Origin of the sequence: Nostoc sp. (assembly GCF_036917655.1) — a bacterium.
In the GTDB taxonomy this organism is placed as follows: domain Bacteria; phylum Cyanobacteriota; class Cyanobacteriia; order Cyanobacteriales; family Nostocaceae; genus Nostoc.
On sequence record NZ_JBALCY010000085.1, the window covers coordinates 57,672 to 173,014 of the forward strand.

The window sequence follows — 115,343 nt, forward strand, 5'->3', positions numbered from 1 at the left end:
ATAGCTATCCGCTAACAGCACTAAATTTAACGTGAGTCTCCAACGAAGGCGCACCTGCGGGAAGGGCGAAAGAAACCATTCTGTTTTCTTAGGAGTTCGACTGTTCATTTTGGATCTAAAAATAATAGGACTTACGCACGAGTTATATCATGTCCGCATAATTAGTTACGATTGCCACAGGCATTGCACCCACTTCTTAATCCCCTCCTTGCTTGCGGGGAGGGGAGACAAAGCGTAGCTATAACTAAATCTTTTCCGGAGATGTCTAAGTATAAATACGATTAGATATAAGGATTACTGTCACAGACAATATAAAAAACGGTAAAAACCGATTGTGACAGTTAAGGGTGCGGAATGTGGGATAAAGAGCCGTCAGAACAAGAGCGCAAGCGGCGACGTAACAGTCTGGCGCTGATTAGTGGTTTAATTGTTACTTGGAGTCTATCAGGATTTGCTTTTTGGCAATGGCAGCAAGCAGAAAAAGGGCATCTACTCCATACCTTTCAGGGGCATACCGATACAGTCTTGAGAGTGGTGTTCAGCCCGGATGGCAAGACCATTGCCACTGGTAATTCTGACAACACAGTGAAACTGTGGAATTTGTCAGGGCAGCTACTGCATACCCTTCAGGGGCATAGCAGTTTTGTCACAAGTGTGGTGTTCAGCCCGGATGGCAACACGTTATTGAACTACGGCAAATTGTAATGATATGAAAGCTAGCAAGATTTTGGAGCGATACGCTTCAGGAGAGAGGAATTTCCCCAAAGTAATTCTTCGAGGATGTTCTTTCAAAGGTCAAGATTTGACTGGAGTCAACTTTAGCGATGCTGATATCCGAGGTGCTGATTTTAGCGGTGCAATCCTTGTAGGTGCAAACTTCAGTCATGCTAAAGCAGGGTTGCAAAGGCGTTGGGCAATTTTCTTAGTGCTTGTTTCGTGGGTGCTAATGTGTCTATCAGGATTTCTTTCAGCTTTTGCAGGCGTTTTAATATTTGTTCTAATACTTTTGAGAGACGAATATCAATCATATGCTTATCAAGTTGTAGACAGGACTAGTATAGTCATACTAGTTATCTTCTTTTGTGTGACAATTCGCCAAGGAATACAGGCGGGTTTAGGAGCCAGAGCCGTAGCCAGAGCCTTTGTCGGAGCCTTCGCCGTAGCCTACGCCGTAGCCGGATCCTACGCCTTCCTCGTAGTCACAGCCAAATACGGAGCCGCAGTCTTCGTCATAGCCAGAGCCGGAACCTTCGCCTTCGCCGGAACCTTCGCCGGAGCCTCAGCCGTAGCCTACGCCGGAGCCAGATATGGAGCCTTCGCCGTAGCCTTCGTCGTAGCCGGAGCCTTCGACGTAGTCGGAGCCTACTTCGGAGCCTCAGCCTTCGCCGGAACCTTCGCCTTCTTCGGAGGATCCGTAACCTTCGCCGTAGCCTTCGCCGTAATATTATTTAGCATATATAGAAGTTGGCGTGCATTAGACTTCTCCGAAAATGAATCTACAACCCTTGTGCAGCTTGGGCTGATACCTAATTTCTGGAGATGTCTATTGAAGGGAGATCCAAAGCACGCCTTGATCCGCAACATCGCTGTTGCTTTTGCAGCTTTTAAAGGAACAAACTTCCGCAGCGCCAACCTAACTGATGCTGATTTTACACAAGCCACCCTCAAAAATACAGATTTGAGAAAAGCTAATCTAACTCGTACCTGTTTCCACAAAACCAAGAAACCGTTTCTATAAGTAATCGGACAGAAATATTTACACATTAGTTCTTAGCCTGGATAAGGGTTTCAGGTCAAAATTTGTGTAATTAATTTTGTCTTACTACTTAACCCTGTTTTGTCACTCTCGGAAAACAATAATCGAAGCTAAATTCTGAGACTTTGATTTAATCTAGGTTTGAGGCTTTATTTTCTAACAGAAACTAAAATTTATAGACAAAAAGTGGAAATTTAAGCCCTGTAGGCGATTGGGTTCTCCCACTCTGACAAAAGAGGGTTAAGCAATCAAGCGGACATGATATTACGGAATAACGAACCGCAGAGGCGCAGAGGACACAGAGAAATCAGAGTTTGAAAGATATTTTGCGTAAGTCCTAAACAAAATCAAGTTATCTCAGCTGTAAAATATAAGTGTAGAGCCAGTAGTAGATTAAACCTCGGCAAACATAATCCCTAAAAATGCCAGGGTAATTTTATGCTTATTTGGTGTCTAAGAAAAAATCAAGTTATCCCAGCTGTAAAATATGAGGGTGGAGCCAAAGGTGACTAGTATTGAAAATTACAACTTCTCTTTTTCAGGAGAAGTAACAATCCCTCAGGCTCCTCCTGAATTTAAATCAGGTTTTATCGGCATTGTTGGTCGTCCAAATGTCGGTAAATCTACTTTAATGAATCAATTGGTAGGACAAAAAATTGCCATTACATCACCAGTAGCGCAAACAACACGTAACCGTTTGCGCGGTATATTAACTACACCAGAGGCGCAGTTAATATTTGTAGATACGCCAGGAATTCATAAGCCCCATCATCAATTGGGGGAAGTGTTGGTGCAAAATGCCAAAATTGCGATTGAATCGGTAGATGTAGTGCTGTTTGTGGTAGATGGAGCGGTGGCTTGTGGTGCAGGCGATCGCTATATTGCCGATTTGCTCAGTCGCAGCAAAACTCCGATAATTCTGGGTGCGAACAAAATCGACCAACAACCCGCCGATTCTCAGTTTTTAGATGATAGTTACGCCCAGATGGCCAAGTCCCATGAATGGGAAATCGTGAAATTTTCTGCCAAAACTAGTGCAGGATTACCGCAACTTCAAGAATTATTAATTGAACATTTAGAAATTGGGCCATTATACTATCCCCCAGACTTAGTAACTGACCAGCCAGAGCGCTTTATTATGGGTGAATTAATCCGAGAACAAATTTTATTATTGACTCGTGAAGAAGTACCCCATTCAGTAGCGATCGCCATTGACTTAGTAGAAGAAACTCCTAGCATTACCCGTATACTTGCTACCATCAACGTCGAGCGCGATTCCCAAAAAGGCATACTCATAGGCAAAGGCGGAGCAATGCTCAAAGCAATTGGTAGTGAAGCCCGCGAACAAATCCAAAAGTTAATTGCTGGTAAAGTTTACCTAGAATTATTTGTTAAAGTCCAACCAAAATGGCGACAGTCGCGGGTGAGTTTAGCAGAGTTAGGTTATCGCGTGGAAGAATAGAAAAGAGACGCGATTAATTGCGTCTGTACAGTTAGGAGTTTTCTCGTTTTTCGTTCCCATACTCCCTATGGGAATGCATTCATTGAGGCTCTGACTCAACGTATCACTAGAGGCAGAGCCTCTAATCAGGCATTCCCATGCTCTGCATGGGAACGAGAGAAAAAAAAGTAAATAACAAAAGGCAAAAGACTATTAACAATTCAAAATTCAAAATTAAAGACATTTTCAGACGGGGATTTAAACCCCGACTGGAACTAAGGCTACCTGTAGAGGTAGGGGTCTTAAATCCTTTAATTTAGAAATAACTAATGACAAATGACAAATGACAAATGACAAATGACTCCTAATTAATAAAAATGTCTTTAGATACTCGCTATCCCTTAAATTTACCCGCCAATGCTCCGCCGTTGCGCGTGTTAATTGTCGAAGATGATCCGATGATGCAACTGGGATTAGAGCAATCGTTAATGGCTCATCCTCAGTTGGAGATTGTTGGACAAGCAGAAGATGGTTATTTGGGAGTTCAAGCCGCACTCCAACTGAAACCTGATTTGGTGGTTATGGATATTGGGTTGCCGCGATTGGATGGGATTGCAGCGACACAGCAAATTAAGGCGGCGCTGCCAGCAACTCATGTGGTGATGCTGACATCTCATCAAACGGAGACAGAAATTATTGCCGCACTGTCTAGCGGTGCAGATGCCTATTGTATCAAAGGTGCAAGTGTGGAACGATTGTTAAGTGCGATCGCAGCCGCAGTTGATGGGGCAGCCTATCTCGATCCCCAAATTGCGCGGCGAGTAATTGATAATCTCAAACCGCCCTCACCCACCACCAACACCGCCAACTTATCTGGGCGCGAGTTAGAAGTGTTGAAACTCATGGTAGACGGGTTGAGTAACCCAGAGATTGCCCAAAAACTCTATCTCAGTCCCAACACCATCAAAACTCATGTCCGGGGGATTATGAATAAATTAGCAGTAGACGATCGCGTGCAAGCAGCAGTTGTGGCATTGCGTTCTGGGTTGGTTTGATTCTCTGTAAGCCGCACACTCGTTACTAGAAGTCATCAGTTAGAAACCACCTGATGCACTTGTATCTTATGGCGATCGCTGCACCTTTGGCTTTCAAGTTCGCACGAATTTTTAATCTCATTTACAAGTAAAGGCGTACATAGGTACGCCTCTACAGTCGATTCATTTGTTGCCAAGATTTTTTAAAAATAGTCTACCTCAATGCATTTTAGTTAAAAGAGTTTGAGAATTGATTAGGGTCTAGATTAGCAGGAAATAATAAAATTTCCTTGCCTTCTAAATTTGCCTTCTGGTGAAGCAAAATTGCCTTTTCCAAAGAACAATATTTAATTGGAATCCACCCGTCGCTATAGAAGTAGACAGTCACTCGGCTCATTGCATACTCTTTAAACGGCTGTGGAACGTACCAGGACGAGTCCACAATTTGAACTTTACCTGTCGAGTCCATGCTTTGAACCTCAGCTACTAAGTATATTTACTCTCACTCATCACTACTTTCACTCATCCAGATGAGTTTTAGTAACTATCATAAGTAATAAGCTAATCTGCCTTTAAGTTAGATATTTAGGTAGTAAGTTCAGAAGTCAACGAGTTTTTAGTTGGGATTAAGCCTTAGTAGTTGGTAAATGATTTTCGGGCAAAGTTTGACAGGTTGTCTTTTGACGGAACTATTCTTTTAAAATTATCGTTCCTAAATACTGGTGGAAAATTAGCATTAAAAATCTTTGAATTTTGCTTTAATTGCCTTTCCCCAGTCAGCCTGGTCTACTTCGCTTCCTCTTATAAACTTTATGTTCCACTTTACCCTAGAGAAGAATTTTGGATGGCTATTATTAATTTCGGTTCTGATTGCTACACCAGTTAATGCCCACACCGAAAAGGTATCTGGGGACGTAGGCGGGATGCTGCATATTGAACCCCATGACAATCCTCAAGCTGGCAAAACCGCTCATGCTTGGATTGTTCTCACGCATAAGGGCGGGCGACTAATCCCCCTGACACAATGTAACTGTCAGTTGGCTGTCTACCCTCAACCTCACAGCGAAACTGATACTCCATTGCTCAAGCCCAGTTTACATAATGTATCAACCAAGCAATATAAAAGCATTCCCGGAGCCGAGATCGTATTTCCCAAAGTAGGAGCTTATGAATTGGAGTTAAGCGGTACTCCAAAAGCTGGAGCTAGTTTCAAGCCCTTTGTGTTGTCTTACACCGTCACTGTCGGCTCATAAAAGCTGAACTGTGTAAAATGTCATATTGTAGCCAGATCCCGCAGGGTTCAGAAATCGCAGTGCGATCGCGTCCATTGCGGTAGCGATCGTATAACCTAGTTTTATCAAGAAATCTCTTCTGTCCTTGCGAACCGCCCGTAAAAGTTTGAATGCTGTCGTCTCGCCTCTCTTTTTGAGATTTAGATCATTGTTCACGAGTATCAAAGACTTGTTAACGGAGTTCAAAGGTCGGAGTTCCGAGTTCAGAGGTCGAAGTTCCGAGTTCAAAGGTCGAAGTTCCGAGTTCTGAAGGTGAAAAGTGGAGTTCTAAGCCTCAACATTGGAGATTAAAGGTTTATTTCTCCTGTTTTCTTCTTATTAATCCCCGCTTTTAGCTTCTTCTTTACTCCAAACATATTTACGGCAGACTTCGCAGGCGGCTTTTGCTTCCTCGGTTTGCGGATTGGTGAAGATGGGATGGTAACGCAACCTGTCGCAACAGACTTGCAACCATGCACGCCAGCTACCCCGCCACAACCGCACAGTGCCGTCATCACTGCCACTGACAATCGTCTGCCCATCCGCGCTGATGGCGACAGAATTGACAACACCCAGGCTCTTGTTTAACAATCTTCTAAAATTTTCAGTACTAACCCTTCTTCAACACTATGACCTTGAAGTTTGGCAGGTTCTGCGATCGTCTCCTTTAAATCAACTCCGGCTAAAGGCGGCATAAAAACTGCCTGGGTTTGAATCAGATAAGTCAGGGAGGGATATTGCAAACAGGGTTCGAGAAAATCCGCTCGCATGGTAATCACAACTGCTAACCGCGAATCGGTAATCTCTACTACCTCAGTTAGCAACTCAATAAATCTCTGCTTTTGTTGCTGACTAGCACCGCCAGTAAAAACTTCCTCAAATTGATCTACCACCAGCAAAAATTTTGCTGGTGGTAGATGTTCGACAATTCCAGCTAAATTATTCGGCTCATTTTCAATTAAATCCTTCAGTTCCTTCTCTTTTCTAGCTTCTTGAAAGAATTGTTGAAAAGCTCCGCGTAACTTACTTAAAGGTTCAAATCCTAGTTTAATTGGTTCTAAAACTTGCCACTCACTATCATCTAATTGGGGAATCAAATACCCTCGCTGAGGTTCCAGAAGAAGAGGAACTGGGATACCGTTATGGTTTACCCACGCTAAACATTCAGGAATTTCAGGGCAAGATTCGTAATTATGCCAAGTTATCTGTTGGTGCATTCAAGAATTTACCTGATGCTGAAGAGGTAACAGTTAAGTTTGGCATCAAACTGGGTGGTAAAACTGGCATTCCGTTTTTAACTGAAGGTTCGGCGGAGAGTAATTTTGAAATTGAGGTGAAGTGTAAGTTTCCTGAGAAGAAGCAAAATTCCAGCACTTGAGGTTTTGCTTTAGCAGAGATAAGCTTTATACCTTCAACTCTGCTAGGAATTATGGAAGCGATCGCTCCGACGGGCTACGCCTACGCCTTTGATTGATCATCATTCACCCTTCAATCTCGGATATTGCAGTTCAAAGCATGAAGTTTTGAATTCAAAAGGTGAGCGATGTCTCCGACGGGCTACGCCTACGCCTTTCACTCACCATAATTCATCCTTGAATCTCAGATGTTGCAGTTCAGAGGTCGAAATTCCGAGTTTTGAGCATGAACTTCCAAGTTCTGAAGGCGAAAACCGGAGTTCTGAGCCTAAATGGTGGAGATGTCTAGTCTATTTTTTGTGTTCTCCTCTGTTTACTTGCTGCTTTTATAGCCGTTTGCAATTGAGCTGAGTACAGACCCTCGTAGGGGCACGGGGCAAGGCCCCGTGCGATTACCCGCGTTCACTCCAAACATATTTATGGCAGACTTCGCAAGCGGCTTTTGCTTCCTCGGTTTGCGGATTGGTGAAGATGGGATGGTAACGTAACCTGTCACAACAAACTTGCAACCATGCACGCCAGTCACCGCGCCACAAACGTACTGTGCTGTCTTCACCGCCACTAACAATTGTCTGCCCATCGGCGCTGATGGCAACAGAATAGACAAAACCTTCATGACCACGCAAAGGTTCAGCTAAGGGAAGACCTTGGTGGTTCCACAACTGCACTGTGCCGTCATCACCGCCACTAACAATCGTCTGCCCATCGGCGCTGATGGCGACAGACCTGACAAAACCTTCATGACCACGCAAAGGTTCAGCTAAGGGAAGACCTTGGCGGTTCCACAACCGCACCGTGCCGTCAGTACCGCCACTAACAATCGTCTGCCCATCGCCGCTGATAGCGACAGAATAGACCCAACCCTCATGACCACGCAAAGGTTCAGCCAAAGGAAGACCTTGGTGGTTCCACAACCGCACTGTGCCATCACTACCGCCACTGACAATCGTCTGCCCATCGCCGCTGATAGCGACAGACCAGACATCACCTTCATGACCACGCAAAGGTTCAGCTAAGGGAAGACCTTGGTGGTTCCACAACCGCACCGTGCCGTCAGTACCGCCACTAACAATCGTCTGCCCATCGACGCTGATGGCGACAGAATAGACCCAACCCTCATGACCAGGCGATGGTTCAGCTAAGGTCAGACCTTGGCGGTTCCACAACCGCACCGTGCCGTCAGTACCGCCACTGACAATCGTCTGCCCATCGGCGCTGTTCGCATCGCGTTGCCTAGCAATGGCGACACAATAGACCCAACCCTGATGACCACGCAATGGTTCAGCTAAGGTCAGACCTTGGTGGTTCCACAACCGCACTGTGCCGTCAGTACCGCCACTAACAATCGTCTGCCCATCGACGCTGTTCGCATCGCGTTGCAAAGCAATGGCGACAGACCTGACATTACCCTCATGACCACGCAAAGGTTCAGCTAAGGTCAGACCTTGGTGGTTCCACAACCGCACCGTGCCGTCAGTACCACCACTGACAATCGTCTGCCCATCTTGGCTGATGGCGACAGAATTGACATTCCCCTTATGACCACGCAAAGGTTCAGCTAAGGTCAGACCTTGACGGTTCCACAACCGCACCGTGCCGTCAGTACCGCCACTGACAATCGTCTGCCCATCAGCGCTGTTCGCATCGCGTTGCCTAGCAATGGCGACACAATAGACCCAACCCTGATGACCACGCAATGGTTCAGCCAAGGGAAGACCCTGGTGGTTCCACAACCGCACTGTGCCGTCTTCACCCCCACTGACAATCGTCTGCCCATCTTTGCTAATGGCGACAGAATAGACATCACCTTCATGACCACGCAATGGTTTCGCTAAGGGAAGACCTTGGCGATTCCACAACCGCACTGTGCCGTCTTCACCCCCACTGACAATCGTCTGCCCATCTTGGCTAATGGCGACAGACCTGACATTCCCCTTATGACCACGCAATGGTTCAGCTAAGGGAAGACCTTGGCGGTTCCACAACCGCACCGTGCCGTCAGTACTACCACTGGCAATCGTCTGCCCATCTTGGCTAATGGCGACAGACCTGACATTCCCTTTATGACCATGCAATGCTTCAGTTAAGGGAAGACCTTGGTGGTTCCACAACCGCACTGTGCCGTCTTCACCCCCACTAACAATCGTCTGCCCATCTTGGCTGATGGCGATAGAAGAGACATTCTCCTTATGACCACGCAAAGGTTCAGCTAAGGGAAGACCTTGGTGGTTCCACAACCGCACCGTGCCGTCAGTACCGCCACTGACAATCGTCTGCCCATCGGCGCTGATGGCGACAGAAGAGACATTCCCCTGATGACCACGGAAGGGAATGGAGACTCTTGCTTTATTCACCACCCGATTCAAACTTTTCTGAACTGGTGCGAGAATCTGCTGGGGTAGTTTATCTTGATTCTCACCCATAGCTTGAATTGCCAAAACTAGACTATCTAGGGGTTGGACAGTCAATAAATTTTCTACCCTAGCCGCTTTCTCTCGCAGTTGGGATTCAGTGAGTGCCCTTTCCAGTTCGGCAATGCGGTCTTTTTCATAAGCATCACTGCGCTGGTAAAAAGCTTCATCTTCTTGGGGTGATTGTAAATAAAGCTGCAATTGTTGCCAGCTATCCTTGACTTCAACCAGCAGTCCCCCTTGCATTAAATATTTTTTATCCTGTCCCTTGTTCAACCATTCCCGTCGGGTATCTGCCAATCTGTCACTCAACCGCCGTAAGTCTCGGTCTTGTTGTCGCCACTGGGTAAACTGCTGCCAACCTTCAATTAAAGCTTCATGGGCTAAATCAATCCAGACTTCTCCTTGTTCATCTTTCCCACTGACTAATAAGCGTCCCTTAACTAATCCCGCTTCCCCATCTATCAACTCACTGAGATTTTGCCGTTGATTGGGGTGATCACCTGTAATACTTAATAGTGTGACTTTCGGTTGGCGCTGTCGGATGTCTTTTTCTCCCTCTCCCGTTCGCACTAACCGCAGAAAAATCTGCTTAATCCATTCTTTTTCCTGCTGAGTGCGTTCTTGGGTTGGGGATTGCTTCTCATAATCTTTGTAGTGATAAACCTTTTCTGCATGGAGATTCAACGCCCCAGTTAGTCCTCCCAACTTCTCATACTGTTCTAGGGTGAGTTGATGTTTCTCTTGATCGCGTTTCTCGCAGAGTTTAGTTAAAGCAAACTCTAACAAAGGCAAGAACCCTGGTTCAAGTTTAATATCTTGGAGAATTTTTAATAGTAGTGCTTCTTCAACACTATGACCCTGAAGCTTGGCAGATTCGGTGATTGTCTCCTTTAAATAAACTCCAGTTAAAGGCGGCATAAAAACTGCCTGGGTTTGAATCAGGTGAGTCAAGGAGGGATAATCTAAACAGGGTTTGAGAAAATCCCCTCGCATAGGAATTACAACTGTTAACCGTGAATCATGAATCTCTGCTACCTGAGTCAGTAGTTCAATGAATCTCTGCTGTTCTTTCTTATCTGCACAAACTGTAAATACTTCCTCAAACTGATCTACCACCAGCAAAAATTTTTCTGTGCCAGGAAGATTTTCGAGATCATTAGTAGGTTTAGTCAGGCTGTTTAAACTGTTGTCATACTGAGCAATTCCAACGACAAGGGCGTATTGTGTCATCTTGTTTGGTTAAAATAAAACTATTGGGAAAATTACCTCTGTGTTCTAAAATACCCAAATTAACGAGTAATTTACTCACTATAGTTAAAAACTCTAAATTTAAAATTCCGGTATTAGTTGGGCAACACGCGGTAGGGGCAGAATATTAAAGTTCTTGGTGACTGGGAGAAGCTCTATACCTTATAGTCTGCTAGTAATTACGGAAGCGAGATTTCCGACGGGCTATGCCTACGTTTCTCACTCACCGTAATTCACCCTTGGTTCTCGGATGTTGCAGTTCTAAGCACGAAATTCCGAGTTCTGAGGGCGGAAGTAGGAGTTCAAAGCCTGAAAGTTGCAGAGAAAATGCTTGTCTGAACAAATCGCTTGAGAAAAATCGCACATCGCGCTAGTCTTCATTGACGTAACTGCACGCTGTAACATCAGGTGATGACAAATCAACTCTCCCCGAAAATTCCCTCTTGCACTTGGAGCCGTCCCATCGGTTTAGGCTGGGACAAACCTTATACCGTCCGCTACGCAAGCAATATCGATGATGGCCCTTGGCATGGTATGCCTTTAGGCGGCTTTGGTGCAGGTTGCATCGGTCGTTCTTCACGGGGAGATTTTAACCTGTGGCACATCGACGGCGGTGAGCATACCTTCAAAAACGTCCCCGCCTGTCAATTCAGTGTCTTTGAATCCAATGGTACATCTTCCCAAGCCTACGCTTTATCTACGCAAGCCCCCGATGATCGCACTCTCAAGGCTTGGCAATGGTATCCGACATTCCCCGGCACAGAGGGGACAGGCAATTATCACGCGCTATATCCGCGTAGCTGGTTTGTGTATGAAAATGTATTTCAAGCACAGTTGACTTGTGAGCAGTTTTCCCCAATTTGGGCAGGTAATTACCAAGAAACTAGCTACCCTGTGGCGATATTCCTCTGGAATGCTCATAATTCCACAGATGCACTTATTACTGTCAGTATCATGCTCACTTGGCAAAATATGGTGGGCTGGTTTACAAACGCTCTCAAATCTCCCCAAGTGCGAGTGCGCGATGATGGTAGTCCGGTTTACGAATACCAACCGCGCTGGGGCGAAAGTCAAGGAAACTACAACCAGATAGTTGAAAATACACAACAGTTTGGCTGTGTTTTAGGTCGGGTTGGTAGTGATGAACCTTTGCAGGAAGGTGACGGAACCTGGTCTATTGCAACGCTGAAGCATCCCCAGGTGGAAGTATTCCACCACAGCCGATGGAATCCTGAAGGAACGGGTGAGGAGGTGTGGGAAAGCTTTGCTAAAGATGGTTCTTTGCCTAATGATCTAGATACGACTCCAGCAACAGAAAATACACAATTAGGGGCTGCGATCGCAATCCGTTTCACTCTCCAACCAGGCGAAACTCTCGAAATCCCCTTTGTCGTCGCTTGGGATTTACCTGTAACAGAATTTGCTGCTGGAGTAAACTATAACCGCAGATATACAGACTTTTTTAGTAAAAATGGTAATAATGGTTGGGCGATCGCATCGACTGCGCTACAAGAATACCAAACCTGGCGATCGCAAATTCAAAGTTGGCAAAAACCCATTCTCGACCGGGAAGATTTACCCAACTGGTTTAAGATGGCTCTATTTAATGAGCTTTACGACCTCACTAGCGGCGGTACTCTCTGGAGTGCAGCATCGGAACTTGATCCCATCGGTCAGTTTGCGGTGCTAGAGTGCTTAGATTATCGTTGGTACGAAAGTCTAGATGTGCGGCTGTATGGTTCTTTTGCCCTGTTGATGCTGTTTCCAGAATTAGAAAAGTCGGTAATGCGGGCATTTGCACGGGCAATTCCTCAAGGTGATGATACTCCCCGAATAATTGGCTATTACATGACAATTAAGGCAGAAAGCCCGATTGCAGTTCGCAAAGTCGCCGGCGCAACACCCCACGATTTAGGCGCACCCAATGAACATGTCTGGGAGAAAACCAACTACACCAGCTATCAAGACTGCAATTTATGGAAAGATTTGGGTAGTGATTTTGTTCTGCAAGTATACCGAGATTTTCTGCTTACGGGTGCTGACGATGTGGAATTCTTGGCAGATTGTTGGAATGCGATCGTTCAAACCCTCGATTACCTGAAAACTTTTGATCTTGATGGCGATGGGATTCCCGAAAATTCTGGCGCACCCGATCAAACCTTTGATGATTGGCGGTTGCAGGGTGTCAGCGCCTATTGTGGTGGGTTGTGGTTAGCGGCGTTGGAGGCTGCGATCGCAATTAGCGATATTTTATTAACTTACCAGACAGGTAACACAGCAGAGTTGGTGGTGCAAAAGTCCATTTATGAAGCTTGGTTGGAACAATCTCGCCCCATCTATGACGAAAAACTCTGGAATGGGCAATATTACAAACTTGATAGTGAGAGTGGTTCTGATGTGGTAATGGCAGATCAATTGTGCGGACAGTTCTACGCCCGTCTGCTGGACTTACCTGATATTGTACCGAGCGATCGCGCTCTCTCTGCCCTGAAAACTGTTTATGATGCTTGCTTTTTGAAATTCTGCAATGGTGAGTTTGGTGCTGCTAATGGTGTTCGTCCTGACGGTTCACCGGAAAACCCCAAAGCTACTCATCCCCTGGAAGTCTGGACGGGAATAAACTTTGGGCTGGCGGCTTTTCTTGTGCAGATGGGAATGAAAGATGAAGCGTTTAGGTTGACGCAAGCTGTAGTGCAGCAAATTTACGACAATGGTCTGCAATTTCGCACGCCTGAAGCTATCACCGCAGCTGGTACTTTCCGCGCTAGCACTTACTTACGGGCAATGGCGATTTGGGGAATTTACTTAGTTATTAATTGATTGGCTATCAAAGCGGTTTTCATTTTGATGTAACACACGTAGGGTAGCACAGCTGGGCTACCCTATTTACGGATGTCTACATTAGGCGACTCACTCGCCGGACTACTATGATCGCCATTTGTTTCAACCGCGCTAGGTTATCAAAACCCACTGCTAATTTTCATCCTTCTGAAAGCAAACTTAACGCAAGCTATCGCTCTTACCCTCCTGCATCTGCTTGGGCTGTGGAAAATGTTTCACAGAGGCTGCCTTGGTAGGTGATCGCGCTTCATATCTGCCACAAAGTGAAAATTTTTCACCTTTTAGTTAGGAGTCATTATTTCAGGTTATGTTAGATACAAGCAAGGCAAGCATACGGATTCAGTCGCACCTAGCCTTCTGGAGAAATTGGATTTGTACGACTTCAGGAGTGCGACTTACGACGCTGTAGGTCGGTTGCACCCAGATTTCTGGGGAGACTGGATTTATGCGGTTGCTTTGCTTGTAAATATTATCACCAATAATTATGGCTTATTTTAACCGCGAAACTATTTTAAACGGAAGCTCAATCCCTAAATTGTCTGAAGCGCTGTCTCGTCTTTCCGAAGCACATCAAATTCTCGTGTTATATGAAGGAAGTTTTACCTCTAAAGACGAAAACCCTCTTGAGCATACAAGAAAGGCTATGGAACTGATCAAAGAAATTTTAAAGCAGACCCGCTAGAACCATAGTAATTTTTTTAAGTATGAGCCAGCGATTTGCTGGCTTTTTTAGTGACATCAGACGAGATGAACACTTAGATGATTAGGTCACTTCCAGCAATCCTTCTAGATATGTCTATAAAGTAAAGTGCTTATCAAAAGAAGATTATAGAGTTTTAGCTGAAGATAATGTTCGGTCGTATTCCACGTAATTTAGCCCGTCTTCATCTGAGAAAGCAGAGTCTAGATTTGTGATTTTATTTTCCGAGTGTTTCCGGAAGCGAAGGAAAATTTCAGTAATGGTAAGAGTTGAAGGATTGAGAATTTAACACTACTCTTTCAAAAAATGCAAATATTACTAGCTTTAGCCATAAATCTTGCTAATATTTCCCAAAAAACCGAAATGAAACCATAAACTCCTCTTCGTCATTAAGAGTTCAGGGAGATGTGAAATATATAAGTAACCAGCAGTCTCCCACTCCAAAAGTCGCTATCCTCAAATTTTTGAAGATAGTTGCAGGGGATACAAACCTAAAATTGGAATTTAGCCAAGTTTGGCTTCTTTGTAAGTTTCAACTAGGCGACGAGGTAACTCTCTACGGTATAGATGCGGAAACTGAAGACAATAACAATCTTGTGTACTTAGTTTGCCAGGGTCGAGTGCGACTACTTGTGTTTAACGCAACTATTGGACGAGAAGTTTCAACTCAGTTGCTGTCAGTTAAGCAAACTTTTAGGTTAGACCATTTATTTTACAAACAACCTTTAGCATATCGAGCGATCGCAGCAAGTGCGTGTTTTCTAGCTCAGATTAACATTTCTGACCTCAGACAGTGGTTACAGCGTATACCTAATCTGGAAAATTATTGGTGATGGGTGGGCAGATCTCGCTATATAGCTCGGAATTTAGTTTAGAACAAAGGCACACGACTTTATTCAAGAACTGCCTTTGGGGTATAACACCCTCGTGAGAGAGGGCGGTGCAATGGTTTCTGGTGGACAATGACAAAAAATTGCGATCGCACACTCATTAATAACCCTGCAATTCTGATTTTGGATGAAGTAACTAGTGCCCTAGATATTGAGTTAGAACGGCAATTTCAACAGAACTTAACCCAGATTAATCAAGCTTGTACACCTTCATCATGCAACTATATCCTTGTTCTAGACCAAGGTATTCTCGTTGAGCAAGGCACTCATCAATAACTCAAGTTTTTATTACCACTTAGCCCAGCTGCAACTGCATCTGTAATCTCACCTGTATAAATCTGTTAGATATTAATACATATACAAATTGTTGCTGAATCAACTTAGCAACATTCTCTGTTAATTAGCTTTCTCTCTATTAGTGAATTCTCTAAAGTTGTACAGGTTTAGCCTGTGACATCTTTTTTGTTGAAAGCATCCCCTCACGGCTGTTTTGCCGAACTTAGTTGATGATAATTCAAACTATATATATTATTGCTAACCACTAATTGTCTTTATAAATAGGCTATCTGTGAATTCCCGGCTGATGCTCATGGAATATTCATGAGCAGTTTACAGCGATTTCATTTAGACAAGCTAAAGCTGTAGTCTTTGTAAATCAAGACATCCAAGGCTAGTAAATAACACTTTCTTATTGAAAATATTTAAAAAGTATTTTCAATACCTATGGCTACTCGGCTTTTTCAAGTCTCTATATATTACTATTTTTAGAAGTTGTTTTAGTTCATGCTTAATGGTAATATTTTCTAGAGACTCGACAATAATAAAGGGTTTAAATTGATATCGAGTGAGGGGTCTTACCCCTCATGAATGAGTAAATGGGGACAAAATCAAAAGTTGCACAATCCGCAAGTACGTATCGAAATATATTCAGTAAATTTAACTTATCAATCTCCTAATTTAGTAGATGACATTAGCGACAAAAAATAGTATAAATACGAATAGCGTTGTTAAAGCTCAAAGATAAATAAATTTTCTATACTAGCCGAAATAAATATGCAAAGTTCCCGGAAAATGCTTAATTCAGCAGTAGTAAGAAATACAAGCAGTTTAACAGATAAAATTTATTCAATTAGGAGTTGAAAAAGTTTAAGAAGACAAAATTGTATCTATCTGCCAAGAGCCACGCGAGACTTTTGTCCTACCAGTCATATGACAAGACAAAAGGTAAATTTTTACCTTTCACTCCCATTAATGATATTTTCCCACAAGCGATTAAACAGCTGCAAAAAGGCTAGTGCAGTTTGTAAATCTCAATTGAAACACCAACAATCGCGGAAACTGAACTAGTTTACTTCATCCCAGATAACCAAAAACTATGATGAATCAAGACATTGCTGGCATTAGTAGTAACTTAGATAAAACAGTGAAGGCTCAACAATTTGACAAAGTAGTTGAAGCAATTCTTGCTGGAAAATATTCCTGGGCATGTGTTTTAATGCTGCGATTTGCTGGCTATAATCCTCTCCATTACATTCCATATCGCACCTACAATCGATTGCTAAAGGAAAACTCTAAAGCCAGTAGGACAAATCAACAGGAGAGTGAAAATATAAAAATGCTGAAACATGCTAGTGATTCAATATCTGATAATAATGGCTCATCAAGCTGCTTAAGCAAAATCAAAGACCTAGCTTGGAAGTAGTTGGAAAGCAAAAAACAGAAATTCGCGGTGATAGTTTAGATCAGAAATTGGCACAGTAAATTAACGATCATTAATCTATGAAATCGCAATTAAAACTAGAAAAGACTCAAGATATTTCCTTGAAACGCTGTGGATTCAATTAAAAACTATTTGGAATCAATAGATTCTGCCCTAGAGTTGATTGAGTGTCTGAAAGCCTGCTATGCTAATTTGAAACTTCTAGCATGGCAGGTTTTCTATAGCGGTGATTAATTTGATATTTTTTTTCAAAAATCTGCCAAAATGGCAAATATATACTTATGAGATTGGTAAACTAATAAAAACTACAACTTCAAGCAAAATAGAGGTGATTGCCAAGCAAGTTAATTTTAAAAAATAAAATCAATGATTAGTTCTGACTATAAAAGAAATCAAACTGATTACAAAAGTAGTCAGCATTTCATGGAGTAAATAACTCCTACACCAAGACCGATGATCTAACTGTTGCTACTGGTGGTTCTATTTTCGAGGAAGTCTGAGCCAAGAGAATTTGGAGCGGTAGCTTCTCCCAATCCAAACTTGACACAGCTTTCACCGACTGCAGACGGTGCGAGTAATGCTTATAAAACTTTCTAGACTGTGGTTGGTGTTGCTTTAGTTAATAAAGCAAACGCTTAACACCAATACCAGGAACGGAAATAGAAAAGTTTCGGTGAAATCGTTGTCGTGGCTGTTAGAACTAGTAGCTCATGCGCTTCTCTTTCGACTATTGTAATCCTAGTCCTCCCAACCTGGATTATCTCTGCTTTCTAAAGTTTCAATTTATATAGCAATTACTGGAAGTTCAAAACTTGAATAGCTTCCAGTTTTTTATGTGTAAATAAAAATAAGGTGGGCAATTTGCCCACCTTATTTTTTCTGGAGTACAGTTAATCTAAAAATGAATTAAACCTTGGCTAATTCTGGGGTAGGACGCTTGCTGTTGCGAATTGATGTAATAGCCTCAGCATAATCCTTAGCGTTAAATACAGCTGAACCGGCGACAATTGCATTAGCTCCCGCTTCCAAAACTTGCCAGGTATTATTTGCCTTCAGTCCTCCATCTACTTCAATCCAAGGGTCAAGACCGCGTTCATCACACATTTGACGCAGCTTGCGGATTTTGGGTAATACACCAGGGATAAAGCTTTGACCACCAAAACCAGGGTTGACGCTCATAATCAGTACTAAATCGCACAAATCTAGAACGTATTCAATTAGCTCTAGAGGACTACCAGGATTAAGTACAACTCCAGCTTTCTTACCAAGTTCTTTAATTTGCCCCAACGTGCGGTGCAGGTGTGGGGAAGCATTATGCTCGCAGTGTACAGAGATAATATCGGCACCCGCCTTAGCAAATCCCTCTACATACTTTTCTGGCTCCACAATCATCAAGTGGACATCCAGTGGCTTGGTCGTAACCGGACGAATCGCCTCCACAATCAGAGGGCCTATCGTAATATTAGGTACAAAACGACCGTCCATCACATCAACATGAATCCAATCTGCTCCAGCCGCGTCTATGGCGCGAATTTCGTCACCCAGACGACTAAAATCGGCTGATAGGATAGATGGAGAAATTACAATGGGCTTTTGAGATAGGTTTTGGGTCATGGCTGGTGGGTTTTTAAGCGTCCTCGTCTGTACGCATTGTAACAAAACATTGAGCAAGACTCATAATTTTGATCCCGGCTTTTTTGGGGAGATGAAGGAGAATAATAATTCCTAACTCCTAACCGTAGCTTCGGAGTTTCCGCCTGCGCTCTTAACTTCTAACTTCTAATAACTGACAAATGACTAAAAAACTAACCTGGATAATTTGGGGATTAAGTGCTTCTTGTCTGAGTGCGCCGGTAATTGCTTCAGCTTTAGAATCTGCTCTAGGAACTAACGGTATTGATGCTCTGAAGCTACACCAATCTCCTTATAATTTAATCGGTCGTAAGATTGCTATTGGTCAAGTGGAAATTGGCCGACCGGGAATGTTTGGTTGGGATAAGGCGGTGTCTAAAAATCGCGCCATATCTTTAGCAGCAGTATTCTTACGTAATGGGCCAGCCAAATCGAATACCGGCGTTGATCCCCACGCTTACAATGTCGCTGGTGTGATGGTGAGTCAAGACAAAGCTTTGCCGGGAGTTGCTCCGGGAGCGCGACTGTATTCGTCTGCGGTGGGTTCCACTAAAAACATGGGTCAGCCAGAAGAGTGCTTATCGGCCCAGCACATAGCACTACAAAATGGTGGCGATGTCCGGGCGATTAACTTTAGCTTTGGTGAACCTCTGAGCCGCGATCCTAGACCAGAGGCTACTTTAGACGGCAATGCTTTACTAACTTTATGTGTTGACTGGTCTAGTCGCGTTCATGATGTTTTGTATGCGATCGCTGGCAACCAGGGTAAGGGCGGTATTCCCATTCCTACAGATAATTTTAACGGAGTGAACGTGGCTTTTTCATCCCGCCGAGGGGGAGTTTTTAACAAAGTAGACGTAGCTAATCTCGCGGGTGCTAACCAAGGAGTGAGTGGAAAGCTAGCTGGAAGGGAATTTGATCTTGGTGGGCGTCGCGCTATTAGTTTAGTTGCTCCTGGTAATAACATTCCCTTGCTCAATCCAGATGGCAAATCGAATAAGGTTACAGGTACGAGTTTTGCAGCGCCTCAAGTTACAGCTACTGTTGCTCTGTTGCAGGAATTTGGTGACAGACAGTTGCGGACAAAACAACCCCACTGGAGCATCGATTCTCGCCATCATCAAGTGATGAAAGCTGTATTGCTGAATTCAGCAGACAAAATCCAAGATAGCGGTGATGGCTTGCGGTTGGGAATGAGCCGGACGCTAATTGATAAACAAAATCAAAACTGGCTAGATTCAGATGCTTATAAAGATCCAAAGATCCCCTTGGATGCCCAAATGGGAGCGGGTCATTTAAACGCATTTCGCGCTTATCAGCAATTTAGTGCTGGTCAATGGCAGCCATCAGCTGCGGTGCCAGCTATTGGTTGGGATTATCGCACAATCAATGTTGGAGCATCTGTTGACTATATATTAGCAAAACCGTTAAAGCAGGGGAGTTTTGTTGCTGTTACCCTGAGTTGGGATCGATTGGTGGAACTCAACGATAAAAATAAAAACCAGCAATATGACGTGGGCGAAAATTTTAGCGATCGCGGCTTAAATAATCTCGACCTCTACTTAGTAAAAGCTGAGGCTCAAAATTCAGATGCTGGTGCTGTTTGCTCCTCAATCAGCCAAATCGATAGTGTAGAACATATTTTTTGTCCCGTTGCTGCTACTGGCAATTACAAAATCCGTGTCCAGTTTCGTCAAAAGCTCAATGAAGCGACTCAACCTTATAGTTTAGCTTGGTGGAGTGTGCCTACCAATTGAAATAGGGACGCACAACTGTCATCTGGTAAAATTACAGCGTTTTAATCATCTGTTTGAACCACAATCCCCTGTGGGGGCGCACAGCCGTGCGTTCCTACGAAAGTTCTGTATTTCGTGCAACTGAGAAATGTTATTTTACCTATAAAAATCCAACAGAAGTGGTTATTTTCTGATTACGTAGCTTACAATACGTTTATACATAAATAGGAAAATTCCTAAAAATCAAAATTTTCATAACTCCTGATAGCCGCCTCAATTAGGAACTAGCAACTCTTACAAGTTGTGTTTTATTCCTCTGAGCTACTAACTTGCTGTTACAGTTTCTGTAACAGTCCCATTTTTCTATTGGAGCAAATGCAATAGTTAATCATTGACACAGTATCTGCGTCAACCCTAAGCACAGATCGGGAATCTTTGGCAAGTGAGGTAGCAGAATGAATCGTCAGAAACTTAGTGATGCAAAAGAAAACTTCCTGCAAAGACGTTACGGTGTGAGTCTGGGCAGACGTTATGCTCTAGCAGCTGCAAGTGTTGTTCTATTCAGTGTATTAGGGTGTTCTCAAGTCGATAGTAATAAAAGTGCCCTTGCCCAATCTAGTTTGCCTCAGCCAGAAAATCCATTGCAAAAAAAAACAGTCAACACTGATACAAAAATAGTTGAGTCTAGCAATAAGTTTGGCTTCAAACTGTTTTCAGAAGTTCTGAAAAATGATGGAGGTCAGAAGAATATTTTTATTTCACCTTCGAGTGTTGCGATCGCTCTAGCTATGACCTACAACGGCGCTAGCGGCTCGACTCAACAAGCAATGGCAAAAACCCTGGAATTACAGGGGATGAATCTACCAGAAATCAACTCTTCTTATGCGGCGGCATTAAAGCAGCTTTTAGACAATTCGGATGCGAAAGTGCAACTGAGTATTGCTAACTCACTTTGGGCAAATCAAGATGTTAGCTTTGCGCCAGACTTCCTCCAGAGAACTCAGGATTTCTATCAAGCCAAGGTCAGCAATTTAAACTTTAAAGATGCCGCCGCACCTAGTATTATCAACAACTGGGTAAAAGAAAATACTAACGGCAAAATCGATAAGATAGTTGAAACCATCAAACCAGACGAGGTGTTATTTCTGATTAATGCCATATATTTTAAAGGAAAATGGAGTAAGGAATTTGATAAAAATCAAACTGCTCAATATCCTTTTTACGTCACATCTGGTAAGCAAAAACAACACCCGATGATGTCACAGAGCGGTGACTATAGATACTATGAAAGCAAACAATTTCAGGCAGTTAGTTTACCTTACGGCAAAGATGGTAAATTCAGTTTTTATATATTCCTGCCCAAACAGAACTCTAACCTCAAAGCCTTCTATCAAAACTTGAATATTGAAAACTGGGAAAAATGGATGACTCAGTTCAGCAAACAAAAAGGGTTTATTCGCTTACCCCGCTTTAAAACAGAGTATGATGTTACACTCAATGATGCCTTAAAAACTTTAGGCATGTCAGAGGCTTTCAGCAGCAATGCCAATTTTTCTGGCATGGGTAAAAATTTTGCCATTAGCGAAGTTAAGCATAAAACTTTTGTCGAAGTGAACGAAGAAGGCACGGAAGCGGCTGCGGCTACTTCAGTGGGAATAGTAGCAACATCTTTGAGAGAAGAACCAGAACCATTCCGAATGATTGTTGATCGTCCTTTCTTCTGTGCCATTAGGGATAATCAGACGGGAAGTCTTTTATTTATGGGTTCAATCATTGAGCCGCAGTAAAAAATTCAAAATTTTTGAATTTTGAATTTTGAATTTTGAATTTTGAATTGAATTCTAGGGTAATGTCGCTTCAGAAATACTCAGAGTGGTTTTAGCGTCAGTTTTTGGGGATTCGTTTGCTGCAACGGGTGCAGTTTCCCCTGTGGCGCTGTCGTCTGTCTCGCTGCTTAGGCTCCCAAGCCGCAGAGCACTTAAAGTGGTCTTAATTACAACAGCTGTGGGTACTGCCACAATTACACCCAACAGTCCGCCAATTCTTGCCCCCGTTAAGACTGAAATTAAAATCCAAACTGGATTTAAACCAGTAAAGCTGCCTAAAATTCTGGGGGCAATTAAGTTTTCCAGAATTTGCTGTACAATTACTGCTGCTATCAACACTCTCACACCCATTGAGAAATCTTGCAACGCTACCAATAGTGTAGTCAAAGCGATGCCCACAGAGCCGCCAAAGGGGACGAGAGCCATCAGACCAATAGTTAGGCCGAATAGCAGCCCAAATGGCACTTTCAGCCACAAAAAGGTAGGAATAAGAGCTGAGGCCATACAGGTAGATAAAATCAGTTGGGTGATGAAGAAATTTTGGAAGCTCAGGCGGACTGTTTTGGAGAAAGGTTCGCGAAATTTAGAGGGTAGCCATTCCACTAGACTTTGCCAGAGTTCGCCCCCATGCTGTAAAAGGTAAAAAGTCAAAACCATCGTCAAGAGAATATCTAGCAGACTAGTGACTGTAACTACCGCCAGATTTAAAACTTGTCCGGCGATCGCTTGCAATTGTCCCTTGACGCGATCGTTGATTTGCACTACCAGAGCATCAAGGTTGATTGGTAAGCTAAAAGTCTCAGCTTTTTCGTTTAATATCATTAACTGAGAGCGTCCAGAGTCGATCAACTCTGGCAAACGAGCCACCAGTTGTTGAGCTTGGGTAAGTGCCAGGGGAAAAAGTGTAACACCCAACGCCAATAAAATCGATAAAGCCAAGAGAAATACTAGGATAGCAACTTGCTCTCGCCTAGCACCATGATGCTCCATCCAGCTCACGGGGTAATTGAGCAGAAATGCTAGCACTGAGGCTGCGACTAAAATGACTATGAGAGAATGGAAATAATCAAAAAATACCGAAAGTGCCCAACCATTGAGAACTAGCATCGGAGCGAATAGCGCGATCGCCCCGATTCGCGCTATTGGTGTGAATGTTTGCCACCAGTCGAGTAGCTTGCGTGTCTGCATTTTGAGCTGATTGCGGGATAGAACTAAATGAAATCTTTCTTTACAGCTTATTATCTCTAACTATATGAGTCTCATTCATCCTTCTAGTTTAGGAGTTAGACTAATCCTAATGGAAAATTTTGAACCGAAAGAGACTGGGGAGTGGGGAGCAGGGGAGCAAGGGGAGAATAATAATGCCCCATGCCCCATGCCCAATCCCCAATTCCCAATCCCCAAAACACAGTTGCTTTTATATTTGATTCCGATCATCGGCTTTTTTCCGTCCTTGTGGACTCTCTATCGGGGCCAGGGTAGTCGGGAACAAGTTACTATTAGTCGTCTGTCTATTACTTTGGCACTTACTTGGCTGTTGGGATATCTATTATTAGCTAGCGGAGCAGCAACTTCAGATTTTTTTCCGCTACGTCTATTTATCCTGAATAGCTTTCTCACATCGAGTTACTTTTTAGTAAGTGTATGGTTGATTTTGCGACTGATGCAGGGCAAATCTGGGCGTTTACCAGGGTTTAGTAATTTAGCAGAACGAGTGCTTGGCAAGTATTTATCTTAATTTTTTAGGGTGAGAATTTCTCCGTATTTTTACTTATTTCCTAAAAATTTACAGTTGATTTATCCATATATCTAGTCAAATCCAGTTTATTATTGCCATACTTCAATAAAACATCTCCAGGTTCTCCCAAAAGAAGGATAAATGCTGCTATAAGTGTTGTGGTTGACACTACATTAAAAAAGTTAGCACTGATAATTAAGAGTTAGCTATTATGGGTTGATTTGTCTGTATGTTTTTGTTTGCAAATTTACCGAATTTGATTAGTGAGTAAGTGTGAGGAAGTCTGTGACCATTCAAAGAAGTTCGGCGGAAGAAAACCAGTCGGGAAAAGCCTCAAAGTCCAGTAACAAAATTTCCCAGAACTCGAAATCAGGACGTTGGCTGTGGTTTTGGGTAGGTATGAGTGGGATTGCGATGGTGTCAGCAACTGCGGGGGCGCTTTTGGCGGTGTCTTTAACTAGTACGCCTTTGCAACAAGCCCAGCTAAGTCCAAAGGATGAGGCGGTCTTTGATGGCGATCGCATTTCTGGAGGTGGGCTGCGATTTTCAGAATTAACTCGCCCAGTGAATCTCTTAGTTTTGGGGATGAGCGTACTTCCCCCGGATATCCAAAACCCTCCCCCAGAAACCAAAAACCTCAAATACCAGCCCCAGGTAAACTCCTTTGAAGGTCTTTCGGATGTGATGCTCTTGCTCAAATTTGATCCGGAGACGAAAAAAATAGTCATGCTCTCCATTCCCAGAGATACCCGCACACAAATAGAGGGGTATGGGGTGAAAAAAATTAATGCTGCCAATGTTGACGGTGGGCCAGCTTTGACTGCCAGTACCGTCAGTAATCTCTTAGGTGGGGCGGGAATTGATCGCTATGTCCGAATTAACGTTCTGGGAGTTGCCAAGCTGATCGATGCTTTAGGGGGCGTAACAGTCTACGTCCCCAAAGATATGAAGTACCAAGATGATTCTCAGCATTTGTACATCAATTTGAAGGCGGGTAAGCAGCATCTCAACGGCGATAAGGCACTGCAATTGCTGCGTTTTCGCCATGACGAACTCGGAGATATTGGCCGGATTCAGCGGCAGCAAATGGTCATGCGTGCTTTGATGGATCAAACACTTAACCCAGCTACTGTGGCTCAATTGCCTAAAGTTCTTGAGGTAGTCAAAGAACACATCGATACTAACTTGACGGTTGAAGAGTTAGTGGCGCTAATGGGTTTTGGGGTGCGGACAAATCGCTCTAATATGCAAATGTTAATGCTGCCAGGTCGCTTTAGCGAGAAGGGTGAGTTTGATGCTAGCTATTGGTTGCCCAACAAAGATGGTATTGCTAAACTGATGGCTCAACACTTTGGTTCGGAGTCAGAACAGGAACAGCAGGCAACTGCGACTGCTCCACGCTCTTTGCGTGTAGCAATTCAAGATAGTACAGGTGGCGATCGCTCTAATCTCCAGCCATTAATTAGAGCTTTGGAAAAATCTGGATATCGCAACATCTATATAGCCAAAGCATGGGGTGAACCTCTAGACGTGACTCATATTGTCGCCCAACAAGGAGATGGTGACAGTGCCGAATCAATTCGCAACACTTTAGGATTTGGGGAAGTGCGTGTGGAAAGTACTGGCAATCTTGGCTCGGATGTCAGTATCCAAGTAGGTCACGATTGGTTCCAACAAAAATCTATTTTGGAGAAGTCGCTGACGAAATAATTCGTAATGACGCTTGAATACTCGCTAACGTAATTCGTAATTCGTAATTAATTACGAATTATGTTGACACTCTGAAGTGATGAAATCCATATTTATAACTGAACTGTTTACACTGGCACAAATGCTGCTGACAGTGAATTTACTAACTGGCTGAGTTCTTGGAGTTTAGCTGCCACCACACCATTGGTTAATAATTCTTCTGCCTTAGCTAAACCCTTTGACATATCTGGACAAATACCACTTCGCCAAAGGTAAAATCCGCCATTCCACAACGCTGTTTGCATTAGTTCGCCTGGTTTACCTGCCAAAACCTCCTGAACATTCGCCACCAGTTCTTCAGTAGTTCCAAGGGGTACGTTCTTGGTAGTAAAGCCGTAGTCACGCGGTACGAGGTGCAATCGTTCTACCTCTTGGGATGCTACGGATGAAGATAAGCTGATAATTGCGGTGCGATCGCGCGGTAAGTCACAACTACCTTCCAATCCTTTCACTAATGTAAATTTTGTTACTTCCCGCAGTCCCAGAGCTATCTGAAACATCCCTTCTGTTGGCGGATGAACAAACCCAGCAATTACGTGAGCATCCCCAGCATAAGGACACCAGATTAGCTCCATTGTCGCCAAGGGCGGACGTTTGCCGAGTTGGTCGCGGTACTCCCAAATACTTTTAGTTAAGGGAAAATGCTGAGGTTGATAAATAAAGCCGATTCCGGTTTGCTCAAATACTTGCTGGGTTTTTGGTAGTGGTAGCCTAGTCCAATCGACTCCTAAACCCTGCCAAATCTCTATTAGGGGTAATCCGTACTTAGTTGGTAGGCGATCGCCACCGTGCATTATCACTGGTTGTCCAACTGCGGCGAGTAATAAGGCTGTTACCGGGCTAATTGGTGCTGTCCGAGTTCTACCATCATAAGGAATACCAAGAGCGATCGCTGGTCGTGCAGAGACGATTGGTTGCAGTTTTGGCCCCAGTTCCTCATAGGCATCTAACATTCCCGCTAACTCTTCCCCCGTAGGACGCTTGATTCGATGAGCAATCAGAAACGCTCCGATTTGGGCTGGTGTAGCTTCACCCAGCAGCATCATTTTTGTAGCGGTGGCTGCTTGGGCGCGAGTTAAATTCTCGGCTGTGTGGTTTCCGCTACCTACTTTTTGCAGGAATTCTCTAAATACATTGCTCATTTGTCCTTTGTCCTTTCTGAAAATAACTAATGACCAATAACTAATAACTAATGACACTTAAAGTAAATCAAAAAGTTTTTCCCAAAGAGCGATGCCTGGGTTAGGCTACGCCTACGCTAATCAAGTTTACGTAGTTTAAAGTGCTATATACTACTTACTATCTAATTATTTGTTATACTGCTCTGAAAGGGTTCAAAAAATGAAATGATGAAAGTAGTGTGTAGCATATCATACACTACTATTTAATCACGGTGTAATCAGATTTTCAGCCTCTTGAGATCCATTTGCCGACAGCATCAGAAGATAAGCAATAATCGAGTAACATCTAGATTCAGCAGTTGCTGCATGACACAAAAAACAAACGACACAGCCAACAAACACTTAAGTTCAGGTGCTAACAAACTCAAAGAGAAAGCTTCTCGAAATCATCTGCTCACGGCTCCATTACCAGACCCGATTGCAAAAAATATTGAAGCGATTACTTCACTTCATACCCAGGAAATTCGAGAGATTCCCGCCCACCAGCGGATACTAGAAGCGATCGCTACATTCTTTGGGCGATCGATATTTATGTATAGTTTGCTAGTCATACTGGCTATCTGGATTTTTAGCAGTTTTTTTGATCGCTTTTTGCCATTCAACCTGCCCTTGTTTAGCTGGTCAGATCAAGGCTTAGACGCAGCTGCATTGGTGATTTCAACCGGAGTGCTGGTGCGACAAACTCGCCAAGAAAACTTTGCCGAACAGCGGGCGCAATTGATGCTACAGCTTAACCTGCTTTCCGAGCAAAAAATTGCCAAGATTATTGCTCTATTAGAAGAACTGCGTACCGATTTGCCTGATGTGATAAATCGGCATGATTCGGAAGCTCAATTAATGCAGGAAGCTGCTGACCCGATCGCGGTATTAGAAGCACTCCAGAAAAACCTAGCTGAAGAGCTGTCATCTACCGAAGAAAACAATATGAGTTGATCACAGTTTTTAGTGGACTTTGTTTCTATTTAGAAACATCAAACAAAAGTTAAAGTATAATTTTTGTGTGGAGAATAAAAATTCATCGTATATTTGACTAGAGGGATAGAAATGGCTCAATTGAATGGTGTAATGATGCAGTACTTCCATTGGTATATCCCTCCCGATGGCAATCTTTGGAATGAGTTTAAAGAGAAAGTCAAAGAGTTAGCTGATGCAGGTGTTACATCTGTTTGGTTACCCCCAGCTTACAAAGGAACAGGGGGTGGCTACGATGTCGGCTACGGGGTCTACGATATGTATGATCTAGGCGAGTTTGACCAGAAAGGCTCGGTTCGGACAAAGTACGGCACAAAAGACGAGTATATCGCTGCTGTCAAGGCTGCAAAAGATGTTGGTATTCGAGTGTATGCTGATGTTGTCCTCAACCACAAGTTAGGTGCAGACCAAGAAGAAGAGGTAGAAGCAACACCCTATAGTCCAGACGATCGCAACCACGCGATCGGTGAGATGCAAAAGATTAAAGTCTGGACTCACTTTACCTTCCCAGGTCGCCAAGGCAAATACTCCGATATGGAATGGCACTGGTGGCACTTCGACGCAGTTGATTACAACGTTTACAACGAAGGTGAAAACGCAATTTATCTGTTCAAAGATAAACATTTTGACGACAACGTTGACCTGGAAAAAGGCGCTTTTGACTATCTCATGGGATGCGATCTGGATATGGAGAGTCCAGAAGTTCGCGAGGAGTTGAATCGCTGGGGTGAGTGGTTTGTAGAAACCACTAATATAGATGGCTTTCGTTTTGATGCCGTTAAACACGTGAGAGCTGGCTTTTTCCCAGAATGGCTGATTCACTGTCGCCAAAAGGCAGGTCGCGATCTCTTTGCCGTCGGTGAATATTGGTCTTATGAAGTTGAAGCGCTCCACCATTTCATTAACGTCACCGGTGGCAATGTGATGTTATTCGATGCGCCATTGCACTATAACTTTAGCGTTGCCAGCACACAAGGCAATGACTACGACATGCGGCAGATATTTGATAACACCTTGGTGCAACAGCAACCTGCTTTAGCCGTCACCTTAGTTGACAATCATGATTCTCAACCCTTGCAGGCGTTGGAGTCTGTAGTAGAAGCCTGGTTTAAACCGTTGGCTTATGCGTTGATCCTACTGCGAAGTGAGGGTTATCCCTGTATCTTCTATGGGGATTACTATGGTGCTAATTACAAGGATAAAGGCAGAGATGGCAATGAGCATGAGATTTGGCTCGATAGTCATCAATGGATAATTGATAAATTTTTGCACGCTCGTCAAACCTATGCCTATGGCGACCAATACGATTATTTCGATCACGCTAATACAATCGGCTGGACACGCAAAGGAGATCAAGAACATCCTGGCGGTATGGCGGTTGTTCTGAGTAATGGGGGAGAGGGGACTAAGTGGATGGAAGTTGGGCAACCCAACAGCACTTACATTGACATCACTGAACATATTAGTGAACCCGTCACAACGAATGATGAGGGTTGGGCTGATTTTCGATGCAGTGCTGGTTCGGTTTCTGTGTGGGTTCCACAGTCGTAGTCGGGGTTTTAGTAACATTCATCCAGAAAGTTACGCGCTTTCTTAACTTTGCCTAAAAGAAAACTTAGGCAGTACTTTCTGGATCAGCCACAACCCTTTTCTTCCTTTACAAAGCAATTGGATATTGCCTAAATTGGCTCATTTTAGGCAATGAATAACTCTCTCAAAGAAACAGACCATTAGCAGCAATGGCGTACCCGCCCGCTTTATAACGATCGCTCTTCTCTTAAAAACTTTCTGGTTTACTGACTTAAGAGGCCGATCGCTGCTGATCAATTTGTAATGGGATATTTTCGCGCACGAGTTGCCAAAAGTGCTTGATAGGGGGAATTTGGAGCCGGTCTTGAGTTGTTACCATCACTACCCGACGAGTTAAACTGGAACCATCTGCTAAACCACTAGTACTATTGCTGGCTAGGGAGCGAATTGCTAGGGTAGGGTCTTGGCGTGCTTCTACTAATGCTGATTGAGGTAGCAAAGCTATCAGTTGTCCTTGACGCACGACCCCCCGGAAGGCATCTAGGGTATTTACCTCTAAAGCCGCCTGGAGTGTAGCTTCCATTCGCTCAAATCTATCTTGTATTAAGCGCTGCATCCCATAACCATCTTTAAAAACCACTTGGGGATAACGAATTAGCTCCGACCAAGGGACGCATTCATATTGGGCTAGTGGATGATTGGCTGCGGTTAGAACTTCTATCGGTTCATCATAAAGTACTTCTACCACCATTTCTCTACCAGTAGTTAAAAAGCGATTATTCATCACAATTGCTAAATCCACCAATCCATCTTTGAGGACTTTCAGGGCGCGATCGCTTCCCAATGAAGTTACCCGTAATTGCACATCTGGATAATCATGACAAAATTTTTGCAATACTGGTGGCAGATAAGATCCGCATATTGAGTGAATCGCGGCAATGCAAAGTTCTGGCTGCTTTCCGGCGATTAAATCAGCTAATTCTTCTGTAGCTGTCTGCCATTCTTGACAAATTTTGCGGACACGGGGTAGTAAACATTCGCCTCCAAGTGTCAATTTTCCGTGACTTGTTCTGTGAAAAAGTTCTACGCCCAAATCTGCTTCCAATGCCTGGATTTGGCGACTAATCGTCGATTGGGTGACACCACATGTTCGCGCTGCTTGTTGAAAGCTGCCGGTTTGGGCGATCGCTAGAAAGGCTTGCAACTGCTCTAGGCGCATTTTTATGTAGCCTGAATTACATTTATCGGTTTTATTAAGTTAACGGATTTTTATCCACAATTTGGTAGGGTTTGTTACAGGTCTTTTCCTGAGATTTATATTTGTGTAAATCAGGTTTTACTGCCTTTTTCGGAAATTATCCGCTTTGGACGGAATTTTTTGGTAAATTTCGCCAAAAAAGAATTGACTCTTTTTTACTGAAATATATGAATTTTTAGATAATATTTTCAATTCACCACATTATGCGGCGGATGATCAGGTTTGAGCAACACAATCTTCTGTACAACTTGCGGATACGGCTGTGATCGCGTCATATTTGCATTTACTAATTATGTTGACTATTTCTATTCTGTCTGCTGCATCGCAGTGTTAGGCTGTTGACGTTGGGCAACCTGAATTAACAACCTCAATGCGTCATTCACCGTTTTATCATTAGGAAAAGCTTGGGCAACATCGGGATCTAAAAGGACTAAGTTTGTACCCTGACGATACCGCTCAACATACTTGCCTCTGATGCCTCCCTGCATCTGAGCAAAATCGTACTCAGAACGTAATTCGTCTTCCACTTCATTCTCAATTTCTTTCTTCATAAAACCTTTTCTCCTGACGAGTGGCTTTTCGAGCGCTGATAATTCGTCCTCTTTCTCCTCGATCAGTGTGTGCAACGACTAAGAGTTGTCCAAACCTACATACACCAATGATAATGTAACGACTTTCTCCAATAGAATGGTCAGGATCGGGAAAGGTAAAAGATAGCGGGTTGTTAAACACGGTTGCGGCTTCCTGAAAGGAAATACCATGTTTTATCAAGGTTTAACGCCGCTTTGTCTGGGTTCCATTCAAATTCCATGTAAAATGCTCTTGCCGTCTACTTACCTTGACTGGAACAACGTACCTCACCAGATCGGGAACCGCTATATACTCGGTTTAATGCAATATTGTAGCTACAAAAAGCCAGAAATCCCTGATTATGGGGATAATATTTGTCAGAAGCTGTTTGTAGTAAAATTCTTATATAGTAAGAGCTATAGAGTTATTTGAAAAATATCTTGAGCTATATTTATAACTGTGAAATCTGGGTTTGACACAATTGCTGATACAAATCACTCTTGTTACCTCCCCATCGTTGTTTAAGATAAAACTACCACTCAGCTAAAGCGATCGCTATTCCTTGTTGCAAATCTAGTGTGAGTGCGGCGTTATTTGCTAACTGCTGCAATTGTTGATGTGCGACTTCTCCATTCAGATTTTTTAGTGCAGCGATCGCGTGTAGTCTCACCGATGCATTATGATCAGCTAGCAGCAAAATCAATGGTTCAATAGCTTGCATTTCGCCTAACTGTCCTAAAGACAGAGCGATCGCACTTTTGACACTTGCAATCTTTGTAGCTGGATGCTGCGTTAGCGAAGCTCGCCGTTCGCGTAGCGGATCGTAGAGAAGGCATCGCAGTATTTGCAGTAAGATTTCTGCGGCTGGTGTAGTTAACTGCGGCTTTTGCACTCGCCCCAGAACTGTAACAATTTCTTGCCAAAGTGTCTCGGATGTGATTTGGTTAAATGCTGTTTGCAAATATTCCAAACTGCGTGGCGTCCCCACCCAACTTAAAGCGCGGATGGTTTCTAATTGCAGCTTTATCGGTGTCTGGGGTGAAATCAGCAAATCAAATAAGTATTTGGCAGCGTCATTACCACCCATCCGAGAAAGGGAAACTGCGGCAGCACAACAAACATCAAGATTAAAGTCGTAAAGCTTGGGTTGCAGTCTCATTACCAAATTTAATGCTTGGTGTAAGTCGGGGCGAAAACCTAAACCAAGGACTGCTGCACGCCTAACTGTGGCAGCTACATCAGCCAAAGCGTTTAACAATACTGGCGGTACACGTTCGTCATGAAAACTGCTGAGGGCTTCAATTGCGGCGGTGCGGATTGCTGGTTGTGGATCTTGTACTACACTCAACAGTGGTGTGATGGTTTCTGGTTGCCGAATACAAAAAAGCGATCGCACTGCCAAAAGCCGTGTATCTTCATCTAATAGAAGTTCAGAGAGGGCAGCGATCGCAACAGTACCCATTTGCCCCAGTGCTGTAGCTGCGATCGCTTTGAGTTCTTCATCCTCATCATTTTTCAACAATTCAACCAAAGGTGCGATCGCTTTTGGGTGCTGGAATTCGCCCAAAGTCCGTGCTGCATACCAGCGCAATTCTTCCTCTGCGTCTTCATCTTCTAATATGTCAATCAGTGGTGGGATGGCAATCTTTCCCAAATGAGTCAACACCTTGGTCATTTCCCAGCGTTGTTGAAAATCCCCTATCTCTAAGATTGAAAGTGCTAATGTCAGCAGATATTCTCGATTTTTAACTATCTCTGGGTGTTCAGAATCTATCCCTAAGATTAATTGTTGCAAATATTGAATTAGTGATGACCAATCAGCTGCATCATGTGCCGTCTGGGCTTGCACTAAAAGCTGGTTGATGTTACTCACAATATCCTGCTTGAATTTTGAATTATCTAATACTCAACAGCAAAAATTCACTTACCATCTGACGATGGTTCCAAAACCTAGAACACAAGGAATTTCTAACTTTTAATTGTTTAAGTTGGTTTGACTACAACTGAATTACCCTCAATCTTGGCGGCATAAGTTTTCAGCGGATTTGTCGCTGGGCCTTTTTGCACTTTCCCGTCAACCCCAAATTCTGAACCATGACAAGGACAAACGAATTTTTTTGCCTCAGCTTTCCATCCCACGGTGCAACCTGCGTGAGTACAGGTAGGGTTAACAGCTGTCAGATTTGCGGCTTTAGATTTGCCGATTACCAACACAGGCCCAGCGGGTGAGTTTTTCGCCAGCAATTGACCTGTTTTATCTAATTCTGCCGAAGTGCCGACTGTTTGCCAATCCCCAGATGCTAGAGTTGTTGTCTGGGAAGAACAGGCTGCGATCGCTACAGGTAGAGAACTCGCTATCCAACCCAAACCTACCCAATTAATAAAATCACGACGTTTCATAGCTGCTGAAATAATATCTAAGTTTTAGCTAACATCTGTCACTCAATTTTGGATTTTGGATTAATCCATAACAATCCAAAATCGCTTTGATCATCTCAAATACCCTTCATTAAGCGTTTTGCGTCGCTTCTTGAGGACTTTGATGCAAAAAATGCATAATTTTCATCCGTTTTCAGGAATTTTACCAAAAAATTGTCACAATTTATACGATTTTAACAGAAATCTTCCTTTAACTTATGAGTATCCAAATTGTTACATGAACAGTATCTAAAGCTGCTTGACAAATTTTCCAGATGTAAATAGCCACAAGTTTTCCTTAACTAATCACGGTTTTGAAGTTTCGCTTTGGAATGCTCTTAAGTAAAAATAATCAGCCGTAAGCAAATATTAAGTTTTTATTCTCTAACCTTCGTAGATACAACACCTGATGGAACTACGGGTTGGTTGATGTTGGGCAATTATCACCAAAAATTCTCACTCTATTTAGTAATTTGCAACGAGAGTCAGCCTCATGACAGACACAGCAACTACCACTACCAGCCTCAATAAATTCGAGAAATTCAAGGCGCAAAAAGATGGACTCGCCATCAGGGATGAAATAGAGAAATTTGCCGCCTTGGGCTGGGAAGCAATGAACGAAATCGATCGGGATCATCGGCTCAAATGGGTAGGCGTATTTTTTCGCCCAGTCACCCCAGGTAAGTTTATGATGCGGTTGCGGATGCCTAACGGTATTCTCACCAGCAGTCAGATGCGTGTTTTAGCCCAAGTGGTGCAGCGTTACGGAGATGATGGCTGCGCTGATATTACTACGAGACAGAATATCCAATTACGGGGGATCAGAATTGAAGATTTACCAGATATCTTTAATAGATTTCACGCAGTTGGTTTAACCACTGTGCAGTCAGGAATGGATAACGTCCGCAATATCACAGGCGATCCCGTGGCGGGGTTGGATGCAGATGAGTTGTACGACACGCGAGAGTTGGTACAGCAAATTCAAGATATGCTCACCAACAAAGGAGAAGGGAACCCAGAGTTTAGCAACTTACCACGGAAATTTAACATTGCGATCGCAGGTGGAAGAGACAATTCAGTTCACGCTGAAATCAACGATTTGGCTTTTGTGCCAGCATTTAAGGAGGGGACAGGGCAAGAATTTTCCCAATCACCAATATTTGGGTTTAACGTCCTCGTCGGTGGCTTTTTCTCAGCTAAACGTTGTGAAGCGGCAATTCCTCTAAATGCTTGGGTGGCTCCAGAAGATGTGGTAGCTGTATGTAGAGCGGTTTTGGAAGTATTTCGTGATCATGGGCCACGTGCGAATCGGCAAAAATCCCGCCTGATGTGGCTAATTGATGAATGGGGTTTAGAAAAGTTTCGAGCAGAAGTAGAAAACCGTTTGGGTAAATCCTTATTACCCGCAGCAGCAAAAGACGAAATCGACTGGGAAAAACGCGACCACATCGGGGTATATAAACAAAAACAACCACGATTAAATTACGTAGGCTTGCCCATTCCCGTCGGGCGACTAGATGCTGAAGATATGTATGAAATCGCCCGTCTAGCGGAAGTTTACGGCAGTGGTGAAATCCGCTTCACAGTTGAACAAAACATCGTCATTCCCAACATTTCTGACTCACGTTTAGCAACATTTTTAACAGAGCCTTTACTGGAAAGGTTTTCCATTGAGCCAGGTTTGCTGACGCGATCGCTAGTTTCCTGTACAGGCGCACAATTTTGCAACTTTGCCCTCATCGAAACCAAAAACCGCGCCCTGGCAATGATTAAAGCCTTAGAAGAAGAGTTAACCTTCACCCAGCCAGTGCGAATTCACTGGACAGGTTGCCCCAACTCTTGCGCCCAGCCCCAAGTTGCAGACATCGGCTTGATGGGAACCAAAACTCGCAAAAATGGCAAAACCTTGGAAGCCGTTGACATATATATGGGCGGCAAAGTTGGCAAAGATGCCCATTTGGGAACTTGCGTCATCAAAAGCATACCATGCGAAGATTTGCAGCCAGTATTACAAGATTTACTAATCAAAAACTTCGGGGCAAAACTCAAGCAAGAAGCTTTAGCAGTTACTAACCGCTAACTGCTATCTCCCCCAATCAAGAAAATAGCCCCCCTTTTGAAGGGGGGTTGGGGGGATCTTTGCTCGATAAACAAGCTAACCGAACCGTATTGCTATCTCCCCCACTCCCTTACTTCTTCAATTAGAAAGATTGGAATGCTTAAAAAATTATTTTCATTCAGCGATCGCTACCGCATCTTACATCAGACTTGGTTTGCTTTCTTTCTCACCTTTGTTTGTTGGTTTAACTTTGCTCCCTTTGCTACAACCATTGGCAAGGAACTACATTTAGCACCTGAGCAAATCAAAACTTTGGGCATCTGTAACCTTGCTCTCACAATCCCCGCCCGGTTAATTATTGGGATGCTTCTGGATCGTTTTGGCCCCAGAATCACCTATTCAATGCTGTTGATGTTTGCGGTTGTTCCTTGTTTAGCGACGGCGCTAGCCCAAGATTTTAATCAACTAGTCATCAGTCGTTTGCTGATGGGAATTGTCGGATCTGGGTTTGTTGTGGGTATTCGCATGGTAGCGGAATGGTTTCAGCCGAAGGAGATGGGCATTGCTCAAGGTATTTATGGCGGTTGGGGCAACTTTGGGGCTTTTGGTGCGGAGTTTGCCTTGCCAATGCTTGCAGTTTCTACTAGCTTTGTCGCTGGTGGTGCTTCTAACTGGCGGTTTGCGATCGCACTTACAGGGATCATTGCAGCCATCTACGGCGTTATTTATTACAACAGCGTCCAAGATACGCCCACTGGCAAAGTCTACAAGAAACCTCAGAAAAATGGTTCTCTGGAAGTGACCAGTATTAAAAGCTTCTGGGCGATGATTGTCTCAAATTTTGGTTTGATTTTCGCCTTGGGTTTATTAGCTTGGCGTTTGGAACAAAAGAACATTCACTTCCTAACTTTGAGCCAAATGTATCTGACTTGGTTGCTATTAGCAGGATTATTTGCTTACCAAAGTTACAAAGCTTGGGAGGTAAACCGAGAACTTCTCATTGGCAAGAAAACTTATCCTCCATCTGAACGCTTCCAGTTTGGTCAAGTAGCTTTACTCGAATTCACTTACATAACTAGCTTTGGCAGTGAATTGGCAGTTGTTTCTATGCTCCCAGCATTCTTTGAAAAAACCTTTGCTTTAGAGCATGTTATAGCTGGGATGATTGCTGCTACTTATCCTTTCTTAAATTTGATTTCTCGTCCCAGTGGTGGCTTAATCTCTGATAAATTTGGCTCCCGTAAGTGGACAATGACAATTATTAGTGCTGGCATTGGTGTTAGTTATTTAATGGCACATTTTATTAGTAGTAACTGGCCGATTCCGCTAGCGATCGCAGTTACAATGTTTGCCGCCTACTTTGCCCAAGCTGGCTGTGGTGCAACCTACAGCATCGTACCTCTAATTAAAAGGGAAGCCACTGGACAAATTGCTGGGAATGTGGGAGCTTACGGTAATTTGGGCGGCGTGGTTTACCTGACAATTTTTAGTTTAACCGACGCATCTACACTATTTAGCACAATGGGTTTAGCTGCTTTAGTCTGCGCTTTCATGTGTGCCTTCTTCCTCAAAGAACCAAAAGGCTCTTTTGCCGCTGCTTATGAAGGCGAAGCAGGAGAAACCGCAACTCAAAACACTATTTTCTTAACGGAAGAATAGAATTGGTGTCAACTTCAGTTAAAACTTCTTTAAAACCTCGTTGGAAATGCAAATCAAAAGCGGCTCTGCCGCAAGTCAGAGGCAGAGCCTCTCATTAAGCATTCCCAGTCAGAGACTGGGAACGAGACACGAGACAAACATCATATCTCCCCGCTTGCCTACATGTCTCTTGACCTGCAATGCCAATGTATCGACCTGCATTGTTAATGCAAGACCTACAATGCCAATGTCTCGACCTGCATTGTTAATGCAAAACCTACAATGCCAATGTATCAACCTGCATTGTTAATGCAAAACCTACAATGCCAATTTATCAACCTGCATTGTTAATGCGAGACTTACAATACCAATGCATCGACCTGTAAAAATTAACCCACCTACGCAGTAGTAAGTTGGGTTGAAGAAGGAACTCAACAATTATTGATATAGCGTTTCCTAATCAGATGAGGTACATCATAGTCCCCTCCTCGCTTGCTCTTAGGGGGTTGGGGGTGGGGTTCTTGCACCTCACTCAACCGAGAACCGCTATATCTTTATCCAGAATTGGCGTGCAACACAGGAATTTCTCAAACTGTTGCTACATCTGAGGTTGCATAATCAAAATAACAAAATGGTACAACCGCCATGAGTGAATTTACCAAAACCCTTTGTCCTTACTGCGGTGTTGGCTGTGGTTTAGAAGTTTCACCCCCAGCCCAACATGGCAAAGCAACTAATCGAGATAGCCAAGGAAATCCGATTTGGCGGGTGCGGGGTGATAAAGCCCATCCATCCAGTCAGGGAATGGTTTGCGTCAAAGGTGCGACGATCGCTGAATCTTTAGATAAAAATAGATTACATTATCCAATGATGCGAGACTCTTTAGAGCAAGAGTTTCGCCGCGTTAGTTGGGATGAAGCTTTTAATCTCATCACCAAGCGCATTCAAACTGTACGTTTCACTCAAGGGCCAGAAGCCATTTGTATGTATGGTTCTGGTCAGTTTCAAACTGAGGATTATTACATAGCTCAGAAACTCATGAAAGGGTGTTTGAGTAGCAATAATTTTGATGCGAACTCTCGCTTATGTATGTCTAGTGCTGTAGCTGGCTACATTCAAAGCTTTGGCTCAGATGGCCCCCCATGTTGTTACGAAGATTTGGAGTTAACTGACTGTGCATTTTTAATTGGCACTAATACAGCTGAATGTCACCCCATTGTTTTTAATCGACTAGAGAAGTATCACAAAAAGAACCGCAAAGTCAAAATGATTGTGGTTGATCCCCGGCGCACACCAACCGCAGAAGCCGCTGATTTGCATTTAGCGATTCGTCCCGGTACAGATATCGACTTGTTAAACGGCATCGCCCACTTGTTGATGCGCTGGAACTACATCGATACCATGTTCATGGACGACTGCACCAGTAACTTTCCCGCATACGCTGAAGTGATTCGCCACTATCCCCCAGAAATAGTAGCTCGTCAATGTGGAATCAGCATTGAAGATTTAGAAACAGCAGCTCGCTATTGGGGTCAATCACAGCGAGTACTGTCTTTGTGGTCAATGGGTGTGAATCAATCGTCAGAAGGAACAGCTAAGGTAAGAACGATTATTAACCTGCACCTGATGACTGGACAAATTGGCAAACCTGGGGCTGGCCCTTTTTCCCTCACTGGTCAGCCAAACGCAATGGGAGGACGGGAAGCCGGAGGTTTGGCGCATTTATTACCGGGTTATCGGGTGGTAAAAAATCCTCAGCACCGCGCAGAAGTTGAGGAGTTTTGGGGACTCAAGCCAGGACAGATTTCGCCCAATCCCGGTTTGACTGCTTGGGACATGATTACTGGCTTGGAAAATGGCGCTGTAGAGTTACTGTGGATTGCGGCTACTAACCCAGCTGTGAGTATGCCAGATTTAGAGCGAACTAAGAAGGCGTTGTTGCGATCGCCTTTTACTATTTACCAAGACGCTTATTATCCTATAGAAACCTCTGCTTACGCTCACGTTTTGCTACCAGCAGCCCAGTGGGGTGAAAAAACTGGTGTGATGACAAACTCCGAACGAGTGGTAACTTTGTGTCAAGCATTTCGCCAACCGCCAAGAGAAGCTAAACCAGATTGGGAAATTTTTGCCGAAGTTGGACGGAGATTAGGTTTTGAAAAAGAGTTTGCCTTTGCTAACTCTGCTGAAGTTTATGCTGAGTTTGTCAAACTAACTAAAACTCGCCCCTGCGATATGACAGGTATCAGTCACGCGCAATTACAGACACAAGGCCCGACTCAATGGCCTCATTCAAAAATCGGGAGTGGGGAATGGGGAGTGGGGAGTGGGGATAAAACATTCTCTTCCCCTACTTCCCACTCCCTACTCCCTACTCCCTCAAAAAGACTCTACACCGATTTACACTTCCACACCCCTGATGGACGCGCTCGATTTGGGGCATATTACTCAAAGGGATTGGCAGAACCACCAGACCCAGATTATCCTTTTGTGCTAACTAATGGACGCCTTTACGGACACTGGCATACGCAGACACGCACCGGGCGAATTGAAAAAATTTGTAAAATGCATCCCGAACCGTTTATTGAGATTCATCCGCGTGATGCTGCTCGGTTAGGCATTGTAGATAGTATGTATGTAGAAGTGCGATCGCGTCGGGGTAAAGCTAAGTTTCCTGCTAAAGTCACAAAAGCGATCGCGCCTGGTACAGTTTTTGTCCCCATGCACTGGGGTTCGCTGTGGGCAGACAATGCCGAAGCTAATGCCCTCACCCATCCAGAATCTTGCCCCGATTCGCTGCAACCAGAATTAAAAGCCTGTGCGGTGCAGCTGATACCAATTTTGGTGGAAGTTACAATCAAAAATCATCAACTCCAGTCCTCACAATCGTAAGCTGCAAAGTAAACCTCTAAAGTGGTAATTTCGTCAATAATCAATAGTCAATAGTTATTATCATTTTTTATGACTCTCTACTTTTGACTGATACCAATTACCATATCCAAAGAGGAAAAATCTCTAGTAACAAGAGGTTTGACTAGCGTCAATTTTAGCTATGGATAAATAATAAAAAAACAGATATAAAACTTACAAAGCATCTTTTTTTTAATCCTCTAGATAGCTAATTTTGAATACTTTCTTATGACAGATTTCTTTGAATTTGAAGCAGATTTTGTTGATTCTTTGCGTTGCATCCCCATGCAGGTACGCTGCAAATTAGATACCTGTGGCATCAAGCTAAAATTGTCTGATTGGAATCAAATGACTACAGCAGAGCGTCAAGCTTTAGTCGAATTACCTTGCACTACAGAAACGGAAATTCAGTTTTACCACGACCATATCCAACAGATAATTGTACAACGCACGGGTATACCAGCGACAAAATTGCCCATCGAGCCTCATCCTGCATGGCTAGACTCTGCCACTGTCCCAGCCAGCCTTCAGGAAAAAGCTCAAGAAATAGGTGTAACCCTAACACAGCAACATTGGGCAGCTTTAACGCCCTTACAGCGTTTTGCCTTGATTAAACTCAGCCACCCAGGACATGAAAACAAAAACTTTAAGAGTGCGATCGCAGAATTTCATCTGTTTTAATTAGTCAATAGTCATTAACAGAACAAATCTGTAGGGTGTATTACACTTTATTAACTTGCCGCCCTCAAATGATGCATTACAGCACAGTTAGTGCTGTAATGCATCATAAATTCGCACATAGACTAACGCCTAACGTAGCTGACTCTAAATTAATATTTACTTTATAAACAACTATTAACTATTGACTCTAGACTATTGACTATTGACTATTGACTAATAGGTGAGGTTCACAAAAATATGGCTGCAAAGAAGCTTTTGATGCTTGTTGGGGACTATGTAGAAGACTATGAAGTAATGGTTCCTTTCCAGGCGTTGCAAATGGTGGGACACACTGTCCATGCAGTTTGCCCCGACAAAAAAGCTGGCGACAAGGTGCGAACAGCAGTTCACGACTTTGAAGGAGACCAAACTTACAGCGAAAAACCCGGTCACAATTTCACTTTAAATGGTACGTTTGCAGAAGTAGAAGCCGCAACCTATGATGCCTTAGTCATTCCCGGAGGACGGGCACCAGAATATATCCGTCTGAATCAGCAGGTGCTAGAAATCACCCGTCACTTTGCCTTAACGAATAAACCAATTGCTGCCATCTGCCACGGCTTGCAGTTATTGGCAGCTGCTGATGTATTGCAAGGCAAGAGATGTACTGGATACCCTGCTTGTAGCCCAGATGTCAAGAGTGCTGGAGGGATTTATGTCGATATCCCTGTTGATGAAGCAATAGTTGATGGTAACTTGGTGACAGCACCCGCTTGGCCTGCTCACCCCCATTGGCTGGCAGAATTCCTCCGAGTCCTTGGAACTAAGATTGAACACCCAGAACTGGCTACAGTTGTTTGAGGCAACATATCGGAAATCTTTTAGTTCAATCTTCCGGGCAGTTTCTTTCTCTACTCCCTACTCCCTACTCCCAAGGAAATTAGATTATCAGTGGCAAAAACAACAGACAACTGAGAATCATATAGTTTTTTGATGAAACTATATGCAGTAAAAACTACTATTTTTTGATAAATTGCCGTAGGTTTAATTTGCAGCTAGGATGTCAAGAGTACACCACCCATACAATCTGATTGAGCCGCCTAACAAGCCAGGTTTAGGACAAACTCTCAGCAGATGGAATACTTATTTACATTAGGTGAAACAATTTGAAATTTTGCATCTGAAATTTTAAATTTCTTAGCAGGAAGTGAAGCTATAGTGGATTTAGCAATGCTGCTGTTAATGTGGCTAAGGTTAGTCCTGCTGCCAAATTATGTGAAGAATTAGTTTAGAAACGCACTCTAACTCGATGACAGGCAAAAACGCAAGACAAAATGCATTTCTGCGGCTAGTGTCTGATAATGGGGCAGCTTTTGGATCAGAATCTCGCTACTCGCTGCCCCCCAGTAAAGAGATGGTAATTGGACGCGACCCCAGCTGCCAAGTTGTCTTGGATGCCATGATGTACCGAATGGTATCTCGTCGTCATGCGGTGGTTCGTCCTCTCTCTTTATCGCCAGATAGCAAATTCAGCTGGGTGCTTTGTGATTTGAATAGTGCTAATGGCACTTATTTGAATGGACAACGCTTGTATGAATGTCAGGAATTGCACCCAGGCGATCGCATTTCTCTAGGTGCTGATGGCCCACAATACGTTTTTGAGTACGAGTTTACCTCATTCACCCCGGCCACGACAGTTAACCAAGTTACGCCATTACCTTCGGCGACAAACTACCACAACCACACACAATTAAAGCAGCCAGATTCTGTTAGCTTCACGCAGCTTTTTCCGATTATTTCCACTGGTAAAGATTTAACTCGTAAAGCTTACCTCGTACCGGGAATATTGACCGTAGTCTTTGTAGTGTTAATGTTTGCTACAGTCGGTCAGCCCCAAGCTAATCAAGTTATCGTCGCAACTTACATCGCCTTCGCTGCCTACTATTTTGTTTACCAACTTTGCGGTAAACAGAAGCCTTGGTGGGTGCTAATGGCTGCGGCATTGGGTACGATGCTGATTTTGCTCAGTCCGCTGTTGGATTTATTTATCTTCGTGTTTCGCGGCGTCCTGCCTGGAAACTTGCCCTCATCCCAAGAATCTATCACCTTCACAGAACTGCTGGTGCGAATGTTTTTTGGCGCTGGCTTGATGGAGGAATTACTCAAGGCATTGCCTGTACTAGGGGCCTTTGCCATCGGTAGAATGTTGTCTTCACCTTGGCGGGAACGCATAGGCGTCTGGGAACCTCTAGATGGCATTCTCCTGGGAACAGCTTCTGCTGTGGGCTTCACTCTCTTGGAAACTCTCGGACAATATGTGCCAGATATTACTCAAAATGTCACGCAACAGGTGGGTATAGGCGCTGCTGGTCAACTGGCAGGTTTGCAACTGCTAATTCCGCGAATTTTAGGCTCTGTAGCCGGACATATGGCTTATAGTGGCTACCTGGGTTATTTTATCGGGTTGGCTGTTCTCAAACCCAGTAGAAGTTGGCAAATTCTCTCTATTGGTTATCTTAGTGCCGCTGCGCTCCATGCTTTGTGGAATGCTACAGGATCAATCAATGCCTTGCTGTTGGTAGTTGTTGGGGTGTTATCTTATGCCTTTTTGATGGCGGCAATTCTTAAGGCACGGGTGCTGTCACCGACGCGATCGCAAAATTTTGCTACCCGATTTCTTGGCCCAAAATAAGAGATGGGGCAGGGGGAGTAGAGAGAAGTCGCAGCGGCGGCTACCCTGCGAGTTCTCCGTACCCCTTCGGGGAAGCAAGCTACGTGTAGCGGATTATAGAGAAGGAGTACCGCCGTAGACGCTTTGCGGCTTGCCGCAGGCATCTGAACTTCGGTAGGAACAGGGGAAGCAGCCAGAGAAGAGGATATAAAAGAACTCTTGAGCGTTGACTTTTGACTCTTGACTTTTGAATACTTATATCTTGGGATAGATGGCCTAATCTGAGAATTAGCTTACTGTAATGTTACTCTAGGCTCACTATACAAAAAGACTAAAAATTAGTGGATGCTTAAAATTGCAGCACAAGCGTTGCTAACAGATAAATCTGCCTGCACCTAAAATTTATGTATGTAGAAGAGAGATAGTTGACTCAAGTTATGGTTCAGACTGAGACTTGTTGAGTTGATTGAAAGCATAGGAAGCGATCGCTAAACTGACCTTTGCTTTCTCTACTTCTGATAAAGCTGTCCACTCGCTATTTTTAAGATTACTAATTGCAGATGCCGCGTTTTGCGACTCACTACTTCGCATAGCGTAAGTAAAAGGACGAGCCAAAACTAAAAGATCCTCTGTTCCCCAAGTTGGTAGTACTGTCTGAACACACTCAACCAGTTGTTCACCCATTGTTTGCTGGGCAGCAAAAATTTCAGCAGCTTTCTGGGCGATGGTGTTGAGCAATGCTTGAGGGATATAGGCGGCAAAAGTAGTACGTAGTGTTTCTTGAAGATTAAGCGCTAGTGCCTGTTGGGGATTGTGATTATGACTTGACGCAAGGGAGATATCAGACCAAAGTGTGTCTAGATGGCTGTAAAAATCTTGCGATCGCGTTGTCAGTTCTTCCTCAAGTAAATCTTGCATTCCGAACTGTTGTTCTAATTCCTGAAAATAAGCTTCTGATTCTTCATCAGCTGGATTCCAGGGATAGGTAGCATCGTCTGGTTCTAGTAACGCTTCCAATAATTCTAAATCTACTTGAGATGGCAAAGATGAGAAAGTGTCTGAGCCGTTAATTTTTTTAGCCATTTTTTCTGACCTCAAGATTATTTGGTGGTATTGACAGCTACAATTCCTCAGAAGAGATTTCCGCAAAAATAGTTGATTTTTTCTCCAGTAAAAACAGATTTTAAAAGCTGATGCTAAAGACTCAAATCCATTTCTGCAATAGCTCTGCTAGGAGTCTTCAATAATAAACTCCCAGGTTTCACCTCTAGCACTTCCAAACTTTAACTGCATTCCCGATTTCAAGGGGACTTCCTCTCGGAGGATTTGTTGCCAACCATTAGGCGCTAAAAACCAGGTTGTCCCGTAGGTGGAAAAATCTTGCAAGTAATAAGTTCGCACCAGTGTAGCATCAGTAAGAGTATTGCGGCAGAAGATTTCGGCGTGACGTTTAGATACAGATGGTTCGGGGATGACAATATCATTGTCTTTCGTGCGACCGATGCGGGTGACTCCATAACGCAACAACCAGGTTTTACCTGGGGTGAGCGATCGCAAAGAAGCAGTCAGAAGCGGGGAACCTACATCAGGAATCGCTGTGTCTGGTAGCTCCGTAATCCCTTCATCCAAGTTCTTAATGAGTTCGCCATTAAAATCTGGATGCAGGTAGAGAACAGGCAAAGTCCAAGCAGGTTGATTAAATTTATACAGTGTTAACAACTCTTGCCTAGCCTGTGCTACGGCTTCATCAATTGGCTTGTGCAATCGCAAAGCTTCGGTAAAAGCTTGAATAAAACTGTGGCTTTCGTGGTCAGCGATTTCATCACGCATCCCTAAAACCGCAGGCACACCATGCCGAATCAGTACTTCTGCTAAACTGCTGGCAGGTATCGCTTGATGATTGCTAGCAGCTGGTTGTGCGCCCCAACAGGCGTTGAAAACCGCTAGTTTCACACCTGTACGGGTCAATACTTGCGCCAATTCTATCCCATTCAGGGGCATGTCTGGTTGCAAAAACAGTAACCCCCCGTCTGGGTCTGGCAAACCATGTCCAGCGTAAAAGAAAACATTGTATGCTCTGGTTTCTAATTCTTGAATCAACTCCTGTGGAGTTGGTTGTAAGAGTTGATTGACTATACAAGGTGCGTATCTTTGGGAATTACCACCCACAGGCGTATCTGCAAGACTTTGCTGTAAGATAGCAGCTTCTTGTTCTAGTTGCAGCTTTTCATCATGACCTAAAACCAGCAGGATACTTAAAGCCTGGTCAGTTCGCAAATACGGTAAGGCATCAACTTCACTGCTGGTGCGACTAAATAGCAAATCTGGGGAGAGAGACATAGCCGATTGACCAGGCTCACGCTGCATAATTTCCCAAGGGAGAGCGATCAGATCCGGATCGCGAATTTCCAGTCGAAAGCGCAAACGTGTATGCTCACCCATAGCAATACCGCGACTGCGTTCTAGACTACCGAGAATTTGTCCGTCGAATACCCAGCGCCATAAATTCATTCCCAAGTATTGCATCAGACGACTGCTGTAGGGGCCAGTGGTTTGACCTGAAGAGGGTGAAATCCAATCTAGGGGGAATGGGTTGGCCTTTTGAGATGTTGAGTTTGGGGAAATATCTAGGCGACTATGACCAGCAAACATCTGCTGCCATTCTTGCCAGACTTGATTGAGTTCAACAGGCCATACAGAGTCACGTAAAACGTAGCCACTGGGATAGGGAGCGTTGACCACCCAAATGGCGAAGTTGTCAGTGCCAGTGTTTCGGAGACGGGCGATCGCCAAATTCAGGGATGGCATGGATTCATAAAACTAAAAGCTAAAAACAAATAATTTCAAATAACAATTCTTCAAGCTGAAAATTTTCTACTTTTTTACCTTGTAAATTTTTTACTTTGGTTGTTACCTGTTATTATTCCAGGTTTTTACCAGTTTATCGAGTATTTGATTAAGTTGGACTGGTGTCATCTGGTTCAGTAACTGATGGTTGGGTGACAGTTCTACATGGATTTGGTGCGTCTGATTGTAAAACAGAGACTCCAAAACGGTTGAGTTGTTCAAATTTAATCGATACTGTTTTCTCAGGTTTCAATCCAGGCTTTGATTGGGATGGTATTTGAGAGGATGCTGGTGGATTTGTGGTGTTTGCTGGAGTTGGCGTCCCTTTATTGGCACAAACTCGCATATATACTGAAAAATCCCCAGAAGCAGGTTTGGGATTTGGTTTGATGTCGAGAACTTCTAAAAAACTGTTAGGGGAAAGCGATTGGTTGTTTCCCAAGGAGATTTGATTGTTGGTTTGAATTACCCAGCCAGGAGATAGGTTAGCAAGCGATCGCGGTGCGGGTGTCGCTTCGATGGTAGGGTTTAGAGTTTGTAATGGATTGGAAAAAATTGGAAATTGCCCTGATGGCGATCGCAGTTGCTTCACGAACAATCCTAAAGAGCCTGCTGCTACCACAAATATTAACGGAACAATCCACTGTAGCGGTAAACTCGAAGTTTTAGCAGGCTCAGTGTCGGGAATCACCTGAGTTTTCTGGTTTGGGCTACTTAAAAGGGTCGCATCTGTCGCCTTGGATGCCAAATCAACAGTTTTGGCAGAATAACTCTTTGGAATGACTGCTTTGATGGTGATTTCTGGTTCCCAATATTGAACTTGATAGTGGACTAAAGCGACGGTGACATTATCGTGTCCATTTTTAGTATTAGCGATTTCGACTAATCTATCGGCAACATTTACTATATTTGTTTCCCCAACTAGAATCGGCAAGATTTCTGTTTCCCAGTACTCCTCCACCCGATCAAAATCACTCAAACCATCAGATGTGAGTAGAAAAACAGCATCTTCATCGAGCATAAACCGTCCCGATGTGGGATGCAATGAAGTGCTGGGCCCCATGCCCAAAGCCTGGACGAGAGAGCCGGCAGCACTCTGTTGCACAGCATCGCGGTAAATGGCATAGCCTAGCCGCACCTCGCGGGAAGCAACATCATCGTCGAGGGTAACTTGATAACAGCCGTGGCGGGTAATCCAGTAAGCACGACTATCGCCAACGTGGGTAATGTACATTTCGTGTGCAACAGGCAATGCCATGACTAAAGTCGTGCCCATGCGTTGACGCCCTTGGCGATTTTCACCGTCATTGCGCTGACTAATTTTGTCATTGGCAATTGCCACTGCCTTTTCGAGGTCATTCAGCAGCAGTGAAGGGTCTATATGGTCATAGGGAACTTTTGTTAGTTGCTGTACCTGCTGCTGGATCGTTTCAATGGCTAAATTTGAGGCGACATTGCCACCTTCGTGTCCACCGATGCCATCACAGACAATTGCTAAGGCTGTTGGCTGGGGTGGTTTGCTCACCAGAGTTCCACTGGGAGGGCTACAGGCATCTTCGTTCCGTTGGCGACTTGGCCCAGTGTCGGTTTTGGTGATAATTTTGATCGTGGGTGTTTGCGATCGCCCTAATTGTGCCAGTCCCCCATCTAAAACTCCGATTAATTGATCGGTTGAATTAATCTCTCCCTGAATTAAGGAAAGGCTAATGTGATCAACAAATTCAGTTATGGCTGGTTTGGCATCACTAACCAACTGCTGCCAGAATTCGCCTAATTGGGGCAATTCTGGTGATGTTGCGGCGTCGAAACGCAAATCCAACAAACGGACTAATGAGCCTTCTACCCGTAATACATAGGAGTCAAGTAAGCTAGAGGCGACACCTTCACTCGCAAGAGGTTGCCACAGATGAGCTATTTGCCATAACCAATTGAGTTGGCGCATCGATGTTGCATCGCGCCAAGCGGTGGTTAACTCGCTGCCCAAATGTACTTGTTGGATAGTGTCATCTACTAATAGTGGCGGTTTTTCTAAGAGTAATATTTCTCGATGCGAGGACCCGTCAGCGAGAAATATTACTCCATATACCTGTGGTACGTGTAAGCGGTAGGGAATGAGTCTCAGGTAAGCTCTTAGAGGCTGTAAATTATCTAACTCAGGCGTTAGCGCTAATAAACCAGGCTTCGTATCTAAAAGAACAAATTTATCAATAACTAAATAGCGATCGGCTAATATTTCTCCAGGGCCACCCACACTTGGGCCATCTACCACAGCCCAGAGGTAATTTTTGGGTAGGGGCGTGGAACATCGCTGGCAAAACTTGTGGGTCAGGGGGTTGGCAGCCTGACAATTTTCATTTGGACAGTAGAGCGTTGCCGCGTCATTTTCCATAGTTTTCGCACCGATCAGCGATTGGCAATTTCTTTAACAGCATTAGTAGGGACAATCTAGACCGCTCATCTTTCTTAAACTTGACATACCCAGACTTTAGATGATGATTTTAGCTGGTGGATATAAGCAGGTGCTAATACTTACTTATCCAAAGAATACGCTCCTAAGTCAACCCTACAGCCTCATCATAGCTTCTATTGCTCTGTGACTCTCCATCGCCAAAGCAACTAACTCCAACCCTGTTACCAAAGCATAACCCAAGCATAACTGCGCTATTTGCTTTTGCTAAATTACTCGATCATCAAGAGGCAGATAATGTTGGTATTTATTTAGTTTATAAGTAGGATAGCAACAATTAACTTTAATTAAGAATTAAGATAACTAAATATACTTTTGCCAAAAGTACCTGACGAATGAAGTGGCTTTAAAAATCTCGTAATCTCGTTTCCAGGTTCTAAGAAGGAGAATGCTCTTTGGCAAGGCGGCAAAGCTTTACAGAGGGCATTCCCAGCCTGAGGCTGGGAACGAGGTACTCGGTACTAATGAAAATAGCTGTAAGTTGACACAGAAAGGTTCAGCCAGCCCACTACTAACTCATTTGCTTATTGTTTCTCGTCAATTGCAACCTGGGGGACTCCCATGCTGTAGTTGGTAACGCGGGCAGAGAGATTGTAGGTGAGTTGGCCGAGTTGCAGGAGCGATCGCAGATAATGCTCTAAGTCTGACCCCACACGGCGCAAGTTATAGTCTGTGAGGTCTGCACCACTAGATGCTTCTACTAGTTCATCAAATTTTCGGTAAACCTTTTGCAGCACATCTTCATTCCAGTTAAATTCGTTGTCTGGGTCAACATCTAACGTTAAGACCTGTTCACTGGGAACCAGTTCGCCATCCCGGTCAATTTCACCTGCAAAAATGCGGACATGCCGGGTTGTGGACTTGAGCAGCATCGGGTTATCCATAAAAGGGTGTAAGATTTGGGTGGATTACACTGAAATTATTGTAGACGTTATATCTGAGCTTGAATGCTCTCAATTTACAAGCTTTGAACGCAATTTCAAAAGGGTATATTGAATGGGCATAAGTAAAAATATCACTTCTACTGATTAACTTACTACTTCTGTTAGGAGTTGAAGCCGGATCTAACTGCTAGTACTGACAGTAGTCCAATTATTTTTCTGCAAAAATTACTGGGTAGAGTGTTTTCATTTGGGCATACAAACAAGTCTGAGTGGTTTGCTAACGTACCTACTGCTAAGATTTTGGTACTCAATCAAGCCCAGAATCCAGTATAGTGAAGGGTTTGGCTAGAATATTTTGATCTGTGTACATTTTTTTATGGAGAACAAAAATTTTTACCTTAATAATTATGGTTAGAAATTTTTTCTGAATTTGCTGCTGATAAAAACGTACATCTAGTAATTTTACTGAATAGGGCTACATCGACCTCTGGCTTTAATAAACTCAAAAAACTTCAGCGGTTTTACTTACGTATAAACACCAAAATTAAAGTAACAAGTCCAACTGTTCTTGACGTTCATATAAAGTTGATGTAAAAAGCTTTAGAAAGGTCGAACAACTTCTTACAGAAACTTTATTGTGTAGAATCTTAAAAACTGAATAATAGTTATGGCTTACCATAAGCTACATCTGGCACAAGAACATCAAAATCTAGACACTGAAAATCTAGCTTGAAAATAAAACACAGGAGAGTGAAATGGGATACAAAGGTGATTGATGAAGAAAAATTCTTAATTCAAGCACTTTGGATTCAAAAAAGATATAAAGAATTTTGCTGGACATCTACCTCCTTACCCTCATGACCACCAAGTAAAGGAATCTCAATAGCTATGAACTCCAAAGCATTACCACGCCAGATAAATAATCTCGAAGTAGGTGTTTATGAGTGCGAAATACATCTCAAATTTCGGTTGATTGAGGAAAAGAGTCTATTGGGCGATCGCGAACAACTGTTACAGGTGCTACTTGATGCCTTAACCGAGGGTTCTGACGACTTCCTAGAGACGCTACAAGCGTCCGTTAAAGCGCAGGAAGTGTCCGAGTTCAAAGCCTCACCTCAAATGCGACGCCAGCTAATGCGCTTGCGTAATGCTGCTGAAAATCCCCAAACTTAAAGGTGTAATTTAAGTAGTAAAAAAAACGTGAATTGGGCATCAAATCAAATGTTGATCCCATACCCCCGTTGCAATAGAAACTAAGCAGTAAGTAGAATTCATAAAATACTGTGATTTCTACTTTGTGAAAGTCTTATTTAGCAATACAAAGTCCCAGGAACAGTTTCCTCCATTAAAAAACTTTGTAGCAAAGGGTACTGGTAGAATCTGAGAGCAAATTCAGCCGGGTGCATTTTACCGAGTTTTTATCAAAACATTGCAGGAATAACAAAACCCTGTGTCTTTACAGATGGGGAATTGGACAATAGGCGCAAATCAAATGAAAATCTAAAAGACCAAAGTAAAAATAAATGACCTTCCTTTTAGCTTTTTGCTTGAGCTAAGTGCCTGATTTGCTGAAATACTTATGTTTTATCTATTACTGGTAAAAGGTTATGGTTTAGCAGCCAGTTACCTGTTACCAATTACCCAGGAGCAGGGGAGCAGGGGAGCAGGGGAGCAGGGGAGCAGGGGAGCAGGGGAGCAGGGGAGCAGGGGAGCAGGGGAGCAGGGGAGCAGGGGAGCAGGGGGCATGGGGCATGGGGGAAATAACCAATGCCCAATGCCCAATGCCCAATGCCCAATGCCTATTTAGCAAGACCGTGTTCTAGAGCAAAACGAACTAACTCTGTACGGCTATTGGTGCCAGTTTTACTAAACAAACGGCTGACGTACTTTTCTACATTGCGGACGCTGGTTTCCAAACGACGGGCGATTTCTTTATTCATCAACCCTTCAGCGACCAAGTTTAAAACACTTTGTTCTCTGGGAGTCAAATCAATTTTGAAAGGGGCTGGCGATTGGGAAATGGCATTTCTTTGAGTTAACAATGCCTTAATTTGGGCAATCTGATTGGCTAGTTCAGCAAGATCAGGGGTTTCAGCGTCATCTCCCGTACTTGCGGTCTTAGCGGCGCGGCGGGCTAGCAAATTTTCGACTATAGCCACTAACTCATCTGGATCAAAAGGTTTGGGTAGATAGGCATCAACACCGGCATGATAGCCTTGAATGCGATCGCCTGTCATACCTTTAGCAGTTAAAAATACTACCGGGAGTGCTTGGAAGCGGGGGTCTTCTCGCAGTTGCTTAAGGAACTGATAGCCATCCACCTGAGGCATCATGACATCGGAAATCACTAAGTCAGGTGTATTGAGCTGCATCCATTCCCAACCTTCAAGGGCGTTACTGGCGACTTGAACGCTGAAACCGCTCTCTTGCAAATAGTCTTTCACGGCTTCCCGTATCCCTGGTTCATCATCCACCAGTAACAATTGTGCTGACATTTAAAATTTCCTTGAGTTTATCTTTTTCCAATTTAGCGAAAGTTGACAGTCATTGAACAAAAGGGATAAGGAAAAACCCATTGCTTCCTAACACCATAGGACTTACACAAAACTACACGCTGTAGGGGCAATTCATGAATTGCCCCTACGGGAAATCAGGGCTTTCACTGCCTTTTTGCGTAAGTCCTGCACCAGTAAAAAGAGCCAAGACAGTAAGGACGATTTTTGAATTTGGATACTGCTAATCTCAAAATACAGTAGTTTTCTTTTGCATGAAGTACAAAGCTACGGGTTTGGAGGCAGGAGGAGCAGGGGAAGAAAAAAAAGGTTTATCCTAAGCGTATTAGAGCTTACCCACTAGATTAGATAATTTATTTCTTGGAGTTACCTCAGTCGGCGTCTCTCTTACAAAATCTAGATTGGATAGCGAAGCAGGGGCGATGCCAAAGGCGAACGAGCCTCGGAAACCTCCGCTCCGGTTTTGCGCTAAATCCCCGTTTGAAACTGTCTTTAATTACGAATTACGTTAGCGCAGCCTCTTCGAGTCTCCTCCCCGCAAGCGGGGAACTCGGGGCCCCCTCTGGGGATTAGGGGCAGGGAGGCAAAACGTAGCTTTGGCTCTTTGGGGTTTTTCGGGTTTAATAAGTAATCAAGCGGACATGATATCAGACGCTACGCACAGTCGCTAACGCAACTCTTGGAGACGCTTTGCGAATGCTACCCTTGCATCACAAGCGTCATTATCAATTACGAATTTTTTTAAAGAACCTTTACCATTGAGGATTTTCCAAAATTAATGCCTCTGCTGCCGAGCTATTTAATGGAACTGAGAAAAAATGTCCCTGGCCATATTCACAGCTCAACTTTCTTAGAAGTGCTAATTGCTCTTTTGTCTCTACTCCTTCGGCAAGCACATCCACACCTAGCTTGTGTGCCAATGTAACAATTATCTCAATAATTTCTAAATTCTTATTACTAGCGCCGATTGAGCTGACAAAAGAACGGTCAATTTTCAACATCCTAATCGGAAAGTTATAAAGACGACCTAATGAGGAGTAGCCTGTACCAAAGTCATCAATTGATAACTCAATACCCATCTCTCGAAGTTGTAAGAGTACGGCAGTTGCCTTATCGCCATTTTCTACAATTACGCTTTCAGTAATCTCTAGCACTAGAGTGCCAGTATCAAGACCAGTTGAGTGCAAAATTTGCCCAATCTGCTCAATCAAATCCGGCTGAGAAAATTGCTTGAGGGAGAGATTAACACTAATTTTCTCTAGGAAGTTGGAATGATGACACACCCGCCAAGCTTGCATCTGGCGACAGGCTTCATGCAACGCCCAGTTGCCAATGGAGAAAATTAGTCCAGTTTCCTCTGCCAGGGGAATAAAATCTGCTGGATTAAGCAGACCACGCTCTGGATGCTGCCAGCGCAACAAAGCTTCAAAACCTAAAATAGAACCACTAGTGAGCGAAACAATTGGTTGGTAATAAACCCGAAACTCAAGGCGTTCAACTGCTCGGCGCAAATCTGTCTCTAACTGCAATCTCGCCAGAGCATCAGCATACATATCTGAGTTGAATAGCTCATAATGCGCTCTACCCAGCACCTTGGCTCGGTACATTGCTGTATCAGCATCCCTCAAAAGGTCTTCTGGGTTTTCATAGTCTACTATCGAACTCAACGCGATGCCAATACTTGCCGTTATGAACACTTCTTGTCCGTCAAGTTCAAAGGGTAACGCCAGTTCCTGTTGAATTCGTTCAGCTACTATGATGGCCTCTGACACATCTTGGATTCCCTCAAGCAGGATTGTAAATTCGTCTCCCCCAAGCCGTGCGGCTGTATCTATAGAGCGTACACATAGTTCTAGCCTACTTGCAGTAGCAAGCAGTAATTGGTCTCCATTTAAGTGTCCAAGACTGTCATTGATCAGTTTAAATCGATCCAGGTCGATAAACATTACAGCTAATAGATAATCTGAATGCCGTTTTGAATAATTAAGCGCATGTCTTAGGCGGTTCATAAATGCAGCGCGGTTTGGTAGACCCGTCAGTGCATCGTGAAAGGCAAGGTGCAGCAGTTGTGACTCGACTCGTTTACGCTCTGTAATTTCAGTTAGCAATTTCTGATTTGTTTTTATCAATTCCTCTGTCCGTTCCGCCACTCGTACTTCTAACTCACCGTAAGCTCGGTGCAACATTTCTTCAGCTTGTTTACGTTGGCTGATGTTGCACAGCAGCCAACGCCAGCCAAGCTCCTTCCCCTGAAGGTCATATACCGCAGACGCTTTAACACTAGCAGGGAAAGGCGTTCCTCCCCGTGGCTGTAGGTTAATTTCCCAGTTCAGTAGCGGCTGCAAATTGTTCATTTGAGAGCGAAAGGACTGGCGGTCTTGTTGAGCAATAAAGATAATTAATGGTTTACCTACTAAATACTTTTGGTGGACACCAAGCAAGGTTGCTGCTGTCTGGTTAGCCTCTTGAATTGTCCCGGTGGTATCAGTTACCAAGTAACCATCTGGAGCGAACTCAAACAAATCTTGGTAACGCTGGCGCTCTTTTTCTACTGCGGCTCGTGTGACCTCTAATTCCTCGGAAGCTGTCAATAGTTCTTCCATTGCAATGTTGAGTTCCTCGAAAGCCTCTATTATGATCTCCTGTTGTGAGCTTGGCTTAGTTGTATTGAATTGCAATAGTCCCTGTACTTGTGAGCGCAATTTGTCTATCTGTTGGCTAAATCCATCCACGTTCATGTTGCTCAACTCACAAAACTATGAAGCGTAGCTGTGAATGAAGAGAGCATGGGAAGTAAACCCCTTGCCTTCCTCGATACTTTCAGACTCTATTGAGCAGGCAAGGAGCGGGTTATTTGCAAGAGCGGACACGTTGTAAATAAATATGGCAGAACTTGTTTTCTTGATTTACTAACTTATCTATCAATGATGAGGGAGCAATCAAATTTGTACACGCTCAAATCAACTCTTGGCCCTATTCAATGCCACAAACTTGTTCATTAACGACCAAGGTGCAAAGTTGCAGCAAGCCTTACCTACTGAAATTTTTAGTTTATTAAATACAAGTTATGAAAATTAGAACTTGATCAGTAACAGCATATTTGCTTTCCCTATTTTTGAAAATACTTCTTAAGATACATTTACTTTTGTGAGTTAACGAAATGATACAGTTTCAGTCAATGCTTTTGGGCTGACAAGAGCGTTTGTTTTTCTTACTTAGCTACTTAATATAGCAATCCGATTTGATTTCTGAAATTATTTGCGTAGGCTGGGAGTAGGGAGTAGGGAGTAGGGAGTAGGGAAGAAGCCTCTTTGAGTTGTACTGAGTTTTTTCAAAAATCAAATATGAGTCCTATAGCATAGGATGCATGGAATGTCATGCCGACAGGATTACCGATATCCCAGCAAACCCTCAGCACTTTAGTGCTTATTTTACAAGTACTAAAGTTAGTATTGTTACAGTCGATCAATTATCTTGGCATTCTCTGGCAGCTTGGCCTCTCTTTGCCCAGCAGTACGCGCCTTAGCAGTGAATAAACCAATGGGAGTATTTAATAAATCGACAAGGGTGGCTTTACCCGCAATCGCCTTCTTAATATCCCTAGGTATTTCCTTCAATAACCAACGTACTAAACGATAGCCGGATTCTTTGAGTGTAATCTCTCGCATCAAATCTACACCGTGCAGTTCGTGCAGATAGCGATTTGAGCGTCCATAGCGCCGCCATTGACTTTGCAGTTCTTTGAGTGTGGCGCGGTGGCGGTGCTGAACGATCGCATTTGGGGCAAATTCCAAACGCCCGATGTTTTCCTCCAAAATCCGCCAGCAAATATCGGCATCGCCACCAGTGGTAAGATAGGGACGAAATAAACCCGCTTTTTCTAAGGCAATGCGTCGAATCGCCAAATTAGCGGTTTGACCATAGGGACGAAAGGGATGCTTAAGGGTATGCTTTTGCGACAAAGTTTCTTGACGGTCTGCGTGTTGTTCTAGCAAAGTTGTACCTGGTAGTGCCAAAATTTCACCAGCGACAATTACCACTTCTTTGTTGACAAAAGGCTGAATTAATGCGTTTAACCATTGCGGTTGTGGGCGACAATCTGCATCGGTAAAAACTATAATTTCACCCCTAGCGGCGCGAATCCCAGTATTACGAGCAGCATAGGAGCTTTGAATTTGGTTTTCGCTCAAAGGGTGAATTGTAATTGGGCAATTTTCGGCAGATGCTTTGAGAATGGTGAGAGTGCGATCGCTACTATTATTATCCACCAACAAGTATTCTACCCGGTCTTTTGGGTAAGTTTGAGACAACAGACAATTGATTAACTCTGGTAAATCCGCCTCACCGTTATAAATAGGAACAACCACCGACACCATTGGTAAAAAGCTGGTGGCGGTGGTTGTATCAACTGGCTGATGATTCATAAATCTGAGATTTTAGAGATGGGATTACTAGCTAGTATTCCCAATCCAAAATCCTGGAACGGTATATCAAGCAGTTTTCATAACTCCAAAAATCTGGATTTGGGAATACTACTATATAAACACCTGGTAACAAATCACTCACCTAAAATTTCAGGTTATCGGCGCGGCTCATGGGTCGAGTGGGCTGATTTGCCGGCGGCTGGGCAAAGTTGTTATTTGATAGAATTGCGATCGCTCTGGCATATTGGGGATCACTCTTAGTTCCGATTAAATCTGGATTAGAAGCCAACTGCCGCTCTTGTGCCTCTGTCAAGTCTAGCTTGATATCTGGCGTAATCCCTTTATGGTTAATATCCGTTCCCGCAGGGGTGTAGTAATGGGCAATGGTGACAGCCAACCCAGAACCATCTGCAAGTTCATGAACTGACTGCACTAAGGCCTTACCAAAGGTTTGACCACCTACGACTACCGCCCGCTTATTATCCTTGAGTGCCCCTGTGAGGATTTCGCTAGCACTAGCTGAATTACCATCTACTAAGACCGCCAAGGGACGATTTGTCAGAGCAGTGCGATTGGCTTTAGTTACCTCACTGCTGCCCACACGGTCTACTGTCTTGACAATTCCGCCGTCATCATACCACATTCGGGCAATTTCAATGCTCGCCTGCAACAATCCGCCAGGATTTCCTCGCAAATCCAATACATAAGAATCAACTTTCTTAGTGTTCAAATCGCGGATGGCTCGTTGCATTTGGTCTGCGGCGTGGGCGCTAAATTCGCGCAAACGGATATAGCCAACGCGGCGATTTCCTTCTTGCCTGAGGGTGTAGCGGACTGTTGGCACTTCAATACTTGCTCTCGTCAGCTTCAAATCAAAAGCATTTTGCCCCGTGCGTCCCAGCCGGAGCTTGATGGGAGTACCCGCTTTGCCACGAATTAGCTTGGAAGCGTCATCCACTTTCATTTTGAGAGTGGGTTTGCCGTCAATGGCCAAAATTTCATCGCCTGCTTTGATCCCAGCTTTCAGCGCCGGAGAATTTTCTATGGCTTCGACAACAGTGAGCCGCTGAGTTTTTTCGTTCACTTCCATCCGAATGCCAATGCCAGAGACTTCCCCAGATGTTTGGCTAGTCAAGGCTTCAAACTGTTTGGGGTCCATGAACCGAGTGTAAGGATCTCCCAACTTTTGTAAAGCTTCGCGGATGGCAGCATAAGCTTCTTCACGAGAAGAATAATCTTTGTTCAACAGGCTTTGTCTGGTTGCTTGCCAATTCTGTTGATTAAATTTGGCATCAACATATTCATGATTCACCAGTTGCCAAACTTGGTCAACTATTGCTTTCGGGCTGTCTTGTAAGGCTAGGGCAGCGCGGACACCACGAGTCCAAGCAGAACCGAACACAGACATAGTAGCAGTTGTGGCGATCGCTCCACCAATCAAGGCTACTTGGAGCGGCGAGTAACTTTTCGCAGATTGGTTCATGTATATAATCAGTTGGAATAATTGTGTTGTTGACAGTTTAGCAATCAGGCTTTCTAGAAAATTTTAAGTTTTTATACCCCAAACTCAACTATGCTCACTTCATCATTTTTATCGTTGAATGATGCCGAAAATACTGCATTATTAACAACCATTTCTCAGTTTTTTAGCCTTCTCCGGAAGGCTATACTGAACATGTGACACTTTAAGCAGCGTCATGTTTGCACTTGTTCATTACCTTTATAAGATAGCACTTTGAACACTGAATTGCAGCACTGTTAGACAGCTATTAAATCAGGTCTTCTTACCTAAGTCATGAAACGCAAATTTACCATCAAATCATTAATTTCTATTAAAAGAAAATCTGCTAATCTGTGGCACTTGTTACAAAAACTAACTAGTGCATTGTACTTTGTCCTGGGCACTTGGCTGATTTTTACCACTATAACCTTAGTTTTTGCTTCTTCGCAGCCAGTAGATGCCTTCTTTGTGCTTGGTGGCAGTATTCGTCGAGAAACTTATGTTGGCCAACAAGCAAAACAATACCCGCAAACCCCAATTTTAATTTCTCATGGTTCTCCAGATCCCTGTATATGGTTAATTTTTCAGGCGGAATTAGCAGGGTTACAAAACGTTTGGTTAGAAAAGTGCGCGAATTCTACCTTTGAAAATTTTTATTATGGTATCCCGATTCTGCGGCGTTGGGGAGTGCATAAAGTCATGTTGATTACTTCGCCAAGTCATTTACCCAGAGCCAAATGGATGGCACAGATTCTTTTGGGCGCTCATGGTATTTGGGTAGAGACAGAGATTGTTCAGGAGTTGGGTGTTCCTGGTAATAATGAATCTTGGGCCAAAACTGGATTAGATGTAATACGCAGCCTGTTGTGGGCGATTTTAAGTCAAATTATGCAACCGCAATGCTCAAATGTGACAAGACTTACTGAAGTAGATATGCAAGCTTGGCAGCATCAAGGTTTTCATTGTGAACACCAAGGGGGGTTGGGGAGATGAGGCAGCCCCCGTCTTGGCGGTTTCCGTCGATGGGGACTGCCGAACCCGAAGGGTCTTAGGGTTTGTCGAGCAAGTGGCGTGGGTTGGAGAGATAACTTACTCGTAATGCGTCCACATGCGAATTATCTTGACTACTTGCTCGGATTCGATAATCTCATATACCAACCGATGCTGTATATTTATCCTACGAGAATAAGCACCCGATAAGTCACCAACCAGCTTTTCATAAGGTGGAGGATCTTGAAAAGGATTGTCTTCAAGGACTGCGAGTAATTCCTCGGCCTTCTCCTTTAAGTTACTAGAAGTTAATTTCTTCGCGTCTTTTTGCGCCTGTTTTGTGTAAATCAACCTCCAACTCGCTCCTTCGGGGTTGGGAACTGGCTCCCCAGACGCTCGCGGACTCACCAATCCAACTCCCCATCACATTCTTGGATCGAGGTTGCACGTCCTTCTTTTATAGATTCTCGCATTCCAGGGACAGATAATAAGTAAAGAGTCTCCTGAATTGCAGACCAATCTTTTTCTGCAAGCAGAATCGCATTACCGCGATCGCCTCGAATGATCACAGGTTTACCCTGCTCTGCAACTTGGTCGATGATCTCTTGCAAATTATTTTGAGCGTCGTTGACGGGAAGCGAAGACATCATACTTTTTTGGCTCACGATCACTTTAATTTAGTATACTTACATAGCATTTGAATTAATGACCTATATCGAATTTGCTTTATATGAGCTTGTAAATTAAAAGCGAGGTATTACACCTAGTACGGCAGTAAGGTTATCAAAAATTTTTGGAAATAACTCAGAGTTTTGGTTAAACCTGCAACCAAATTGGGAACTTTACCACGTTCTCAAGGAAGAAGAAGAGGAACTAAAAAGTATTTTGCAATTTGGAATCACTAAGTAGCGATCGCCTTGAAAATTAAGCAATATATTTGCATAAAAGAATCGCAATTGGGCGTACTTTAAGAACATCTCACTTTTATAAAAATAATTTAGCGATCGTTCTGTACGAAATGGGACAGGCTTCGTCGATTGGCAGGCAGTTAATGAAGCAAGTTCTGGATGGAAAGAGTTCGTGTATCGCTCCCAAACCTGATTAGGAACCGTAGGTGCAAGGCAGATCCACTCTAAATCTGAAGTTTGACCAACGATGATAAAAATCTTAAATTCTTCTGCCCCAAAAACGTTAAGGCTCCAATTAATGCTGCGAAGACTGTAGGCTCTAAGGTTTTGTAAGCTACTTTTGAGAAAATAAGCTAGAGCGTTGTAGTACTGGTTTTGCTCTGATTGCAAATAAGGACTCCACGAATCACCTTTACGCTCACGCCGAGAAGAGGCGTACTTGTATCCAGGATACTCTTTTGGGTCTGTTGGCATCCCCCGGCGTGCTATTCCTTTCCATGTTGCGATCGCTTGATCGAAATCAGCAGTTTGAACAAAGCCTTCTGACAATAATAAATTCCAGCAATTCAGTTCTCCTCTATTCTCTGTACTCCAGACAAACGGCTGACGATTTTCTGTATAATTTCTAAGCCGACTAATAAGGTCTTGCGTTTCTGGGTGCATAAATCATCCAAGTGTAAATTTATGCATTAACAAGCACCTTTCACCGTAGCGGCTTGTCGTTAGATATCGCTTTCGCTGATTGCATCCAAAGGAGAATTAATGCAAAAGTTCCCAATTTTGCAGCATCAAAATAGCATCTTTATACAAAGATAAATCCACCTGGTTAACTTCTATTCCCTGTCCGATTCCTTGTAGAAGGGTGATTGTCAATTTCCCTCCCAAGTGTTCACGGAACTCGGTAAGCCCCCTAAATAGACAATGCGGATGGTCTAGTTGATCTAATTGCTCTGTCAGTGCCGATACGTACAAGCTAAAGCCTAATTTATTGAGTGTAGTTAGAACCTTTTGCAACTCTGATTGCAAGAGTTGCCCTGTTAAATATGAATAAGTTGTGTCCAAAGCAATGCCGATCGCTACAGCTTCACCATGACGTAGGCTGTAATTAGTTAAATGCTCTAGTTTGTGAGCAGCCCAGTGTCCAAAATCCAAAGGACGTGATGAACCCATTTCAAAGGGGTCGCCGCTACCAGCAATATGCTCTAAGTGCAACTGGGAACAGCGATAGATCAGCCTTTCCATTATGTTTATGTCTCGATTAGCCAATTTATCGGCATTAGTCATAATGAAATCGAAGAAATCTGCATCTTTAATCAGCGCTACTTTTACCGCTTCTGCAATACCCGATCGCCAATCTCGATCGTCGAGGCTAGTCAGAAAATCAAAGTCATTCAAGACAGCATAAGGTGGCATGAATGTACCCAAAAAGTTTTTCTTACCGAAGGCATTGATTCCGTTCTTTACTCCTACACCCGAATCATTTTGCCCTAATACTGTTGTTGGTACTCGTAGTAGTCGAATTCCTCGATGAGCGGTTGTTGCTGCATATCCCGCCATGTCTAGGACGGCTCCACCTCCAATTGCTAAGACGTAGGAGTGACGGCATAATCCAGCTGCATTGATCCGTTGATGAATTTGTTCTATAAACCTAGAATCGTTCTTGACTGCTTCTCCACCTGGAACTACTATCGGCTCACCGCTCAGTGTTATTACATCTTCATAACATTGGGCATAGGCTGATAATTTTTTTAATAGCCCATCTTGATATTGTAAAAATCCTGCATCTACCACTGCTAGTACTTGTTTTGGGGTTGTCTCCCCATCTGCGGCAATTACTTGTGCGAGTAAAGGATTATCTAACTGAAACAGACCTCTAGTGAAGTGAACATCATAATTGAAGGTCACGCGGACACATTGGTTAATTGGTTGCAGATTAAGAAGGGTTTTTTGTTGAATAGCCATTTGAATATTATTACTTTTTAAGTAACTGTAAATAGATGCACTAATGCAATTGAAATTGAAAAATAAACTCATTAAAAACTTCAATGTCAAAATAATTTATTAGACAAATTGGCTAATAAACTAATCATGATTTTGAAGTGTGTTTACCCTAGTACATGAAGTTCAAAATAACATTAATTTACAATTTTATTTATCCCTATAATTTATATCTAAGGTTGGCAATGGAGAACATTATTACATAAAATTCTAAATTTTTCCGTAAGATACTTTTAGGATTTATCTAATCAAAATAGTATCTTTACAGTATCTTATTTAAAGTTGTGAGATTTTTATAGATTCAGTGAAGTTATGAGCTTAGTAGTATATTATCTAGCTGCTTGAATCACAAAATATCAAGTTTAGTGGTAAATTTTATACTTGGTTGTCACAAAAAAAAGTTGGGCAACTTCTCCTGAATTCATCATGAGTAAAGTAAACAATTTATTGCATCATTGGCTGTTAAAGTCTGTTTCAGAGAAAGCTTTTGCTTGGCTGGAACAGAAGCAGGCACAGATTGCTAGCGGCGCTGCTGAGAGAGTGTTTTTTACGGCATTTAGTGCTGTGCCGCGTTATCTAGGTAAACAGAATTTGCAGCTAACATTCCAGGATTTGGAAGCAGCACAGGATGTGATTCCCGGTTGGTATCCTGGTCATTGGAGTGTAGATCAGGCAGGCCGCACACTCTTGCTTCTAGCTTTACCCCACGATAATGCTGAGGGGTATGTGCGATCGCTTGATCAAGTCTTCTCCACTGCCGATATGGGGGAGTTAGTTGTCCTTTATCAAAGTTTGCCGTTATTACCACATCCAGAGTTACATCGCCACCGCGCTGCTGAGGGAATTCGCAGCAATATGAGTAATGTATTCCAAGCCATAGCACTACGTAACCCTTATCCAGGGGATTATTTAGATGATGCTGCTTGGAATCAGATGGTGCTGAAGGCTGTGTTTGTCGGCAGTCCATTGCATCTGATTTGGGGTCTGGATCGACGTGCTAACCCAGAATTGGCGAAGATGTTGGCAGACTATGCCCATGAACGTTGGGCAGCTAAACGCTCAGTTACGCCAGAACTTTGGCGACCTGTAGGGCAGTTTGCCGATAGCGCAATCATCACAGATTTGGAAAAAGTACTGGCTAATGGGGATATAGACGAGCAAGAAGCAGCAGCGTTAGCTTGTGCCCAATCGCCTTTACCCCAAGCGCAAGCATTACTTTCGCGTTACCCAGATTTACAGTCATCCATTCAACAAGGTGATCTGACTTGGAGCAGTTTTAGCCGCGATGCCTGCGGCGAGCTGCGCTAACGCCTCTTTGTTTACAAATGAAAGGGACTGGGGACTGGGAGACTGGGGAAAAGTTTTCCAAATACCCAATACCCAGTATCCAATCCCCTATCCCTAATAAAATTTATCGCTCATTAAACCAAACTATGATGTATATCGATCCTCACATTCACATGTGTTCCCGTACTACTTACGATTACTTAGTAATGCGGGAATATGGCATTGTCGCCGTTATTGAACCAGCCTTTTGGTTAGGACAACCGCGAACCAACGCTGGTACATTTAAAGACTACTTCAGCAGTCTTGTAGGTTGGGAAAGGTTTCGTGCTAGTCAATTTGGCATCCAACATTACTGCACAATCGGCCTAAATCCGAAGGAAGCTAACAACGAGGCATTAGCGGCAGAAGTTATAGAACTACTACCACTTTTTGCCTGTAAAGAAGGAGTTGTTGCGATTGGCGAAATTGGCTATGACGATATGACAGAAGCAGAAGATAAGTACTTTTGTCAGCAGTTAGCATTAGCCAAAGAACTCGATATGTTAGTACTAATTCATACTCCCCACCGTAATAAGAAGGCGGGTGCTAGTCGGAGTATGGATCGCTGTATTGAATATGGCTTAGATCCCTCACAAGTAGTTATTGATCACAACAACGAGGAAACCGTTGAGGAAGTATTAGGAAGAGGTTTTTGGGCAGCTTTCACGATTTATCCACAAACCAAGATGGGTAACGCCAGGATGGTAGAAGTTGTCCGCAAGTATGGACGCGTTAGCGCAGCGGGACGTGATAACGTTCGTCGCATCATTGTAGATAGTAGTGCTGATTGGGGTATTAGCGATCCTTTGGCAGTCCCGAAAACTGCTCAGTTGATGTTAGATAGGGGTATTCCTGAAGAACATGTGCGAGCAGTTTGTTATGAAAACGCCCTAGCTGCTTACAGTCAAACTGGGCAGATGAAAGCATCAGACTGGCTCAATCCCCAATCTGTTGATCAGCGTCAGTTGTTCAGTGGTAATTCTGTATTGCGGGGACAGGAACCAGGAATCAAATCAGTTTCAGATTATGTGTTGATTGAGTAGAAAATTGCGAGTGGGGACTTGTACTGAGCGAACGCGAGTGCGTCTCTACGAGAAGCCGTTGGCGCAGCCTCTCATAGAGAAGTATTGGGCATTGCAAGAGAGATTTTCATCTTATTTTGATAAATTACTAGGCAAGGAGGCAGATAAGTGAATGTTCCAAGCTTAAATTTTCAAAGCTGGCGGGGTTATCTGGAATTGATGCGTCCTGCTAATATTGTTACTGCTTGGGCGGATATTCTTGTTGGTTTTGCTGCTTCCGGCTCTGGGATTATTTTTGCTAAATTAATTAATGGAGACGCAAGTTTTACGACACTAATTCCATTAGCTTGGTTGTTATTGGCTACAACTGGTTTATATGGAGGCGGTATAGTTTTTAATGATGTTTTCGATGCAGACTTAGATGCAAAAGAGCGACCAAATCGAGCAATTCCCAGTGGTCGCGTATCTCGTCAAAATGCTACTTTATTGGGGAGTACACTCTTTGTAATCGGGATTATAGCTGCTTTTCAAGTATCGTTGTTGAGTGCTGCGATCGCAACATTTATTACTCTTTCATGCCTCCTCTATAACTCACTCGCCAAACATCATCATTTTTTTGGCCCTTTAAATATGGGTTTGTGTCGTGGCAGTAACTTATTATTAGGTGTAAGTGCTGTACCAATAATGATCGGAGAACGTTGGTATTTAGCGCTGATTCCTGTTCTTTATATTGCTGCTATCACCGCAATTAGTCAGGGTGAAGTTCATGGAGGTAAGCAGATTACGGGACTACTAGCACTACTGCTAATTGCAATAGTTTTGACAGCAGTTTTAGCTTTAGGACTATTAGAAGAGTATAGAGCGATCGCAGCACTACCTTTTGCAGCTTTATTAGCTATTCGAGTAGTGCCTAATTTTATCAAAGCGGCGCGTGAACCGATAGCCGAAAATATCCGAACTGCTGTGAAAATAGGCGTTTTATCTCTAATAGTTTTAGATGCAACCGTTGCATCTGGTTTTGCTGGTTTGTATTACGGTTTATTAGTTCTAATCTTGCTACCAATTTCGATGAAACTAGCACAACTATTTGCCGTTACTTAAATTTTAATGTATACACCCAGTAATCCCATATTCAACAATCTTTGCAACAAATGAATTGGCTTTAGGGGCGCCTAGCATATATATGTATTGGTGTCAAATTAACGTAAAAACCAGTCTAGACAAAGCTTTGATAGATTCCCTCGTCAAGAGTCTCCGACTGGGAATGCCTAATGGGGGCTGCCGCCTCAAGACTAGCGGCAGAGCCGCAATTGAAAAGCATTTCCAGCCAGAGGCTGGAAACGAGGTTTTAAAGGGGTTTCCGCTTAAGTTGACACCAATGATATATGTGCGCCCCTACCCATGAATATGTAGCAGGTATTTTGTTAAATCCTATCAGCTAAAGAAAACTGATTACTAGCATATATAGGGCATAAAGCTAGAAAATGAAAATTATAAAAGACAGCGACTTTCATTTAACTTATTGCAGTAATATTCATCCTGGGGAAAGTTGGCTAGAGGTTTTCGCCAATTTAGAAAACTATATTCCCAATCTCAAGTCACGTTTATCGCCTACAGAACCTTTTGGTATTGGTTTGAGGTTAGCAGATGCAGCCGCCAAACAACTTTTAGAAAGTAATAATTTAGCTCAATTCCAAGCGTGGCTAACTCAACACAATTTATATGTTTTTACCTTAAATGGATTTCCTTATGGGGGATTCCATCGACAGGTGGTAAAAGACCAAGTTTATGCACCAGATTGGTCTACACAAGAACGTGTTAATTATACATTAAACTTGGCACAAATTTTAGCTACTCTGTTACCAGAAGGACTTGATGGCGGAATTTCTACACTGCCATTATCCTATAAACCTTGGTGGGGAGAAAACCAAGCAACTTTCGAGACAGTTTTAAAAAAGAGTTGTTTGAACATAGCATTAGTTGTCGCAGAAATGATTCGCATCTGCGAAGAAACTGGAAAAATACTACATATTGATTTAGAACCTGAGCCTGATGGATTAATTGAAAATACTTCAGAAGTAATTGATTTATATAAAAATTGGTTATTGCCAATTGGTGGTAATTACTTATCAAAAAAATTAAATATTGAACAGGTTTTAGCAGAAAATAAATTGCTAGGACACGTTCGTGTTTGCTATGACACATGCCATTTTTCAGTTGAATATGAGGAACCGCAATCTGTATTTGCGCGTTTACAATCAGCAGGAATTAAGATTGGCAAAATTCAAATTAGCGCCGCAATTAAAGTAAAAATACCTGCTGATATTGATAAGCGTAGTTTGATAGTTGAACGCTTACGCCCTTTTGCTGAATCTACTTATCTTCACCAGGTAATAGAACGTCGCGGTGACGGTACACTCCATCACTATCCTGACTTAATAACTGCATTACCACATTTAGAGCAATCTCTAGCTGAAGAATGGCGGACTCACTTCCATGTCCCAATTTTTATTCATGATTATCAAATTTTGCAATCTACCCAAGATGACATTGCTACTGTTTTGCATCTACTTCAAACAAACAATGCTTGCTCACATTTAGAAATTGAGACTTACACTTGGAATGTATTACCATCAGAAATGAAAATAGATTTGCTGACTTCTATTCAGCGAGAATATGAGTGGGTATTAAAAGAATTTGCCGTCAATTAAGAAGGAACTAAGTTTATGAAAAAAACAGTTATTCTAAATGTTGTAGGATTAACACCTAGCTTATTAGGAGAAAACACACCATTTTTATCTTCTTGGGCTGCTAAAGGGCAAGTAGTCCCCATCGCATCAGTTTTACCTGCTGTAACTTGTTCGGTTCAGGCTACTTATTTAACAGGAAAATTGCCTGATGAGCATGGAATTGTCGCTAATGGTTGGTACTTCCGTGATGAGTGTGAAGTTAAGTTTTGGCGACAATCTAATAAATTAGTACAAGCTCCCAAAGTTTGGGAAATAGCTAAATCAATCGATCCAAACTTTACTTGTGCCAACCTTTTTTGGTGGTACAACATGTATTCCTCAGTAGATTATGCTATTACGCCGCGCCCAATGTATCCCGCAGATGGCAGAAAACTAGCTGATATTTATACCCATCCTGCTGATGTGCGATCGCAAATTCAATCTGATTTAGGAAACTTCCCTCTGTTCGATTTTTGGGGGCCAAAAACTTCCATTAGTTCTAGCCAATGGATTGCCAATTCAGCAAAATGGATTGAAGAACGTTACAGCCCTACATTATCACTAGTTTATCTACCACATTTAGATTACTGTCTGCAACGATTTGGTAACAATGAAACACACATCCAAGCAGATTTGCAAGAAATTGATGCTGTTTGTGGCGATTTAATTGAATATTATCAAGTACGTAATACTCAGGTAATTATTCTTTCTGAGTATGGTATTACCCCAGTTTCCAAAGCAGTGGATATCAACCGCGTATTAAGGGAAAATGGTTTAATAGCTGTGCGGGAAGAATTGGGGCGAGAACTGCTCGATTTTGGTGCTAGCATTGCCTTTGCCGTTGCCGATCACCAAATTGCTCATGTATATGTGAATGAGCCGGCGTACATCCCGAAAGTGCGATCGCTTCTCGAAGCAACTGAAGGCGTAGCGCAGGTATTGGATGAAGAGGGTAAGCAAACCTACCACCTTGCTCATCCTAGATCGGGAGAGTTAGTTGCGATCGCTGCATCTGACGCTTGGTTTACCTATTATTATTGGCTCGATGATGCAAAAGCGCCTGATTTTGCTAGAACTGTAGATATCCACCGCAAACCTGGTTACGATCCTGTAGAACTTTTCCTTGATCCGCAGATTAAATTTCCTCAGGGAAAAATTGCTCTCAAGCTACTTAAGAAACAACTGGGTTTTCGCTACTTAATGGACGTGATTCCTGTGGATGCTTCCCTAGTACGTGGCTCTCACGGTAACATTACCACTTCTTCAGATGAAGGGCCTCTATTTATCACCCATCAAACTCACCTAGTTAATGAAAATCGAATTGAGGCGACAGATGTTTGCTCGTTGATTCTCAAACATTTAAATACCTGAAATGAAAATAGGCAGTAAAGATGCGATATATCGCTTCTCTACATCCTACACATTCATCGGTAGGGGCGCACAGCTAGCTGTGCGCCCCTACAGCCGATTCGTTTGTTGCAAAGATTTTTGAAAATGCTATTACTCCCAAAAATACAAAACAATTTTGTTGTTATTCATAATCATATCGAGTATGCTTTATATATAAACTCGTTATGACTATGAAATAGTTGGCACTATCAGTGACATCTGTCTATCTGCTGACTAAAATATACTGTGGGGAATCTGAGTAACTTAATGGAGAGCTTCTTTACCCATGACTGAACACCAAAAATTGACAACTGCTGATGGTATTCCTATTGCCGATAATCAGAACTCACTCACGGCTGGATCGCGTGGCCCTGTATTAATACAAGATTTCCACCTCATAGAAAAACTGGCTCATTTCAACAGAGAACGTATTCCTGAAAGAGTTGTCCACGCTAAAGGTGCTGCGGCTCACGGCACTTTGACTATTACCAATGACATTACCCGCTACAGTAAAGCCAAACTTTTTTCTGAAATTGGCAAGAAAACGGAACTTCTCTTGCGCTTTTCTACAGTCGGAGGAGAAAAAGGTTCAGCAGATGCCGAGCGCGACCCTAGAGGTTTTTCCCTCAAGTTTTATACTGAGGAGGGTAACTGGGATCTTGTAGGTAACAATACCCCTATTTTCTTCATCCGCGACCCCCTCAAGTTTCCTGATTTTATCCATACCCAGAAGCGCAATCCCCAAACCAATTGCAAAGACCAGAATGCAAAGTGGGATTTTTGGTCACTCAGTCCAGAATCGCTCCATCAAGTGACGATCCTGTTTTCAGATCGGGGAATTCCGAAAAACCATCGACATATGGACGGCTTTGGTAGCCACACCTTCAGTTTGATTAATGCTGAAGGCGATCGCGTCTGGTGCAAATTTCACTTTAAGACTCTGCAAGGGCATCAAACCTTGACAGAGGAAGAATCAACCAAGATTAAGGGTGAAGATCCAGATCATGCGACTGACGATCTGTTTGAAGCGATCGCTAACAAAGATTATCCCAAATGGCGGATGTGTATTCAAGTGATGACCGAGGAGCAAGCGGAAAAACATCCAGATAATCCTTTTGACTTGACCAAAGTTTGGAAACAAGGAGAATATCCTTTAATTGAAGTCGGGATATTAGAGCTAAATCGTAACCCAGAGAATTATTTTGCCGAAGTAGAGCAAGCCGCTTTTAGCCCTAGTGCAGTGGTTCCTGGCATTAGTTTCTCTCCAGACAAAATGCTTCAAGCTCGCATCTTTTCTTACCCAGATGCTCAACGATATCGCTTGGGTGGTAACTATCAGCAACTACCTGTCAACCAGCCCAAATGTCCAGTGATGCATTATCAGCGAGATGGCTTTATGGCATCGGGGAACAACCACGGTAGCGCTCCTAACTATGAACCGAATAGTGCTGAGGGTACGCCCAAAGAAAATCCAGCTTATGCAGAACCACCTAACCATTTGGGCGATGTCACAGTCGATCGTTACAGTCATCGTGAAGGAAACGACGATTACACCCAAGCAGGTAATCTCTATCGCTTACTAACTCCTGACCAGCAAGAGCGTCTTGCTCATAATATCGTCGGCAGTCTCTCTCAAGCAAGGGAGGACATCCAAATGCGCCAACTGTGCCACTTCTTCCGGGCAGATATTTCTTATGGTCGTCGTGTAGCTGAAGCATTGGGCATTTCAATCGATCCCTCAATGCTAGGTGCGATCGCTCAACCTGTAGGTAACTAGTAGCCTTATCCAATTTTGTGGGGTACTCATTAATGAAGCTCCAAGACTCATTAATGGAGTTCAAAGACTCTTTAATGGAGTTCAGAGGCTCATTAATGAGTATCAAAGACTCATTAATGGAGTTCAAAGACTCTTTAATGGAGTTCAGAGGCTCATTAATGAGTATCAAAGACTCTTTAATGAGTATCAAAGACTCTTTAATGGAGTTCAAAGACTCATTAATGAGTATCAAAGACTCATTAATGGAGTTCAAAGACTCTTTAATGGAGTTCAGAGGCTCATTAAGTAGATAAACAAAAATATTAACAGCTATTGCGATCGCTCCATTCGCAGAGCATATCCTAGAGAAGTAGTTGTAGGCGTTGCGATCGCATTATTTTGCTTCACTGCATTTGCAATGACATTGTGTAATTAATTATCTTGCCTACTTATTAGACTAGGATTTGAATCCCAGGCGGGTAATGCAGCCGATGTAGATTACCTAAATTACTGAAACCAACGGGAGACAAAAGCAACCATTCTCCGGAATCAGGCCCCCCACCCGTCACATTCCAAGCAGATTCGTGGTACTTTTCAATACCCACAATTAACCCAAAAGTCCGCTCAGGTTTAGCCATCAACTGCATGATGACTTAGCCTCTCACTTTATTAGGAATTACGCACAAGAGATCGCCCAACCCCATTAAAAAGAAGGCTTTTAGCGTTCCTCCTACGGTGTAAGCATAAGTCTGAAGTAGTTTACTAATCTGGTTTTTACCCCACCCTAACCCTCCCCTTGTAAAGGGGAGGGAACTAGATTTCCGGCATCCTCCCTTTGCAAAGGGGGATTGAGAACTGGATTTCCGGCTTCCCCCCTTTACAAGGGGGGATTGAGGGGGGTAATTTGACTTGTATGTACACCGTAGCCTTGTATTGGAGAGGTTTTGAGTGGGGTTTTCTAGATACCGTAAAAAGTAAACCATTATGGCAATCTCGAAATAATCGCCTCCCAGGTTTTAGCATTTCTCCAATAAGCACCGTGGGAACAGGGAAAAGGTTGTCTGCTATCCACTCGCACATCCTGCACTCTATCAGGAAAAATATTCTTACCCACGTAACTGAGAAAATCCCGTAAATCGTAGATATTCAACCATTCGGGGAAATGCTCTGGCAATAACTGCCCATATTCTAAGCTGTAGAGGGCGTTAATCTCATATAAAAATGGTGCTTGGGAACCAACTGTTACCAATAATTCCACCTGAGATAACTGCTGCTGCACTAGCAAATCTACACAAGCGATACCTCCCAAGCTATGGGCGATTAAAACCACTGGCGGTTCTGCTTGGGCAATTTGTTCCTGGATAAACGCCCTGATTTTTTCACCCCGCGTCAGATACAACAAAATATCACCAGGCATAGGCGAAATTTTATCAGTTAGTTCAAGGCGGTTTCCTCTGACATAATTCGTTCCCATTGGTAACGCTAACTCAAGAAGTGGCTTTAACAACCAGCCACCCAATCCTAACTCTGCCTCTCCTAAAGCCAGAGTCAGCAATTCCACAACTTTATCCCGCAATTGGGCATCGGTGAGTATGGGGGGAAATTTTTCTTCCTGTTCGCTAATAAACATTGCTTGAGCCACAACTGCTCTAGCTATTGGTGCATAATATTCACTCAAATCAGATTCGGAAACTGTGAGCAATGCCTGATCATACGGTTCACTGTGGATAATCGCCTCTCGTGCTTGCTCAAATACCTCTGCAATTCCCGCCTCTTGCAACTTAGCTTGCAGTTGAGATGCCGGAGTGAGACTCGCTACACAAGATTGTAAAACATCCCCTGGTTGTTCCCCAAAAGGATTTCCTGACTCAATCGGTTTCAAAGACAACAGCCGCAATTCATACAAAGGGTCGCGGTATAATTGCTGCCATAATAGAATATCTGCGTCTTCTTCTGACTCAGATAAAGCCAGTGTCGCATCTTCCAAGGGTACTGATGCCCGATTATCATTAAACCTTGCACCTAATGAACCCCAAAGGCAGCGAGCAACTTTGATGTCAGAACGTTGGGCGTGAATCTTTTGCTCAATTATCTCAAAAGTTTCGTTGTATTCTCGTTCTCTAATGCCAGTGCCATGTACAAATATTACAGTAGTCATAATAATTCGGATTGAATTTTGGGCGTTGCATATTTGCGGGATGATTTTGCTAGTGGGATGGGCATCTTGCCCGTTCCTTGTATTTCGGAGCGCTCATGTTGCCCACCCGACAAGAATCATCCCTTGATTCAGCAACGCCGAATTTTGAATTGTTATTCACTTTGTTTATTAAAAACTTCTAAAATCTGTCGGCAAATCTGTTTGAGCTTATCCCCAATTTCGCCAGAAGGCGAAGATGCGCCGACAATACTCCAGTTTTCTACCGTAGAAAGTCGCCACGCTTCGCCGCGATGATCAAATCCAGCTATCTCCACGCCGATCGCCCGACGTGAGTTGTGGATGGGATCTTGATAAAATCGGATTTGAATTAAAATACTACGACTTCGCCAAGATTTGCTGATACCAGGAAAGTGAAAGCCAATATCTATAGAGTCTGGATCGACTAATTCTCTAGTCTCCGGGTCATTCTTCCAGGGTTTGAGATCAGATTTGGCATCAGGAAACTCGAATTTGAACAAATTAACTACCGTAGCAATCTTGCTGGCGAGTTCAAGGTTAGTTGCCTGTTCAGATGCATTCACTAAAAATACTCCTATATTGTGTCAGCGTCTGGGGGAATGTGAAGACAGTAAAACCGCCAGAATGCTTATCCTATTGGTGTTTCAGCTTATCAAGACCTTTGAGATTTAGCAACTCTAAATCATACTTCCCTAACAATCCTGGTTACTAACAGATGCCAAAAATCGCTTCTTGTTGGGACTGGCTAATACTTATTAAGTAATTATACTTAATAATTCCTCAAAAGCAGATGAAACTCTGCCTTTTGTAAAAAATATCAAGATTTTCTGCAAAATCCTTAGCTGACAAGAACGATAAATTGCGCTAGCGATCTAAAATGACACTGTTAATCGGCAAACAAAAAGCAATTAAGTTCAGTGTATGGTGCGTCAACGCTCGATTTTTTCATTTGTTCTAGTATTATTGGCCACATTCCTCATGAGTTGTGGCGGGCCTGGTGTCGCGGTGGCACCTCCGACTTATACAGCAACGCAACTTGAAAGAATTCAGGCATACGTTCCTGAAATTCAGGCTGTACGCGATCGCTCACAAGAGTTGAAAACCCTGATTCAAAAAGGTGATTGGATCAATGTGCGTAACTTTATACATGGCCCGGTAACAGAAGCAAGGCTGAACCTGACTTATGTCACTCCCAACCTTCTACCCAAAGACCAACCCACAGCACGTCAAATAACGCGAGATTTGTTTAACCACCTAGTTAAACTTGATAAAGCTACTAGTGCTGGCAATCCTCAAGTTGCCCTGAGTAACTCCCAAGCTGCGATCGCAGACATTGACAAATTCCTCGATCTGCTTCCTAAAGCAGAAGAGAGTTAGGAGAGACGCGATTAATCGCGTCTGTACGTTAAGAGTTAGGAGTTAGGAGTTAAGAGTTAGGAATTTTTAACTTCTCACTTCTAATTCCTTACTTCTTACTTCTAACTCTAAGCACAAGTCATGAATGTAGTTATTATCGGTTGTGGTGTGGTTGGGGCTGCGATCGCCTATGAACTGAGTCAAGTAAAAGGGCTGAAAATCACAGTTTGCGATCGGCAATCACCAGCACAAGCTTCCACGGGCGCTGCACTTGGCGTTTTGATGGGCGCAATCAGTCAAAAAATCAAGGGCAAAGCTTGGCAGATGCGGCAAACTAGCATCCAACGCTATGAAACTTTGATTCCTGAACTAGAAGCTTTAACGAGTCGCAAAATTCCTTTTAATCGCCAGGGAATTCTCATGCTTTTGTCTGATACCCCCAGCAGGCAAGAGGGGATCTCAGCATGGGAAAAACTAGTAGAAATTCGCCACTCTCAAGGCTGGCATTTAGAAATTTGGGACACTGCTAAACTTCAGAATATGTGTCCTCAAGTTGATGTCTACGACGGGCTGCGCCTACACGAAAAAATTACTGGCGCTGTCTATTCTCCCCAAGACCGCCAGCTTGATCCAACTGCTCTCACATTAGCTTTAGTTGAGGCTGCCCAGCACAACGGTGTGACTTTCAAATTTGGTGTGGCTGTTTTGGATGCTCAAACCTCAGCACCTGAGTCTTCCCCCCAATTTTGCAATCAACTTGAGACTACAGAAGGAAAAATAGCCGCAGATTGGTTTGTAGTCGCAGCAGGGCTAGGTTCAACACCACTCACGGCAAAATTGAATCAGATGATTGATATTCGTCCCGTGCTAGGGCAAGCGTTGCAAATGCGCGTGGGGCATCCGTTAGGCAATCCCGACTTCCAGCCGGCGATTACAGGTAACGATGTCCATATTGTTCCTGTAGGCGGGGGAGATTATTGGGTGGGTGCAACAGTAGAATTTCCCGGCAATGGAAATGAGATACCACCAAATCCAGAATTACTGGAATCTCTTAGAGAACAAGCGATCGCATTTTGCCCAGAGTTAGCCACAGCAACGATTCTCCGCACTTGGTCGGGGTTACGTCCCCGTCCTGAAGGACGCCCAGCCCCAGTTATTGGTAAGTTGCCAGGGTTTAGTAATGTCCTCCTAGCTACCGGACATTATCGCAACGGCGTTTTACTAGCACCCGCCACAGCTTATGCAATTCGTGAGATGATTATTTCTCAGGGAATGGGGAATGGGGAATAGGGGAGCAAGAATTTTAGATTTTAGATTTTGGATTTTAGATTGAAATTTAATCCAAAATTTAAAATCCAAAATCCAAAATTGAATTGCCCAATTCCCAATGCCCAATTCTCAATCCATAGGAATATAGCGTGTCAATAACAGAACATAAAATCAATGTAGATTCACTGGAATGGTTTTATCGCGAATCTTTACCAATCGGTAGAACTGACTTAGCACCTGTGTTGTTGCTACACGGCTTAGTTTCACAAAGTTATAGTTGGCGTAATATTATACCTGCTTTGGCGAATCAGGGTACAAGAGCGATCGCTCCAGATTGGATTGGTTATGGCTTTTCGGCAAAACCAGAAAAACGAGATTTTGCTTATACTCCTGATGCTTTTATCACAGCTTTAGAAGGATTTATTAAAGCGTTAGAACTTGAACATTTTTCTCTAGTTGTACAAGGGTTTTTAGGTTCTGTGGGATTACAATATGCCTTGCGTCATCCAGAACAAATTGCTAATTTAGCTATCTTAAATACACCAATTTCAACTGCTGCCAAATTACCCTGGAAAATTAAACAAATGGGTTTACCTTTGGCAGGTGAAGTAATTACCCAAGATCCGCTTTTGGTTGACCGGACGCTAGAAGGTGGAAGCCGTTATCGCATCGAAGATAAGGATTTAGATATTTATCGAAAACCATTTTTGAAAACTTCCGCATCTGGTCGAAGTCTCTTAGCAAGTATTCGCAATTTACAGCTTGATTCAGCAATGACAGAAATCCAATCTGGCTTTAAAGAATGGCAACAGCCAATTCTGATTCAATGGGGTATGATTGACCCTTGGCTACCTGTAGAAATTGCCCAAAGTTTTGCCAATTCCGTACCCAATACCGAATTAATAAAACTTAATAACGTTGGACATTATCCTCAAGAACACTACCACGAAGCGATTTTAGAAGACCTTTTACCCTTTGTGCGTCGTAAAGATGCTCATTGACAATATACCTCAATACGCTTGGGTTAAGGCTAAAAACTAAAACTGGCCTAGGTTGGGGAGCCAGTGCGTTGCGGGGGTTCCAAGAGTTGTAGCAACTGGCGTTTGAGGAACGAAACCCAACATTATCAAGGCTTTGTTGGGTAACGCTTACGCTCAACCCAACCTACTATTCTTTATGCGTCGTAAAGATGCTCATTGACAATATACCGAATGGCAAAAATCGATATTATAAAAATGAAACCAAGATTACCACAGATAAATCATAGATATTTATCTGTAGTAAAAAATAAAGTCGGGATTTTTGCTACATTTATCAATGTTATCCGCGCCTGCATTCGTGAACTTTTTATTACCATTAAAAAGGCATCACAACCACAAGTAAAGGAGATTAGGATTCATGGCTTATTCATGGTTTAAAGCATTTCATATTGTCGGATTTGTAGTTTGGTTCGCTGGTTTGTTCTACCTAGTACGTCTTTTTATCTATCACGTTGAAGCGAACCTTGAACCTGAACCAGCCCGAACGATACTGAAAAATCAGTATCAAATTATGGAAAAGCGGCTATATTATATCATTACTAACCCTGGAATGTTCGTAACGATCGCAATGGCTATCGGTTTATTAAGCACTGAACCGGATATTTTAAAAGAGGGTTGGTTGCATATCAAACTGCTGTTTGTTGCTATTCTAATTGGTTATCATCATTACTGCGCTCGGCTGATGAAGAAATTAGCAGTAGATGAATGTGGCTGGAATAGTCAGCAATTACGTGCTTTAAATGAAGCACCGACAGTTATGTTAGTAGCGATCGTCCTGCTGGCTGTGTTTAAGAATAATCTCCCTACGGATATCACTGTTTGGGGCATTTTTGCCATGATTATATTAATGGCAGTCACTATTCAACTTTACGCCAAAAAACGTAGGCAAGATAAAGAGAAGCTGACGGCACAGATAGGGCAACCACAAGAACAAGGTTAGACAAAGTTGCTATCTCACACAAAGTAGGGACGCACAGGTGTCATTGGTGTCAACTTAAGCTAGAAATAGCTTAATTGTTAGCTTCCTCACCCGCCTTGAACTAAAGTTCTCTGGCTTTTAGCTAAAGTCTACTGAAGTAGACTAAAAAATTTTGCGGATATTTAGTAATCTAAAGATTACTTTTGCTATAAGCAAGGAACTTCAGTTCTTTGCGGAACATAACTTTTACGTTAATAGGACTTACGCAAAATTGTCTCAAAAACCTGATTTTTCGTAGCGGTAATTCATGAATTACCGCTACTTCAGAACTTTTTTGCGTAAGTCCTGGTTAAGTTGACACGTATGATTCATGAATTACCCCTACATTTCGTAAGCCCAAGACAAGGGTTTGCTTGGCTGTTAGGCAAGTTGTCACAATTTCAACAACCATCACTACCGATGGAGAAGCCATCGTTAGGAAAATGACGATTTTGCTCTTAAAATAAAAAATTTTCCCTGAAAATCAAAATTTCTGCATTAAAGCCACGATTTTTTTCTTAAGTAACGTCAGTTCGGGTTCAATACTGTTCGGTTAAGGCAAGAGACGCGATAAATCGCCGTCTTTACAATAATCAGTCCTTCGTCCTGACGGCGATTTATCGCGTCTTTGGGATCTATTATTCTCGTTCCCAGTCGGAGACTGGGAATGCCGATAGGGGGGCTGCCACCTCAAGACTTGCGGCAGAGGCGCAATGAAAAAGCATTTCCAGCCTCTGGCTGGAAACGAGGTTTTAAAGGGGTTTGGTTTGGGCTTAAGTTGACATCAATGCTCTCCCCTAGCTCCCGCAAGAACTGCCCCTTTTGCTCTTCGTTGACAGAGCTAATGACTTGATTGCTCTTTTTAATCTAAAATCTAAAATCTAAAATCTAAAATCTAAAATTGATTGACCTCATGCTGGAAACATCTTCGCTAAATCATCCCCAGGAATCACAGTAGTGTAAAAAGCATATTTGCCATTAGCGAGATAACGGCGGTCTTGTTTAACAATCGCCATAAACTCTCTATGTCCCTCACGAGTCCGTCCTACTAAACAACCAGCACTAGCAAGGCGAATATCATTCTGGGGAAAATCAAAGCCGTAATGTTGATTCACATAAAAATTATCACCTGTATCAAGTTTGTCGCCAGTCCGTTTAAAATCTTTGTTGAAATCTCTACAAACAGTTATATCTCCAACTTGCACTAATGCTTCGTGAGGCTCTGCTGTGCCGTGGATGCCAACAGCCCAAGCTTTGTATTGTCCAAACTGAATCCTAGCTGCTCCCTTGGGATTCATCGGATTATAAGTGTAATACCTTCCTGGTTCTGTAGTAGCTTCCCAGTGATCTACGATTTTGGGAACACCATTTACTACTTCAATGACAATCCGCCGATCATTAAATTGATTGGGTGTATCACTATTTAAACTCCAGTCTCCATTTATACCTTCTATATAAACAATGTTGTATTCTTTTGGATTGGTGAATACCTGATAATCTTTAGATAGCAAGTATTTCACAATCCTGCTGGCAATGTCATTACCAAGTTTCAAGGGGGGTTTAGGAAGATCATCTGGTTTGGTTTCAATCAGTTTCTTGGCTGTGACTGCTCCTAAAAAGTCACTTTCTCCAGTCTTTGTTAATTCTTGAAATTTTTTGATAGATATCACAGTAACAGGCCCAAATTTGCCATCGGCTGGAGGTTCCAGCAAACCTAAGCCAATTAACAGTATCTGAATCTGACGAGCCAAGTCTGCATCTTCAGCGATCGCATCAAATCCCCATTTCTCATCTTTTCCCAAGAAATCTTGTAGTTTCATTATGCACCTGCTTTCATTTATTTACTTCTAAGTATAAACATCATTTTAAAAATTGATGCTGTCTTAAATAATACTTTTATATTAAAGATTACGTCCAAATTTTTACTATTAATTTATGATTCAGCACACAAAAATTAACGTAAGTTATACTATATAAAAAAGTACTTATGGCTACTTTGATTAATTATTTTTACGTAATAAAATTTAGATTTACAGAAAAATATAAATCCAGAACACGCTTGTTTGTAGAGGATATGAGATCAATAAGCTGTTTGTCAAAAAAATAAGCTTTTGTATAAGTTACGTTGAGCTAAAACGAGATTGAACCCACGTTAAAACAAGAGCAATAGTCACAAGCTTTACATTTTGAAGCATCATCGGATTGCAATTTACCCAAAAACTAGGTGGTTCACACTCCACTATAGCTACTTAGACTTAGAAAATATATATACATATGATGAGTATAAAGTTGTACTTGAAAATGTGAAAAACATTCTCTGGCAGCTAATGGAACGTCTTGATAATGGAGAGTAAAAAATCTGCGATCAGGGAAAAAACGTGGTGAGCGGGTGACGCGGTGAGGGAAATTGTCCCCGCGTCCCCGTTTAGCTTGACAGACTACTACTTGATTCGCGGATGGGCATCTTGTCCATCCAAACAAACTAAGGTAGGTGTAGTTTTAGTTTGGTAAGCGTTTTTGACACTAACCCAGTTACTAGCAATTGGCATTCGCCAACCAGTTCCAAAAGCGCGATCGGTGATTTTCAATCCGGGAGGTGCTTGTCGCCGTTTAAATTCAGCCCGCGCCACCATTTGAATTACTCGGTCTATAATCACCGGATCGTGACCTGCTGCAACAATTTGCGCTGCTGATTGGTGATTGTGAATCAGGCGTTGCAAAATATCGTCCAAAATTTCGTAAGGCGGTAGAGAGTCTTGATCTACTTGACCTGGTTTAAGTTCGGCGCTGGGTGGTTTAGTCAAGACGTTTTGCGGGATGATTTCGCGTAGGCGTAGCCCGTCGTAGACATCGCGATTTAACCATTGACAAAGTGAATACACACGGGTTTTAGGAACATCTGCAATCACTGCTAACCCGCCATTCATATCGCCGTAGAGAGTACAATAACCGACAGCCATTTCTGACTTGTTACCGGTAGATAAAAGGAGATAGCCAAATTTGTTAGCGATCGCCATTAATAAATTACCCCGAATCCGAGACTGTATATTCTCTTCTGCCAGTCCAAATTCAGTACCTGCAAACAAATCACCTAATGTTTGATCAAAGCCTTGCATTAACTCCCCAATTGGTAAAAGATTAGTCGTAATCCCCAAATTTTCGGCTAATGCCACAGCATCACTGATGGAATGCTCGGAACTGTAAGGGGAAGGCATGAGAACACCGAGGACATTTTCTTTACCAAGTGCAGCCGTGGCGATCGCAGCTACTATTGCAGAGTCAATCCCGCCACTTAAACCCAATACTACTTTAGAAAAGCGACACTTCCGAGCGTAATCTCGCACTCCCAAAACCAAAGCTTGCCAAATTTCTTCATCTTCCGATTCATCCACAGGTGCTACAGAACCCAACTGCAAATCTCGTTGCGCTTCGTCAAATTCGACCACCACTAAATCGGTATCAAAGCCACGGGCACGACACATAATTTCACCTTGACGATTCAAGGCAAAACTACGACCATCAAAAATTAGATCATCATTTCCACCAACCTGATTAGCATAAATAACCGGTTGTTGAAAACGGACTGCACTATGCCTAAGAATTGTTTCGCGAAACTGCTGCTTGCCGACAGTGTAGGGGGAAGCAGACAAATTTACAATCAAATCTACACCCAGAATTGCTAAGTCAGCAATCGGATTCACTGCATAACTACGTTTGCCCCAAAATTCCTCATCATTCCATAAATCTTCGCAAATAGTTACGCCAATATGGATATTATCTAGAGTGAAATAATTAGCTTGCAAGCCTGGTTCAAAATAGCGACGTTCGTCAAATACATCGTAAGTAGGCAAAAGTCGCTTGTGAAAAATTTGCTTTACTTTGCCATTCTCTAACAAAGCTATACTGTTAAATAAAGTTTTACCGCCGCTAATATGTGCTTTGAGATTCTGTTCAACAGTTCCTACCAACACGGCTAAATTTGGTGGTAAATCTTGGGCCAAGTTTTGCAAAGTGATGCCCATTGCTTCCACAAAACTAGGATTTAGTAATAAATCCCTTGGTGGATAGCCACACAAAGAAAGTTCTGGTGTCAACAACAAACGCGCACCGCTAGATGCTGCGCGTTGTGCCGCCTCCAGGATTTTTTGGGCATTTAAAAGCAAATCACCAATTGTCGGATTAATTTGAGCGATCGCAATCTTCATTTTAGTTAAGAGTTAGGAGTCATTCAATTTTAGATTTTGGATTTTAAATTTTGGATTGATGGAGAAATCTAAAATCTAGAATCCAAAATTGGCAGAGTCAAAATTAATTACTTTGGAATTTGAGAGCATCCCAATTTTGCTTAACTCTTTTCCCTCACTCCCAGCCCCTCTCCCAAATATGGGAGAGGCAAGAAGATTCTAATTCCCCTTCTCCCATATTTGGGAGAAGGGGTTAGGGGATGAGGGCTATCAAGGTTTTTGCACATTTGGGATGATCCCTGGACTTTGGGTAGAGATTAGTTAAATAAACACCAAAGGCTTATCTTTTAAGGGAGCAAAAGCTTCAGCGTCAAACTTATACAAGCTAGCGGGACGACCAGCACCCCGCGATACCTTAATTCCGGTATCGCATAAAAAACCTAATTTGAGTAGACGCGCTCGAAAATTAGAATAATCGGAAAAATTGTCACCTAAAACTGTGGCGTATAACTGATATAAATCATTCAAGGTAAACATTTCTGGCAAGACTTCAAAAGCCACCGGACTATACTCTAATTTATTTCGCAATCGCCTGTGCCCATAGGCCAGAATTTCATTATGGTCAAAAGCTAATTTTGGCACTTCTTTTACCGGATACCAAGCTATGCCAGTCATGCGATCGGCAATTAATTCGGCTTCCTCAAATCGCACTAGGGCAAAGTAACTAACTGATAGATAACGCACACCATAACTATCAGTTGCTTCCCGTGGATCGCGATTCGGCCCACCAAATGTATACAGTTGTTCTAAATAGAGATTGTTAACTTTAATTTTCTCCGCCATAATGCGATAGGCGGCATCTTCTAAAGACTCTCCTGGACGCACCAAAGTACCGGGAAGACTCCAATGATTTAAAAATGGTTCTTGCTGTCGCATTACTAGTAGAACTAACAGCCGATTTTGGGCAGTATCTACAGAAAAAATTACATTATCAACACCAACCTTGAAATCGGCCAAAGGTTGTTGGTTTAGCGGAGTTGGTATCTTTTTTTGGGAACGTCCTGGCATTCGTACAAATGCTCTCGATTAATATAGGCAACTACAGGGGCTGTGAGGGCTTCAGAATCTCCATGTTCGCGGTACGCTGTTGAGGAAACATCTAGACCGGTCAGACTAGCGATCGCAATCTTCCCTCCCAGCTTTTGCACTACCTCTGAACTAGACTCATCTATTGCATATCCCGGTCGCGGCACGATCAGTAGTTGCACTTCCTGTAACAAATCTTCAACGCGATACCAACGTGGTAGCTGACTCAGTAAATCTGAACCAATAATCAACGTCAATTCAGCGTCCTCACCCCAAATAAGCTTCGCTTTTTCCACTGTTTCCAGTGTTCTGAAGCTACTTAATTCTTGTTCCAAAGCAATATTGTGCCGTGGCGCGTCTATATCCGCAATCAACAGTTGCAACATTGCCGCCCGATGTTGTAAGGGTGTTTGATGGGACTTAAATGGATTATCCGCTGCCCAAACTGCTACCCAATCATAACGCTCAGACAACCAACTCAGAATTTTTTGATGACCAGCAGTTGGTGGATCGGCACTAGTTCCAAACAAAGCAATTCTCATCATCTTACTTTGCGTCCTCTGCGTCCTTTGCGGTTCGTTTCTTAGTTTTTTCCGTCAACTCTTGCAGCGCGGTAGAAATTTCCACCTGCACCGAGACAGGATGATCCAAACGCCGTGTCTCTTCTGGCAAACTGGCAACTGAGGCGGCGGTACGCTGACGAATTGTTGCCAACGACTCCAACGGCTGCACCCGTTCACCCTCCTGCACTACCAACTGCAACAAAGGTTCTTCATCCAGAAGACTTTCACCTAAGAGTCCCAACCTGTCTGCTTTTACCTTACCTCCCGTAAACGAGCGAAAAATCTGCTTGCGCCCTGGATAAGTAACCTTACCACTCGACTGCTTCATCACTGGGATACCATCAATGTCTACAAGTTTATAGACTCCATTTACGGGCGAACCTGTAACTAGTCGCGTTCCCAGTCCGTAACCATCAATTTGGGCGCCAGCGGCTTTTAATCTAGCAATTTCCCACTCGTCCAAGTCGCCACTAGCAAAAATTGGCACACCAGGAAGGAGCGATCGCACCTGTTTTGATAAGGTAACTAAATCTCCTGAGTCCAATCTCACTCCTGTTAATTGCATTTCCCCGGAATTTACTTTTTGGGCCAAGCGCTGGGCAGCAGCAACGGTATCGTAAGTATCAATCAGCAACGGCGCACCCGGAAAATATCGATGAAATGCACTAAAAGCTTGTTCTTCAGTGCCTTCTATTGCTGATAACGCCATCACCAGGGCGTGTGCCATCGTACCACTTGGCTTTTGTCCCAGTTGTAGCGCTGCTAACACATTAGAAGTGGAATCTAACCCACCTGCTAAGGCCGCCCGCGCCGCCCACAAAGCAGCCTGCGGACTAAATGCTCGTCTTGTCCCAAATTCTAAAAGTGTAGCTTTCTCCCCCGCTACATCCCGCACCCGTGCTGCTTTTGTCGCAATCAAAGTCTGGTAATTAATAGTATTCAGGAGGTAAGTTTCTACTAGTTGCGCTTGCCAAAGGGGTGCTTCCACCCGCAACAGTGGCTGATTGGCAAAGACGGCTGTCCCTTCTGGTACTGCCCAAACATCACCTGTAAATTTTCCCTCAGCTAAAAGTGACCAAAAGCGATCGCTTGCGTGAGCAAAAATTCCCGTTGCCTGTAATGCCGCAATTTGCGAGGAACTAAAGCGGAATTTGGCTAAATATTCCAATGCCTGCGTCAGCCCCATTGCAATTAAATAACCAAAACCCTCTGGCAATCGCCTGACAGACAATTCAAAGCTGGCCCGTCGTTGTTCTATACCTTCGCCTGTGTAACAAGCCGCCATCGTCAACTGGTAAAGGTCGGTCAGCAAGCTGTAGTCATCCGCAGAGAGGTTTAGTTCCTGGTTCTGCTGGCTTTGCTGTTTATGTACATAGTCCAAATCTAAGAAAGTTGTCATGCAAGAGCTTCCTTACAAGATGCTTCTACTATTTATGGTAATATCTACCATAAATAATGTCAACTCCTGGCAAGTATATTTTAGAGATTGCTGTGTAACAGTAGATTTATAGGTAAATTTATACTAGCTTTATCAAATATTTAATATTTTTTAATAGTAAAAGCTAGCAATAATGTTAATTTTACGGCCGGCTAATGAAATAAAATAATATCCTGCCAAGGCAAGTTTGTTTTCCAGCCTATTTACCAGACAGGGGTTGAATAAATAGCGAAGTTTGAATTAGAATCAAAGAGAAAAATTTGACTTTTTGACAAGATAAAGTATTGCGAAGTTATCTGAATAAACATTGCGTATCTTTTCAATATATTGAGAATTGCATTCAGTCAAAAATCTCAGGATTAAAGTATAGGTAGCACAATTAAAGCGACTCAAAAATAAGGAGTCCAATATTATGGGTATTTCCCAACTCATTGCGAACATAACCAAGTATATTTCTGAAGCTGCAATGCGGATTTTTGGACCTAATGATGATGCTTATCCTGTTATTGGCGTACAACCTTTTACAGGTGAGCCTTACGATAAGCGTAAAGATGATAATGATTAGGTGCTGAATATAAGAATCCAGCTTGAATAATTATAAGCACAGTGAGACTGAAATCTTTGTGCGGCAAGGCTTTTATCTGAAAAAGTTTTCATTAATCAAAATCGAGTTCTAAGTAAGTCGGCGTGAATGATTAAAGGTTTGTTTTAAGCGGCTAGAGCCGTTTAAAACAAGCGGACTAACATCTGTCAAGATAAAATTGATGGCGTGAATAGTTACTTAATGCCATCTGCAACTTTCTCTCAAACCTAACCCCCAACCCCAACCCTTGTAGGGTTGGGGAGGAAAAATCAAAGCCTCTGATGCGACTTGCTTGATTTTTTTCAACATAATATATACCAATACCCTTGGGTTAGAGCCAAAAACCAAAACCAGCGTAGGTTGGGGAGCCACTGTGTTGGGCGGGTTTCCCGACTTGTTCGCGCAGCGTCTCCCCTTGGGAGAAGCAAGTGGCGTTTGAAGAACGAAACCCAACATTTTGCAGGGTTTGTTGGGTTTCACTTCTCTACGGGACGCTGTTCGCGAACGTTCAACCCAACCTACAATTATCCTTAACTGAACTGTATTGTAATATATACAACAAATTGCAACAAGCGCCTCTGTACAGATTATTGTCAGGGCACAACATTGTTCATTGGTGTCAACTTAAGCTAAAAGTCTTTTCAAATCTCGTTTCCAGCATCTGGCTGGAAATGCACTTCAATTGCGGCAGAGCCGCAATTCTTGAGGCGGAGCCTCCCATAGGCATTCCCAGTCTCCGACTGGGAACGAGACAATTTAATTACGCCTACCTACTTAGCAGAATGTTCAAACACTACTGAAAGATTATTTGCTGGCATTTGATAAGTCTGTTTCAAGATCAGGTTTTGATCGCTAGCTACTGCGACAACATCATCCAAGTTACGTACACCCCACTCTGGGTTTTGGGCGCGTAAAGATTCGTCAAAAGCTGCATTACTCGCTGCTGTATGTTCTCCAGCTTGTTTAAAAGGCCCATATAAATAGAGGATACCTCCTGCTGGTAAGATCCGACCTGCCCCTGCCATTAATCCTAGACAGGCTGACCACGGTGAAATGTGAATCATATTGATGTTGACGATCGCCACAATTGGCTGATTATTAAGCCAATCAAATGCAGGATTCTCTACTGCCCAAACTGGTTCTCTGACATCAAGCTCAAGCGGTGGATAAAGATTATCACAGCCAGAGTGTTCAGCCCATGCAGTAATGCTGGCTCGTAATTGTGGATTTGCATCTGTTGGCAGCCACAGACGAGGACTAAGCTTGGGAGCAAAAAATACTGCATGTTCGCCAGTACCACTTGCTATTTCCAATATCGTGCCACTCTTGGGCAACACTTGTAAAAGTACTTCTATAATTGGTTCGCTATTGCGCTGGGTTGCTGGTGCATATTGTCGTGCGTCTTGTGGTGTCATCCGTATCGTCCTAACAGGGCGTAATCTTCAACCTTGCGGGCGTAATCGTTCTGCCAGTTTGTGCTAACAACTTCAGCAATCAGTTTGATTGAGTTTCCTGATGTAATTACAGGTTGTTGTTGCCACAATGGTTCATTAATTAATTGAGTTTGGTCTAACACGATCGCATCGGGACGAAAAGCTGTTTCTATTCCTAATAGTTTGATTAGACAGCGATGAGGAATAAAGTAGCTTAGATCCTGAGGATCAATTTCTACATTCAGTTTTCGCCCAATCAAAGCAGATACTTGTTCATGTGGCCCGGTTGGTTCCATCTCAATTAATTCACCATCAATTAATTCATAGCGATCGCACTCACTGTAATGGCTAATAAATTCATCAACGGTCAGAACTTTTGAGGCTGATTGAACCATTGTGATTATTCCTGATCATGTGGTGCAAGCCAGTTATGAAGTAATGCTTTGATTGTAGGGTGTGTTACGGCTGACGCAGGGCACCGAAAACCGGGAATGGTGCGTTACGCTAACGCTATAACACACCCTACAGGGGTTTTATTTAAACTTTTTTCCCACAGCCTGCTAAGAGTTCCAAAACGACTCCATTTGTCCAGCCAAAACCAACTTCGTTAGAACTATATCCAAAGGAGATATCGTCAGAAACGTTGGCAGAACAGCGTTCAACATCATATTTCTCAACTAGGGTGTTGTGACGCTCAAATTCTTTAATTACCATAGCCAGGAATTTATTGGCAATGCGATCGCCCTCTGCATGAAACCCATATCGATGAAGTCCAAGAACGGCAATTAACGTCAATGGTGCCCAACCGAAGGGAGCATCCCACTGGTTTCCGGTGACATGAGTGCTGGTAAGAATTCCGCCTGGGGCTTCAAATAAAGAGAGGTTTTTCACGACGCGTTTGGCTTGGGTTGGCGAAGCAATTCCCAGCCACAAGGGATAGAAGGTGGTAGCAAATTCGTAGCGGCGGCGTTTTCCACTCTGGAAATGATAGTCCAGATAAAGTCCTTGTTCTTCATCCCAGAGAAACCGATCGATGCGATCGCGGCGGATATCTGCGCGATCTGACCATTGTTGTTGCAGTTGTTCGTTCCCCAGAATATCGTTGATTTGCGCTAAGTCTTGTTCTACCTGATACAGCAAACTGTTGAGACACACAGGAGCGTAGTGGAGGATATCAGCACTGAAAGGGCCAAATCGGTTGGTGATATCAAAACCAGACTCGCGCATGGTGCGATCGGCTTTGTAAAATAGGTTGGTCAGTTCGTCAGTTTCTTGATTGTAATAAAGACTAACGTCATAATCCTCAATTTCAAAAGTTTTATAGTACTCCTTGACGCGATCGTAGTGGCTTTTTCCCTCCTCATCCCGCTCGGAGAACAAAACTTCTGGTGCGGGGCCTTCCCCAAGAGCATAGAATCTAGATAAGCCTGTTCCGGGATTCAGGTGGGGCGGTACTACCCAGTAATAGTAAAATTGCTCTAAAAGCGGTACGGTTGACTTTAACCACTCTTGATCTTGGGTGTGCTGGAATAACGCCAAAACCATCATGCTGAGGACGGGGGGTTGCGATCGCGACAGCATATAAGTCCGGTTGGAATTGAGGATAATGCCGTAATTCTCCACCTGGTACAGCAGTTGGTCTACTTGGCTTTGCGCTAGCTCTAATTCCCCATCGTGCAAAAGTCCCAGTAATATAAAGTAGCTATCCCAGCCATACATTTCATTAAAGCGACCACCTGGTACTACATAAGGCCCTGGTAGGTATAGTAACCCATGCTCTTTAATCGCCTCGACTTCAGGTGGCAAAGTGCGAATTTCAATTCTTTGCATATCCTTTGGAGATAGCGATCGCTCCAAGACAGTTTGAATATTGGGACAATCTTCTAAGGGGGAAATGTAGACAATCCAAGGAGTGTCTGTTTTGTGGTCTAGCTTGGTATCCTTCGCAGATTGCAACAAATGTTCGTGCGATCGCGTTAAGATTTTCCAGGTTTTCTTGATATGCGATCGCACGGCGTCAATCTGCGCGGTGGTGAGTGCTGGTGGAGTGTCGGTGTAAGCTGGAGTAGTCATAATTCATCTCAAGATTCAAAATGGGGGCTGGGGAATAGAGACTAAGAACTAGGAATAGTGCTGTCAAGGTGAGTCTGGATGAGACTGCAATTTCTATTTCATTACTAGCTCAGAACTCGGAACTTCGAGATCAGTACTCGGAACTTCGAGAGCAGTACTCGGAACTTCAAGAGCAGTACTCGGAATTTTCAGAATTCTAAAAGAAAAAGTGAAGATTTGAGTTGAACAAATATGAAATTCAATCTATATGTCACCTTCACACGGCTAGATCGGGGAGCAAGGTAGAAGAAAGAGTTTTCCCCTCTGCCCTCTACCCTCTCCACTCTTTCCCTCTGCCTCTTTTGCCCCATGCCCGTTAATCACTGACTAACAGAGCAACTGGAAAATGAGCTAGGGCTGCTGCGATCGATAGGGTTTCTTTTGCCTGTAATGGTTGCTGAGTCAGGACGTTTTTCCAGGTGAGGGGAGTTCCAGGGGGTAATAGCAGATGCGTATCTTGCCAAACTGATTCGCCCAAGGGATTGTCTCCAGGCTGGATGAGGCTAGTTAAAAAGCGAGGCGCGATTATGATCGCTGTTTGATTCCCCTCCCGCCGCGCAAAGGCGATAATGTGATTGGCGTAGGTTCCTTGAACTTCTAAGGGTAAATAGTCGCCGTCCTGGAATAATGAGACGTAGTTTGTTCTAGCTTGGAGTAATTGAGCCGTTAAAAACAGTTTGATTCTGCCGTCGGTTTTATCGTTAAGTAACTCCTGAATTAGTCCGAGAATGTCTGTTTTCACCTGTTCGCGGATAGCGTTTAAGTAAGTATGTCGCTGTTCAAAATCCACGGGACGGCGATTGTCTGGATCGACTAGGCTTAGTTCCCAAAGTTCTGTTCCCTGGTAAAAGTCGGGTACGCCAGGTGCGGTAATCTTCAGTAGAGTTTGGGAAAGGGAATTGAATATACCATAGTCTGCAATTCGCTGTTGAAAGGGACGAAAGGCTTCTAGAAATTCCCCGGAGATGGAAGGGTCAAGTACCTTCTCAATAAAGGAGGTACAAGCTTCTTCGTACTCGCTATCAGGTCGCAACCATGCTGTATGAACTTTCGCTTCTCGAATTGCTTTAATTATATAGTCTTTCACCCGTTCTACAAAGGACGCATGTTCATCTTCGGCAAAGGGAAACGCCCCAACTAGGGTTTGATAGAGAAAATACTCATCGTTGCGATCGGGCATAGCGAACCCGTGGCGATCGCTACGATTTCCTCGATTCATGGCGCTCCAAGTATTTACCTGTTGCTCCCACTCATCGGGGATTTCTGAGAGGACATTCAACCTGGCCCGCACATCTTCGCCGCGTTTGGTGTCGTGGGTGGCTGTGGTGTTCATTGTGTGGGGCCAAGTTGCTTGGTGCTGTTGGTTAAAGGCATGAAATTTGGTTACTGAAATCCCAAAATGACCGGGATTACCCCCCACTTCATTTAGCGACAGTAACCGATTGTAAACATATAATGTGGTGTCTTCAACGCCTTTCGCCATTAGCGGCCCGCTGTATTGCTGCATTCGCAAGACAAAATATATCCACTGTTCGCGTTCTGTTTGAGTCAGAGAATTATCAAACTCTAGCAGCATTAACTTTTCAATAAAGGTCAGTTCGTGCTGCAACAGGGGCGCTTGTTCTTTGGCTTGGTCAATTACTTTCTGAATGGTAGCGCGATCGCTATCTCCAATCCCATCGGGTGTAATATAGGTGCGGTAAATCGGGAACAGTGTCAAAACTTCGGCGATCGCTCTTTTTAGTCCATTCAGCGTAAAATCATTGCCATAGCGATATTTGCTAGAAATATTCTTTAATAAAAGAGCCAGATTGTCAACATCACCTGCTAAATTCTTTTCCAGGATTAGATGTTTTTTATCCTTCACTACCGATGCATAATCTACCCTTGCAGCAATAAAGTTTTGGTAGATTTTATCGAAGGATGATTGATTTTCCGTTTGACAAAATACGCCATTTACATAATTCAAAAAGTCATATCCCGATGTCCCTTCAATTCCCCAGTTTTCCGGCAATTCTTCGGTGAGTTCTAAAATCTTCTCGACCGTGATGTAAACATCTCCTGTCTTTTCCCGCAGTCTTTCGAGATACTGGATTGGGTTATAAAGTCCATCAATATGGTCAATGCGTAAACCTGTAAATGTGCCCTCCTCAACCAGCTTGTGAATTAGGCTATGGGTATTATTAAAAACCCGCAGTTCTTCAACTTTAACGGAAATCAGTTCATTAACAGTAAAGAAACGGCGGTAGTTCATTTCCTCCGCCCCAACTTTCCAGAAGGCGAGACGGTAAAACTGGTCATTCAGTAATTCATCTAGGAGGTTAAAGCTATCTGAATTTCCTGGTTCTCCATTGAAAGTTTGGATATTTTCGTCAATGAACTCGCGGATGGCATCGTTTGTGGTATAGAGTTCCCAAACCAATCCTTTAATAAATGCGATTTGGTCTTGTCGCTGTTTCCCCGCAACTTCTGAGGGGACATTTTTGAGAATATACAGAATTCCCAATAGTTTAATAAAATCGGGGTGGTTGCGTCCCAGTGTGCGCGTGAGTTTGCCCAGATTATGAGTGATAAATTTTGTGTAAGATTCTAACCGCAGTGGCAGTTTCAAGCTGTAATAGTTTACAGTTAAACCGTTTTGTTCGTATTGTAGTTGAATGTGTCCGTTTTCCAGGGATGCACCATAGAAATCTCCTAGTAGAGGAGCGAGAATTCGCTCTTGGCGATCGCCAAAGGGAGCATTCCAAGAAAGGTCGAAGTAGTCGGTATAACTGGAATCTGGGCCGTGTTCCAATACGTCCATTAAGTAAAGGTTTTCGCTGGTATAGGCCATGTGGTTGGGCACAATATCTTGTAACCAGCCCATACCAAGGGATTGAACTTCACCAACTAATGCATCAAAGGACTCATTAGTTCCTAATTCTGGGTTGAGTTGAGTGGCATCTACTATATCGTAGCCGTGCGTACTCCCGGAGCGTGCCTTGAAAATGGGGGAGGCATATAAATCGGAAATACCTAAATCTGCCAGATAAGCTGCGATCGCTTTAGCGTTGTCAAAGCCAAACTGAGGTGTAAACTGAATTCGATAAGTTGCGGTGGGAATTCGCATGAGTTTGTTCTAGTTTGTTCTAATGAGAGATGAAAGAGTAGGTAGTGAGGCGGACGAGGGACTTATATTATGTCCGTTTGATTGCTCATTAAACCCGAAGAACCCCACCCCGCCAAAGCTGTGCTTTGTCTCCCCTCCCCGCAAGCGGGGAGGGGTTGGGGGTGGGGTTCTTTTATTATGGGTAATTTGGCGGACATGATATTACTTGGAGAATTTGAACCTTTTTACATGAACGTTAAACCTTTTAGCTCGAACGTTGAACCTTTTTACTTGAACGTTGAGCCTTTTAGCTCGAACGTTGAGCCTTTTAGCTCGAACGTTGAGCCTTTTTACTTGAACGTTGAGCCTTTTTACTTGAACGTTGAGCCTTTTAACTCGAACGTTAAGCCTTTTAGCTTGAACGTTAAGCCTTTTAGCTTGAACGTTGAGCCTTTTAGCTTGAACGTTAAGCCTTTTAGCTCGAACGTTAAGCCTTTTAGCTCAAACGTTGAGCCTTTTAGCTCAAAACTTGAGGTTATGAGGCTGAAACTTTAAGTTCTAACTCTCGCCTTCATCTCCTTTCATACAGGACTATACTAGTCGCTTTTACTTTCACTTCTTGCCCCACAGACAGATGTTCCGCGGCTTCAGAACCAGGCCCAGACCATGAGGTATCTGCTGAGTCTAATAGTTTTTCAGCATTATGCCCAATTGGCAGAGCCACTGTCACTGGAGACGAATTGAAATTCATCACAAAAATTAGTTCACTCGATTCGCACCAACGACGCACGATGACCAAATCCTTGACTTTATCGCTAGTTGCTTGGATGAAATTGCGGTCTTGATTCAAAAGGGCTGGATGCGTCTTGCGTAAATTAATTAACTGGCGATACCAATCCCACAAAACTTTGTGCTTACCTTCATTGCGTAATTGCCAATTGAGCTTAGATTTTAGGAAAGTTTCTGCCGATTCCGGATCTGGGGGATCATCTGCATAGTGAAATGCTTCAAATTCTTCTCTGCGTCCGGCTTGAACTGCTTGAATCAAATCTGGATCGGAGTGACTGACAAAGTAAATAAAGGGTGCAGTTTCACCGTATTCTTCTCCCATGAATAACAGAGGTAAGTAGGGCGACAGCAGCACAGCGCCAGCAGCTAACTTTAATCCCTCAAAAGAGATCCGCTGGCTGAGGCGTTCTCCTTTCATTTGATTGCCGATTTGATCGTGATTCTGGATGCAGACAGAAAACTGTGATAAAGGGCGATCGCGGCAAGATACGCCATGAAATCGCTTGCGGTGGGGAGCATACTTCCAATCATAGACAAAAGTATCTTCATAAGCTTTTGCCAGATCAGCACATTGCCCAAAATCTTGATAATATCCTTGGCGATCGCCTGTTAAAAGTGCGTGTAATGAATGGTGGAAATCATCACTCCACTGAGCATCGATTCCATATCCACCCAATTCTGCCGGACGAATTATTTGCGGATTATTCTGGTCACTTTCGGCAATTAGATGGCGTTTCCATTTTTGCCCTTGTTGTGAGAAATGATGAACTGCTTCCGCCAGTTCCCACAAAAAATGCTTCGCCCCCAAGTCGTAAATTGCTTGAACTGCATCCAGCCGCAATGCATCAATGTGGAACTCGCCCAACCAGTAGAGCGCATTTTGGATGAAATAGTTTCGCACACCCTGACTATGGGCATCGTCAAAATTCAGCGCATCGCCCCACGGCGTTTTATAGGTTTTAGTAAAGTAGGGCGCAAACTGACTCATATAGTTGCCTTCTGGGCCAAAGTGGTTATACACCACATCCAGCACTACGGCAATATTATGTTGATGGCAAGCATTTACCAGTTGCTTAAGTTCGGCTGGGCTACCGTAGGAATTTTGGACAGCAAAGGGATAAACGCCGTCATAACCCCAGTTGCGATATGTCAGAGAAGCCTCAATATGGGTATCTCCCGGAAACTGAGCGATCGGCATGATTTCAATGGCGTTAATTCCCAGTTCCCGCAGTTCCGGTAAGCGGGGAATGATGGCGGTGAAACTTCCTTCCGGCGTGAATGTCCCAACGTGAACTTCATAGAAAATCATCGACTCCACAGGAATACCCGCCCATGTTTCATCAGTCCACTCAAAGTGTTGATCGACAATTTGAGACGGCCCATGTACCCCTTCAGGTTGATACTGCGACGCCGGATCGGCAAAGGTATCTTGGCCATTCAAGACATATCGATAAAGCGTGCCTGGATACACATCGTTGACTTTCGTGTGCCAGTATCCATCAGACTTAGGCTTGAGCGGAATTAACTGCTGTTCTGGCGTCAAAATTTTTACCGTGACGCTATCTAATAGCGGAGACCAAACTGTAAATTCACACTCTCCGTTACCCAAGTAGTTAGCACCAATTTTCACGCAGTATCCTCCCGTCAGATTCTATGTTGTGCCGAATCGTGGCGCGTTCGCAAATGTCATTGATTGCACAATGTTTACAAACACGCCAGATAGCATAATGGTTGGTCTACCTGACTTTTTGCTAGCACCTGGAGGCGGATTTTTTACTAAAACAAGTTCTGTCTAATGACAAATTTAGTTGAAACTCCCTCATTCCCAGTCTCCGACTGGGAATGCAAATCAAAAGCGGCTCTGCCACGAATTTGGGAGGCAGAGCCTCAACGAAAAGCATTTCCAGCCTCTGGCTGGAAACGAGGTTTTAAAGGGATTTTGGCTGAAGTTGACACCAATGACACCTATGTACCCTACGGCTTGCAGCTACCATCAACACAGTATGACGATTCATAGGTATTAGAACGCTTACCAAAGAGTGCATAGCGGTTATCGCGGATTTGTTCGTAAAAGCGATCGCCTGCCCACTTCATCCCCGGTAAGGCTCGATAAGCGTCTACAAATATACTTCCTACTGGCGATAACCGCCCAATTTCTTCTGCGGCGTTACTACCTTGCCAACGTCTGTGAGGTTCATTGCCATCAATTAAAATCACCCCCTGTTCACAGTCTTGGGCTGTAATTCCCCACTGTAAAAGTGTCTGCTCATCTTGCATAGGACTGTAGCGAAACAGCTTTCCCTTGTCTAAGGTTTCTAGCGATCGCACTAGATTAACGCAGAGATTACAATTCCCGTCGTAGATTACGTAGTAATTCATAAAAATAACGGCTCTTTTGCAATTGATTTGCAGATGTGTCTAAATACAACTTTGGTATTCTAGCTTAGAAAACCGTGGCGATCGCTCTGACATCACCGAAGCAGTGCTAACTAATGCGATTCACCTCAGCCAAAACAAAATTTCATTTGTTAAATATGCATAATGTCGTCGAGTTTAAGTTGTAAATTTGGCAAGAGATCAGAATAAATAGTATCTCCTAAGCGATATTGTTGCTGCTGGTACACACCGTTAACTAACTGACAAACTGTGAATGTGGGTTGTTTCGGATTACCGATAAATTGCAAACCACCCAAGCCCCGAAAGTCCACAATCCAATATTCTGGGATGTTAAGAAAAGCGTATTCTTCCAGCTTCCTTGCATAATCATCTTGCCAATTAGTACTAACAACTTCAGCAACAAGCTTGATTGTACTGCCTTTGCAAATAATAGGTTCTTTTTGCCAAAGTGGTTCTTTATTAAGTTCGGCTTTATCTAAAACAATTACATCAGGACGCAGCGCTGTGGCTTCAGCAGCAGGTGGTTTTATCAGACAAGTTTTTGGAACTAGCCAATTGAAATTAGAATTAAAAATTTCGACATAGATTCTACCAGCAATACTACCTGCAACAGCTTCGTGTAGCCCTGTAGGTTCCATGTCTCTTAGTTGTCCGTCGATTAGTTCGTAGCGTGTATTGTCACCATATTGGGCTATAAATTCCTCAAAGGTAAGTAGTTTGGGTGAGGTGTAGGTCATAGGTCTTGCTTTGACTTGACGTAGGCTTATTGTAGCGACTGCCGTTGCAAAGGACAGGAAGGAATGAGAGTTTTAGAGAATTATTGCGTAAATCTTATAGGTAGGCAAACTTCTGCCACAGTCTACTAGTGGTTTATGTCCAGCTAGTTTTGAGGGGATGATGTCGATGTCTACCAAGTGATTGTCCGCCCGACAGCTAGCGCACTGGCGCAGGTCGCCCTCGCCTCGGTCTCGGCAAGCTCGAACAACTGCACGACAACCAGGACTCGCTGGACATCCGCCTCACCCCGGAACAGTTCCAGATGCTAAACGAAAGCAGTGCGCTTGACCCCGCCTTCCCCTACGGCATTTTCACAAGCGAGGTGAACCGCAGTCTCTTCGGCGGTACAACCTTCAGGGCTGGGGGTAGCTGCTTCGGTTCATGAGCAGCACAACAGACATTACGCAATACCGACACCACCTGTTATCCCATAAACCTCTCCCGTGATGTAACTTGCCTCTTGTGAAGCAAGCAGAACGTATATTGGAGCGATCTCTACAGGCTGTCCGGGTCGTCCCAGCGGAACCGTGGTGCCAAATTTCTCAATTTTTTCCTGAGTCTGACCACCACTAGGCTGTAGCGGTGTCCAGAACGGCCCAGGCGCTACAGCATTGACGCGTACACCCTTCTCAATCATTTGTTTGGAAAGTGCTTTGCTGAAAGCAACAATACCTGCTTTGGTGAGCGCATAGTCAATGATGTTCTCTGAAGGTTCATACGCCTGAATAGAAGTTGTATTAATGATGGCTGCACCCGGTTTCAGATGCGGCACTGCCGACTGCGTAATCCAAAAGAGTGCGTATAGGTTGGTCTTAAGTACCTTGTCGAACTGCTCGGTGCTAATATCCCCAAGGGAAGGCTGAGTCTCTTGTGCGCCGGCATTGTTTACGAGAATGTCTAAACCGCCCAGAGATTCTACTGCATCCGTCACGAGTTTTCGGCAAAAATTCTCATCCGTAATGTCACCCGGAAGAGCTACAGCTTTGCGTCCCGCTTGTTGGATCAATTCTATGACCTCTTGTGCGTCCGCCTTTTCACTGGGGAGATAGGAGATTGCCACATCAGCCCCTTCACGCGCGAACGCGATCGCTACGGCACGTCCTATACCAGAATCTCCTCCGGTGATCAACGCCTTTCGGTTTGTAAGCTTTCCACATCCTGTATAGCTCTCCTCGCCGTGATCCGGCTGAGGGTTCATCTGTTGAGCGAGTCCCGGTGCCGGCTGCGGCTGACGAGGGAAGGGCGGCCTTGGATATTGCTGACGTGGATCTTGCATCTTCAATCGATCGTTTGTCATCTGTTGTTCCCATCTTGTGGTGAATTCAATTGTAAAATCACTTTTGCATCGCATCTACTCTACTTGGTGCGACATTATTGTTGTAATTAGTAACAGGTTTAAGACTCTGGAGCATCTCTTTGACTCTACCTTTCGGCAGACCCCAAACAAAGCAAACTCATAAATAGCAAGAGATTTGGGAGATTATTGGCAGCAGGTACACTTTATACCTTCGCCAAAAAAAAGCATGAAGAGATATGTAAGGATTCAGGTAACAGAGTATTGACAAAGGGGACACTTGAGGAGGAGTATCACAAATATGAACCAAAACCTGCCGTACTGTTTTAGACCAAGCTATTTGATTTTTGAAAAAAATCCGTACATTCCAAGAGTGGGAAAATCAAAGGTAGTGTGTCGAATAAACCATTCAAACATCCACTTTAAATTCTATTCCCAAGTCTCGTAAATTGGCGAAGGTATTGAATTAAGTCATCGCATTCACAATGTAAGTCATCGCATTCACAATGCAAGCGATCGCATTCACAATGTAAGCAATCGCATTCACAATGCAAGCAATCGCATTCACAATGTAAGCGATCGCATTCACAATGTAAGTCATCGCATTCACAATGTAAGCGATCGCATTCACAATGCAAGTCATCGCATTCACAATGTAAGCGATCGCATTCACAATGCAAGAGGTTGCGTTTAGATAGACTAAAAGCCTTGTCCTCAAACATCATCCCTGGTTTCCAGTTATCATGCATTTGGGATGGTATTCACATAGTTTTTTTCATTAATGAGAAAATATTCATGAGATACAAACTCTTGGGCAAAAGCGGGTTAAGAGTCTCTGAACTCTCCTTGGGAACCATGACATTTGGTGAAGATTGGGGTTGGGGTGCATCTGTTGACGAAAGTCGTAAAATCTTTGATACCTATGTAGAAGCAGGAGGTAATTTCATTGACACCGCCAACGGTTACACTGATGGTAGCAGTGAAAAAATTGTCGGTGAGTTGATCGCTAAAGAACGAGAACGCTTTGTAGTTGCGACAAAATATTCCTTTCCCTTGCAGATGAATAATAAGACGGGCGACCCTAACGCCAGTGGAAACCATCGCAAGAACTTAATTCAGTCTTTAGAAGGTAGCCTGAAACGGCTAAACACCGATTACATTGATTTATTCTGGTTACACGCTTGGGATTTCACAACACCTATTGAAGAAGTCTTGCGATCGCTTGATGATGTAGTCCGTCAAGGTAAAGTACTTTACATCGGCATTTCTGATGCCCCTGCTTGGATCGTTTCCCAAGCAAATACCATCGCCCATTACCAAGGATGGACGCAGTTTGTCGCCCTGCAAATTGAGTATAGTTTAATTCAGCGGACACCAGAACGAGACTTGCTACCAATGGCTAAAGCCTTTGACTTAGCAGTAACACCGTGGTCGCCTTTGGGTGGTGGTGTGCTGACAGGCAAGTATAATCAGGCTGCTCAAGCAGGCAGTGAACAAGGGCGACTCAAAACTTTAGGGGGAGAGATTTCTGAGAAGAATTTAGCGATCGCTCAAGTTGTCAGTGAAGTTGCAGCAGAAATTGGCCACACACCCTCACAGGTAGCATTAGCTTGGTTACGCGCTCAAAGTGGTGTGATTATTCCGATCGTTGGCGCACGTAAATTAACGCAGTTTCAAGATAACTTAGCTTCAATAGAAGTCAGCCTCTCGCCAGAACATCTGCAACGGTTAGATGAAGTTAGTAAAATTGAACTGGGTTTTCCGCATGACTTTTTGCAGAATGATGTAATTCGCGATCGCCTTTTCGGTGGTACATTCAATACCATAGAAAACCACCGCATCTGACCAATAGTCATAAACAGTAACACATTCAGCCGTTAATATAATCTGTCGTCAGAGAGTTTCGCATAGCCAACCACTTTTTGTAAAGTTAGATATAAAAGGCATTAACGTAAGAATCCATGAGCGACAACACCATTTCATCACGTTTGTTCCCCACCCGGATTGACATTCCTGCTGAAGCGCGAGTGCAAATCGTGGTACTTCTAAACCAAACCTTGGCAGCTACTTCGGATCTGAAAACCCAAGCAAAGCAAGCGCATTGGAATGTTAAAGGAACTGACTTTTACCAGCTACACCTATTATTTGATGAACTTGCTGGTGAATTGGAACAGTACATTGATCTGGTAGCTGAACGGGTTACAGCTTTAGGCGGATACGCTTTCGGAACAGTCCGCGCCGCAGCTAGTAATTCAATTCTGCCAGAATATCCCTTAGATATTTTGGATGGTAAAGACCATGTGACAGCCTTAGCAGATCGTTTTGCACTCTATGCTAAACATCTCCGGGAAGCGATCGCTAAAACTGATGAATTAGACGACCTCGATACCGCCGACCTTTACACCGAAATTTCCCGCACCATTGACAAACGACTCTGGTTCTTAGAAGCTCATCTGCAAGTAGCAGAAATTAAGGCAGAGAATGGCAAAACGGGTACTACAACAAGTCAAAAGATACCTGCTGGTGTAAAATAAGCACTTCTGAGAGATCCGCTTTCTAACTCAGTAGTAGTAGGGTGCGTTACGGCTTTAGCCGTAACGCACTATCTCATAGGACATATTGATATATAGCGAATCCTTAAGCAACTGAAGTACAGCTTAACCTCACCCCGATAAAGCTGTGCTTCATCTCCCCTCTCCTTAGTAAGGCTACCGTGTACACACAAGTCCTAAAAACCTAGCTTGATTAGGCTTGACTCGTTCCCATGCTCTGCATGAGGAATGCATTCATTGAGTCTCTGACTCAATATCTGATATCATGTCCGCATAATTAGTTACGATTCCCACAGTCATTGCACCCCACACGCCAGATGCTCCACTTGGGGAGACCCCATCGCTTTTAGCGTCTCCCCTTGGGAGAAGACCGCACTGGCTCCCCTTAATCCCCTCCCCGCTCTTCGGGAGGGGAGACAAAGCATAGCTTTGGCTCTTTGGGGAACTCCTGAGTTTAATAAGCAATCAAGCGGACATGATATGACTGGAGGCAGCAGCCTCTAATCAACCATTCCTAGCTTTGCATGGGAACGAGAGAACAAGGAGAAATGAGAAATCGAGCTTTTTTCGACTTGTGTGTACACCGTAGCCTTAGTAAGGAGAGGGGTTGGGGGTGAGATTTTGAGATGTTACTTCACTCTTATTGAGAAACGCTATAAGGTGATTGCTAAGAGTACAGCACGATCGACCATTCAAGGTGCGTTAACCTACGGCATAACACACCGTACTAGCATGACTTATTTAATAAATCTAGAATCTTTTTGTTCAATGATTTAAATTAAAATCTTACAGTATCTTTTTGGTAAGTACGCCACTTTTAAGTGCGTACTTTTCATTTTATATGTACATAGTTTACTATTGAAATAGTTAAAAACTAGGTCGAAAAATTCAAAAATATCTTCGGCAATTGAAGGAAAAAACTAAAATCACAAATTGAGCGACTCCTAACTAAATATTCATTAACAACGAGGTAAATTTATGTCTCAAAATACAATTACCCACTTAATTCACGATCGCAATGCTCGTGGTCACGCTCAAATAGGCTGGCTCGATAGCTATCACACATTTTCCTTCGGTAGTTTTTACGATCCCAACCGGATGGGATTTCGCTCTCTGCGCGTGATTAATGACGATCGCATCGCCCCTGGTGCTGGATTCCCTACCCACAGTCATCGTGACATGGAAATCCTCACCTATGTCTTAGAAGGTGCTGTAGAACATAAAGATAGTTTAGGTACTGGTTCGGTAATTCGCCCCGGTGATGCCCAGATTATGAGCGCTGGAACTGGGATCAGCCACAGCGAATTTAATCCCTCACCAACTGAACCACTGCACTTGCTACAAATCTGGATTCTTCCTGACGAAGAAAGGTTGACACCAAGATATGAACAAAAAGCTTTTCCTCTAGAAGAAAAGCAAGGCAAATTACGCTTAATTGCTGCTAAAGATGGGCGTGATGGTGCTGTGACAATTCACCAAGATGTTGATTTATACACATCTGTTTTAAAGGATGGTGATGTTGTTAATTATCAAGTCAAACGCGATCGCTATGCCTGGTTACAAATAGCGCAAGGCATAGTTAACTTGAATGGAGAGGAACTCAGAGCAGGTGATGGTGTGCAAATCAATGGCGAAGAACAGCTAGAAATTAGCACCAACATCGGCGGCGAAATCTTGCTTTTCGACTTGGGTTAATATTGCAGCTAAAGGGCGGTTAGAAACCGCGTCTACACAAACAAAACCTGCCTCCGTAGGTTAGTTACAACAAGGGGTTTAAGCCCCTTGTTTTCTCTTAGTCCGCGCAGGCGGACTTTGCCTGTGTAGCCGCGAATTCTATTCGCCTTGGCTCTAAGTTGACTACATGATTGGGGTGCAAACTTATGCTGGTATTGGGAATTATAAAGATCGGGATACAAAACTTTCACGTATCCTTTTTTATAGTATAAGTGTACTAGTATCTTTAGTTGTACAGCCATGCAACCTCTTCAGCCAGTTAGTGGATCAGATTTGCAAGCATTTTTGTCAGCCCCAGAGCGGTTATTGCAGCAGCCAGTAGTGTTGCAATTAGCGATCGCCAGTTTCCACCAGACACCGCCCAGTCTCTTAGAGATTCTAGTTAATAGTCCTGATGAGCAGGTATCACAAGCCGCAAGCTTGCACGTAAATCTTGCAGGAGAAATAACAGACAGGTGGCAGCAAGTAGTAGATGAAATCCTGCAACAACAGCAACTAGGGCAAAACGATCGCCTAGCCGTAGAACTGCTAAAATTAGCCCCAGTACCACCATGCTTTCTCAGCGAGTGGGTTCCCGCCGAGCGACTAATTGAAGGATTGCGTAATCCCCAAAGAGCTTTTGACGCAGTTAGCCAACGATACCAGCCGTGAAGTCAAAACGAAACTGACTGCTAACCCTAACACTCCTATCACAATTCTGACTCGTTTGGGTTTAGAAGAAAATCTCGTAAATCAATGTAACCCCAATACACCCGGAATTGCACTTGCTCAGGCGGTTAAGAGCATGAGTAGCAAAAATCTTGCTGATTTTATTAAACATCCTGTCAAAGGTTCACAAATGCCTGTTGAAACTTTGTCACAGTTAGCAAGTCACACCGATAGTTCAGTGCGTTATCGAGTCGCATATCACCCTAATACACCAGCCACCGTTTTAAGACAGTTAGCGAGAGATTCTGATGTAGCTACAGTTCGTGCTGTCGCCAGTAATGCTAATACATTTCCTGAAACTTTGGAAGTGCTAGCTAGTCACCCAGATTTTACAACTCGTTTGGAAGTTGTTCGCAATCCCAACACACCACCCCGCGCACTTGCTGAAATTGTTCTGAGTACCCAAAATTCAGGAAATACGCCAAATCAAACAGTGGATATGCTCAAAAGTGCATTTCCCGGCGATCATAATGATGTGCTGCAATCAATAGCTGGTAATCCTCGCACACCTATAGAAGCACTAGAGATTTTAGCAAGAAGAGAATTTATTGGTGCAGCACCCGATCCGCAAGCGTTTATTCCACCTACAACCGATGATAAGATAGTGCGATCGCTTGCATACAACCCCAGCTTAACACCGCAATTACTGGGCATTCTTGTCCAAGATCCTTCTGTAGAAGTGCGTGTTTGTTTAGTTCGCCATCCCAATTTGACAGAGGCTTTGTGGTTGCGTTTGGCAGAAGATACAGCAATATCCGTGCGTGAAGCTGTTGCTGCTGCAATCAATGCACCTGTAAGCATTTTGGAATTACTGGCGCGGGATGAACAAGTAGAGGTACGAACCAAAGTAGCGACTAACCGCAATACACCAATTACTGTTTTACAACTTCTCGCAAGTGACGAAAACCCCAGTGTACGCACTGCTGTAGCTAGTAATCCTCACCTAACTGAAACAATATTGACACAATTGGCTAACGATGAAAAAGTCGAAGTCCGTCGTGCAGTTGCTCAAAATCCCAACACCCCTGCACCCATCCGCGAAACCCTCCGCGATTTGATTGTGCAACCTACCACCCGCCAAACTAGTCCCACCTTGCGCGGACTCAATCGCCTCTACAATCCCAACACTGATGATATAACAACCATACTTGCAGAATACGCGAGTTCAGAAAACGCCTTTGTACGGTTGGTGACACTGCTTCATCCCCTAACTCCCCATGAAGTATTGACACAAGGAGCGCAGTCTGCATCCTGGCTTGAACGCTACGCCGTTGCAGATAACCCCGCGACTCCAAGCGTTTTACGCCAGCAACTTGCTCAGGATAGTAATCGAATTGTCCGCGCAGCCGCTAGAGTTGAGTTGTGAATAATGGAGGATATTGCAGATGGCATACAGTGATTTCACACTCGCCAAAGTTCGAGAAACTTTTCAGCTTGTAATTGATGAAAAGCGCAATCTGTTCAAAGAAGTGTCGCCTATTCAACCTTCTGCCACCTTAACAACGCTTTTAGAAGAATATACTCAACTAGCAACTGCCATCAACACTGAAAAAGCCCGTTCAGAATTACTAATTATGCCAGTTTTAACCGAAGTTAGACGGCAGTTAAATTATCAAATATCTCTGTTTTCCGGTACAGATTTTGATGTAGATGCTAGTAAAGGATTGAATGGATTTTGTGATTTCATTCTCTGTGGTTCTGAAGAACAGTTTTACATGAAAGCTCCTGTCATTACAATTGTTGAGGCAAAGAATGAAAATATTAAAAGTGGCTTAGGACAATGTATTGCTACTATGATAGCCGCCCAGTTATTCAATCAAAATACTCAACAAGAAGTTAAGACAATCTATGGCGTTGTAACTAGTGGAACCAACTGGCGGTTTTTAATGTTGGAAGGACTAACAGCATACATTGATATAGTTGAATACTACATCAATGATGTTGATAAAATTATCGGTATTCTGTTGCAACCATTTCAATCGGCTTTGCTACAAGCATCTTCCTAAATCAGCATCTTTCAAAAGTTTCGGTGCGTTACGGACTCCGTTATAACACAACGCCAGTCCGCTCAAGTCGGGAAACCCGCCCACGCGGCTGGCTCCCCTACACATACTAAGCTATTACTCAATAACAATTAATTTAAACCTATTACACTATGCAACCACAAACAGAGCAAATTCTCGCAACACTACAAGTTATTATTGAGCCTAAATCAGGCTTTCATTTACCAGGTCATGAAGATGGCGGATATATTTCTCCATTTGTTTGGGATACATCCCAAAATGGTGAATTTAATATACTAAATCTCAGCCGTTCTCAAGGCTGGTTAAAACTCACAGACACTGATGCTACCATTAAAAATTGGCAGACAATGGATTATGCAAATAATTTTAATAGCTTTTCTTTGAATTCAACTTATAAAACTGCTTGGGCTGACAAAATAGAAACTTTATTTCAAATACTGAGTCAGAGTTTGCAAGACATGGAATCTTTTAATGTAAAAACCTCCTCTTACTTTCCAGAAAATGATTCAGTTGGTTTGATTGTTGGTAAAACAACAGATGAAAATTGGGTTGCTGTTTGCCCTACTTTTTATAAAGAAACGAATATTCCGCAAGGGCAAATTTCTCGTTCTCCTGTGATTCACTCCATGTCTGCTCAAACATTAGGAGAAAATACGCTAAATTTAGTCTCGCAACTTCAAGCAATTACTTCAGAACTAGGAATAATTCATTTAGAAGGAGATTTGGGTGGTGGTTATTACTATAGTTACGATTATCAAATCGTCTATAGTGCTGCTGAAACTAAAGAAGGAGCGATCGCACAGGCTCTCCAAGCTTCAGGAATGCTAGAAATCAGCCAATTTCAGAATTTTTTCCCTGATAAAGAATACTTACAAGATTGGTATAGAAATTCTGAAGCAGAATATGCAAAATACGATAAATTAAACAAATTTTTAAATCATGCTTTTGTAGAAGTAATGATGTACAGATTTAGCTTTTGGACTCAGGAAAATATATACATAATTGGTGAAACTACATGTGGAGATTGGGCTGGTTTATATATCAAAAGTGAATTTGTATATAATCCATAATTTTAAATCCTACACTTCAGAAAAATAACTTATGCACCCTGAAACAGAACAACTTCTTGGTACATTACAAATACTCTGCTCAAATTCATTTGTTTGGGAAACCACAAACCAAGGTGAATTTAACATTTGGAATTTGATGATTTCCGAAGGGTTCGTTAATCTCACTGACATAGAACTTGCTTTTACTCACTGGCAAAACATTGAAGAATGGGGAACACCTACTAATCAAAAAGCTTGTGATTATGAATATGCGCCGCCGCGTTCTGAACGTAAAGATAAAACTTGGAATGAAAACGTTGCTTATGAACGCAAAAGGTACTATCAACAACTCCAGCAGCTTTTAACTAACAATCTGCAAAATATTCAAGCATATAATTTATCTGTTCATAAAGCAACACCTCAAAACTTTGAGTGGGAACATCCATATTTTTCTGTGTCGATTGTGGTTGGAGAAACTAGCGATCGCCACTGGTTTTGCCTTGCCCCCACCATCCCCGACCAAGTAAGCTATAATTACCGCGATCGCAATCAACCCACAACACAAATTGTCTCCGAAGAATCACCAAGCCAAGCAACTCAAACTCTGATAACTGAAGTTAAAATTCTGCTTGACAATCTCACCCCAATTACCAACTACGGCTATTATCACGGCGGATACAACTATACTTATCAACATTATCTCGTAGGTGCGATCGCTAAAACTAAAACGACTGCCATTGAACTTGCACTGCAAGCAGCAACTATGGTTTTTTTGGAGAAACGAACAATTGAGTATGCTGATGGTCGCTACAATAGCCCCAAACTCAGCCAATTTATGAACCAATGTTTGGATAACCGCACTTATTACAGTATCAGTTTTTGGGATCTTGGCTACAGCTACGAAGTCGGACAAACTCCCGTAGGTGATTGGATAGGAGTGCGATCGCAAGGCGAATTTGAATACAATCCTTAGAAAGAGCAGTAAAAATCTAATGTCTAAAAAGTCTGATTCGCAGTTACAAAATCTCTTTACTTCACACAAATCAAGCAACTGGGACGAAAGATTAGGCCAAGTAGCCTATCGCTTTAACCGAGAATATCAAGGTGAAACCTTTGAACTCCCAACAGAAGTCCAGGCGATGCCAATATTCCGCGAGTGGATTGGAGGGAGTTTCTCAGGAAGAATTGCTTCCCCTTTCTGGGAAATTGCTCAACCTCAAAAAAACCAACACTGTATAGATATCGGCTGTGGTATCAGCTTTTTAATTTATCCTTGGCGGGATTGGCAAGCATTTTTTCATGGGCAAGAAATCAGTAATGTGGCACGTGATACCCTGAATTCTCGTGGGCCGCAGTTGAATTCTAAGCTGTTCAAAGGTGTTGAATTGGGAGCAGCTGATCAGTTAAACTATTCATCAGAGCAATTTGATCTAGCGATCGCCACCGGATTCAGCTGCTATTTTCCACTCGAATATTGGGATGCTGTAATCGCAGAAGTCAAGCGGGTATTAAAACCAGGTGGACATTTTGTGTTTGACATCCTCAACCCAGAAAAGCCTTTAGCGGAAGATTGGGCAGTTCTAGAAACCTATTTGGGGGCTGAGGTGTTTTTAGAGCCTGTCGCTGAGTGGGAAAAAACGATTAAGGCGGCTGGTGGTAAAGTAGTAGCACAGAAATCAGGGGAATTATTTGAGTTGTATAAGGTACGGTTTTGAAAATACTATTACTCAGGGATAAGTGGACTCATTGGATCTAAAGAAGTTGTAAAAACAAAATAGATTACCCCAGTTCCGAGAATCATCACAGCGAGACTGAACAGCAACACCCATCGGTCTGTCGGTTCATAAGTATCTTCTTCGATATCACGACGGACTGCGAAATAGTGTACCGTTGAAAGCCACACCGTAACCAAACCCACCAGCGAGAAGACTAAACCTAACTTCCAGCCGTTGCCAGGACGGGGTATCAAAGGTACTTGGAAGGCACGTAAACGCACGATGACGACACCAAAACCTAAAAGAGCAATCCCTGTCCGCATCCAAGCGAGGTAGGTACGCTCATTTGCCAAGTGATCTCTAACTCTGGACGGGTTCAGTCGTCCTGGCTTTTTTTTATCTTTATCTTCTTCTGTGGATTTCAATTTTAACTGCATCAATAACACCCTTATCCCCAAAGCGGCTCTTATCAAAAAAATGCGAAGGTAGTAGGAAATCTCTTTCCAGATAACTTGCACCCAGCGCAAGAGTTGCGCTATTAAAATATGCCTGTTGTGATTGTACATTTTTTTCAAAATTTATTTTAATGCAGATATCTAAATAAAACAAGTCTGACTGAGTAATATCATGTCCGCTTGATTACTTATTAAACCCGAAGAACCCCACCCCGCCAAAGCTACGCTTTGTCTCCCCTCCCCGCAGGCGGGGAGGGGTTGGGGGTGGGGTTCTTTTATTATGGGTAATTTGGCGGACATGATATAATTCGTAATTCATAATTGATGGTACAGAGCAACTGTAAGTAATAAGGGGTCACAAAAAAAACAGCCAAGATCAGAGAGATTTTTCACCAGCGCAAGTCAGGTTTTTTCTCTAATTTTGGCTGTTACCCTGTTGAAATTGAGAACAATCATTCAAAAATAGACTATGCAGTTCTATTTCAAGACTGATTGCTAGGCGCATTAGGAACTCGTGTCTCTATGACAGCCTGCGATATATCTGGGATAAACCAGTTAGCCTCTTTGCCCGTGATCACTTTCACAGTCGGAACATTCAATTCAATCGCAGCAGTATCTGGATTTGTCTTAATCACCAACTGAGTTCCATCAAGGATCTTCAGAGCCACCGGCCCTCTCAATTCTTCACCTTGACCATTCGGACTAGATGTGAAATTTGCTACCTTGACATCATTCGCTAGATAGATGCCATCACAATCCCAGTTCTTTTTAGTGGACTGACCATTAGCGAGAAAATACAGATTATTGTCGTATACGGCATCTTCATTGTCTTCACTATTTGGTCTTTTGCCGTACACTGCTACGGTATTACCTGTTTGGTTGTCGCATTGACCCCAGTTGATTCCTGTCTCTAAAGCATATTTTTGCAGTGTTAATTCCTCAGTTCTTTTTTGAATTTCTTCTGGTGTAAGACCTTCAACTTGAGTTTGGGCATCTTTTGTCTGAGACAGTTTGTTAAGAGCTTTAGTGACTTCGATATAATCAGGGTTTTTGCTAAATTTTGGTCTATCAGCAAAAGAAGGTTGAGCAAAGGCAAGATTAACAAAAATCATTAAGAGAATTAGCAGAGATTTCCAGAGTTTCATATTTTGATTCCTGTTGATGGGTAAGATATTTGTAGTTTTGAATTCATTTTGACGAGAAAATCCATGATGCACATCTTTCTAGATACTTAGTTTTTCTTGTTCTTCACCCGATGACTGAGTATTGAAACCTAAAATCAATGAGAATATATAACTAGAAACTACAGATAAAAGAGTCCAAGTAACATTTTCTGTAACAATAAATATACCTAAGCCAATCAAGATACAAGGCACAAAAGTGTTGCCATTTTCAGTTAAGAAGTTTGCGATCGCAGGCAAGTAGGTTAACTTGTAAGCGGCATAACACCACACACCCACTAATGTAAAAAATACACCCAGTATCACCAGCAGACTATCTAATTCAGAATTGGCAAACAGGGGCACGTAGACGCTGATATTATCACTACCATTGGCAAAGGCGATCGCAGCTACATTGCAAGTTTGCGGAGAGACAAAACTGGCAATTATGGAGGGACAAGACGGCTCGGTTTCTTCTTCGACTTCCTCTGATGAATCCTCTTCGCGTTTTAGTAAACTACTCACACCAATGATTATTGGCATTAAACCAAGTAGTCTAATCCAGTCCTGCGGTATGATTAGTCCACCGAAGAAACCGGGAAGGCTAGCAATGATCAATACAGCAAAACCGAGATACTGACCAGCAAGGATGTGACGACTGCGGAACGTTTTACTTATTTGCGAAAAAAGCAACGTCAGAATGACAATATCATCGATGTTGGTGGCAGTGAATGCGGTAATCCCTGTGGTAATTGCAGTTACTAAATCGCTCATTTTTGGAAGTCCTTATTTTCATGCTTGGGAATTGGGCGTTGGGCGTTGGTTATTTCCGCCTGCTTCCCCTGCTCTCTACTTGGCCGTTTGAGTCCGTGCCGAAGCCTTGATTTATACTTTAGTCAAACTAACCGATAGAATCAAATGCTTTTATTTGTCAAAATGATAAATGAAAGTGATTAAAATTTTGACACCAAGTTGTAGGGATACCATAAATGGCAGGAATGACGCTAGAGCAGCTAAAAATCTTTATAGCTGTGGCGCAGCACTTACACTTTACTCGCGCAGCAGAGGAGCTTTATATTACACAACCTGCCGTCAGCGCAGCAATCCACAACTTAGAGCAAGAATACGGAGTGAAACTATTCCATCGGATTGGTCGCCATATCGAAATTGCTGAGGCTGGTAAATTACTGCAAGTGGAAGCGCAAAAAATTCTCGATCAAGTTTCCTTGACTGAAAGGGGATTGCGAGAATTGAATAATCTGCAACGGGGTGAATTGAAATTAGGGTCGAGTCTGACAATTGGTAACTACTGGCTACCAAGCAAGATTAGTGAGTTTAAGAGCCGATATCCTGGTATCCAGATTGACTGTAGCCTTGCCAATACAGAAGAGATTTGTGTCGGAACGGCGACAGGACAGTTTGATTTGGGTTTGGTGGAAGGAGATGTGAAGCCAGCACTTCAGAATACTCTAGAGTACGAAATAGTGGGGAGCGATCGCTTGCAAATTGTGGTAGGCCAAAAACACCCTTGGTTTGAGTGGGGAGAAATTGACTTAAGCCAATTGACTCAAACTGTTTGGGTAATGCGAGAACCAGGTTCTGGAACCCAGCAAAGGTTTGAGGAAGCCTTACAAAATTGGGGAATCGATCTCAGTGAACTGAATGTAATTTTAGTATTCAACAGTGGAGAGATGACAAAAGCAGCGATCGAAGATGGTGTCGGTGCAATTGGAATTTCTGAATTGATGGTAAAAAAAGAAATCCTGCTGGGAACTCTGCGGGCAATTCGAGTGATTGATAATAGAGAGGGTAACGGTGCGATCGCAGAAATAGTTCGACCTTTTTTCAAACTCAAGCATCGTCAGCGTTTTCAAACTGCTCTTTCCAAAGTCTTTGAACAAATGTTGATATCGTCTATGTTAGATGGCTCACATCAACATGTATCAAAATCAGTTATTTAAACAATACCTTGTCCTAAAGAACACGCTGTTCGCGTTCGCCAATTTAATCAGAAAAATTCAAGCTATCAGTCGTAGAGAATTCAGCATGAATACTCTACGACTGATAAATTGAAAAACGCTGTAATCTCAAATCCGCTTGCAGTCCAATCCCCAATCCCCAGTCCCCAGTCCCCAGTCTTCAATCCCTTTCACACCTTCCGCATATTTCTACTGATGGGGTCAAAACCTCTAGAAAACCGCGTACTTTCATCGTAGTAAGCGCCAGTCAGATTCGCTCCATACAACTTGGCATAGCTGAGTTTGGCTCCCCGGAGATTTGCTTCGTTCAGTTTGACACCGCTCAAATTAGCTCTGGTCAAGTTCGCTTTGGCTAAGTTAGCTCGACTCAAATCTGCTCCCCAGAGTTTAGCTTTAGCTAAGTTAGCTCCACTCAAGTCAGATCCCCATAAATTAATTCCAGGCAAATAGGCTCCAATCAGCTTGTCCCTACTCAAGTTGACGGCTGGAAAATATCTTTCTCCTGCGGCAAAACGTCGTTTTAATTCCTCAGCATTCATGCGTCGCGTTGACCTTCCTTAGCAATACAGAAGTTATTTGTTCCCATTCCTGACTTAATTCTCCTGAAAACTCTGGCTGACCACTACGTTGATACCAAAAATGGGCATTGTTCAAATCACCTTCTTTACGGTGCAGGTAAGCATGAACCCAGGCACTATCGGCATCGCTGGCATTTTGAACTATTTCATGAGCTTTGCTCCAATCACCTTTCTTGTCATACCACATTGCTTGCAGTCCTTTTGCCACTGTCTGAGGACATGGGCCCTGCTTTTCGATCAATCGCATGAATTCCTCTGTATTCACGATCGCCACCCAACAATAATCAAACTTCTATCTCTAAGATACTCCTCAGCTTAAGATTAAGGGGAGTAGGGGAAGCAAGGGACAGAGACTAGAGCTTTTTTTTACTTTCCAAACATCCTCTAAGCTTTGTGACCTTTCTTACAATACCCCCCACTTTGAAAACATCCTCTAAACAAACGCCAACGAATTTGGCTGTGGACAGCTTCTATTTTAACCGCCATAGGAGAGGTTGTTTATTTAATATCTGCAATCACTCCAAATTTATAGGACTTACGCATCAACTACGAAATGTAGGGGCAATTCATGAATTGCCCCTACGGTAAATCAAGGCTTTCACTGCCTTTTTGCGTAAGTCCAAATTTACTCAGACGCACAGAGCTAATAGAGAGCAATTTATTCCTTTTAATATTCGGGTAGGCGGTCATTTTTTTGCAGCAATTAGTGGATTTATCTTATTAACTCTCGCAGCTAATTTATGACGACGCAAACGATTAGCTAGGTGAAAGTACTGTTCAAATTGCGGAATAAATCATTTTTAGTTCGCTTTAATTGTAAAATAACCTCAACATGAGATTCTATTTAATTATTTCCTTACAGAAAGAGTCATGGTCTTTAAAACAGCAACCGAACACCTGATCGCTCTAAAAAATGTCAGCAAATCTTATCAGCAGCCCAACGGCCAGCAGATTGTCATCCTGGAAAATATTAATTTTGAGTTGCGTCCAGGGGAGATAGTCGCGTTGCTAGGGCCTTCAGGTTCAGGGAAATCTACTTTAATGCGAATAGTTGCTGGGTTAATCCCCCCCAGTCAAGGTGAAGTCATATATCATAAGCGTCCTCTAGTTGGTTTAAATCCTGGGGTAGCAATTGTTTTTCAAAGTTTTGCCCTTTATCCTTGGTTAACTGTACTGGAGAATGTGGAACTAGGTTTAAAAGCAAAAGGAGAAGCGCCAGATTCTCGACGGCAAAAGGCGCTACGGATGATTGATATTATTGGTTTGGATGGGTTTGAAAATGCCTATCCCAAAGAACTTTCTGGGGGAATGCGTCAGCGAGTTGGATTTGCTAGGGCTTTGGCTGTAGAACCAGAACTGTTATGTATGGATGAGCCGTTTTCGGCATTAGATGTGCTAACGGCAGAAAACTTGCGGTTTGAGTTATTAGATTTGTGGTTAGAACGTCGCATACCCACCCAAGCCATTCTCATTGTTACCCACGGGATTGAGGAAGCGGTAATTATGGCGGATCGGATTATTGTTCTCGGACGCAATCCGGGAAGAATTCGGGCTGATTTACCAGTGACTTTACCTCATTACCGCGATCGCAAACATCCAAGTTTTCAAGCCCTGGTAGATCAGGTTTATACAATCATCACGAACCCAGAACTAGAAAAAATTCAGCCCCCAGCTACTACCTCTGTACAACCTGCAACACCACCAGCAAAATATCAGTCTTTACCAGCCGTGCGAATTGGTTCCATTGCCGGTCTTTTGGAACTTTTAGAAGATCGTCAGGAAAAAGACTTATATCGGCTTGCTCAAGAATTGCAACTAGAAGTGGATGAGATTCTACCAATTGTGGAAGCTGCAAAATTAATGGATTTTGTAGAACTCGCAGAAGGCGATATTAGCCTGAAGCCAGTCGGGCAACAATTTATCAATGGTGGTATTGACGATCGCAAACAAATCATGCGATCGCAACTCTTAGCTAATATTCGCTTGATACAGCAAATTTACCGTCTTCTGGAAGCGAAAAATAATCAACGCATTCCAGAAGAACTGGTTTTAGATATCCTAGAAAGTCACTTTAGCCCACAAGAAGCCGAACGACAATTAAAAACCGTCGTTGATTGGGGTCGTTACGCCGAGATATACGGCTACGATGAGCCATCGGGACAAATATTTTTAGAGCAAGTTGTTAATGCTAATTAGTCAGTTGTCATTATTGACATACTCCCCGCCCTTCAGGGCTGGGATTCTGGGGTCAAACAAGCTGTCCTTCATGACCGACCCAATTTGTCGGTAACTCTTCCCGTTCTCTCATTTACCCACTATTATGACCCGACCCCTCACTCCTGCTAATAAAACTCTGGGACGTAGCAATTGGACTTGGCAAGATGGATTGCTGATTCTGGTAATTTTATCTTTAATTGTGGCAATTATTAGAACTGCCTCTCAATTTAGCGGTACTTTTCAACCTGAACTTACAATTTCTACAAACATCAATGCTTTGCCAGGATATTCAGCCCAAACCTTGATTCGCATGGGGCTGGCTTACTTTTTATCCCTAATTTTCACCCTATTGTATGCCTCTGCTGCTTATCGCTCCCGAATTGCAGAGCGGATTTTAATTCCGATGTTGGATATTCTGCAATCGATTCCAGTCTTGTCTTTTTTACCAGGTGTGGTACTAGCTTTGATTTCCCTGTTTCCAGGTCAGAGAATTGGTGTAGAACTAGCAGCTATTTTGCTAATTTTCACTGGTATGACCTGGAATATGACTTTTAGTTTTTACCAATCTCTCCAAAGTATTCCGCAAGAATTACTAGAAGCAGCGCGGGTTTATCGGCTTAATTCCTGGCAACGCTTTTGGACATTGGAGTTACCATCTGGTGTGATTGGTTTGGTATGGAATAGTGTAATGTCGGTGGCTGGAGGTTGGTTTTTTTTAATTGCTATTGAGTCATTTACTTTGGGAAATAAAGATTTTCGTTTGCCAGGATTAGGCTCTTTTTTAGGCACAGCAGCCAACAAAGGAGACTTTAAAGCTATATTATGGGGCTTGGCGGTGCTGATTGGGATCATTGTGGTAACTGATTTTTTTGTGTGGCGGCCCCTGATTGCTTGGGCAGAAAGATTTAAGTTTGAGATGATTGAAACTGAAAATGCACCCCAATCGTGGGTGTTGGATATTGTCAGGCGATCGCCCACTTTACGCGCAATTGGCGATCGCGTTTTTCAGCCATTCAAAACAGCCCTAGACGATAGTTTAATTCGGTCGTTTCCTGTGCGTTCTGTACCTGTAAATGCCAAAGGCAACCTCAACTTGCCGAGTTTTTTAAATTGGGTATTTGTTAGCGGCTTCGGATTAATTGTCGTGTGGGGTACTTGGGAAGCCGTGCTACTATTACGGACTCTAGGCTGGGATGATTGGCAACAGGTAATAAAGGGCGCTATGTTAACGGCGTTGCGGGTGATTATTGCTTTGATATTATCACTGTTGTGGACTGTACCCGTGGGAGTAGCAATCGGTCGCAATCGACGGCTGGCTCAAGTGTTGCAACCATTAGTACAAATCGCCGCTTCTGTGCCTGCAACAGCCTTATTTCCGGTGCTGCTGCTGGGTTTAACCCGCATCGCTGGCGGTTTGCAGATTGGTGCGATCGCTCTGATGATGTTAGGAACAATGTGGTATATCCTGTTTAATGTCATTGCTGGGGCACAGTCGATTCCCTCAGACCTCATCGAAGCCGCTTCGGTGTATAAACTGTCAACTTTGCAACGCTGGCAAACCTTAATTTTACCTGCAATCTTTCCCTACCTAATTACAGGAATTATTACCGCCGTTGGCGGCGCTTGGAATGCCAGTATTGTCAGTGAGTATGTCACATTTCAAGGGCGAGTAATTAGTACTCCTGGATTGGGGGCAACAATTTCTCATGCCACAGCCACAGGCAATTTCTCCCTGTTATTAGCTTCGACAGTGATAATGTCGCTATTAGTAGTGTTGACCAATCGTTTGATTTGGCGACCTCTTTACAATCTAGCTCAAGAGAAATATCAATTATTGGTTTAAGCCGGTACGCGTAAATCATTAAAGGTTTGTAGTAAGCGCTTCAGCCTGGGGTTAAGGGGGATCAATAAATGCCTAAAATCACAGCCAAACACTTTTCAAATAACCTCTTATATTCCAATAGGCTAAGGCTTTGGCTTGATCCTCCCTAACCCTCCTTCAAAAGGAGGGAATTAGAGCAAGCCTCTTCTTTGACATCTACTTGACTGGAATAATTTCAAACTCGAAAGTACCGATCAAACGGTCATCAATATAGACCTCTATTCTATGCTTACCAACCGGATCGCCAGGAGCGATCGTCCAAAAATTCTCAATCACACCCTCTGGAGCCGATTGTGTGCGCCGTGTCACAGATGTAGTGCCGTCTGCTGATATTGAGAAGTCTTCACCATTATCTGTACCCCAAGTTTCTGGAGGTTTTGGTAAATGCAAGACTTCGCGCCATTTCACTTCACCTTGATAGCCTTTAAGTTTAATCCTCCATCCGTAGGTGTTTCCTTCCTGAAGTGGCACTCTTGTTGTCTGGAAAATGGTAACGTAACCTTTGGAGTCAACTCTCTTCAGCCCGAACTCGGTGTTACTAACAGTAATCTGTTTTGTATTCGTTGGCACAGGAGATGATATAGCATTTTCTGCCAAAACAGAAGTAGCGTTGATTGGCTCAGAACCTATAACCCCAGATATTAGCCAAGAAGAAGCTAGCACAGCAGTAGTAGCCCAAATTCTCATTAGTATGTTCCTGTCAGATTGGTACTTA

At 43.2% G+C, this 115,343-nt stretch carries 97 protein-coding genes and 3 pseudogenes (1 of these 100 only partly in view); 51 read left to right on the forward strand and 49 right to left on the reverse strand.

The window, feature by feature from the left end:
- Positions 1 to 108: the 5' portion of a hypothetical protein gene (locus V7K30_RS32190; RefSeq protein WP_335006357.1), read on the reverse strand. It extends 51 nt beyond the left edge of the window; the window shows 108 of its 159 coding nt (coding positions 1-108); the start codon lies at positions 106 to 108; its stop codon lies beyond the left edge, outside the window.
- A gap of 246 nt (positions 109 to 354) precedes the next feature.
- Here V7K30_RS32190 and V7K30_RS32195 point away from each other — a divergent pair, with 246 nt between their 5' ends.
- The 5 genes from V7K30_RS32195 (at position 355) to V7K30_RS32215 (ending at position 5,484) form a co-directional block, all read left to right on the forward strand.
- On the forward strand, positions 355 to 705 hold the full coding sequence (locus V7K30_RS32195) for a WD40 repeat domain-containing protein (protein ID WP_335006359.1): 351 nt from the start codon (positions 355 to 357) through the stop codon (positions 703 to 705).
- 4 nt (positions 706 to 709) lie between these two features.
- The gene (locus tag V7K30_RS32200) at positions 710 to 1,738 is read left to right on the forward strand and encodes a pentapeptide repeat-containing protein (RefSeq protein WP_335006360.1); all 1,029 of its coding nucleotides are present in this window, start codon (positions 710 to 712) and stop codon (positions 1,736 to 1,738) included.
- Positions 1,739 to 2,243: 505 nt separating this feature from the next.
- On the forward strand, positions 2,244 to 3,218 hold the full coding sequence (gene era, locus V7K30_RS32205) for a GTPase Era (RefSeq protein WP_335006361.1): 975 nt from the start codon (positions 2,244 to 2,246) through the stop codon (positions 3,216 to 3,218).
- A gap of 356 nt (positions 3,219 to 3,574) precedes the next feature.
- A complete protein-coding gene (locus tag V7K30_RS32210; protein WP_335006363.1) occupies positions 3,575 to 4,252 on the forward strand; it encodes a response regulator transcription factor in 678 nt (225 codons plus the stop codon).
- Positions 4,253 to 4,977: 725 nt separating this feature from the next.
- Positions 4,978 to 5,484: a hypothetical protein gene (locus V7K30_RS32215; RefSeq protein ID WP_335006364.1), complete on the forward strand. Its 507-nt coding sequence runs from the start codon at positions 4,978 to 4,980 to the stop codon at positions 5,482 to 5,484.
- On the opposite strand, the gene V7K30_RS32220 is transcribed toward V7K30_RS32215, so the two are convergent.
- The 3 genes from V7K30_RS32220 to V7K30_RS32230 form a co-directional block, all read right to left on the reverse strand.
- The gene (locus V7K30_RS32220; protein ID WP_335006366.1) at positions 5,479 to 5,679 is read right to left on the reverse strand and encodes a hypothetical protein; all 201 of its coding nucleotides are present in this window, start codon (positions 5,677 to 5,679) and stop codon (positions 5,479 to 5,481) included. The two genes, V7K30_RS32215 and V7K30_RS32220, sit on opposite strands and share 6 nt — an antisense overlap.
- A gap of 162 nt (positions 5,680 to 5,841) precedes the next feature.
- Complete coding sequence (locus tag V7K30_RS32225) at positions 5,842 to 6,093, reverse strand: WD40 repeat domain-containing protein (protein ID WP_335006368.1); 252 nt, start codon at positions 6,091 to 6,093, stop codon at positions 5,842 to 5,844.
- Positions 6,087 to 6,599: an nSTAND1 domain-containing NTPase gene (locus tag V7K30_RS32230; RefSeq protein ID WP_335006370.1), complete on the reverse strand. Its 513-nt coding sequence runs from the start codon at positions 6,597 to 6,599 to the stop codon at positions 6,087 to 6,089. Before V7K30_RS32230 ends, V7K30_RS32225 begins: the two co-directional genes overlap by 7 nt.
- Between V7K30_RS32230 and V7K30_RS32235 the strand changes: the two genes are divergently transcribed.
- On the forward strand, positions 6,554 to 6,880 hold the full coding sequence (locus tag V7K30_RS32235; protein WP_335006373.1) for a CU044_2847 family protein: 327 nt from the start codon (positions 6,554 to 6,556) through the stop codon (positions 6,878 to 6,880). The genes V7K30_RS32230 and V7K30_RS32235 overlap by 46 nt on opposite strands.
- Positions 6,881 to 7,309: 429 nt before the next feature.
- Here the strand turns inward: V7K30_RS32235 and V7K30_RS32240 are convergent, their stop codons facing one another.
- Entirely contained in the window at positions 7,310 to 10,561 is a 3,252-nt protein-coding gene (locus tag V7K30_RS32240) for a WD40 repeat domain-containing protein (protein ID WP_335006375.1), read from the reverse strand.
- Between the two features lie 429 nt (positions 10,562 to 10,990).
- Between V7K30_RS32240 and V7K30_RS32245 the strand changes: the two genes are divergently transcribed.
- From V7K30_RS32245 to V7K30_RS32265, 5 genes are all read left to right on the forward strand, one after another.
- The gene (locus V7K30_RS32245) at positions 10,991 to 13,399 is read left to right on the forward strand and encodes a GH116 family glycosyl hydrolase (protein WP_335006377.1); all 2,409 of its coding nucleotides are present in this window, start codon (positions 10,991 to 10,993) and stop codon (positions 13,397 to 13,399) included.
- A 505-nt stretch (positions 13,400 to 13,904) separates the two neighbouring features.
- Complete coding sequence (locus V7K30_RS32250; RefSeq protein WP_335006379.1) at positions 13,905 to 14,102, forward strand: hypothetical protein; 198 nt, start codon at positions 13,905 to 13,907, stop codon at positions 14,100 to 14,102.
- 425 nt (positions 14,103 to 14,527) lie between these two features.
- Positions 14,528 to 14,953 (forward strand): hypothetical protein, encoded by a 426-nt coding sequence (locus V7K30_RS32255; protein ID WP_335006381.1) that lies wholly within the window; start codon positions 14,528 to 14,530, stop codon positions 14,951 to 14,953.
- Between the two features lie 129 nt (positions 14,954 to 15,082).
- A complete protein-coding gene (locus V7K30_RS32260) occupies positions 15,083 to 15,286 on the forward strand; it encodes a hypothetical protein (RefSeq protein WP_335006382.1) in 204 nt (67 codons plus the stop codon).
- A 1,099-nt stretch (positions 15,287 to 16,385) separates the two neighbouring features.
- The gene (locus V7K30_RS32265; RefSeq protein ID WP_335006384.1) at positions 16,386 to 16,712 is read left to right on the forward strand and encodes a HetP family heterocyst commitment protein; all 327 of its coding nucleotides are present in this window, start codon (positions 16,386 to 16,388) and stop codon (positions 16,710 to 16,712) included.
- Between the two features lie 924 nt (positions 16,713 to 17,636).
- Here V7K30_RS32265 and rpe read toward each other — a convergent pair.
- Positions 17,637 to 18,344: a ribulose-phosphate 3-epimerase gene (rpe, locus tag V7K30_RS32270; RefSeq protein ID WP_335006386.1), complete on the reverse strand. Its 708-nt coding sequence runs from the start codon at positions 18,342 to 18,344 to the stop codon at positions 17,637 to 17,639.
- 179 nt (positions 18,345 to 18,523) lie between these two features.
- Here rpe and V7K30_RS32275 point away from each other — a divergent pair, with 179 nt between their 5' ends.
- Positions 18,524 to 20,119: a S8 family serine peptidase gene (locus V7K30_RS32275; protein WP_335006388.1), complete on the forward strand. Its 1,596-nt coding sequence runs from the start codon at positions 18,524 to 18,526 to the stop codon at positions 20,117 to 20,119.
- Between the two features lie 434 nt (positions 20,120 to 20,553).
- Positions 20,554 to 21,885 (forward strand): serpin family protein, encoded by a 1,332-nt coding sequence (locus V7K30_RS32280; RefSeq protein WP_335006390.1) that lies wholly within the window; start codon positions 20,554 to 20,556, stop codon positions 21,883 to 21,885.
- Positions 21,886 to 21,939: 54 nt separating this feature from the next.
- Here V7K30_RS32280 and V7K30_RS32285 read toward each other — a convergent pair whose 3' ends face one another.
- Positions 21,940 to 23,112, reverse strand: coding sequence for an AI-2E family transporter (locus tag V7K30_RS32285; protein ID WP_335006392.1), 1,173 nt, complete (start codon positions 23,110 to 23,112; stop codon positions 21,940 to 21,942).
- Between the two features lie 187 nt (positions 23,113 to 23,299).
- On the opposite strand from V7K30_RS32285, the gene V7K30_RS32290 reads away from it, so the two are divergent.
- Together V7K30_RS32290 and V7K30_RS32295 are read left to right on the forward strand one after the other, a co-directional pair.
- On the forward strand, positions 23,300 to 23,662 hold the full coding sequence (locus V7K30_RS32290; RefSeq protein WP_335006602.1) for a hypothetical protein: 363 nt from the start codon (positions 23,300 to 23,302) through the stop codon (positions 23,660 to 23,662).
- A gap of 285 nt (positions 23,663 to 23,947) precedes the next feature.
- Positions 23,948 to 25,372 carry an LCP family protein gene (locus V7K30_RS32295; RefSeq protein WP_335006394.1) on the forward strand — a complete coding sequence of 475 codons (1,425 nt, stop codon included), beginning with the start codon at positions 23,948 to 23,950 and terminating at the stop codon, positions 25,370 to 25,372.
- A 107-nt stretch (positions 25,373 to 25,479) separates the two neighbouring features.
- Here the strand turns inward: V7K30_RS32295 and V7K30_RS32300 are convergent, their stop codons facing one another.
- A complete protein-coding gene (locus V7K30_RS32300) occupies positions 25,480 to 26,553 on the reverse strand; it encodes an anthranilate phosphoribosyltransferase family protein (protein WP_335006396.1) in 1,074 nt (357 codons plus the stop codon).
- Positions 26,554 to 26,898: 345 nt separating this feature from the next.
- Between V7K30_RS32300 and V7K30_RS32305 the strand changes: the two genes are divergently transcribed.
- Positions 26,899 to 27,525 (forward strand): DUF1003 domain-containing protein, encoded by a 627-nt coding sequence (locus tag V7K30_RS32305; RefSeq protein WP_335006398.1) that lies wholly within the window; start codon positions 26,899 to 26,901, stop codon positions 27,523 to 27,525.
- Positions 27,526 to 27,636: 111 nt separating this feature from the next.
- Positions 27,637 to 29,115 carry an alpha-amylase gene (locus V7K30_RS32310; protein ID WP_335006400.1) on the forward strand — a complete coding sequence of 493 codons (1,479 nt, stop codon included), beginning with the start codon at positions 27,637 to 27,639 and terminating at the stop codon, positions 29,113 to 29,115.
- 250 nt (positions 29,116 to 29,365) lie between these two features.
- Here V7K30_RS32310 and V7K30_RS32315 read toward each other — a convergent pair whose 3' ends face one another.
- From V7K30_RS32315 to V7K30_RS32335, 5 genes and pseudogenes are all read right to left on the reverse strand, one after another.
- Positions 29,366 to 30,313 (reverse strand): LysR family transcriptional regulator, encoded by a 948-nt coding sequence (locus V7K30_RS32315; RefSeq protein WP_335006402.1) that lies wholly within the window; start codon positions 30,311 to 30,313, stop codon positions 29,366 to 29,368.
- 344 nt (positions 30,314 to 30,657) lie between these two features.
- Positions 30,658 to 30,903, reverse strand: a complete 246-nt coding sequence (locus V7K30_RS32320; protein WP_335006404.1) for a hypothetical protein — start codon at positions 30,901 to 30,903, stop codon at positions 30,658 to 30,660.
- Positions 30,887 to 31,163 (reverse strand): annotated as a pseudogene (locus tag V7K30_RS32325) (BrnT family toxin). The gene V7K30_RS32320 and the pseudogene V7K30_RS32325 overlap by 17 nt, the downstream one beginning before the upstream one ends.
- 291 nt (positions 31,164 to 31,454) lie before the next feature.
- Positions 31,455 to 32,798, reverse strand: coding sequence for a HEAT repeat domain-containing protein (locus tag V7K30_RS32330; RefSeq protein ID WP_335006604.1), 1,344 nt, complete (start codon positions 32,796 to 32,798; stop codon positions 31,455 to 31,457).
- A 107-nt stretch (positions 32,799 to 32,905) separates the two neighbouring features.
- Positions 32,906 to 33,322 carry a QcrA and Rieske domain-containing protein gene (locus V7K30_RS32335; RefSeq protein WP_335006406.1) on the reverse strand — a complete coding sequence of 139 codons (417 nt, stop codon included), beginning with the start codon at positions 33,320 to 33,322 and terminating at the stop codon, positions 32,906 to 32,908.
- Positions 33,323 to 33,833: 511 nt separating this feature from the next.
- Between V7K30_RS32335 and V7K30_RS32340 the strand changes: the two genes are divergently transcribed.
- From V7K30_RS32340 to V7K30_RS32365, 6 genes are all read left to right on the forward strand, one after another.
- Entirely contained in the window at positions 33,834 to 35,420 is a 1,587-nt protein-coding gene (locus tag V7K30_RS32340; RefSeq protein ID WP_335006408.1) for a ferredoxin--nitrite reductase, read from the forward strand.
- Positions 35,421 to 35,555: 135 nt separating this feature from the next.
- The gene (locus tag V7K30_RS32345) at positions 35,556 to 37,058 is read left to right on the forward strand and encodes a NarK family nitrate/nitrite MFS transporter (RefSeq protein WP_335006410.1); all 1,503 of its coding nucleotides are present in this window, start codon (positions 35,556 to 35,558) and stop codon (positions 37,056 to 37,058) included.
- 624 nt (positions 37,059 to 37,682) lie between these two features.
- Positions 37,683 to 39,929: a molybdopterin oxidoreductase family protein gene (locus V7K30_RS32350; protein WP_335006411.1), complete on the forward strand. Its 2,247-nt coding sequence runs from the start codon at positions 37,683 to 37,685 to the stop codon at positions 39,927 to 39,929.
- A 246-nt stretch (positions 39,930 to 40,175) separates the two neighbouring features.
- Positions 40,176 to 40,628 (forward strand): nitrate reductase associated protein, encoded by a 453-nt coding sequence (locus V7K30_RS32355; RefSeq protein ID WP_335006413.1) that lies wholly within the window; start codon positions 40,176 to 40,178, stop codon positions 40,626 to 40,628.
- A gap of 237 nt (positions 40,629 to 40,865) precedes the next feature.
- Positions 40,866 to 41,468: a DJ-1/PfpI family protein gene (locus V7K30_RS32360; protein ID WP_335006415.1), complete on the forward strand. Its 603-nt coding sequence runs from the start codon at positions 40,866 to 40,868 to the stop codon at positions 41,466 to 41,468.
- 448 nt (positions 41,469 to 41,916) lie between these two features.
- The gene (locus V7K30_RS32365) at positions 41,917 to 43,299 is read left to right on the forward strand and encodes a PrsW family glutamic-type intramembrane protease (RefSeq protein WP_335006417.1); all 1,383 of its coding nucleotides are present in this window, start codon (positions 41,917 to 41,919) and stop codon (positions 43,297 to 43,299) included.
- Between the two features lie 414 nt (positions 43,300 to 43,713).
- Here the strand turns inward: V7K30_RS32365 and V7K30_RS32370 are convergent, their stop codons facing one another.
- The 4 genes from V7K30_RS32370 to V7K30_RS32385 all read right to left on the reverse strand — a co-directional run bounded on the left by V7K30_RS32370 (position 43,714) and on the right by V7K30_RS32385 (position 49,476).
- Positions 43,714 to 44,361, reverse strand: a complete 648-nt coding sequence (locus tag V7K30_RS32370) for a hypothetical protein (RefSeq protein WP_335006419.1) — start codon at positions 44,359 to 44,361, stop codon at positions 43,714 to 43,716.
- A 147-nt stretch (positions 44,362 to 44,508) separates the two neighbouring features.
- Complete coding sequence (locus tag V7K30_RS32375; RefSeq protein WP_335006421.1) at positions 44,509 to 46,086, reverse strand: CHAT domain-containing protein; 1,578 nt, start codon at positions 46,084 to 46,086, stop codon at positions 44,509 to 44,511.
- Between the two features lie 148 nt (positions 46,087 to 46,234).
- Positions 46,235 to 48,514 (reverse strand): protein phosphatase 2C domain-containing protein, encoded by a 2,280-nt coding sequence (locus V7K30_RS32380; protein ID WP_335006423.1) that lies wholly within the window; start codon positions 48,512 to 48,514, stop codon positions 46,235 to 46,237.
- A gap of 602 nt (positions 48,515 to 49,116) precedes the next feature.
- On the reverse strand, positions 49,117 to 49,476 hold the full coding sequence (locus V7K30_RS32385) for an NAD(P)H-quinone oxidoreductase subunit M (RefSeq protein ID WP_335006425.1): 360 nt from the start codon (positions 49,474 to 49,476) through the stop codon (positions 49,117 to 49,119).
- An 888-nt stretch (positions 49,477 to 50,364) separates the two neighbouring features.
- Here V7K30_RS32385 and V7K30_RS32390 point away from each other — a divergent pair.
- Positions 50,365 to 50,649, forward strand: coding sequence for an Npun_R1517 family heterocyst differentiation transcriptional regulator (locus tag V7K30_RS32390; RefSeq protein WP_138498346.1), 285 nt, complete (start codon positions 50,365 to 50,367; stop codon positions 50,647 to 50,649).
- A gap of 626 nt (positions 50,650 to 51,275) precedes the next feature.
- On the opposite strand, the gene V7K30_RS32395 is transcribed toward V7K30_RS32390, so the two are convergent.
- The 4 genes from V7K30_RS32395 to ctpB all read right to left on the reverse strand — a co-directional run bounded on the left by V7K30_RS32395 (position 51,276) and on the right by ctpB (position 57,896).
- Entirely contained in the window at positions 51,276 to 51,971 is a 696-nt protein-coding gene (locus V7K30_RS32395; protein WP_335006427.1) for a response regulator transcription factor, read from the reverse strand.
- A gap of 770 nt (positions 51,972 to 52,741) precedes the next feature.
- Positions 52,742 to 54,727, reverse strand: coding sequence for a putative bifunctional diguanylate cyclase/phosphodiesterase (locus V7K30_RS32400; protein ID WP_335006429.1), 1,986 nt, complete (start codon positions 54,725 to 54,727; stop codon positions 52,742 to 52,744).
- 717 nt (positions 54,728 to 55,444) lie between these two features.
- Positions 55,445 to 56,413 carry a glycosyltransferase gene (locus V7K30_RS32405; protein ID WP_335006431.1) on the reverse strand — a complete coding sequence of 323 codons (969 nt, stop codon included), beginning with the start codon at positions 56,411 to 56,413 and terminating at the stop codon, positions 55,445 to 55,447.
- Positions 56,414 to 56,555: 142 nt separating this feature from the next.
- Positions 56,556 to 57,896, reverse strand: coding sequence for a carboxyl-terminal processing protease CtpB (gene ctpB, locus V7K30_RS32410; protein WP_335006433.1), 1,341 nt, complete (start codon positions 57,894 to 57,896; stop codon positions 56,556 to 56,558).
- Between the two features lie 312 nt (positions 57,897 to 58,208).
- Between ctpB and V7K30_RS32415 the strand changes: the two genes are divergently transcribed.
- Positions 58,209 to 58,907: a YdcF family protein gene (locus tag V7K30_RS32415; RefSeq protein ID WP_335006435.1), complete on the forward strand. Its 699-nt coding sequence runs from the start codon at positions 58,209 to 58,211 to the stop codon at positions 58,905 to 58,907.
- 96 nt (positions 58,908 to 59,003) lie between these two features.
- Here the strand turns inward: V7K30_RS32415 and V7K30_RS32420 are convergent, their stop codons facing one another.
- The 4 genes from V7K30_RS32420 to V7K30_RS32435 all read right to left on the reverse strand — a co-directional run bounded on the left by V7K30_RS32420 (position 59,004) and on the right by V7K30_RS32435 (position 61,774).
- Positions 59,004 to 59,312, reverse strand: coding sequence for a Txe/YoeB family addiction module toxin (locus V7K30_RS32420; RefSeq protein ID WP_335006437.1), 309 nt, complete (start codon positions 59,310 to 59,312; stop codon positions 59,004 to 59,006).
- Positions 59,309 to 59,554 carry a type II toxin-antitoxin system Phd/YefM family antitoxin gene (locus tag V7K30_RS32425; RefSeq protein WP_335006439.1) on the reverse strand — a complete coding sequence of 82 codons (246 nt, stop codon included), beginning with the start codon at positions 59,552 to 59,554 and terminating at the stop codon, positions 59,309 to 59,311. The genes V7K30_RS32420 and V7K30_RS32425 overlap by 4 nt, the downstream gene beginning before the upstream one ends.
- Before the next feature lie 192 nt (positions 59,555 to 59,746).
- Entirely contained in the window at positions 59,747 to 60,475 is a 729-nt protein-coding gene (locus V7K30_RS32430; RefSeq protein ID WP_335006441.1) for a hypothetical protein, read from the reverse strand.
- Positions 60,476 to 60,571: 96 nt separating this feature from the next.
- Positions 60,572 to 61,774 carry a 3-dehydroquinate synthase gene (locus tag V7K30_RS32435; RefSeq protein WP_335006443.1) on the reverse strand — a complete coding sequence of 401 codons (1,203 nt, stop codon included), beginning with the start codon at positions 61,772 to 61,774 and terminating at the stop codon, positions 60,572 to 60,574.
- A gap of 462 nt (positions 61,775 to 62,236) precedes the next feature.
- Here V7K30_RS32435 and V7K30_RS32440 point away from each other — a divergent pair, with 462 nt between their 5' ends.
- From V7K30_RS32440 to V7K30_RS32465, 6 genes are all read left to right on the forward strand, one after another.
- Positions 62,237 to 63,118, forward strand: a complete 882-nt coding sequence (locus tag V7K30_RS32440; protein WP_335006445.1) for an EboA family metabolite traffic protein — start codon at positions 62,237 to 62,239, stop codon at positions 63,116 to 63,118.
- A 125-nt stretch (positions 63,119 to 63,243) separates the two neighbouring features.
- Positions 63,244 to 64,179 carry a TatD family hydrolase gene (locus V7K30_RS32445; protein WP_335006447.1) on the forward strand — a complete coding sequence of 312 codons (936 nt, stop codon included), beginning with the start codon at positions 63,244 to 63,246 and terminating at the stop codon, positions 64,177 to 64,179.
- A gap of 147 nt (positions 64,180 to 64,326) precedes the next feature.
- Complete coding sequence (eboC, locus tag V7K30_RS32450; RefSeq protein WP_335006449.1) at positions 64,327 to 65,259, forward strand: UbiA-like protein EboC; 933 nt, start codon at positions 64,327 to 64,329, stop codon at positions 65,257 to 65,259.
- Positions 65,260 to 65,642: 383 nt separating this feature from the next.
- Positions 65,643 to 66,869 carry a metabolite traffic protein EboE gene (gene eboE, locus V7K30_RS32455; protein WP_335006451.1) on the forward strand — a complete coding sequence of 409 codons (1,227 nt, stop codon included), beginning with the start codon at positions 65,643 to 65,645 and terminating at the stop codon, positions 66,867 to 66,869.
- A gap of 15 nt (positions 66,870 to 66,884) precedes the next feature.
- Positions 66,885 to 68,258 carry an alkaline phosphatase family protein gene (locus tag V7K30_RS32460; RefSeq protein ID WP_335006453.1) on the forward strand — a complete coding sequence of 458 codons (1,374 nt, stop codon included), beginning with the start codon at positions 66,885 to 66,887 and terminating at the stop codon, positions 68,256 to 68,258.
- Positions 68,259 to 68,562: 304 nt separating this feature from the next.
- Positions 68,563 to 70,053, forward strand: coding sequence for a catalase (locus V7K30_RS32465; protein ID WP_335006455.1), 1,491 nt, complete (start codon positions 68,563 to 68,565; stop codon positions 70,051 to 70,053).
- 431 nt (positions 70,054 to 70,484) lie between these two features.
- On the opposite strand, the gene V7K30_RS32470 is transcribed toward V7K30_RS32465, so the two are convergent.
- From V7K30_RS32470 to V7K30_RS32480, 3 genes are all read right to left on the reverse strand, one after another.
- A complete protein-coding gene (locus V7K30_RS32470) occupies positions 70,485 to 70,670 on the reverse strand; it encodes a hypothetical protein (RefSeq protein ID WP_335006457.1) in 186 nt (61 codons plus the stop codon).
- A 344-nt stretch (positions 70,671 to 71,014) separates the two neighbouring features.
- Positions 71,015 to 72,190 carry a hypothetical protein gene (locus V7K30_RS32475; RefSeq protein ID WP_335006459.1) on the reverse strand — a complete coding sequence of 392 codons (1,176 nt, stop codon included), beginning with the start codon at positions 72,188 to 72,190 and terminating at the stop codon, positions 71,015 to 71,017.
- Between the two features lie 152 nt (positions 72,191 to 72,342).
- Positions 72,343 to 72,771: a hypothetical protein gene (locus V7K30_RS32480; protein WP_335006461.1), complete on the reverse strand. Its 429-nt coding sequence runs from the start codon at positions 72,769 to 72,771 to the stop codon at positions 72,343 to 72,345.
- A gap of 358 nt (positions 72,772 to 73,129) precedes the next feature.
- Here V7K30_RS32480 and psbQ point away from each other — a divergent pair, with 358 nt between their 5' ends.
- The 5 genes from psbQ to hemJ all read left to right on the forward strand — a co-directional run bounded on the left by psbQ (position 73,130) and on the right by hemJ (position 76,813).
- The gene (gene psbQ / locus V7K30_RS32485) at positions 73,130 to 73,585 is read left to right on the forward strand and encodes a photosystem II protein PsbQ (protein ID WP_335006463.1); all 456 of its coding nucleotides are present in this window, start codon (positions 73,130 to 73,132) and stop codon (positions 73,583 to 73,585) included.
- 120 nt (positions 73,586 to 73,705) lie between these two features.
- Positions 73,706 to 74,854, forward strand: a complete 1,149-nt coding sequence (locus tag V7K30_RS32490) for an NAD(P)/FAD-dependent oxidoreductase (protein WP_335006465.1) — start codon at positions 73,706 to 73,708, stop codon at positions 74,852 to 74,854.
- 128 nt (positions 74,855 to 74,982) lie between these two features.
- The gene (locus V7K30_RS32495; RefSeq protein ID WP_335006467.1) at positions 74,983 to 75,834 is read left to right on the forward strand and encodes an alpha/beta fold hydrolase; all 852 of its coding nucleotides are present in this window, start codon (positions 74,983 to 74,985) and stop codon (positions 75,832 to 75,834) included.
- 210 nt (positions 75,835 to 76,044) lie between these two features.
- Positions 76,045 to 76,251 (forward strand): hypothetical protein, encoded by a 207-nt coding sequence (locus tag V7K30_RS32500; protein WP_335006469.1) that lies wholly within the window; start codon positions 76,045 to 76,047, stop codon positions 76,249 to 76,251.
- Positions 76,232 to 76,813, forward strand: coding sequence for a protoporphyrinogen oxidase HemJ (gene hemJ / locus V7K30_RS32505; protein WP_335006471.1), 582 nt, complete (start codon positions 76,232 to 76,234; stop codon positions 76,811 to 76,813). The genes V7K30_RS32500 and hemJ overlap by 20 nt, the downstream gene beginning before the upstream one ends.
- 929 nt (positions 76,814 to 77,742) lie before the next feature.
- On the opposite strand, the gene V7K30_RS32510 is transcribed toward hemJ, so the two are convergent.
- The 5 genes from V7K30_RS32510 to V7K30_RS32530 all read right to left on the reverse strand — a co-directional run bounded on the left by V7K30_RS32510 (position 77,743) and on the right by V7K30_RS32530 (position 84,063).
- Positions 77,743 to 78,651: a peptidoglycan-binding protein gene (locus tag V7K30_RS32510; RefSeq protein ID WP_335006473.1), complete on the reverse strand. Its 909-nt coding sequence runs from the start codon at positions 78,649 to 78,651 to the stop codon at positions 77,743 to 77,745.
- 621 nt (positions 78,652 to 79,272) lie between these two features.
- Positions 79,273 to 81,036, reverse strand: coding sequence for an NAD+ synthase (locus tag V7K30_RS32515; RefSeq protein WP_335006475.1), 1,764 nt, complete (start codon positions 81,034 to 81,036; stop codon positions 79,273 to 79,275).
- A 300-nt stretch (positions 81,037 to 81,336) separates the two neighbouring features.
- Positions 81,337 to 82,083: an NUDIX hydrolase gene (locus V7K30_RS32520; protein WP_335006476.1), complete on the reverse strand. Its 747-nt coding sequence runs from the start codon at positions 82,081 to 82,083 to the stop codon at positions 81,337 to 81,339.
- Positions 82,044 to 82,643 carry a nicotinate-nucleotide adenylyltransferase gene (locus tag V7K30_RS32525; RefSeq protein WP_335006606.1) on the reverse strand — a complete coding sequence of 200 codons (600 nt, stop codon included), beginning with the start codon at positions 82,641 to 82,643 and terminating at the stop codon, positions 82,044 to 82,046. The genes V7K30_RS32520 and V7K30_RS32525 overlap by 40 nt, the downstream gene beginning before the upstream one ends.
- A gap of 4 nt (positions 82,644 to 82,647) precedes the next feature.
- Complete coding sequence (locus V7K30_RS32530; RefSeq protein ID WP_335006478.1) at positions 82,648 to 84,063, reverse strand: nicotinate phosphoribosyltransferase; 1,416 nt, start codon at positions 84,061 to 84,063, stop codon at positions 82,648 to 82,650.
- A 451-nt stretch (positions 84,064 to 84,514) separates the two neighbouring features.
- Here V7K30_RS32530 and V7K30_RS32535 point away from each other — a divergent pair, with 451 nt between their 5' ends.
- A complete protein-coding gene (locus V7K30_RS32535) occupies positions 84,515 to 84,667 on the forward strand; it encodes a nicotinate phosphoribosyltransferase (RefSeq protein ID WP_335006480.1) in 153 nt (50 codons plus the stop codon).
- A gap of 788 nt (positions 84,668 to 85,455) precedes the next feature.
- On the opposite strand, the gene V7K30_RS32540 is transcribed toward V7K30_RS32535, so the two are convergent.
- The 6 genes and pseudogenes from V7K30_RS32540 to treZ all read right to left on the reverse strand — a co-directional run bounded on the left by V7K30_RS32540 (position 85,456) and on the right by treZ (position 93,737).
- The gene (locus V7K30_RS32540) at positions 85,456 to 86,100 is read right to left on the reverse strand and encodes a DUF938 domain-containing protein (protein WP_335006482.1); all 645 of its coding nucleotides are present in this window, start codon (positions 86,098 to 86,100) and stop codon (positions 85,456 to 85,458) included.
- Positions 86,101 to 86,108: 8 nt separating this feature from the next.
- Positions 86,109 to 86,513 (reverse strand): annotated as a pseudogene (locus tag V7K30_RS32545) (Uma2 family endonuclease); the annotation flags it as partial.
- Positions 86,514 to 86,655: 142 nt separating this feature from the next.
- Complete coding sequence (locus V7K30_RS32550) at positions 86,656 to 88,191, reverse strand: trehalase family glycosidase (RefSeq protein WP_335006484.1); 1,536 nt, start codon at positions 88,189 to 88,191, stop codon at positions 86,656 to 86,658.
- A 355-nt stretch (positions 88,192 to 88,546) separates the two neighbouring features.
- On the reverse strand, positions 88,547 to 91,339 hold the full coding sequence (gene treY, locus V7K30_RS32555) for a malto-oligosyltrehalose synthase (RefSeq protein ID WP_335006486.1): 2,793 nt from the start codon (positions 91,337 to 91,339) through the stop codon (positions 88,547 to 88,549).
- A 201-nt stretch (positions 91,340 to 91,540) separates the two neighbouring features.
- A pseudogene (locus V7K30_RS34495) lies at positions 91,541 to 91,789 on the reverse strand (hypothetical protein); the annotation flags it as partial.
- A gap of 100 nt (positions 91,790 to 91,889) precedes the next feature.
- Positions 91,890 to 93,737, reverse strand: coding sequence for a malto-oligosyltrehalose trehalohydrolase (treZ, locus tag V7K30_RS32560; protein WP_335006488.1), 1,848 nt, complete (start codon positions 93,735 to 93,737; stop codon positions 91,890 to 91,892).
- Positions 93,738 to 93,902: 165 nt separating this feature from the next.
- Here treZ and V7K30_RS32565 point away from each other — a divergent pair, with 165 nt between their 5' ends.
- Positions 93,903 to 94,124, forward strand: a complete 222-nt coding sequence (locus tag V7K30_RS32565; protein ID WP_335006490.1) for a hypothetical protein — start codon at positions 93,903 to 93,905, stop codon at positions 94,122 to 94,124.
- On the opposite strand, the gene V7K30_RS32570 is transcribed toward V7K30_RS32565, so the two are convergent.
- Positions 94,082 to 94,486: a thiol-disulfide oxidoreductase DCC family protein gene (locus tag V7K30_RS32570; RefSeq protein ID WP_335006492.1), complete on the reverse strand. Its 405-nt coding sequence runs from the start codon at positions 94,484 to 94,486 to the stop codon at positions 94,082 to 94,084. The two genes, V7K30_RS32565 and V7K30_RS32570, sit on opposite strands and share 43 nt — an antisense overlap.
- A 149-nt stretch (positions 94,487 to 94,635) precedes the next feature.
- Positions 94,636 to 95,241, reverse strand: coding sequence for a Uma2 family endonuclease (locus V7K30_RS32575; RefSeq protein ID WP_335006494.1), 606 nt, complete (start codon positions 95,239 to 95,241; stop codon positions 94,636 to 94,638).
- A gap of 302 nt (positions 95,242 to 95,543) precedes the next feature.
- On the opposite strand from V7K30_RS32575, the gene V7K30_RS32580 reads away from it, so the two are divergent.
- Entirely contained in the window at positions 95,544 to 95,666 is a 123-nt protein-coding gene (locus V7K30_RS32580; RefSeq protein ID WP_335006496.1) for a hypothetical protein, read from the forward strand.
- 15 nt (positions 95,667 to 95,681) lie between these two features.
- Here the strand turns inward: V7K30_RS32580 and V7K30_RS32585 are convergent, their stop codons facing one another.
- Together V7K30_RS32585 and V7K30_RS32590 are read right to left on the reverse strand one after the other, a co-directional pair.
- Positions 95,682 to 96,578: an SDR family oxidoreductase gene (locus V7K30_RS32585; protein WP_335006498.1), complete on the reverse strand. Its 897-nt coding sequence runs from the start codon at positions 96,576 to 96,578 to the stop codon at positions 95,682 to 95,684.
- Positions 96,579 to 97,041: 463 nt separating this feature from the next.
- Positions 97,042 to 97,293, reverse strand: coding sequence for a hypothetical protein (locus tag V7K30_RS32590; RefSeq protein WP_335006500.1), 252 nt, complete (start codon positions 97,291 to 97,293; stop codon positions 97,042 to 97,044).
- Between the two features lie 77 nt (positions 97,294 to 97,370).
- Here V7K30_RS32590 and V7K30_RS32595 point away from each other — a divergent pair, with 77 nt between their 5' ends.
- From V7K30_RS32595 to V7K30_RS32635, 9 genes are all read left to right on the forward strand, one after another.
- A complete protein-coding gene (locus V7K30_RS32595; RefSeq protein WP_335006501.1) occupies positions 97,371 to 98,420 on the forward strand; it encodes an aldo/keto reductase in 1,050 nt (349 codons plus the stop codon).
- Positions 98,421 to 98,536: 116 nt separating this feature from the next.
- Positions 98,537 to 99,109, forward strand: a complete 573-nt coding sequence (dps, locus tag V7K30_RS32600) for a DNA starvation/stationary phase protection protein Dps (protein ID WP_335006502.1) — start codon at positions 98,537 to 98,539, stop codon at positions 99,107 to 99,109.
- A 996-nt stretch (positions 99,110 to 100,105) separates the two neighbouring features.
- The gene (locus V7K30_RS32605; RefSeq protein ID WP_335006504.1) at positions 100,106 to 100,822 is read left to right on the forward strand and encodes a pirin family protein; all 717 of its coding nucleotides are present in this window, start codon (positions 100,106 to 100,108) and stop codon (positions 100,820 to 100,822) included.
- Positions 100,823 to 101,101: 279 nt separating this feature from the next.
- Positions 101,102 to 101,512 (forward strand): hypothetical protein, encoded by a 411-nt coding sequence (locus tag V7K30_RS32610; protein ID WP_335006506.1) that lies wholly within the window; start codon positions 101,102 to 101,104, stop codon positions 101,510 to 101,512.
- Entirely contained in the window at positions 101,481 to 102,935 is a 1,455-nt protein-coding gene (locus V7K30_RS32615) for a hypothetical protein (RefSeq protein WP_335006508.1), read from the forward strand. The genes V7K30_RS32610 and V7K30_RS32615 overlap by 32 nt, the downstream gene beginning before the upstream one ends.
- 19 nt (positions 102,936 to 102,954) lie before the next feature.
- Positions 102,955 to 103,575 carry a hypothetical protein gene (locus tag V7K30_RS32620; RefSeq protein WP_335006510.1) on the forward strand — a complete coding sequence of 207 codons (621 nt, stop codon included), beginning with the start codon at positions 102,955 to 102,957 and terminating at the stop codon, positions 103,573 to 103,575.
- A 149-nt stretch (positions 103,576 to 103,724) separates the two neighbouring features.
- Positions 103,725 to 104,663 carry a nuclease A inhibitor family protein gene (locus tag V7K30_RS32625; RefSeq protein WP_335006512.1) on the forward strand — a complete coding sequence of 313 codons (939 nt, stop codon included), beginning with the start codon at positions 103,725 to 103,727 and terminating at the stop codon, positions 104,661 to 104,663.
- Between the two features lie 31 nt (positions 104,664 to 104,694).
- Complete coding sequence (locus V7K30_RS32630) at positions 104,695 to 105,615, forward strand: hypothetical protein (RefSeq protein ID WP_335006514.1); 921 nt, start codon at positions 104,695 to 104,697, stop codon at positions 105,613 to 105,615.
- Positions 105,616 to 105,634: 19 nt separating this feature from the next.
- A complete protein-coding gene (locus V7K30_RS32635) occupies positions 105,635 to 106,357 on the forward strand; it encodes a class I SAM-dependent methyltransferase (protein ID WP_335006516.1) in 723 nt (240 codons plus the stop codon).
- An 8-nt stretch (positions 106,358 to 106,365) separates the two neighbouring features.
- Here the strand turns inward: V7K30_RS32635 and V7K30_RS32640 are convergent, their stop codons facing one another.
- The 3 genes from V7K30_RS32640 to V7K30_RS32650 form a co-directional block, all read right to left on the reverse strand.
- Positions 106,366 to 106,794: a YidH family protein gene (locus V7K30_RS32640; protein ID WP_335006608.1), complete on the reverse strand. Its 429-nt coding sequence runs from the start codon at positions 106,792 to 106,794 to the stop codon at positions 106,366 to 106,368.
- Between the two features lie 500 nt (positions 106,795 to 107,294).
- Entirely contained in the window at positions 107,295 to 107,957 is a 663-nt protein-coding gene (locus V7K30_RS32645; protein WP_335006518.1) for a hypothetical protein, read from the reverse strand.
- Between the two features lie 78 nt (positions 107,958 to 108,035).
- The gene (locus V7K30_RS32650; protein ID WP_335006520.1) at positions 108,036 to 108,746 is read right to left on the reverse strand and encodes a cadmium resistance transporter; all 711 of its coding nucleotides are present in this window, start codon (positions 108,744 to 108,746) and stop codon (positions 108,036 to 108,038) included.
- A 215-nt stretch (positions 108,747 to 108,961) separates the two neighbouring features.
- On the opposite strand from V7K30_RS32650, the gene V7K30_RS32655 reads away from it, so the two are divergent.
- Positions 108,962 to 109,933, forward strand: a complete 972-nt coding sequence (locus V7K30_RS32655) for a LysR substrate-binding domain-containing protein (protein ID WP_335006522.1) — start codon at positions 108,962 to 108,964, stop codon at positions 109,931 to 109,933.
- A 188-nt stretch (positions 109,934 to 110,121) separates the two neighbouring features.
- Here V7K30_RS32655 and V7K30_RS32660 read toward each other — a convergent pair whose 3' ends face one another.
- The gene (locus V7K30_RS32660; protein WP_335006524.1) at positions 110,122 to 110,490 is read right to left on the reverse strand and encodes a pentapeptide repeat-containing protein; all 369 of its coding nucleotides are present in this window, start codon (positions 110,488 to 110,490) and stop codon (positions 110,122 to 110,124) included.
- Positions 110,480 to 110,794 (reverse strand): hypothetical protein, encoded by a 315-nt coding sequence (locus V7K30_RS32665; RefSeq protein WP_335006610.1) that lies wholly within the window; start codon positions 110,792 to 110,794, stop codon positions 110,480 to 110,482. The genes V7K30_RS32660 and V7K30_RS32665 overlap by 11 nt, the downstream gene beginning before the upstream one ends.
- A gap of 605 nt (positions 110,795 to 111,399) precedes the next feature.
- Between V7K30_RS32665 and V7K30_RS32670 the strand changes: the two genes are divergently transcribed.
- The gene (locus V7K30_RS32670) at positions 111,400 to 112,725 is read left to right on the forward strand and encodes an ABC transporter ATP-binding protein (RefSeq protein ID WP_335006526.1); all 1,326 of its coding nucleotides are present in this window, start codon (positions 111,400 to 111,402) and stop codon (positions 112,723 to 112,725) included.
- Between the two features lie 124 nt (positions 112,726 to 112,849).
- Positions 112,850 to 114,589: an ABC transporter permease gene (locus V7K30_RS32675; RefSeq protein WP_335006527.1), complete on the forward strand. Its 1,740-nt coding sequence runs from the start codon at positions 112,850 to 112,852 to the stop codon at positions 114,587 to 114,589.
- A gap of 195 nt (positions 114,590 to 114,784) precedes the next feature.
- On the opposite strand, the gene V7K30_RS32680 is transcribed toward V7K30_RS32675, so the two are convergent.
- Positions 114,785 to 115,315, reverse strand: a complete 531-nt coding sequence (locus tag V7K30_RS32680; protein ID WP_335006528.1) for a hypothetical protein — start codon at positions 115,313 to 115,315, stop codon at positions 114,785 to 114,787.
- Positions 115,316 to 115,343: the final 28 nt, after the last annotated feature.

Bases quoted from the DNA above. Each gene is read 5' to 3' on its own strand.
- V7K30_RS32435 (WP_335006443.1), bottom strand. From the start codon at position 61,774: ATGGCTATTCAACAAAAAACCCTTCTTAATCTGCAACCAATTAACCAA.
- V7K30_RS32445 (WP_335006447.1), top strand. From the start codon at position 63,244: ATGATGTATATCGATCCTCACATTCACATGTGTTCCCGTACTACTTAC.
- V7K30_RS32595 (WP_335006501.1), top strand. From the start codon at position 97,371: ATGAGATACAAACTCTTGGGCAAAAGCGGGTTAAGAGTCTCTGAACTC.
- V7K30_RS32390 (WP_138498346.1), top strand. From the start codon at position 50,365: ATGAACTCCAAAGCATTACCACGCCAGATAAATAATCTCGAAGTAGGT.
- V7K30_RS32570 (WP_335006492.1), bottom strand. From the start codon at position 94,486: ATGAATTACTACGTAATCTACGACGGGAATTGTAATCTCTGCGTTAAT.
- V7K30_RS32605 (WP_335006504.1), top strand. From the start codon at position 100,106: ATGTCTCAAAATACAATTACCCACTTAATTCACGATCGCAATGCTCGT.
- V7K30_RS32335 (WP_335006406.1), bottom strand. From the start codon at position 33,322: ATGAAACGTCGTGATTTTATTAATTGGGTAGGTTTGGGTTGGATAGCG.
- V7K30_RS32525 (WP_335006606.1), bottom strand. From the start codon at position 82,643: ATGAGAATTGCTTTGTTTGGAACTAGTGCCGATCCACCAACTGCTGGT.
- hemJ (WP_335006471.1), top strand. From the start codon at position 76,232: ATGGCTTATTCATGGTTTAAAGCATTTCATATTGTCGGATTTGTAGTT.
- V7K30_RS32530 (WP_335006478.1), bottom strand. From the start codon at position 84,063: ATGACAACTTTCTTAGATTTGGACTATGTACATAAACAGCAAAGCCAG.
- V7K30_RS32425 (WP_335006439.1), bottom strand. From the start codon at position 59,554: ATGATGTCTTCGCTTCCCGTCAACGACGCTCAAAATAATTTGCAAGAG.
- V7K30_RS32680 (WP_335006528.1), bottom strand. From the start codon at position 115,315: ATGAGAATTTGGGCTACTACTGCTGTGCTAGCTTCTTCTTGGCTAATA.
- V7K30_RS32365 (WP_335006417.1), top strand. From the start codon at position 41,917: ATGACAGGCAAAAACGCAAGACAAAATGCATTTCTGCGGCTAGTGTCT.
- V7K30_RS32585 (WP_335006498.1), bottom strand. From the start codon at position 96,578: ATGACAAACGATCGATTGAAGATGCAAGATCCACGTCAGCAATATCCA.
- V7K30_RS32500 (WP_335006469.1), top strand. From the start codon at position 76,045: ATGGCAAAAATCGATATTATAAAAATGAAACCAAGATTACCACAGATA.
- psbQ (WP_335006463.1), top strand. From the start codon at position 73,130: ATGGTGCGTCAACGCTCGATTTTTTCATTTGTTCTAGTATTATTGGCC.
- V7K30_RS32465 (WP_335006455.1), top strand. From the start codon at position 68,563: ATGACTGAACACCAAAAATTGACAACTGCTGATGGTATTCCTATTGCC.
- V7K30_RS32310 (WP_335006400.1), top strand. From the start codon at position 27,637: ATGGCTCAATTGAATGGTGTAATGATGCAGTACTTCCATTGGTATATC.
- V7K30_RS32355 (WP_335006413.1), top strand. From the start codon at position 40,176: ATGACAGATTTCTTTGAATTTGAAGCAGATTTTGTTGATTCTTTGCGT.
- V7K30_RS32635 (WP_335006516.1), top strand. From the start codon at position 105,635: ATGTCTAAAAAGTCTGATTCGCAGTTACAAAATCTCTTTACTTCACAC.
- V7K30_RS32580 (WP_335006496.1), top strand. From the start codon at position 95,544: ATGCTAAACGAAAGCAGTGCGCTTGACCCCGCCTTCCCCTACGGCATT.
- V7K30_RS32370 (WP_335006419.1), bottom strand. From the start codon at position 44,361: ATGGCTAAAAAAATTAACGGCTCAGACACTTTCTCATCTTTGCCATCT.
- V7K30_RS32670 (WP_335006526.1), top strand. From the start codon at position 111,400: ATGGTCTTTAAAACAGCAACCGAACACCTGATCGCTCTAAAAAATGTC.
- V7K30_RS32280 (WP_335006390.1), top strand. From the start codon at position 20,554: ATGAATCGTCAGAAACTTAGTGATGCAAAAGAAAACTTCCTGCAAAGA.
- V7K30_RS32260 (WP_335006382.1), top strand. From the start codon at position 15,083: ATGACAAAAAATTGCGATCGCACACTCATTAATAACCCTGCAATTCTG.
- V7K30_RS32490 (WP_335006465.1), top strand. From the start codon at position 73,706: ATGAATGTAGTTATTATCGGTTGTGGTGTGGTTGGGGCTGCGATCGCC.
- V7K30_RS32380 (WP_335006423.1), bottom strand. From the start codon at position 48,514: ATGGAAAATGACGCGGCAACGCTCTACTGTCCAAATGAAAATTGTCAG.
- V7K30_RS32315 (WP_335006402.1), bottom strand. From the start codon at position 30,313: ATGCGCCTAGAGCAGTTGCAAGCCTTTCTAGCGATCGCCCAAACCGGC.
- V7K30_RS32610 (WP_335006506.1), top strand. From the start codon at position 101,102: ATGCAACCTCTTCAGCCAGTTAGTGGATCAGATTTGCAAGCATTTTTG.
- V7K30_RS32305 (WP_335006398.1), top strand. From the start codon at position 26,899: ATGACACAAAAAACAAACGACACAGCCAACAAACACTTAAGTTCAGGT.
- ctpB (WP_335006433.1), bottom strand. From the start codon at position 57,896: ATGAACCAATCTGCGAAAAGTTACTCGCCGCTCCAAGTAGCCTTGATT.
- V7K30_RS32415 (WP_335006435.1), top strand. From the start codon at position 58,209: ATGAAACGCAAATTTACCATCAAATCATTAATTTCTATTAAAAGAAAA.
- V7K30_RS32350 (WP_335006411.1), top strand. From the start codon at position 37,683: ATGAGTGAATTTACCAAAACCCTTTGTCCTTACTGCGGTGTTGGCTGT.
- V7K30_RS32340 (WP_335006408.1), top strand. From the start codon at position 33,834: ATGACAGACACAGCAACTACCACTACCAGCCTCAATAAATTCGAGAAA.
- V7K30_RS32200 (WP_335006360.1), top strand. From the start codon at position 710: ATGAAAGCTAGCAAGATTTTGGAGCGATACGCTTCAGGAGAGAGGAAT.
- V7K30_RS32620 (WP_335006510.1), top strand. From the start codon at position 102,955: ATGGCATACAGTGATTTCACACTCGCCAAAGTTCGAGAAACTTTTCAG.
- V7K30_RS32640 (WP_335006608.1), bottom strand. From the start codon at position 106,794: ATGCAGTTAAAATTGAAATCCACAGAAGAAGATAAAGATAAAAAAAAG.
- V7K30_RS32675 (WP_335006527.1), top strand. From the start codon at position 112,850: ATGACCCGACCCCTCACTCCTGCTAATAAAACTCTGGGACGTAGCAAT.
- V7K30_RS32520 (WP_335006476.1), bottom strand. From the start codon at position 82,083: ATGCCAGGACGTTCCCAAAAAAAGATACCAACTCCGCTAAACCAACAA.
- V7K30_RS32470 (WP_335006457.1), bottom strand. From the start codon at position 70,670: ATGGCTAAACCTGAGCGGACTTTTGGGTTAATTGTGGGTATTGAAAAG.
- V7K30_RS32290 (WP_335006602.1), top strand. From the start codon at position 23,300: ATGCCCAATCCCCAATTCCCAATCCCCAAAACACAGTTGCTTTTATAT.
- V7K30_RS32250 (WP_335006379.1), top strand. From the start codon at position 13,905: ATGGCTTATTTTAACCGCGAAACTATTTTAAACGGAAGCTCAATCCCT.
- V7K30_RS32385 (WP_335006425.1), bottom strand. From the start codon at position 49,476: ATGGATAACCCGATGCTGCTCAAGTCCACAACCCGGCATGTCCGCATT.
- V7K30_RS32650 (WP_335006520.1), bottom strand. From the start codon at position 108,746: ATGAGCGATTTAGTAACTGCAATTACCACAGGGATTACCGCATTCACT.
- V7K30_RS32475 (WP_335006459.1), bottom strand. From the start codon at position 72,190: ATGACTACTGTAATATTTGTACATGGCACTGGCATTAGAGAACGAGAA.
- V7K30_RS32540 (WP_335006482.1), bottom strand. From the start codon at position 86,100: ATGACACCACAAGACGCACGACAATATGCACCAGCAACCCAGCGCAAT.
- V7K30_RS32240 (WP_335006375.1), bottom strand. From the start codon at position 10,561: ATGACACAATACGCCCTTGTCGTTGGAATTGCTCAGTATGACAACAGT.
- V7K30_RS32575 (WP_335006494.1), bottom strand. From the start codon at position 95,241: ATGACCTACACCTCACCCAAACTACTTACCTTTGAGGAATTTATAGCC.
- V7K30_RS32460 (WP_335006453.1), top strand. From the start codon at position 66,885: ATGAAAAAAACAGTTATTCTAAATGTTGTAGGATTAACACCTAGCTTA.
- V7K30_RS32660 (WP_335006524.1), bottom strand. From the start codon at position 110,490: ATGAATGCTGAGGAATTAAAACGACGTTTTGCCGCAGGAGAAAGATAT.
- V7K30_RS32300 (WP_335006396.1), bottom strand. From the start codon at position 26,553: ATGAGCAATGTATTTAGAGAATTCCTGCAAAAAGTAGGTAGCGGAAAC.
- V7K30_RS32510 (WP_335006473.1), bottom strand. From the start codon at position 78,651: ATGAAACTACAAGATTTCTTGGGAAAAGATGAGAAATGGGGATTTGAT.
- V7K30_RS32565 (WP_335006490.1), top strand. From the start codon at position 93,903: ATGACAAATTTAGTTGAAACTCCCTCATTCCCAGTCTCCGACTGGGAA.
- V7K30_RS32265 (WP_335006384.1), top strand. From the start codon at position 16,386: ATGATGAATCAAGACATTGCTGGCATTAGTAGTAACTTAGATAAAACA.
- V7K30_RS32210 (WP_335006363.1), top strand. From the start codon at position 3,575: ATGTCTTTAGATACTCGCTATCCCTTAAATTTACCCGCCAATGCTCCG.
- V7K30_RS32395 (WP_335006427.1), bottom strand. From the start codon at position 51,971: ATGTCAGCACAATTGTTACTGGTGGATGATGAACCAGGGATACGGGAA.
- V7K30_RS32275 (WP_335006388.1), top strand. From the start codon at position 18,524: ATGACTAAAAAACTAACCTGGATAATTTGGGGATTAAGTGCTTCTTGT.
- V7K30_RS32535 (WP_335006480.1), top strand. From the start codon at position 84,515: ATGGGTATTTCCCAACTCATTGCGAACATAACCAAGTATATTTCTGAA.
- V7K30_RS32645 (WP_335006518.1), bottom strand. From the start codon at position 107,957: ATGAAACTCTGGAAATCTCTGCTAATTCTCTTAATGATTTTTGTTAAT.
- V7K30_RS32285 (WP_335006392.1), bottom strand. From the start codon at position 23,112: ATGCAGACACGCAAGCTACTCGACTGGTGGCAAACATTCACACCAATA.
- V7K30_RS32195 (WP_335006359.1), top strand. From the start codon at position 355: ATGTGGGATAAAGAGCCGTCAGAACAAGAGCGCAAGCGGCGACGTAAC.
- V7K30_RS32430 (WP_335006441.1), bottom strand. From the start codon at position 60,475: ATGCACCCAGAAACGCAAGACCTTATTAGTCGGCTTAGAAATTATACA.
- V7K30_RS32400 (WP_335006429.1), bottom strand. From the start codon at position 54,727: ATGAACGTGGATGGATTTAGCCAACAGATAGACAAATTGCGCTCACAA.
- V7K30_RS32630 (WP_335006514.1), top strand. From the start codon at position 104,695: ATGCACCCTGAAACAGAACAACTTCTTGGTACATTACAAATACTCTGC.
- V7K30_RS32515 (WP_335006475.1), bottom strand. From the start codon at position 81,036: ATGAAGATTGCGATCGCTCAAATTAATCCGACAATTGGTGATTTGCTT.
- treY (WP_335006486.1), bottom strand. From the start codon at position 91,339: ATGCGAATTCCCACCGCAACTTATCGAATTCAGTTTACACCTCAGTTT.
- V7K30_RS32625 (WP_335006512.1), top strand. From the start codon at position 103,725: ATGCAACCACAAACAGAGCAAATTCTCGCAACACTACAAGTTATTATT.
- V7K30_RS32245 (WP_335006377.1), top strand. From the start codon at position 10,991: ATGACAAATCAACTCTCCCCGAAAATTCCCTCTTGCACTTGGAGCCGT.
- eboE (WP_335006451.1), top strand. From the start codon at position 65,643: ATGAAAATTATAAAAGACAGCGACTTTCATTTAACTTATTGCAGTAAT.
- rpe (WP_335006386.1), bottom strand. From the start codon at position 18,344: ATGACCCAAAACCTATCTCAAAAGCCCATTGTAATTTCTCCATCTATC.
- dps (WP_335006502.1), top strand. From the start codon at position 98,537: ATGAGCGACAACACCATTTCATCACGTTTGTTCCCCACCCGGATTGAC.
- V7K30_RS32320 (WP_335006404.1), bottom strand. From the start codon at position 30,903: ATGAAGAAAGAAATTGAGAATGAAGTGGAAGACGAATTACGTTCTGAG.
- V7K30_RS32550 (WP_335006484.1), bottom strand. From the start codon at position 88,191: ATGACTACTCCAGCTTACACCGACACTCCACCAGCACTCACCACCGCG.
- V7K30_RS32345 (WP_335006410.1), top strand. From the start codon at position 35,556: ATGCTTAAAAAATTATTTTCATTCAGCGATCGCTACCGCATCTTACAT.
- era (WP_335006361.1), top strand. From the start codon at position 2,244: ATGAGGGTGGAGCCAAAGGTGACTAGTATTGAAAATTACAACTTCTCT.
- V7K30_RS32375 (WP_335006421.1), bottom strand. From the start codon at position 46,086: ATGCCATCCCTGAATTTGGCGATCGCCCGTCTCCGAAACACTGGCACT.
- V7K30_RS32360 (WP_335006415.1), top strand. From the start codon at position 40,866: ATGGCTGCAAAGAAGCTTTTGATGCTTGTTGGGGACTATGTAGAAGAC.
- V7K30_RS32440 (WP_335006445.1), top strand. From the start codon at position 62,237: ATGAGTAAAGTAAACAATTTATTGCATCATTGGCTGTTAAAGTCTGTT.
- V7K30_RS32655 (WP_335006522.1), top strand. From the start codon at position 108,962: ATGGCAGGAATGACGCTAGAGCAGCTAAAAATCTTTATAGCTGTGGCG.
- V7K30_RS32405 (WP_335006431.1), bottom strand. From the start codon at position 56,413: ATGAATCATCAGCCAGTTGATACAACCACCGCCACCAGCTTTTTACCA.